This window comes from Aeromonas veronii (assembly GCA_041319085.1).
In the GTDB taxonomy this organism is placed as follows: Bacteria; Pseudomonadota; Gammaproteobacteria; order Enterobacterales; family Aeromonadaceae; genus Aeromonas; species Aeromonas veronii_F.
In genome coordinates, this window is record CP101033.1 from 672,560 (window position 1) to 785,961 (window position 113,402).

Annotated in this window: 104 protein-coding genes, 5 tRNA genes and 6 pseudogenes (1 of these 115 cut by a window edge); 54 read left to right on the top strand and 61 right to left on the bottom strand. The window is 60.2% G+C overall.

Annotation, left to right across the window (positions count from 1 at the left end; all coding sequences use genetic code 11):
• The 3 genes and pseudogenes from NMD14_03450 to NMD14_03460 all read left to right on the top strand — a co-directional run.
• Positions 1 to 11, top strand: partial view of a hypothetical protein gene (locus NMD14_03450; GenBank protein XEI33505.1) — the end only. It extends 685 nt beyond the left edge of the window; 11 of the gene's 696 nt are visible here — the last part of the coding sequence; the start codon falls outside the window, past its left edge; the stop codon is at positions 9 to 11.
• An 87-nt stretch (positions 12 to 98) separates the two neighbouring features.
• Positions 99 to 449 (top strand): iron-sulfur cluster insertion protein ErpA, encoded by a 351-nt coding sequence (gene erpA, locus NMD14_03455; protein ID XEI33506.1) that lies wholly within the window; start codon positions 99 to 101, stop codon positions 447 to 449.
• Positions 450 to 786: 337 nt separating this feature from the next.
• Positions 787 to 996, top strand: a pseudogene (locus NMD14_03460) (hypothetical protein).
• On the opposite strand, the gene NMD14_03465 reads toward NMD14_03460, so the two are convergent.
• The 9 genes from NMD14_03465 to rsmC all read right to left on the bottom strand — a co-directional run bounded on the left by NMD14_03465 (position 991) and on the right by rsmC (position 5,991).
• Positions 991 to 1,263, bottom strand: a complete 273-nt coding sequence (locus NMD14_03465) for a late competence development ComFB family protein (protein XEI33507.1) — start codon at positions 1,261 to 1,263, stop codon at positions 991 to 993. The pseudogene NMD14_03460 and the gene NMD14_03465 overlap by 6 nt on opposite strands.
• A 109-nt stretch (positions 1,264 to 1,372) precedes the next feature.
• Positions 1,373 to 1,458 (bottom strand) — tRNA-Leu (locus NMD14_03470).
• Positions 1,459 to 1,529: 71 nt separating this feature from the next.
• Positions 1,530 to 1,615: transfer RNA gene (locus tag NMD14_03475), tRNA-Leu, on the bottom strand.
• 46 nt (positions 1,616 to 1,661) lie between these two features.
• A tRNA-Leu gene (locus tag NMD14_03480) sits at positions 1,662 to 1,747 on the bottom strand.
• A gap of 44 nt (positions 1,748 to 1,791) precedes the next feature.
• Positions 1,792 to 1,877 (bottom strand) — tRNA-Leu (locus NMD14_03485).
• 53 nt (positions 1,878 to 1,930) lie between these two features.
• A tRNA-Leu gene (locus NMD14_03490) sits at positions 1,931 to 2,016 on the bottom strand.
• 128 nt (positions 2,017 to 2,144) lie between these two features.
• Positions 2,145 to 3,605 carry a glycogen synthase GlgA gene (gene glgA, locus NMD14_03495; GenBank protein ID XEI33508.1) on the bottom strand — a complete coding sequence of 487 codons (1,461 nt, stop codon included), beginning with the start codon at positions 3,603 to 3,605 and terminating at the stop codon, positions 2,145 to 2,147.
• Positions 3,595 to 4,812 (bottom strand): glucose-1-phosphate adenylyltransferase, encoded by a 1,218-nt coding sequence (gene glgC, locus NMD14_03500; protein XEI33509.1) that lies wholly within the window; start codon positions 4,810 to 4,812, stop codon positions 3,595 to 3,597. Before glgC ends, glgA begins: the two co-directional genes overlap by 11 nt.
• A 150-nt stretch (positions 4,813 to 4,962) precedes the next feature.
• Entirely contained in the window at positions 4,963 to 5,991 is a 1,029-nt protein-coding gene (rsmC, locus tag NMD14_03505; protein ID XEI33510.1) for a 16S rRNA (guanine(1207)-N(2))-methyltransferase RsmC, read from the bottom strand.
• A gap of 280 nt (positions 5,992 to 6,271) precedes the next feature.
• Between rsmC and dapA the strand changes: the two genes are divergently transcribed.
• Positions 6,272 to 7,144, top strand: a complete 873-nt coding sequence (gene dapA, locus NMD14_03510; protein XEI33511.1) for a 4-hydroxy-tetrahydrodipicolinate synthase — start codon at positions 6,272 to 6,274, stop codon at positions 7,142 to 7,144.
• Between the two features lie 81 nt (positions 7,145 to 7,225).
• Here the strand turns inward: dapA and NMD14_03515 are convergent, their stop codons facing one another.
• Positions 7,226 to 8,194 (bottom strand): CYTH domain-containing protein, encoded by a 969-nt coding sequence (locus NMD14_03515; protein XEI33512.1) that lies wholly within the window; start codon positions 8,192 to 8,194, stop codon positions 7,226 to 7,228.
• Between the two features lie 169 nt (positions 8,195 to 8,363).
• Here NMD14_03515 and NMD14_03520 point away from each other — a divergent pair, with 169 nt between their 5' ends.
• A complete protein-coding gene (locus NMD14_03520) occupies positions 8,364 to 9,044 on the top strand; it encodes a TIGR00153 family protein (protein ID XEI33513.1) in 681 nt (226 codons plus the stop codon).
• Between the two features lie 25 nt (positions 9,045 to 9,069).
• Complete coding sequence (locus tag NMD14_03525; GenBank protein ID XEI33514.1) at positions 9,070 to 10,335, top strand: inorganic phosphate transporter; 1,266 nt, start codon at positions 9,070 to 9,072, stop codon at positions 10,333 to 10,335.
• 108 nt (positions 10,336 to 10,443) lie between these two features.
• On the opposite strand, the gene NMD14_03530 is transcribed toward NMD14_03525, so the two are convergent.
• Positions 10,444 to 12,900 (bottom strand): bifunctional aspartate kinase/homoserine dehydrogenase II, encoded by a 2,457-nt coding sequence (locus NMD14_03530; GenBank protein ID XEI33515.1) that lies wholly within the window; start codon positions 12,898 to 12,900, stop codon positions 10,444 to 10,446.
• Positions 12,900 to 14,072 carry a cystathionine gamma-synthase gene (gene metB, locus NMD14_03535; GenBank protein ID XEI33516.1) on the bottom strand — a complete coding sequence of 391 codons (1,173 nt, stop codon included), beginning with the start codon at positions 14,070 to 14,072 and terminating at the stop codon, positions 12,900 to 12,902. The genes NMD14_03530 and metB overlap by 1 nt, the downstream gene beginning before the upstream one ends.
• A 209-nt stretch (positions 14,073 to 14,281) precedes the next feature.
• Between metB and metJ the strand changes: the two genes are divergently transcribed.
• Positions 14,282 to 14,605, top strand: coding sequence for a met regulon transcriptional regulator MetJ (gene metJ / locus NMD14_03540; GenBank protein XEI33517.1), 324 nt, complete (start codon positions 14,282 to 14,284; stop codon positions 14,603 to 14,605).
• Between the two features lie 52 nt (positions 14,606 to 14,657).
• On the opposite strand, the gene cysQ is transcribed toward metJ, so the two are convergent.
• The 6 genes from cysQ to NMD14_03570 all read right to left on the bottom strand — a co-directional run bounded on the left by cysQ (position 14,658) and on the right by NMD14_03570 (position 19,120).
• The gene (gene cysQ, locus NMD14_03545) at positions 14,658 to 15,470 is read right to left on the bottom strand and encodes a 3'(2'),5'-bisphosphate nucleotidase CysQ (GenBank protein XEI33518.1); all 813 of its coding nucleotides are present in this window, start codon (positions 15,468 to 15,470) and stop codon (positions 14,658 to 14,660) included.
• 41 nt (positions 15,471 to 15,511) lie between these two features.
• The gene (gene nudE, locus NMD14_03550; GenBank protein ID XEI33519.1) at positions 15,512 to 16,120 is read right to left on the bottom strand and encodes an ADP compounds hydrolase NudE; all 609 of its coding nucleotides are present in this window, start codon (positions 16,118 to 16,120) and stop codon (positions 15,512 to 15,514) included.
• A gap of 398 nt (positions 16,121 to 16,518) precedes the next feature.
• Positions 16,519 to 16,731, bottom strand: coding sequence for a hypothetical protein (locus NMD14_03555; protein XEI33520.1), 213 nt, complete (start codon positions 16,729 to 16,731; stop codon positions 16,519 to 16,521).
• A 114-nt stretch (positions 16,732 to 16,845) separates the two neighbouring features.
• Positions 16,846 to 17,184: a DUF1294 domain-containing protein gene (locus NMD14_03560; protein ID XEI33521.1), complete on the bottom strand. Its 339-nt coding sequence runs from the start codon at positions 17,182 to 17,184 to the stop codon at positions 16,846 to 16,848.
• The gene (locus NMD14_03565) at positions 17,181 to 17,771 is read right to left on the bottom strand and encodes a sugar O-acetyltransferase (GenBank protein ID XEI33522.1); all 591 of its coding nucleotides are present in this window, start codon (positions 17,769 to 17,771) and stop codon (positions 17,181 to 17,183) included. Before NMD14_03565 ends, NMD14_03560 begins: the two co-directional genes overlap by 4 nt.
• Before the next feature lie 86 nt (positions 17,772 to 17,857).
• Positions 17,858 to 19,120: a DUF4010 domain-containing protein gene (locus NMD14_03570; GenBank protein XEI33523.1), complete on the bottom strand. Its 1,263-nt coding sequence runs from the start codon at positions 19,118 to 19,120 to the stop codon at positions 17,858 to 17,860.
• Positions 19,121 to 19,337: 217 nt separating this feature from the next.
• Here NMD14_03570 and NMD14_03575 point away from each other — a divergent pair, with 217 nt between their 5' ends.
• From NMD14_03575 to cbl, 6 genes are all read left to right on the top strand, one after another.
• Positions 19,338 to 20,339: a sulfate ABC transporter substrate-binding protein gene (locus NMD14_03575; protein ID XEI33524.1), complete on the top strand. Its 1,002-nt coding sequence runs from the start codon at positions 19,338 to 19,340 to the stop codon at positions 20,337 to 20,339.
• 56 nt (positions 20,340 to 20,395) lie between these two features.
• Positions 20,396 to 20,971, top strand: coding sequence for an alpha/beta hydrolase (locus NMD14_03580; GenBank protein XEI33525.1), 576 nt, complete (start codon positions 20,396 to 20,398; stop codon positions 20,969 to 20,971).
• Positions 20,972 to 21,242: 271 nt separating this feature from the next.
• Positions 21,243 to 22,082 (top strand): sulfate ABC transporter permease subunit CysT, encoded by an 840-nt coding sequence (gene cysT / locus NMD14_03585; GenBank protein ID XEI33526.1) that lies wholly within the window; start codon positions 21,243 to 21,245, stop codon positions 22,080 to 22,082.
• Positions 22,079 to 22,969, top strand: a complete 891-nt coding sequence (gene cysW, locus NMD14_03590) for a sulfate ABC transporter permease subunit CysW (protein XEI33527.1) — start codon at positions 22,079 to 22,081, stop codon at positions 22,967 to 22,969. Before cysT ends, cysW begins: the two co-directional genes overlap by 4 nt.
• Positions 22,970 to 22,991: 22 nt before the next feature.
• Entirely contained in the window at positions 22,992 to 24,059 is a 1,068-nt protein-coding gene (locus tag NMD14_03595; GenBank protein ID XEI33528.1) for a sulfate ABC transporter ATP-binding protein, read from the top strand.
• A 122-nt stretch (positions 24,060 to 24,181) separates the two neighbouring features.
• Positions 24,182 to 25,129, top strand: a complete 948-nt coding sequence (cbl, locus tag NMD14_03600) for an HTH-type transcriptional regulator Cbl (GenBank protein ID XEI33529.1) — start codon at positions 24,182 to 24,184, stop codon at positions 25,127 to 25,129.
• Between the two features lie 64 nt (positions 25,130 to 25,193).
• Here the strand turns inward: cbl and NMD14_03605 are convergent.
• Positions 25,194 to 25,382: pseudogene (locus tag NMD14_03605) on the bottom strand (N-acetylglucosamine-binding protein GbpA).
• Entirely contained in the window at positions 25,360 to 25,602 is a 243-nt protein-coding gene (locus tag NMD14_03610) for a hypothetical protein (GenBank protein ID XEI33530.1), read from the bottom strand. The pseudogene NMD14_03605 and the gene NMD14_03610 overlap by 23 nt, the downstream one beginning before the upstream one ends.
• A 98-nt stretch (positions 25,603 to 25,700) precedes the next feature.
• On the opposite strand from NMD14_03610, the gene NMD14_03615 reads away from it, so the two are divergent.
• Positions 25,701 to 27,566 carry a M3 family metallopeptidase gene (locus NMD14_03615; protein ID XEI33531.1) on the top strand — a complete coding sequence of 622 codons (1,866 nt, stop codon included), beginning with the start codon at positions 25,701 to 25,703 and terminating at the stop codon, positions 27,564 to 27,566.
• Positions 27,567 to 27,647: 81 nt separating this feature from the next.
• Here NMD14_03615 and NMD14_03620 read toward each other — a convergent pair whose 3' ends face one another.
• On the bottom strand, positions 27,648 to 27,884 hold the full coding sequence (locus NMD14_03620) for a hypothetical protein (GenBank protein ID XEI33532.1): 237 nt from the start codon (positions 27,882 to 27,884) through the stop codon (positions 27,648 to 27,650).
• 306 nt (positions 27,885 to 28,190) lie between these two features.
• Between NMD14_03620 and NMD14_03625 the strand changes: the two genes are divergently transcribed.
• Positions 28,191 to 29,495, top strand: coding sequence for a ferric reductase-like transmembrane domain-containing protein (locus NMD14_03625; protein ID XEI33533.1), 1,305 nt, complete (start codon positions 28,191 to 28,193; stop codon positions 29,493 to 29,495).
• Between the two features lie 12 nt (positions 29,496 to 29,507).
• Here the strand turns inward: NMD14_03625 and NMD14_03630 are convergent, their stop codons facing one another.
• Positions 29,508 to 29,654: a hypothetical protein gene (locus tag NMD14_03630; protein ID XEI33534.1), complete on the bottom strand. Its 147-nt coding sequence runs from the start codon at positions 29,652 to 29,654 to the stop codon at positions 29,508 to 29,510.
• Positions 29,655 to 29,950: 296 nt separating this feature from the next.
• On the opposite strand from NMD14_03630, the gene NMD14_03635 reads away from it, so the two are divergent.
• From NMD14_03635 to NMD14_03650, 4 genes are all read left to right on the top strand, one after another.
• A complete protein-coding gene (locus NMD14_03635) occupies positions 29,951 to 30,430 on the top strand; it encodes a L,D-transpeptidase family protein (protein ID XEI33535.1) in 480 nt (159 codons plus the stop codon).
• Positions 30,431 to 30,594: 164 nt separating this feature from the next.
• Positions 30,595 to 32,121, top strand: a complete 1,527-nt coding sequence (locus NMD14_03640; GenBank protein ID XEI33536.1) for a YjjI family glycine radical enzyme — start codon at positions 30,595 to 30,597, stop codon at positions 32,119 to 32,121.
• Between the two features lie 10 nt (positions 32,122 to 32,131).
• Positions 32,132 to 33,019, top strand: a complete 888-nt coding sequence (locus NMD14_03645; GenBank protein XEI33537.1) for a YjjW family glycine radical enzyme activase — start codon at positions 32,132 to 32,134, stop codon at positions 33,017 to 33,019.
• A 138-nt stretch (positions 33,020 to 33,157) separates the two neighbouring features.
• Positions 33,158 to 33,481, top strand: coding sequence for a DUF1820 family protein (locus NMD14_03650; protein ID XEI33538.1), 324 nt, complete (start codon positions 33,158 to 33,160; stop codon positions 33,479 to 33,481).
• A gap of 63 nt (positions 33,482 to 33,544) precedes the next feature.
• Here the strand turns inward: NMD14_03650 and NMD14_03655 are convergent, their stop codons facing one another.
• The 6 genes from NMD14_03655 to NMD14_03680 all read right to left on the bottom strand — a co-directional run bounded on the left by NMD14_03655 (position 33,545) and on the right by NMD14_03680 (position 37,655).
• Positions 33,545 to 34,477, bottom strand: a complete 933-nt coding sequence (locus tag NMD14_03655) for a LysR family transcriptional regulator (GenBank protein ID XEI33539.1) — start codon at positions 34,475 to 34,477, stop codon at positions 33,545 to 33,547.
• A 182-nt stretch (positions 34,478 to 34,659) separates the two neighbouring features.
• On the bottom strand, positions 34,660 to 35,079 hold the full coding sequence (locus tag NMD14_03660) for a DUF4426 domain-containing protein (protein ID XEI33540.1): 420 nt from the start codon (positions 35,077 to 35,079) through the stop codon (positions 34,660 to 34,662).
• 43 nt (positions 35,080 to 35,122) lie between these two features.
• Positions 35,123 to 35,425 carry a DUF167 family protein YggU gene (gene yggU / locus NMD14_03665; protein ID XEI33541.1) on the bottom strand — a complete coding sequence of 101 codons (303 nt, stop codon included), beginning with the start codon at positions 35,423 to 35,425 and terminating at the stop codon, positions 35,123 to 35,125.
• Positions 35,425 to 35,976: a YggT family protein gene (locus NMD14_03670; protein ID XEI33542.1), complete on the bottom strand. Its 552-nt coding sequence runs from the start codon at positions 35,974 to 35,976 to the stop codon at positions 35,425 to 35,427. The genes yggU and NMD14_03670 overlap by 1 nt, the downstream gene beginning before the upstream one ends.
• 11 nt (positions 35,977 to 35,987) lie before the next feature.
• A complete protein-coding gene (gene proC / locus NMD14_03675) occupies positions 35,988 to 36,812 on the bottom strand; it encodes a pyrroline-5-carboxylate reductase (GenBank protein XEI33543.1) in 825 nt (274 codons plus the stop codon).
• A gap of 141 nt (positions 36,813 to 36,953) precedes the next feature.
• Positions 36,954 to 37,655 (bottom strand): YggS family pyridoxal phosphate-dependent enzyme, encoded by a 702-nt coding sequence (locus NMD14_03680; protein ID XEI33544.1) that lies wholly within the window; start codon positions 37,653 to 37,655, stop codon positions 36,954 to 36,956.
• A gap of 39 nt (positions 37,656 to 37,694) precedes the next feature.
• On the opposite strand from NMD14_03680, the gene tapT reads away from it, so the two are divergent.
• From tapT to yaaA, 3 genes are read left to right on the top strand one after another with little or no spacing between them, the layout of a single operon-like run.
• Entirely contained in the window at positions 37,695 to 38,729 is a 1,035-nt protein-coding gene (gene tapT, locus NMD14_03685) for a type IVa pilus ATPase TapT (GenBank protein XEI33545.1), read from the top strand.
• A gap of 28 nt (positions 38,730 to 38,757) precedes the next feature.
• The gene (tapU, locus tag NMD14_03690) at positions 38,758 to 39,867 is read left to right on the top strand and encodes a type IVa pilus ATPase TapU (GenBank protein XEI34707.1); all 1,110 of its coding nucleotides are present in this window, start codon (positions 38,758 to 38,760) and stop codon (positions 39,865 to 39,867) included.
• Positions 39,868 to 39,914: 47 nt separating this feature from the next.
• On the top strand, positions 39,915 to 40,688 hold the full coding sequence (gene yaaA / locus NMD14_03695) for a peroxide stress protein YaaA (GenBank protein ID XEI33546.1): 774 nt from the start codon (positions 39,915 to 39,917) through the stop codon (positions 40,686 to 40,688).
• A 551-nt stretch (positions 40,689 to 41,239) separates the two neighbouring features.
• Here yaaA and NMD14_03700 read toward each other — a convergent pair.
• Both NMD14_03700 and arfB read right to left on the bottom strand, forming a co-directional pair.
• Complete coding sequence (locus NMD14_03700) at positions 41,240 to 41,731, bottom strand: methylated-DNA--[protein]-cysteine S-methyltransferase (protein XEI33547.1); 492 nt, start codon at positions 41,729 to 41,731, stop codon at positions 41,240 to 41,242.
• 32 nt (positions 41,732 to 41,763) lie between these two features.
• Positions 41,764 to 42,180 (bottom strand): aminoacyl-tRNA hydrolase, encoded by a 417-nt coding sequence (arfB, locus tag NMD14_03705; protein XEI33548.1) that lies wholly within the window; start codon positions 42,178 to 42,180, stop codon positions 41,764 to 41,766.
• A gap of 201 nt (positions 42,181 to 42,381) precedes the next feature.
• Between arfB and glnK the strand changes: the two genes are divergently transcribed.
• From glnK to NMD14_03730, 5 genes are all read left to right on the top strand, one after another.
• Positions 42,382 to 42,720 (top strand): P-II family nitrogen regulator, encoded by a 339-nt coding sequence (glnK, locus tag NMD14_03710; protein XEI33549.1) that lies wholly within the window; start codon positions 42,382 to 42,384, stop codon positions 42,718 to 42,720.
• 257 nt (positions 42,721 to 42,977) lie between these two features.
• Entirely contained in the window at positions 42,978 to 43,985 is a 1,008-nt protein-coding gene (locus NMD14_03715) for a Fe(3+) ABC transporter substrate-binding protein (protein XEI33550.1), read from the top strand.
• Between the two features lie 39 nt (positions 43,986 to 44,024).
• Positions 44,025 to 45,650, top strand: a complete 1,626-nt coding sequence (locus tag NMD14_03720) for an iron ABC transporter permease (GenBank protein XEI33551.1) — start codon at positions 44,025 to 44,027, stop codon at positions 45,648 to 45,650.
• Positions 45,651 to 45,729: 79 nt separating this feature from the next.
• Positions 45,730 to 46,764, top strand: a complete 1,035-nt coding sequence (locus NMD14_03725; protein ID XEI33552.1) for an ABC transporter ATP-binding protein — start codon at positions 45,730 to 45,732, stop codon at positions 46,762 to 46,764.
• 103 nt (positions 46,765 to 46,867) lie between these two features.
• A complete protein-coding gene (locus NMD14_03730) occupies positions 46,868 to 47,773 on the top strand; it encodes a Dyp-type peroxidase (GenBank protein ID XEI33553.1) in 906 nt (301 codons plus the stop codon).
• Between the two features lie 90 nt (positions 47,774 to 47,863).
• Here NMD14_03730 and argR read toward each other — a convergent pair whose 3' ends face one another.
• The gene (argR, locus tag NMD14_03735; GenBank protein ID XEI33554.1) at positions 47,864 to 48,334 is read right to left on the bottom strand and encodes a transcriptional regulator ArgR; all 471 of its coding nucleotides are present in this window, start codon (positions 48,332 to 48,334) and stop codon (positions 47,864 to 47,866) included.
• 201 nt (positions 48,335 to 48,535) lie between these two features.
• Between argR and NMD14_03740 the strand changes: the two genes are divergently transcribed.
• The 7 genes from NMD14_03740 to NMD14_03770 all read left to right on the top strand — a co-directional run bounded on the left by NMD14_03740 (position 48,536) and on the right by NMD14_03770 (position 55,001).
• A complete protein-coding gene (locus NMD14_03740; protein ID XEI33555.1) occupies positions 48,536 to 49,276 on the top strand; it encodes an ATP-binding cassette domain-containing protein in 741 nt (246 codons plus the stop codon).
• 24 nt (positions 49,277 to 49,300) lie between these two features.
• Entirely contained in the window at positions 49,301 to 50,038 is a 738-nt protein-coding gene (locus NMD14_03745) for a lysine/arginine/ornithine ABC transporter substrate-binding protein (protein ID XEI33556.1), read from the top strand.
• 3 nt (positions 50,039 to 50,041) lie between these two features.
• The gene (gene artQ / locus NMD14_03750; GenBank protein XEI33557.1) at positions 50,042 to 50,692 is read left to right on the top strand and encodes an arginine ABC transporter permease ArtQ; all 651 of its coding nucleotides are present in this window, start codon (positions 50,042 to 50,044) and stop codon (positions 50,690 to 50,692) included.
• 3 nt (positions 50,693 to 50,695) lie between these two features.
• Positions 50,696 to 51,358: an arginine ABC transporter permease ArtM gene (artM, locus tag NMD14_03755; protein XEI33558.1), complete on the top strand. Its 663-nt coding sequence runs from the start codon at positions 50,696 to 50,698 to the stop codon at positions 51,356 to 51,358.
• A 221-nt stretch (positions 51,359 to 51,579) separates the two neighbouring features.
• The gene (gene mdh, locus NMD14_03760; protein ID XEI33559.1) at positions 51,580 to 52,515 is read left to right on the top strand and encodes a malate dehydrogenase; all 936 of its coding nucleotides are present in this window, start codon (positions 51,580 to 51,582) and stop codon (positions 52,513 to 52,515) included.
• 137 nt (positions 52,516 to 52,652) lie between these two features.
• Positions 52,653 to 54,032: an IS4 family transposase gene (locus tag NMD14_03765; protein ID XEI33560.1), complete on the top strand. Its 1,380-nt coding sequence runs from the start codon at positions 52,653 to 52,655 to the stop codon at positions 54,030 to 54,032.
• 384 nt (positions 54,033 to 54,416) lie between these two features.
• Positions 54,417 to 55,001, top strand: coding sequence for a flagellar protein MotX (locus NMD14_03770; GenBank protein XEI34708.1), 585 nt, complete (start codon positions 54,417 to 54,419; stop codon positions 54,999 to 55,001).
• A gap of 79 nt (positions 55,002 to 55,080) precedes the next feature.
• On the opposite strand, the pseudogene NMD14_03775 reads toward NMD14_03770, so the two are convergent.
• Positions 55,081 to 55,455, bottom strand: a pseudogene (locus NMD14_03775) (globin domain-containing protein).
• A gap of 109 nt (positions 55,456 to 55,564) precedes the next feature.
• Here NMD14_03775 and NMD14_03780 point away from each other — a divergent pair.
• Complete coding sequence (locus tag NMD14_03780; protein ID XEI33561.1) at positions 55,565 to 56,032, top strand: Rrf2 family transcriptional regulator; 468 nt, start codon at positions 55,565 to 55,567, stop codon at positions 56,030 to 56,032.
• 313 nt (positions 56,033 to 56,345) lie between these two features.
• Here NMD14_03780 and NMD14_03785 read toward each other — a convergent pair whose 3' ends face one another.
• Both NMD14_03785 and tpx read right to left on the bottom strand, forming a co-directional pair.
• Positions 56,346 to 57,566, bottom strand: coding sequence for a DEAD/DEAH box helicase (locus tag NMD14_03785; protein ID XEI33562.1), 1,221 nt, complete (start codon positions 57,564 to 57,566; stop codon positions 56,346 to 56,348).
• Positions 57,567 to 57,780: 214 nt separating this feature from the next.
• Complete coding sequence (gene tpx / locus NMD14_03790; GenBank protein ID XEI33563.1) at positions 57,781 to 58,281, bottom strand: thiol peroxidase; 501 nt, start codon at positions 58,279 to 58,281, stop codon at positions 57,781 to 57,783.
• Positions 58,282 to 58,468: 187 nt separating this feature from the next.
• On the opposite strand from tpx, the gene NMD14_03795 reads away from it, so the two are divergent.
• Positions 58,469 to 60,925 (top strand): zinc/cadmium/mercury/lead-transporting ATPase, encoded by a 2,457-nt coding sequence (locus NMD14_03795; protein XEI33564.1) that lies wholly within the window; start codon positions 58,469 to 58,471, stop codon positions 60,923 to 60,925.
• A 194-nt stretch (positions 60,926 to 61,119) separates the two neighbouring features.
• Here NMD14_03795 and pulA read toward each other — a convergent pair.
• Positions 61,120 to 65,150: pseudogene (pulA, locus tag NMD14_03800) on the bottom strand (pullulanase-type alpha-1,6-glucosidase).
• A gap of 262 nt (positions 65,151 to 65,412) precedes the next feature.
• Here pulA and NMD14_03805 point away from each other — a divergent pair.
• Positions 65,413 to 65,826 (top strand): hypothetical protein, encoded by a 414-nt coding sequence (locus NMD14_03805; protein XEI33565.1) that lies wholly within the window; start codon positions 65,413 to 65,415, stop codon positions 65,824 to 65,826.
• A 56-nt stretch (positions 65,827 to 65,882) separates the two neighbouring features.
• On the opposite strand, the gene dmeF is transcribed toward NMD14_03805, so the two are convergent.
• Positions 65,883 to 66,851 (bottom strand): CDF family Co(II)/Ni(II) efflux transporter DmeF, encoded by a 969-nt coding sequence (gene dmeF, locus NMD14_03810; protein ID XEI33566.1) that lies wholly within the window; start codon positions 66,849 to 66,851, stop codon positions 65,883 to 65,885.
• 71 nt (positions 66,852 to 66,922) lie between these two features.
• Between dmeF and NMD14_03815 the strand changes: the two genes are divergently transcribed.
• On the top strand, positions 66,923 to 67,198 hold the full coding sequence (locus NMD14_03815) for a metal/formaldehyde-sensitive transcriptional repressor (GenBank protein ID XEI33567.1): 276 nt from the start codon (positions 66,923 to 66,925) through the stop codon (positions 67,196 to 67,198).
• Positions 67,199 to 67,341: 143 nt separating this feature from the next.
• On the top strand, positions 67,342 to 68,538 hold the full coding sequence (locus tag NMD14_03820) for an aspartate/tyrosine/aromatic aminotransferase (GenBank protein XEI33568.1): 1,197 nt from the start codon (positions 67,342 to 67,344) through the stop codon (positions 68,536 to 68,538).
• Positions 68,539 to 68,695: 157 nt separating this feature from the next.
• Here NMD14_03820 and menE read toward each other — a convergent pair whose 3' ends face one another.
• From menE to NMD14_03850, 6 genes are all read right to left on the bottom strand, one after another.
• Positions 68,696 to 70,123, bottom strand: coding sequence for an o-succinylbenzoate--CoA ligase (gene menE, locus NMD14_03825; GenBank protein ID XEI33569.1), 1,428 nt, complete (start codon positions 70,121 to 70,123; stop codon positions 68,696 to 68,698).
• Positions 70,116 to 71,045, bottom strand: a complete 930-nt coding sequence (gene menC, locus NMD14_03830) for an o-succinylbenzoate synthase (protein XEI33570.1) — start codon at positions 71,043 to 71,045, stop codon at positions 70,116 to 70,118. Before menC ends, menE begins: the two co-directional genes overlap by 8 nt.
• Entirely contained in the window at positions 71,045 to 71,905 is an 861-nt protein-coding gene (gene menB / locus NMD14_03835) for a 1,4-dihydroxy-2-naphthoyl-CoA synthase (GenBank protein XEI33571.1), read from the bottom strand. Before menB ends, menC begins: the two co-directional genes overlap by 1 nt.
• 110 nt (positions 71,906 to 72,015) lie before the next feature.
• Positions 72,016 to 72,819, bottom strand: a complete 804-nt coding sequence (menH, locus tag NMD14_03840) for a 2-succinyl-6-hydroxy-2,4-cyclohexadiene-1-carboxylate synthase (GenBank protein XEI33572.1) — start codon at positions 72,817 to 72,819, stop codon at positions 72,016 to 72,018.
• Complete coding sequence (menD, locus tag NMD14_03845; GenBank protein XEI33573.1) at positions 72,779 to 74,539, bottom strand: 2-succinyl-5-enolpyruvyl-6-hydroxy-3-cyclohexene-1-carboxylic-acid synthase; 1,761 nt, start codon at positions 74,537 to 74,539, stop codon at positions 72,779 to 72,781. The genes menH and menD overlap by 41 nt, the downstream gene beginning before the upstream one ends.
• Before the next feature lie 32 nt (positions 74,540 to 74,571).
• Positions 74,572 to 75,891 carry an isochorismate synthase gene (locus NMD14_03850; GenBank protein XEI33574.1) on the bottom strand — a complete coding sequence of 440 codons (1,320 nt, stop codon included), beginning with the start codon at positions 75,889 to 75,891 and terminating at the stop codon, positions 74,572 to 74,574.
• Positions 75,892 to 76,099: 208 nt separating this feature from the next.
• Here NMD14_03850 and NMD14_03855 point away from each other — a divergent pair, with 208 nt between their 5' ends.
• The gene (locus NMD14_03855; protein ID XEI33575.1) at positions 76,100 to 77,005 is read left to right on the top strand and encodes a 1,4-dihydroxy-2-naphthoate polyprenyltransferase; all 906 of its coding nucleotides are present in this window, start codon (positions 76,100 to 76,102) and stop codon (positions 77,003 to 77,005) included.
• Between the two features lie 76 nt (positions 77,006 to 77,081).
• Here the strand turns inward: NMD14_03855 and NMD14_03860 are convergent, their stop codons facing one another.
• Positions 77,082 to 78,476 carry a PepSY domain-containing protein gene (locus NMD14_03860; protein XEI33576.1) on the bottom strand — a complete coding sequence of 465 codons (1,395 nt, stop codon included), beginning with the start codon at positions 78,474 to 78,476 and terminating at the stop codon, positions 77,082 to 77,084.
• Positions 78,477 to 78,755: 279 nt separating this feature from the next.
• Between NMD14_03860 and NMD14_03865 the strand changes: the two genes are divergently transcribed.
• Positions 78,756 to 79,163 carry a hypothetical protein gene (locus tag NMD14_03865; protein ID XEI33577.1) on the top strand — a complete coding sequence of 136 codons (408 nt, stop codon included), beginning with the start codon at positions 78,756 to 78,758 and terminating at the stop codon, positions 79,161 to 79,163.
• A gap of 27 nt (positions 79,164 to 79,190) precedes the next feature.
• Here the strand turns inward: NMD14_03865 and NMD14_03870 are convergent, their stop codons facing one another.
• Together NMD14_03870 and dbpA are read right to left on the bottom strand one after the other, a co-directional pair.
• Positions 79,191 to 79,481 carry a YkgJ family cysteine cluster protein gene (locus NMD14_03870; protein ID XEI33578.1) on the bottom strand — a complete coding sequence of 97 codons (291 nt, stop codon included), beginning with the start codon at positions 79,479 to 79,481 and terminating at the stop codon, positions 79,191 to 79,193.
• Between the two features lie 116 nt (positions 79,482 to 79,597).
• The gene (gene dbpA, locus NMD14_03875; protein XEI33579.1) at positions 79,598 to 80,977 is read right to left on the bottom strand and encodes an ATP-dependent RNA helicase DbpA; all 1,380 of its coding nucleotides are present in this window, start codon (positions 80,975 to 80,977) and stop codon (positions 79,598 to 79,600) included.
• Positions 80,978 to 81,212: 235 nt separating this feature from the next.
• On the opposite strand from dbpA, the gene NMD14_03880 reads away from it, so the two are divergent.
• Positions 81,213 to 82,166 (top strand): IS1595 family transposase, encoded by a 954-nt coding sequence (locus tag NMD14_03880; GenBank protein ID XEI33580.1) that lies wholly within the window; start codon positions 81,213 to 81,215, stop codon positions 82,164 to 82,166.
• 398 nt (positions 82,167 to 82,564) lie between these two features.
• Entirely contained in the window at positions 82,565 to 83,770 is a 1,206-nt protein-coding gene (locus NMD14_03885; protein ID XEI33581.1) for a NupC/NupG family nucleoside CNT transporter, read from the top strand.
• Between the two features lie 63 nt (positions 83,771 to 83,833).
• Here NMD14_03885 and NMD14_03890 read toward each other — a convergent pair whose 3' ends face one another.
• On the bottom strand, positions 83,834 to 84,334 hold the full coding sequence (locus NMD14_03890) for a metal-dependent hydrolase (GenBank protein XEI34709.1): 501 nt from the start codon (positions 84,332 to 84,334) through the stop codon (positions 83,834 to 83,836).
• A 125-nt stretch (positions 84,335 to 84,459) separates the two neighbouring features.
• Positions 84,460 to 84,909, bottom strand: a complete 450-nt coding sequence (locus tag NMD14_03895; GenBank protein XEI33582.1) for a YaiI/YqxD family protein — start codon at positions 84,907 to 84,909, stop codon at positions 84,460 to 84,462.
• Between the two features lie 139 nt (positions 84,910 to 85,048).
• Between NMD14_03895 and zntB the strand changes: the two genes are divergently transcribed.
• From zntB to NMD14_03910, 3 genes are all read left to right on the top strand, one after another.
• Positions 85,049 to 86,014, top strand: coding sequence for a zinc transporter ZntB (zntB, locus tag NMD14_03900; GenBank protein XEI34710.1), 966 nt, complete (start codon positions 85,049 to 85,051; stop codon positions 86,012 to 86,014).
• A gap of 13 nt (positions 86,015 to 86,027) precedes the next feature.
• Complete coding sequence (locus NMD14_03905) at positions 86,028 to 86,540, top strand: mechanosensitive ion channel family protein (protein ID XEI33583.1); 513 nt, start codon at positions 86,028 to 86,030, stop codon at positions 86,538 to 86,540.
• Positions 86,541 to 86,677: 137 nt separating this feature from the next.
• The gene (locus NMD14_03910; GenBank protein ID XEI33584.1) at positions 86,678 to 88,057 is read left to right on the top strand and encodes an IS4 family transposase; all 1,380 of its coding nucleotides are present in this window, start codon (positions 86,678 to 86,680) and stop codon (positions 88,055 to 88,057) included.
• Between the two features lie 52 nt (positions 88,058 to 88,109).
• Here NMD14_03910 and NMD14_03915 read toward each other — a convergent pair whose 3' ends face one another.
• The 7 genes and pseudogenes from NMD14_03915 to lpxL form a co-directional block, all read right to left on the bottom strand.
• The gene (locus NMD14_03915; protein ID XEI33585.1) at positions 88,110 to 88,358 is read right to left on the bottom strand and encodes a hypothetical protein; all 249 of its coding nucleotides are present in this window, start codon (positions 88,356 to 88,358) and stop codon (positions 88,110 to 88,112) included.
• Between the two features lie 78 nt (positions 88,359 to 88,436).
• Positions 88,437 to 89,009: pseudogene (locus NMD14_03920) on the bottom strand (DnaJ domain-containing protein).
• On the bottom strand, positions 89,006 to 90,787 hold the full coding sequence (locus tag NMD14_03925; GenBank protein XEI33586.1) for a sodium:proton antiporter: 1,782 nt from the start codon (positions 90,785 to 90,787) through the stop codon (positions 89,006 to 89,008). The pseudogene NMD14_03920 and the gene NMD14_03925 overlap by 4 nt, the downstream one beginning before the upstream one ends.
• 156 nt (positions 90,788 to 90,943) lie before the next feature.
• Positions 90,944 to 91,465 (bottom strand): MltR family transcriptional regulator, encoded by a 522-nt coding sequence (locus NMD14_03930; GenBank protein XEI33587.1) that lies wholly within the window; start codon positions 91,463 to 91,465, stop codon positions 90,944 to 90,946.
• A 133-nt stretch (positions 91,466 to 91,598) separates the two neighbouring features.
• Positions 91,599 to 92,744, bottom strand: coding sequence for a mannitol-1-phosphate 5-dehydrogenase (locus NMD14_03935; GenBank protein XEI33588.1), 1,146 nt, complete (start codon positions 92,742 to 92,744; stop codon positions 91,599 to 91,601).
• A gap of 37 nt (positions 92,745 to 92,781) precedes the next feature.
• The gene (locus NMD14_03940) at positions 92,782 to 94,704 is read right to left on the bottom strand and encodes a PTS mannitol transporter subunit IICBA (GenBank protein XEI33589.1); all 1,923 of its coding nucleotides are present in this window, start codon (positions 94,702 to 94,704) and stop codon (positions 92,782 to 92,784) included.
• Positions 94,705 to 95,332: 628 nt separating this feature from the next.
• Positions 95,333 to 96,256 carry an LpxL/LpxP family Kdo(2)-lipid IV(A) lauroyl/palmitoleoyl acyltransferase gene (gene lpxL / locus NMD14_03945; protein XEI33590.1) on the bottom strand — a complete coding sequence of 308 codons (924 nt, stop codon included), beginning with the start codon at positions 96,254 to 96,256 and terminating at the stop codon, positions 95,333 to 95,335.
• A 228-nt stretch (positions 96,257 to 96,484) separates the two neighbouring features.
• Between lpxL and hldE the strand changes: the two genes are divergently transcribed.
• Positions 96,485 to 97,912: a bifunctional D-glycero-beta-D-manno-heptose-7-phosphate kinase/D-glycero-beta-D-manno-heptose 1-phosphate adenylyltransferase HldE gene (gene hldE / locus NMD14_03950; GenBank protein XEI33591.1), complete on the top strand. Its 1,428-nt coding sequence runs from the start codon at positions 96,485 to 96,487 to the stop codon at positions 97,910 to 97,912.
• Positions 97,913 to 98,028: 116 nt separating this feature from the next.
• On the opposite strand, the gene tolC is transcribed toward hldE, so the two are convergent.
• Positions 98,029 to 99,357: an outer membrane channel protein TolC gene (tolC, locus tag NMD14_03955; protein XEI33592.1), complete on the bottom strand. Its 1,329-nt coding sequence runs from the start codon at positions 99,355 to 99,357 to the stop codon at positions 98,029 to 98,031.
• Positions 99,358 to 99,662: 305 nt separating this feature from the next.
• Between tolC and nudF the strand changes: the two genes are divergently transcribed.
• From nudF to NMD14_03990, 7 genes are all read left to right on the top strand, one after another.
• Positions 99,663 to 100,304, top strand: a complete 642-nt coding sequence (nudF, locus tag NMD14_03960) for an ADP-ribose diphosphatase (protein ID XEI33593.1) — start codon at positions 99,663 to 99,665, stop codon at positions 100,302 to 100,304.
• 108 nt (positions 100,305 to 100,412) lie between these two features.
• Positions 100,413 to 100,862, top strand: a complete 450-nt coding sequence (locus NMD14_03965) for a DUF1249 domain-containing protein (GenBank protein XEI33594.1) — start codon at positions 100,413 to 100,415, stop codon at positions 100,860 to 100,862.
• Between the two features lie 22 nt (positions 100,863 to 100,884).
• On the top strand, positions 100,885 to 101,703 hold the full coding sequence (cpdA, locus tag NMD14_03970; GenBank protein XEI33595.1) for a 3',5'-cyclic-AMP phosphodiesterase: 819 nt from the start codon (positions 100,885 to 100,887) through the stop codon (positions 101,701 to 101,703).
• A gap of 10 nt (positions 101,704 to 101,713) precedes the next feature.
• The gene (locus NMD14_03975; GenBank protein XEI33596.1) at positions 101,714 to 102,301 is read left to right on the top strand and encodes an esterase YqiA; all 588 of its coding nucleotides are present in this window, start codon (positions 101,714 to 101,716) and stop codon (positions 102,299 to 102,301) included.
• Positions 102,302 to 102,434: 133 nt separating this feature from the next.
• On the top strand, positions 102,435 to 104,345 hold the full coding sequence (gene parE / locus NMD14_03980) for a DNA topoisomerase IV subunit B (GenBank protein XEI33597.1): 1,911 nt from the start codon (positions 102,435 to 102,437) through the stop codon (positions 104,343 to 104,345).
• A gap of 83 nt (positions 104,346 to 104,428) precedes the next feature.
• A complete protein-coding gene (parC, locus tag NMD14_03985; GenBank protein XEI33598.1) occupies positions 104,429 to 106,723 on the top strand; it encodes a DNA topoisomerase IV subunit A in 2,295 nt (764 codons plus the stop codon).
• 147 nt (positions 106,724 to 106,870) lie between these two features.
• Positions 106,871 to 107,287, top strand: a complete 417-nt coding sequence (locus NMD14_03990) for a hypothetical protein (protein ID XEI33599.1) — start codon at positions 106,871 to 106,873, stop codon at positions 107,285 to 107,287.
• A 139-nt stretch (positions 107,288 to 107,426) separates the two neighbouring features.
• Here NMD14_03990 and NMD14_03995 read toward each other — a convergent pair whose 3' ends face one another.
• The 6 genes and pseudogenes from NMD14_03995 to NMD14_04020 form a co-directional block, all read right to left on the bottom strand.
• Positions 107,427 to 107,831, bottom strand: coding sequence for a hypothetical protein (locus NMD14_03995; GenBank protein ID XEI33600.1), 405 nt, complete (start codon positions 107,829 to 107,831; stop codon positions 107,427 to 107,429).
• 491 nt (positions 107,832 to 108,322) lie between these two features.
• The gene (locus NMD14_04000) at positions 108,323 to 109,273 is read right to left on the bottom strand and encodes a transposase (GenBank protein ID XEI33601.1); all 951 of its coding nucleotides are present in this window, start codon (positions 109,271 to 109,273) and stop codon (positions 108,323 to 108,325) included.
• Between the two features lie 277 nt (positions 109,274 to 109,550).
• Positions 109,551 to 109,916, bottom strand: coding sequence for a DUF2061 domain-containing protein (locus tag NMD14_04005; protein XEI33602.1), 366 nt, complete (start codon positions 109,914 to 109,916; stop codon positions 109,551 to 109,553).
• A 227-nt stretch (positions 109,917 to 110,143) separates the two neighbouring features.
• Positions 110,144 to 111,013, bottom strand: a complete 870-nt coding sequence (rlmJ, locus tag NMD14_04010; protein XEI33603.1) for a 23S rRNA (adenine(2030)-N(6))-methyltransferase RlmJ — start codon at positions 111,011 to 111,013, stop codon at positions 110,144 to 110,146.
• Positions 111,007 to 111,467: pseudogene (locus tag NMD14_04015) on the bottom strand (DUF2390 domain-containing protein). Before NMD14_04015 ends, rlmJ begins: the two are co-directional and overlap by 7 nt.
• Complete coding sequence (locus tag NMD14_04020; GenBank protein XEI33604.1) at positions 111,460 to 113,370, bottom strand: ABC transporter ATP-binding protein; 1,911 nt, start codon at positions 113,368 to 113,370, stop codon at positions 111,460 to 111,462. Before NMD14_04020 ends, NMD14_04015 begins: the two are co-directional and overlap by 8 nt.
• Between the last annotated feature and the right edge of the window lie 32 nt (positions 113,371 to 113,402).

Sequence of the window (113,402 nt, forward strand, 5' to 3'; positions counted from 1 at the left end):
CTGCCGGTTAAACGTGGTGAATACTTGAACTGAATGGTCGGGTATTGGATAATTTCGCGGTCTCCATGTTTGTGGATCTAATGGTTGTGAGGTCAGTAATGAGTGCAGTAGCAGAAGCCCCGTTGCCCATCCAGATGACGGATGCGGCGGCCAACAAGGTGAAGAACCTGATCACCGAGGAAGAGAATCCCGAGCTGAAGCTGCGGGTGTACATCACGGGTGGGGGCTGCTCCGGTTTCCAGTATGGCTTTACCTTTGATGAGAAGATCAACGACGGTGACACCGTGGTCGAGAAGAACGGTGTCACCATGGTGATCGATCCCATGAGCCTGCAATATCTGGTAGGCGGCAGTGTGGATTACACCGAGGGTCTGGAAGGTTCACGCTTCACCGTGACCAACCCCAACGCCACCACGACCTGTGGCTGTGGCTCCAGCTTCTCCATCTGATCGGCGTTATCGGTCTGATGAAACGGCTCTCGGCAACGAGGGCTGTTTTTGTTTGTGGCGGTCAGCGATGGCCTAGCGGGCGCTGGCGGAGACCGGGATCAGGATGGTCCCACCCATAAAGAGGCCGCAATCTACCACAAACCCGGGAGGGTAAATCCCAACTGATTTAGCAAAAATGCCGTTTTGATTGAAAAACTTACCAATTAGTTGACCTCATAACCCGCTTTTGAGTGCTCTTTTTGCCCCGATAGGATATTTGACTCCGATAGAAAAGTCCGATTGCATACGCCAAAAATACAAATGATGATTGTTATCAGTCGTTTGTGGGGAGTGTGTCATGAGATGGATAGTGAGGAGCATGCTGCTGATCGGGCTGCCGGCGATCCTGATCTGGGGTCAGGATAACGAGTACGGCACCTGGAGTGCCGGTTTTCTGCTGGCCGCCTAGGTGATGCTGGAGCCCGGATTGCGGCCTGCCTTGATCTTGCTGCCAGTGGCAGGTATGACGGACGTCGCGGCCCTGATCTGGCAACAGCCCTGGTTATGACGAGGTGGCCTGGGTGCTTTGCACCTTCTCTTGCGCCAGCTTGAGCGACTCGATGACGTTTTTTTCCATCTCGGTACGCTTGGCATCGGTCAGGAAGTAGATCATGTCGACATTGTGGCGAATATAGTGGGCCGGAAGCTGGTTGAGAGTGAGGCAGCAGAGGTCGGCCATCTGGTCGCTGTTGAGCTTCTGTTGCAGCCCCTGTTTCTCTATCTCCTTGAGCACCAGATGCTCGTAGAAGTTGTGAATGTCGGTATCCAGTATCATATGTGTTCCTTGGCATGACGATGGGCAGTTAGTCGTCAAAAGCATAGCCATAACAAGGAGTAAAAACAAAAGGCCCATCACTTTCGTGATGGGCCTTTTGCGTAATGAATGGTGCGAAGAGAGGGACTCGAACCCTCACATCCGTGGGACACTAACACCTGAAGCTAGCGCGTCTACCAATTCCGCCACCTTCGCACACTGATTTTCTCCAGCTGGTTTTTAAATGCGGTTGGCGCGCATTGCTCTGTGTTTACATGTCAGAATCATGGTGCGAAGAGAGGGACTCGAACCCTCACACCCGGGGGGCACTAACACCTGAAGCTAGCGCGTCTACCAATTCCGCCACCTTCGCACATTCGGGTTTCCAGTCTGGATTTACATGCTGTCTGGATAAAGCATGGTGCGAAGAGAGGGACTCGAACCCTCACATCCGTGGGACACTAACACCTGAAGCTAGCGCGTCTACCAATTCCGCCACCTTCGCACATTGTGTTACCAGTTTTGATTTACATGCTGTCTGGAGAAGCATGGTGCGAAGAGAGGGACTCGAACCCTCACACCCGGGGGGCACTAACACCTGAAGCTAGCGCGTCTACCAATTCCGCCACCTTCGCACATTCGGGTTTTCTAGTTGGATTTACATGCTGCTGAATCAGCATGGCAGTATTGGTGCGAAGAGAGGGACTCGAACCCTCACATCCGTGGGACACTAACACCTGAAGCTAGCGCGTCTACCAATTCCGCCACCTTCGCATCACTGCGGAGGGGGATTCTATAGAGTTTTGGGGGAGCGTCAACAGCCAAAGGGGACTTTTTTCGCTGTTGACGCTCAAAGTGAAGCCAAGGGTACAAAACTTCAGCAATTAGCCGACGTTTAGTGCTCAGTAACGGCCCAATGCGCTCTGATACATCAGCTCATACTGGGCGACCGAATCAGGCCAGTTGAAGCGGGTGCTCATGGCATTGTGCTGCACCTTGGCAAAACGCCCCTTGTCCTGCAGGAAATAGAGCAGGCTGCGGCGCATGGTATCGAGCAGGATGGCGGCAGTCGGATCGTTGAAGCAGAAGCCGGTGGCATGCTCGGGATCGGCATCCCAATCCACCACGGTATCTTTCAGACCCCCCACGGCCCGCACCAGTGGCAGGGTGCCATAGGCAAGGCTGTACATCTGGTTGAGGCCGCAAGGCTCAAACAGCGAGGGCATCAGGAAGAAGTCGGCACCGGCTTCGACCAGATGAGCCAGCCGATCGTCATAGGTGTTGATGAAGGCGAGCTTGTCCGGATAATCCCGGGCCATGGTTTGCAGTTGCGTGGCGAGCGCAGGATCGCCAGAGCCGACGATCACCACTTGTACTTGATGGTGGAGGAATTTCTCCAGCGCCGGGAGCAGCAGGGGAACGCCCTTCTGCTCGGTCAGGCGGCAAACCATGCCGTAGATGGGCAGATCCGCCACGGCCAGCCCCGCTTCCTGCTGCAGGCTCTGCTTGCAGATCTGTTTGCCAGCCATGTTGTCGATGCTGTAGGTCGCAGGCAGGAATTCGTCGAACTCCGGATCCCAGTCCTTGTAGTCGCAACCATTGAGGATGCCGCAAAGGTCAGCAGCCCGTTGCTGGAAGATATGCGCCATGCCGTGGGCGCCGAGGTGAGTCAGCAGCTCCTGGGCATAGTTGGGGCTGACCGCATTGATCTTGTCGGCGTAGAGCACCCCGCATTTGAGCAGATTGACGTGGCCGTAGTCGTAGTTGATACGGCGTTCGTAGTCGGCGATCTCGGGCATGGCCCAGAACTGTTCGCGGCCAAACACCCCCTGAAACGCCGCGTTGTGAATACTGATCACGCTGCGGGTCTGCTGGAAGAAGGGGTTGTGGGCGTGGCGGGTTTTCAGCAGCAGCGGCAGCAGGCCGGTGTGCCAGTCATTGCAGTGGGCGATATCCGGGGCAAAGCCGAGCTGCTCACAGGCATGGAGGGCGGCGGCCGAGAAGAAGGCAAAGCGCTCGCCATTATCCGGATAGGCCTGATTGTTCTCGGCGTAGAGCTGGGGACGATCGAAATATTGCGGGCAGTCGAGCAGATAGACGCAGACGCCATCCAGCTCCATCTGGTAGATGCGATAACCGATATCCGGCAGCCCGGGGTGGGTTGGCAACCAGCGTGACGCCACCAGTCTGGCCTCATCCCGTCGCTTTATCGTCTTGTAGAAGGGCAGCATGATCCTGACATCATGCCCCTTCTGGGCCAGGTACATCGGCAGGGCTCTGGCGACATCGGCCAGGCCCCCGGTCTTGACCAGCCCCTCAACTTCTGAGGCAACAAACAGGATTTTCAGTGGGTTAATAGCCAACTCTTGCTCCCTTAGGTACCACCACGACACCGCCTTCGGATACGGTAAATCGCTCTCTATCGTGGTCCAGATTTTCACCGATAACGGTGCCGGGCGCAATTTCAACATTTTTATCTATAATCGCGCGCCGGATGGAGCAGCCTTCACCAATCTTTACATCCCCCAGCAGCACAGATTCACTGATATGGCTGCACGCGCCGATATTGCAGCGGAAACCGAGGATGGATCGCTGGATCTGGCTGCCCTGAATGAAGCAACCGGCAGAGATCAGCGAGTTGGCGATCTTCACCTTGCACTCATCGCTGTCGATGAAGGTGGCGGGCGGCAGCGCCGGATAGTGGGTGTGCAGCGGCCACTTGCGGTTATAGAGGGAGAAGGGGGGATTGTCGGCCACCAGGTCCATGTGCGCTTGCCAATAAGAGTCGAGGGTGCCCACATCCCGCCAGTAGACGTGCGGTTTCTCGCCCGGGATAACGTTGGTGCTGTAGTCGTAGACATAGACGGGCGCGCGCGGGTAGAGGCTCGGGATCACATCCTTGCCAAAATCGTGGCTGGAGTTCTCCTCGGTGGCATCCCGCTTCAGCTCGCGGCAGAGGGCATCGGTCTCGAAGATGTAGTTGCCCATGGAGACCAGTGCCTGGGTCGGATCGCCGGGGATGTGCTTGGGCTGCTTAGGCTTTTCCTGAAAGCCGATCATCCGCCCTTCGGTATCCACCTCGATCACCCCGAAGGCGCTCGCTTCTTCGATGGGCATGCGCAGGGCCGCGACCGTCATGGCGGCATTTTTTTGCTTGTGGAAGCTAACCATCTGGCTCACATCCATCTTGTAGATGTGGTCAGAGCCGAAGATGCAGACGTGATCCGGTTCGGACCGCTCGATAAAGCCGAGGTTCTGGTAGATAGCATCAGCAGTGCCGTCATACCAGCGTTTGCCCATCCGCATCTGGGCCGGGATGGGGTCGATAAAGCGGTCGGTGATGCCGACAATGTTCCAGCCCTTTTTCATGTGCAGATAGAGCGACTGTGATTTGAACTGGGTCAGGACATAGATGCGCAGAAAGTCTGCGTTGACGAAGTTGTTGAGGACAAAGTCGATCAGCCGGTAGCTGCCACCGAAGGGGACGGAAGGCTTGCTGCGGGTGGTAGTCAGAGGCTGCAGGCGAGTACCTTCGCCACCAGCCAGGATCATGGTCAAAATGCCTGCCATCGTATTTCTCTCCCTGAATAAACAACGTGAAAAGGTTTTCAATATTCGGAATAAAAACACCCCTAAAGGGGCGGTTTTATCGTGCTCTTAGTACCTTATCAGATGCCGGATGGCGCTCTCTAGCGGTTTTATTGTGCTGCTTATACTTATTTACACTTTGCTCAGATAGACCTTGAATGTGGCATTACCGCTGATCACGTCAGTCCGTTTGAAGTGTGTCTCCAGTATAGGCTGGTAGCGCAAGAAGGCGTTGGCAACAATGGTCAGCGAGCCATTTGGCAGCAAAAATTCCGGCGCCTTGGCCAGGAACTGCTCGGTTGCCGCATAGAAGGTCTTGAGACCCGCATGGAATGGCGGGTTGGAGACGATGTGCTGGAAACGGGTGGCGACATCCGAATAAACATCAGAAGCGGTGACCTTGCCCTGCAGACCGTTGATCGCCAGGGTGCGGCGGCTCGATTCGAGCGCCAGCGCGCTGATATCCACCATGTTGACCCGCAGATCCGGATTGCGCTTGGCCAGCACAGACCCAATCACCCCGGCGCCGCAGCCGAAATCGAGCAGCTCGCCCGTCATCGGCGGCACTGCGGCCAGCAGCATCTGGGTACCGAGATCCAGCTCGGCGGCGCTGAAGACGCCGGGCAGTGCCAGCACGGTCAGTTCGGTATCACCGGCCTTGCATTGGTAGCGACCAAACCAGCTATCCAGCTCGAACGGTTCAACCGGCTTACTCAGCTCGCCGTGATAGAGGGAGCAGCGGCGCGCCGAGTCACGTTTGACCGGCTTTTCGCCATAGGGGGCCAGCAGCTTGTCGGCACTATTGATACCGCCGCGGTTTTCACCGGCGAGGAACAGCTCGGCGCCCGCTTCCAGCAGCGGGGCCATCATCGCCAGCAGGTATTGCGCCTCGGCCTTGGCTTTGGGCATCAGCAGCAACAGGGCATCGAAGCGGGGGGCGCCACCGAGCTGGTGGTCGAACAGGATGGCCTCGCCGAGGGCCGCCAGCTGGCTGCGGTAGTAGCAGTAATCGGTGGTAAAGACGGTCAGGGTCTGGGCCAGGGTCGCCAGCTGGCAGGGGTAGTCATCCTCCAGCGCGCCGCAGACAAGTAGCCGCTTGCCGACAAAGAGGGCTTGATTTCGTTCCAGCATCTGGCTGACGGCACTGATAGGGCTACTCATCGGGTCTCTCCACATAATTTCGGGCGGCCATTATACATAGCCCCTTTCACCTTGACATTTATGCCGTGTTCCCGAAATATGCCCAGACACCATTATTTGAGCAGAGATGACGAAATGCGGTTCAGCGGGTTGAAACGAAAGCACAAGAAAAGCCTGACATTCGGGCCTGCCGACGTTCGCGCGTAACCTCTCATCCCTGAGAAGCTTCAAACCCCGGTTGCGCACATCGTACCGGGGTTTTTTATTGCCATATTCATGAGTCAACGGAGAAGGAAATTCCATGTTCAAAGGTTCAATCGTCGCCCTGATCACCCCCTTTCGACAGGGAAAGCTGGATGAAGAGGCGCTGCTGCGTCTGGTGGAGTGGCATATCGAACAGGGCACCCACGGCATTGTGCCGGTGGGCACCACGGGTGAAAGCCCGACCCTGACCCATGACGAGCACTGCCGGGTGGTGGAGCTGGTGGTCAAGCAGGTGGCGGGGCGCGTTCCTGTCATTGCGGGGGCTGGTTCCAACAACCCGGTCGAAGCCATCGAGTACACCCTCCATGCCGAGCGGGTGGGGGCCGATGCCACCCTGCATGTGGCCGGTTACTATAACCGCCCCAATCAGGAGGGGCTCTACCACCACTTTAAGGCGGTCCACGACGCCACCGCCAAGCCGATCATCGTCTACAACATTCCACCGCGCGCCATTGTCGACGTGCAACCCGCGACCTTGGCCCGTCTGGCCGAACTGCCGCGCATTGCCGGGGTGAAAGATGCCACCGGCGATCTGGCCCGCCCCTGGACCGAGCGCCAGCTGATCAACAAACCCTTCGCCTGGCTCTCCGGTGAAGATGCCACAGCCGTCGCCTACAACATCGGTGGCGGTCAGGGCTGTATCTCGGTGACCGCCAACGTGGCTCCCAAGCTGGTGGCCGAGGTGCAAAATCTGGCGCTGGCTGGCAAGTGGCAAGAAGCGCGTGAACTGCAAGACCAGCTCATTCCGCTCCATCAGGCGATGTTTGCCGAGCCGAGCCCGGCCGGTGCAAAATATGCCGTTTCCCTGCTCGGCTTCTGCAGCGAAGAGTGCCGCCTGCCGGTGATGCCGCTGTCGGAGGCGACCCGCGCGCGCATTCGCAGCGCCATGCAGCAGCTCAATCTGCTGTAATGCAAAACGGGTGAGCCAAGGCTCACCCGTTTTGTTTTTGGCTTTTGTGTCAGACCTTTATTATTTCCTAAATGGCCTCGCTCAGGCGGTGTGATGCAGCCAGGCGGCGATGGCCAGCTGCAACTCGACATACGCCGGATAGAGGAAGAGATCGGCCAGCTCGGCAGGCCACTCGTCATGCTTCTCTGATTGGGCTTGCAGATGTGCGTGCAGGCTGGTCAATGCTGGCAGCCAGAACACGGATTGTGGCAGCGTGGCAGCACTGCGGGCGATCAGTTCAACGCCTTGACACAAGGCGGCGAACGCCTGCTGTTGAACGGCTTCATCCTGCGGATGCTCCAGCCAGAGCTGCTCGTGATGCTGCCAGTGGCGCAGCCCTTCGCTTACCCCCGTTATGCCATCCATATCTTCATGCTCGACCAGCGCCTGCAGGGCCAGCGGTTTGCCAAGTCCTGCCAGTCGATAACCGCGCTGGGCCTTGGATTGGGCGCCAAGACGCAGCCCGCCGATCCTGGCGAGGCGTTGGGCCAGTGCAAACAGCGCCGCTGTGTCGCCGGATTTGAGCTCCAGTTCCAGCTCGTTGATGGTGCTGCTGCCCTGACTGCCGACGATCTCTCCCTGATCCCAAGCCAGTTCAATCTCGGCGTTCTCGAAGGCGAGCAGCCAGTGGCGGCGCAGGAAATCGGTGCGAAACTGGGCGACCAGCTGCTGCTGAATGTAGTCGCGCTCGGTCAGGGTCGGCCAGATCGCATCGGGAAAGGCCGAGAGGGTCGGCAGATCGCCGCTCACGGGGGCATTGTACTCGGGTCTGGCGTGCAGGCCGCCCACCACCTGACCACGGCATTTGATGGTCTGTTCGGCGAAGGCATCGCAGCGGCGAATGCGTAAACCCATCTCCAGCTGGCGCAGAGTCAGGGTCGGCGTATCGAAATAGACGTTGCCGAGCTGCTGTTGGGACGATTCTTTAATCTCAAGAGAATTCAGCAGGTTGGATAACTCGGGTTGAATATCGCTGGCGACAAAAAACTTTATCTCGATCTCAGTTTGCATAGTCATTCCGGGCTGGCAGGCAACTTTGGGGGGCAGGATTCGGGTCACGGGGATATAATGCCCGCGAGACGACTAGATTAATTCGCGGTTTAATTGAGGGCGCAGTTCGGTTATCCTGCGCGCCTCATAAAATCGTATCGAGTGTTTTTTCACCGACACAGGTTTGGCCATGCCAGTAAATACTATTTTGGGGCTTTTTGCCAAGTCCCCCATCAAGCCGCTGCAGAAGCATATCGTCAAGGTTCACCAGTGCTCCCAGCAGTTGGTCCCTTTCTTTGACGCTGTTGCCGAAGACCGTTGGGAAGATGCCGAGAAGATCCGGCAGCAGATTGCCCAGCTGGAGAAAGAGGCGGACATCCTCAAGCGTGAAATTCGTCTGAAACTGCCTCGTGGCCTGTTTCTGCCGGTTGCACGTACCGACCTGCTGGAGCTGTTGACCCAGCAAGACAAGATTGCCAACCGTGCCAAGGATATCTCCGGCCGCATGCTTGGCCGTCGCATGGAATTCCCCGCCGAAATGCGGACGGATTTCATGGCTTACCTCAAACGTTGTATTGATGCGACCGCTCAGGCCGAGAAAGCGATCGGGGAGCTCGACGAGCTGCTCGAGACCGGCTTCAAAGGACGGGAAGTGGAAATGGTTGCCGAGATGATCCATCAGCTGGATCTGATCGAGGACGATACAGACACCATGCAGATCGGTCTGCGCCAACAGCTGCAAGCGGTTGAGCAGAAGTACAATCCGATCGATGTGATGTTCCTTTACAAGATCCTCGAATGGGTAGGTGACCTGGCAGATCAGGCCGAGCGTGTAGGCGCCCGTCTGGAACTGATGCTGGCTCGTTCGTAATCGACTGACTGGGTAAACACTATTAATGGACATTATCGCGAATTACGGCACCACTCTGGTGCTCGTGGCGGCCTTGTTCGGCTTTTTGATGGCTTGGGGCATTGGCGCGAATGACGTGGCCAACGCCATGGGGACATCGGTCGGCACCAAATCACTGACTATCCGTCAGGCGATCATCATTGCCATGATCTTCGAATTTGCCGGTGCCTATCTGGCCGGTGGCGAAGTGACGGCCACCATCCGTAACGGCATCATCGACAGCAATGCGTTTGTCGGCAGCCCGGATCTGCTGGTGCTCGGTATGATCGCCTCCCTGCTGGCGGCGGGCGCCTGGTTGATCCTGGCCTCCTACTTCGGTTGGCCAGTCTCTACCACTCACTCCATCATCGGCGCCATCGTCGGTTTTGCGGTAGTGAGCGTCGGTCCGGAGGCGGTGCAGTGGGGCAAGTTTGGTGGCATCGTCGGCTCCTGGGTTATCACCCCGGCTATCTCCGGTGTCATCGCCTACTTCATGTTCATCAGCGTGCAGAAGCTCATCTTCAACACCGATGATCCGCTGAACAACGCCAAGCGTTACGTGCCGTTCTACATGTTCCTCACCGCCATGGTGATCTGTCTGGTGACCATCAAGAAAGGGTTGACCCACGTTGGTCTGCACCTGAGCGATGGCGAGGGCATTCTGCTCTCCATCGCCATCTCTATCGCGGTGGCGTTTGCTGGCTGGATCTACATTCGCGGTCAGAAGTACAACCCGCAGGATGACAGCAAGATGCATTTCGCCAACGTGGAGAAGGTATTCGGCATCCTGATGGTGATCACCGCCTGTGCCATGGCCTTTGCCCACGGCTCCAACGACGTGGCCAACGCCATTGGCCCGCTCTCTGCGGTAGCCTCTATCGTGGCTTCCGGCGGCGAGATCGGCGGCAGCTCCCACATCGCCTGGTGGATCCTGCCGCTCGGTGGCATCGGTATCGTGATCGGTTTGGCGACCATGGGCGAGAAGGTGATGGCGACGGTTGGTACCGGCATCACTCACCTGACCCCGAGCCGTGGTTTTGCCGCCCAGCTGGCGACTGCCGCCACAGTGGTGATTGCCTCCGGTACCGGTCTGCCCATCTCCACCACCCAGACCCTGGTCGGTGCTGTGATGGGGGTTGGTCTGGCGCGCGGGATTGCGGCGCTGAATCTGGGTGTACTGCGCAACATCGTGGTCTCCTGGATCATCACCCTGCCTGCCGGTGCCATCCTGGCCATCGCGATCTTCTACGTGCTGCAGGCCTGCTTCTCCTAAGAGAGCCCCCCCTCAGCCACAATCCGCAACAAAAAGCCCGAGTAATCGACTCGGGCTTTTTTTATTGTGCGTGGGAGCTGAGGTGCTGCTCCCTTTGCATTATCTGTCTTAGAGGCTGGCGCAGATCTGCCACAGATCGTACTGGATAGCTGCTGCCGTCACTTCCCGACCCGCTCCCGGCCCCTGGATCACCAGCGGGTTGGTGCGGTAGCTGTCGCTCTCGATGGCGAAGATGTTGTCGCACGGCAAGAGGTTGGCGAACGGGTGGTGGGGCTCCAGCGCCTCCAGCCCGACTCGCGCCTTGCCGTCATGTTCAAAACGGGCGATGTAGCGCAGCACCTTGCCGAGGCGCTTGGCTCCTTCGAAGGCGGTCTGGATCGGGCCATCCAGCTCTTTCAGGCGATCCATGAACTGATCTGCGGTCACCTTGCGCAGCGGGACGGGCACCAGATTCTCCAGCTCGATATCGGCGGAGTCGAGCTCGAAGCCCGCCTCCCGCGCCAGAATGAGCAGCTTGCGACGCACATCCTGACCGGAGAGATCCTCGCGGGGATCCGGTTCGGTCAGGCCGTGCTGCCACGCCTCGTCCACCAGCTCGGAGAAGGGGCGGGTGCCGTCATATTGCTGGAACAGCCAGGAGAGGGTGCCGGAGAAGATGCCGGAGACCCCCTGAATGCGGTCGCCACTCTGGCGCAGCATCTGGATGCTGGACTGGATCGGCAGACCGGCGCCCACGGTGGCGTTATAGCGCCACTGCACCTGATGGTCGCGACAGGTCTGCTTGATGCGCTGGTAGAACTCGCTGTCAGCCGCACCGGCAAACTTGTTGGCGGCGATGATGTGAATGCCGAGCTGGGCAAAGTCCGGGTAGTAGCGGCTCACCGTCTCGCTGGCAGTCATGTCCAGCGCAATCAGCGCATCAAAGCCGTGCTGCTCAAGCTGGGAGAGCAACTCCGGCCAGATCAGCGGTTTGGGGTTGAAGTTGTCCTGTACCTTGAGGGGGTTGAGCCCCTCTTCATCCAGCAGGCCCCCTTCCGAGCTGAACACCCCGTAGAGGGTGAGCGCCAGATGGAGTTCATGTTCGAGGCGGGCCTTTTCCCGGGCGTAGAGGCTCAGCCAGTGGCCACCGATATTGCCCTTGCCGAACACCACCAGTCCGACCCGGGTCGGGCGGCTGAACAGGGCGCTGTGCAGGGCGATCAGCAGCGGTTCCAGTACCACCTGACGCACGACGGCCACCAGACTCAGGCCATCTCGGGCCACCTGGACGAACTCCAGCGGTTGATCTGCCAGCAGCTGATAGAAGCGGTGGCACTGCTCCGCGTTGTCGGTGACACCGGCGCCGACCAGCGCCACCAGACTGTACCCCTCTTTCTGGATCAGGCCGGTGAAGCTCCCTTGCAGCTGGAAGTCCCGCAGCAGCTCGAAGGCTCCTTGTGCCACTTCGAGGGTGTAGGCGAGGCGCAGGATCCGGCGATCCGGCTGGCGCTGCAGGGTGAGCGGGTTGAGACGGTGACGGGCCAGATGGGCCTCGATGGTGGCCACCGTCTGTTCATAGTTGGTTTGCGGCAGCACCTTCAGCTCGATGAGCGCGATCTGATCCACCGAGGAGACGATGCGGGCGCCGCCGGAGCGGGGGGCGCGGCGCAGGATGTGGGTACAGCCCTCGTCCGGGTTGTAGCTGCAGCGCAAAGTGAGGCGCTGGCGGCTGTCGGCCACCGGTTGCAGGGTACGCGAGTGCAATACCGAAGAGCCAAGACGGGCCAGCTCGTTCGCTTCCGCGAGGCTCAGGCGCTCCAGCAGACGCGCTTCTTTCACCCGACGCGGGTCGGCGCTGTAGACCCCGGCCACGTCGCTCCAGATGGTGGTGGATTCGCCGTCTGCCAGCAGTGCCAACAGGCTGGCGCTGTAGTCGGAACCGTTGCGACCGAGCAGCAGGGAGCGCCCCTCCATGTCGGCGGCGATAAAGCCGGTCACCACGATGCGACCGGCATGCTCCGCCAGCCGCGCCTTGAGCAGCTCGCTGGAGAGGGCAGTATCTACCTTGACCAGAGCACCATCCTCGGCGCGCAGGAAGCTGCGGGCATCGAGCCAGATAGCCTTGTCGCCACGGCTGGTGAGCAGGGCTGCCAGCAGGCGCGCCGACCACACTTCGCCAAAAGCGAGCAGGCCGTTGCGGGCGAAGCGATCAAACTGCCCCTCCAGCGTTTTGGCGATCAGCTGCATGTCGTCGGCCAGCTGTTTGCTCAGGTCGAGCTGCAGTTCCCCTTCCAGCAGGCCGTCGATCAGGCTCTGCTGATAGGCCTGCAGGGCCGAGATGGCTTCGCCAGCAGCTTCGTCCCCCGCTTCGGCCAGCTCCACCAGCTGGATCAGCCGGTTGGTGGTCTTGCCGGCGGCGGAGACCACGATCAGTTCATCCCCGCCCACCTGTTGTTCAACGATACTGGCGACCCGGCGATAACAGACCGGATCCGCCAGACTGCTGCCACCAAATTTGTGGACGTGACGTCGCTTCAAGCCTGCTTCTGTTGCCACCGCGATCTCTCCTTGTTGCTGCTGTTCCATTACTTTGCTACCTGTTCTGCCTGCTGCGCCTGTGCAAAAGCCTGAGCCAGATCGGCCACCAGGTCTTCACCGTGTTCAATACCGACCGACAACCGCAGCAGTTGGGCGCTGATGCCTGCTGCCTGCTGCGCAGCCGGGGTCATGGCCCTGTGGGTCATGCTGGCCGGATGGGCCACCAGACTCTCCACTCCGCCGAGAGACTCGGCCACCGAGAAGAGGGTGAGGGCCGCGAGGAAGGCGCGAATGCCCGCCTCGTTGCAATCGAGTTCAAAACTTAGCATGGCGCCGAAGCCGGACTGTTGACGGCGCGCAATATCGTGGCCCGGATGGTTAGGCAGGCTGGGGTGATAGATGCGTTTCACCAGCGGCTGCTGTTGCAGGAAAGCGAGGATGCGATCGGTGTTCTCCTGATGGGTGCGCAATCTGGGGGCCAGAGTGCGCAGGCCGCGCAGGGTGAGGTAGGAGTCGAACGCCCCGGAGGTGAGCCCCAGACAGTTGGCCCACCACACCAGCGACTCGGCCAGCTCGGCCTCCTTGGCAATCGCCACTCCGCCCACCACGTCGGAGTGACCGTTGATGTACTTGGTGGTTGAGTGCACCACCACATCGGCACCGAGTGCCAGCGGTTGTTGCAGCAGGGGAGATAGGAAGGTGTTGTCCACCACCACCTGTGCACCCACCTCGTGGGCGGCGCTGGCGATGGCGTTGATATCCACCACTCGTAGCAACGGGTTAGAGGGGGTCTCGACCCACACCAGCGCAGGTTTTTGCGCCAATGCGGCGGCCAGAGCTGCCTCATCGCCCTGATCGACAAATTGCACCCGGTAGTGGCCCTTGGCCGCCAGATACTCGAACAGCCTCCAGGTGCCGCCGTAGCAGTCGTGGGGGGCGATCAGCAGATCTCCCGCCTTGAGCAGGGCGGTGGTGACCAGATGGACGGCGCCCATGCCGGTGCCGGTGACCACGGCGCCCGCGCCCCCTTCCAGCGCCGCCAGCGCGTCCGCAAGATTGGTGCGGGTCGGATTGCCGGAGCGGGCATAATCGTATGGACGGGGCTCGCCAAAGTCGGCAAAGGTGTAGTTGCTGGAGAGGTAGATGGGGGGCACCACGGCACCGTGCTGCTGGTCTGTCTCAATCCCGGTGCGAACCGCCAGGGTGGCCTTGTGGGTCATGTTTCTCTCCTTGATCTCTCTGGACGGTGGCCGCTGCTGCTTTTGCCACACGCAATCGTGCCAATGCTGGCATCATGATGAACCACACTACGCCAGCTTAAAAAAGCCGTCAACACTTCCAGACGTCTAAATGGCTTTGCTGTTGGATTGCCATTAATTTCCTTAAGGGTTAAAATCCGCGCTCACGGCCAAACGAGAACAGGTGAGTCATGGGAACAGAGTGGAACGGCGACTACGTCAGCCCCTACGCGGAACACGGTAAGAAGAGCGAACAGGTCAAGAAGATTACCGTCTCGATCCCGCTCAAGGTGTTGAAAGTGTTGACCGATGAGCGCACCCGCCGTCAGGTGAACAACCTGCGTCATGCGACCAACAGCGAACTGCTCTGTGAAGCCTTCCTGCACGCTTTCACCGGCCAGCCGCTCCCTTGCGACGAAGATTTGCGCAAGGATCATCCGGACAGTGTCCCTGCCGAAGCGCGTGCCATCATGGAAGCGCTGGGCAAAGAGATCGAAGATTTCGATCAAGAGTAAGCGATTTGCAATGCACAAGAGGCGACCCACGGGTCGCCTCTTGTCGTTTCGCCTAGCGGGTCAGAATGCTACCCCAGGCGAGATCCGGATCCCCCATCACGATAAAGTCTGGGTTCTCCAGCGACTCGGTTTCGTTGTAACTGAGCGGCTGCAACGCCAGGCTGAGGATACGGCCACCGGCCGCCTCGACGATGCACTGGGCGGCGGCGGTGTCCCACTCGCCGGTGGGGCCGAGCCGCACGTAGCAATCGGCCGCCCCTTCCGCCACCAGACAGGATTTGAGGGAGCTGGAACCGAGCGGGATCAGCTCGTAGTTGATGGCCGGGTTGAGACGGCGGGTGAGGTTATCCAGCTTCTGGCGGCGGCTGATGGCCACCACCAGCGAGTCGGGCTGGTTGTGCTCATGGTGTATGGCACTGATGGGCAGCACCTCGCCATTCACCTCCTTGAAGGCGCCGTAGCCGCGCACCGCCCAGTAGAGCACGTCAGATTCGGGGGCATAGATGACCCCGAGCACCGGTACATTGTCCCGCACCAGCGCGATCAGGGTGGCGAAGTCGCCGCTGCCCGCGATGAATTCGCCAGTGCCGTCGAGGGGATCCACCAGCCAGTACTGCCGCCAGTTGGATCGTTGGCTGAAGGGGATGTCGGCCGCCTCTTCGGTCAGCACCGGCACATGGGGGGTGAGCGCCGAGAGCGCCTGTTTGAGGTAGGCATCGGCAGCAAGATCGGCACTGGTGACCGGGGTCGCATCCTCCTTCAGCTGACGCTCGAACTGACCGCCGTGATAGATTTCGTGAAGGATACGTCCCGCTTCGCGGGCGATCTCCTTGACCCCTGGCACCCAGGCCAACAACTCCTGCATCTTGTTATCCTCTGTTTTTATTGCCTTTGCCCACGTTCGGGCTAGTTTTCCTGCTCCGCCAGCCACTTCTGAGCCAGCAGCAGAGCACTGATGCTGCGCGACTCGGTGAAGTCGGAACGCGCCAGCAATTCGTCGAGCCGGTTGAGGGGCCAGGGGATCACCTCGAGGGGCTCTGGCTCGTCGCCGATCCGCTGCTCGGGGAAGAGATCCCGGGCCAGCAAAATATCCATCCGGCTGGAGAAGTAACCGGGCGCCAGCGACACCTGCTTGAGCAGGGTCAGGCTGTTGGCGCCAAAGCCCGCTTCCTCCATCAGCTCCCGGTTGCCCGCCTCGAAGGCATTCTCGCCCGGGTCGATCAGCCCCTTGGGAAAGCCCAGCTCGTAGGAGTGGGTGCCCGCCGCGTATTCGCGCACCAGCAGCATGGTGTGGGCATCGAACAGCGGCACCACCATGACGGCGCCCCGGTTGCCACCGCGCATCCGCTCGTAGACCCGTTCTTCGCCGTTGGAGAATTTGAGGTGTAGCGATTCCACCTTGAACAGTCGGCTCTCGGCGACGATGTCGGCCTTGAGGATCTCCGGCTTGCTCTTGGGGTGATCCAGTTGGTCGGCAGAGATGTGCTCGGGTTTGCTCTTGTGGGGGTCGCTCATCGGACGCTGGCTGCTCGTTAAAAAATCGTGCTTCAAGAGTAAACGACTCTCACACCGAACACCACGGGCCAGGGAGGGCAAAGGGGGAGGAAAAATCCGCTATATTGCCGCCCCGTTTTTCGTTGTTCGTTGTTCGTGACCCGTACAAGAGGCCCAATGCCACACACCCGCGCCACCAGCTTGGCCTGGCAGCCGCTCGTCATCTGAATCTGTTCAAACGAGAGAGGGCTGCATCATGCAGCCCTCTCAGATTGCTGACAAAGCCAAAATCGTCATCGTAACGCATTGATTTTACTTGATGAGAAAACCCTGTTTTTCTGAAATTAGGGGGTTTTTCAATAGTCTGAGAGGGCTGCATCATGCAGCCCTCTCTGTATCTGAAATCTGGCGGTGGAACATCACAGCTCCCGAAACGGTCGCCGCTTCTCCTCTTCGATGACGATCGCCTCCAGATTGGCGACCCGCTCCTGCAGCTCCCTGATGACTATATCCTGCCTGCCGAGGCGGTCGGTGATGCGGGCATCCCCCATCTGATAGCGGGCCCGCTTGCCGAGATATCCGAACAATACGCTGATAAATACGATCAGGACTATGCCTGTCCACATGGTCATGTCACGACTCCTTGTCGTCTATAAACGGCGAAAACGCTGATGAGGTTTGCTCTGTTTTCTCATAGCCGCCAATTGGCCGCAATGGGGCCCGTTTTGCCTTTGTGATGCAGTTGGCTATTGCTGCCACAGTGGTCGTCCGACCCAGAGCGCCCACAGGGTCAGGTGCAGCAGCACGATAAACCAGAAGACCAGCCGATAGCTGCGCTTCTGGGTCTTGTGGCGCAGCCACTGGCGCGCCACCAGCGCTCCCGGCCAACCACCGCACAGCTCCAGCAGATGCAGGCGGGATTCGGGAATGCGCCACTGCCCGCGCACTGCCTGCCGCTTGTCCCAGGCGTAGGCGGCCACCGTCAGCAGGCTCATGGTGAGCAGCACGGCCAGCGGCCACCACTGCCGGCCGTCGAGGCCGAGCCAGAGGGCGGCGCCCAGTGGCAGCAGCGCCAGCGCCATCATTGGGCCAACTCCCAGCAGCGCTCCTCATCCTGCTTGAGGGTGCGGATCACCTTGGCCGGATTGCCCACCGCCACCGAGTCGGCCGGGATATCGCGCGTTACCACGGCGCCGGCGCCAATGATGGAGCGCGGCCCTATGGTGACGCCGGGGCAGATGATGGCGCCGCCACCAATCCAGCAGTCGTCACCGATCCGCACCGGCTTGTTGTAGGCGGTCCAGTTGCGCCGCTCCAGATAGTTCATGGTGTGGGTGGCGGTGTAGATCTGCACGTTGGGGGCCAGCAGCACATGGCTGCCGATGTGCACTTCGCCCACGTCGAGAATGGTGACATTGAAGTTGAAGAAGGTCTTCTCGCCGATATGGATGTTGCGGCCAAACTCGCAGGTAAACGGCGTGCTGATCCAGCAGGAGTCGGGGTAGTGGCCAAACAGCTCGCGGCAGATCTGCTGGCGCAGAGGGGCATCGCCCGCCGGTGAACCGTTGAGTTTGGCCAGCAGCGCTTGACCGCGGATCCGGTCGTTGGCTATCTCCTCGCTCTGGCTATCCAGCGCCCCGCCTGCCAGTACCTTGTCCCAGTCGCTCGCCATCGCTACCTCCTCATGCTGCAAGAGCAGGCAGTATACGTGACAAGCGGGAGGGGCGTCAGTCTGTCACTTATGGCAGGTGATCCCGGTCAACCTGCTGGCCAGATAAGGGGCAGGATCAGCAGAGCCGAGACGAAGTAGGGCAACAATACCCGCAGTCCCAGACTACGGCCGCCTATCACCAGCGCCAGCATCCCCTTCACCAGCGAGTTGACCAGTCCGGCCAGCAGGATGCCGCGAGCGGCCACCTCCAGCGCCAGCTCCTTGTGAGAGAGCTGGGAGAGCGACAGCGTGATGGCGTCCACGTCGGTGATGCCCGACACCAGCGCTAGTAGATAGACCCCGGAGTTGCCCACCTTGCTCTGCAGCAGAGTCGCCATAAAGCCGATCAGTGCCAGCAATAAGCCGAACTTGATGGCGGTGGCCAGATCGAGCGGGTTGCTGGTTTCCGGTTTTACCGGGCCGTCGGTCAGCTCCTCGCGCTGACGCCAGAACCAGAAGGCGAAGCCGTAGACGGTGGCGGCCAGCAGCAACAGGGGGGCGACGAGACGCATCGCCAGTTCGCTGTGAATGAGCAGCACCAGCACCAGCAGCCGCAACCACATGGTGGCTCCCGCCAGCAGGATGCCGGTGGCCAGCAGTCGCTCCAGTCCGCCCTGCTCCTTGTTGAGGCGTGCAAACTGCAATGTGAGGGCGGTGGAGGAGGCCAGTCCCGCCAGTATGCTGGTGAGCACCAGCCCGGCGCGGGTGCCGAGCAGCCGCACCGCGAAGTGGCCACAAAACGAGATGCCGGCAATCACCACCACCATCAACCAGATCTTGAAGGGGTTGAAGGCATCGAGGGGCCCCATCTCCTCGTTGGGCAGCACCGGCAGCAGCACCAGCGAGATAAGCAGAAAGCGCAGGGTGGCGTGAAACTCGGTTTCGCTCAGAAACAGCATCCCCTGCTGGATCTGCCCCTTCAAGCCCATCAACAGGGCGGCCAACACGGCGCAGGCGACCGCCTCGCTCGGGCTCAGCAGTACCGACATCAGCCCCAGCAAATAGGTGAGCAGCATGGCTACCGAGCTGGTGAGGCCGAACTCCCCTTGCCAGCGTTGGGCCAGCCAGACCGAGAGGCCGCAGCCGGTCACCACCGCCAGCAGGCCGAGCAGCGGCAGCCAGGGTCCCAGGGTGGGCAGCAGCAAACCGCACACCCCGCCGAGCAGGCCGATAAGGCCGTAGGTACGCATCCCGGCGATGCGCTGGTTATCCCCCAGCTGGCGCACCTGCCAACCCCGCTCCAGTCCAATGATGAGGCCGATGGCCAGCGAGACCAGGGCACCGTTGACCGGTTCTGCATTGATCCACATAACGACTTCCTTTTCGTCATCTGCCTGCCTTGTTCCCATGATGGCACAGCGAGCAAGGGGCCAGAGGGGCATGGCTCACAGAGTTTGCGTCCGGCTCCCGGTGCGGGTGGCTGAGTTGATATGAGCAAAAGAGATAAGCAAAGAGTTATTTCTTTCTTCTGGGCATAACAACTCCACGGCATGCTGTTCTCAACCCAACAAGATATGGAGTATCACCATGAAACTGCGAATGACCGCCCTGACCCTGCTCTCTCTGCTGGCATTTGGTCAGGCCAATGCCGCCGAGATCCGTCTGCTCAACGTCTCTTACGATCCGACCCGCGAGCTGTTTCAGGAGTACAACGCCGCCTTTGCCAAGGAGTGGAAGGCCAAAACCGGCGACGACGTGGTGGTGAGCCAGTCTCACGGTGGCTCCGGCAAGCAGGCCCGCGCTGTGGTGGATGGACTGGAGGCCGACGTGGTATCGCTGGCGCTGGCCTACGATGTCAACGCCATCGCCAAGGAGGGGCTGACCGCTGCCGACTGGCAGAGCCGCCTCGGCAACAACGCCTCGCCCTATACCTCCACCATTGTCTTCCTGGTGCGCAAGGGCAATCCCAAGCAGATCAAGGATTGGGATGATCTGGTGCGCAAGGATGTCGCCATCGTGACTCCCAACCCCAAGACCTCCGGCGGGGCACGCTGGAACTATCTGGCCGCCTGGGGCTATGCCCTGAAGAAGAGCGGCAGTGAAGAGGGGGCCAAGCAGTTTGTCGGCGATCTCTTCAAGAACGTGAAGGTGCTGGACTCAGGCGCCCGCGGTGCCACCACCAGCTTTACCGAGCGCGGTCTCGGTGACGTGCTGCTGGCGTGGGAGAACGAAGCCCTGCTGGTGCTTGGTCAGGCGGGGGCCAGCGACAAGTTCGAGCTGGTGGTGCCTTCGGTCTCCATTCTGGCGGAGCCGCCGGTCGCGGTGGTGGACAAGGTGGCCAAGAAGCACGGTACCGAAGCGGTGGCCAAGGCCTATCTCGATTATCTCTACTCTGACGAGGGGCAGCATATCGTCGCCAAACATCACTATCGCCCCAGCAACCCGGCGATCCTGAAGGAGACGGCAGCCCAGTTCCCGCAGCTTGCCTTCTTTACCGTCAAGGATCTGGAAGGGGATTGGGAGAAAGCCCAGAAGAAACACTTCGCCCAGGGCGGTCTGTTTGACCAGATCTATCAGCCGGGTCGTTGATAGTTTCGTTATCCATCACTGAACTGGCCCCTGTGCCAGCCGATAGGAGCACCAAGATGAACAAGATCCTCCTGGTTCCCGGTCTGCACAACAGTGGGCCGGATCACTGGCAGAGCCGCTGGCACGATCATTTTCCCCAATGGCAGCGGATGACCGGGCTACCGTGGGACAAGCCGGACCTCAGGGTCTGGAGTGCCAAGCTGGCGAGCAAGCTGAAGAGTCGCCGCAGCCGGGTCCATCTGGTGGCCCACTCTTTCGGCGCCCTGACCGCCATCGCGGCGGCCCGCTTGCAGCCGGAGAAGGTGGCCTCGATCTTTCTGGTGGCGCCCGCCGATCCCGCCCATTTTGGCATTGCGGATGAGGCCTTGGCCGGGCCGCTGCAGGTATCGGCCCAGCTGGTGGCCAGCCGCAACGATCCCTGGATGAGCTTCGAGCGAGCCGAATACTGGAGTCGCCAGTGGCAGGTACCGCTGTTCGATGCCGGTGAGGCGGGCCATATCAATGCCCAGTCAGGTCATGGGGACTGGCATCAGGGGCTGCATTTGCTGGGGGCTCTCTATCGCCGTGGTGAGCTGGTGGTGGCTCCGGTCAAGGCCTCATCGCCCCGGCCGGTCGTACTGGGCTTTCGCTAGGTATCTGTGAAGTGGTTGGAGGGTTGGCGGGCGCGCTGTTCGCTGGCTACTCCATGCCCCCGTTCTTTGAATGCTCCGCTCCGTATTGCTCCATTTCTTAGGTCTTTTATTTATATAAAAGACCTTTTTTTATTTGGATCGCTCTAAAAGCCTTGTCCCACCGTTGTTAGATAAAAAAGTAATTAGCAAAGTCGCAAATGGTGTTTGTTGCCGATGAGGGGAGTGAGCAGAATCACCATATCGAAAATTCTTCATAACAGATGGATGTGTTATGCGATTTGGTTCTTATTCTGTCCTGCCCGGTTTTGGCCCCACCTTGGGGTTCAGCCTGCTCTATCTGGGCCTGCTGGTGCTGTTGCCGCTCTCGGCCCTGGTGCTGTTTGCGATCAACAACCTGACCGCCGCCGAGTTCTGGCAGGTGATCGGTTCACCCCGGGTGCTCGCCTCCTTTCGCCTGAGCTTCGGTGCGGCCTTTGTCGCGGCGCTGCTCAACAGCCTGTTTGGCCTGATCCTGGCCTGGATCCTGGTGCGTTACACCTTCCCCGGTCGTCGTCTGGTGGATGCGCTGATCGACCTGCCATTTGCCATGCCGACCGCTGTATCCGGCATCGCCCTGTGCGCCATCTTCGCCCCCAACGGCTGGATCGGCCAGTTGCTGGCGCCGCTCGGCATCCAGCTCGCCTATAACCCCATTGGGGTGGTCATCGCACTCACCTTTATCGGATTGCCGTTTGTGGTGCGTACCCTGCAGCCGGTGCTGCGGGAGGCTGAAACCGAGCAAGAGGAGGCGGCCGCCAGCCTCGGCGCCGATCGCTGGCAGACCTTTCTGCGAGTGCTCTGGCCCACCCTGGTGCCTGCACTGCTGACCGGTTTTGCGCTGGCGTTTGCCCGCGGGGTGGGGGAGTACGGCTCCGTCATCTTTATCGCCGGCAACCTGCCGATGGTCTCGGAAATCGCGCCGCTGATGATCATGAGCCACCTGGAGGAGTACGACTATGCCGGCGCCTCTGCCATCGCCGTGGTGATGCTGCTGATTTCGTTCATTTTGTTACTGCTAATCAACAAGTTGCAGGCCTGGAGCTGGTCTCGCATCGGAGGGAGCCGGATATGAGTTCATCTGCTATCGCCATTGAGGCGGCCTCTGTGGAGGCGACCCCTGCTCGCAAGGCACCGGTCGTGATCCGTGAACCCCAGTGGGTCAAGTGGCTGCTCATCACGGTCGGTTTGGGCTGGTTTGCCGCCCTGTTGCTGCTGCCGTTGGCCACCGTCTTTATTCAGGCGCTGAGCCCCGGGCTAGCCTTCTTCTGGCACGCTATCAGCGAGCCGGATGCCCTGAGCGCCCTCGGTCTGACCGCGTTGGTGACCCTCTGCGCCGTTCCACTCAATCTGCTGTTCGGGATCGCGGCGGCCTGGGCTATCGCCCGTTTCCGCTTCCACGGTCGGCAGCTGCTCATCACCATCATCGATCTGCCCTTCTCGGTGTCGCCGGTGATCGCCGGTCTGATGCTGGTGTTGATGTTCGGCAGCCGCGGCTGGTTTGGTGACTGGCTGAGCGAGCACGACATCAAGATCATCTTCGCCACCCCGGGGATCATCCTGGCCACCACCTTCATTACCGTGCCCTTCGTGGTGCGCGAACTGCTGCCCCAGATGGAGGCGCGCGGCCCGGAAGAGGAAGAAGCCGCCATCATGCTGGGGGCTAGCGGTCTGCAGATGTTCTGGCGCGTCACCCTGCCCGGCATTCGCTGGAGCCTGATGTACGGCCTGCTGCTCTGTACCGCCCGCGCGGTCGGGGAGTTTGGCGCGGTGTCGGTGGTCTCCGGCCATATTCGCGGCCAGACCAATACCCTGCCGCTGCATATCGAGATCCTCTACAACGAGTACCAGACCGGCGCCGCCTTTGCGGTGGCAAGCCTCTTGGCTCTGTTCGGGATCTTTACCCTGCTGGGTGAAACCCTGTTGGCCCGGCTGCGTGCCCAGCCCACCAAATCTCACTGATCACCGTTTTAAAGAGGCAGCCATGAGCATTCAGGTTCAACAACTCAACAAGCATTTCAATCAGTACGCGGCGCTGGCAGACATCAACCTCGACTTTCACGACGGTGAGCTGGTGGCGCTGCTCGGCCCCTCCGGCTGTGGCAAGACCACTCTGCTGCGGATCATCGCCGGGCTGGAGCAGGCCGACTCTGGCCACGTCATCATCCGTGGCGAGGATGCCTCGGATCTCCATGTGCGCGAGCGCAACGTCGGCTTCGTGTTCCAGCACTATGCCCTGTTTCGCCATATGACGGTGTTTGAGAACGTGGCGTTTGGCCTTAGAGTCAAACCGCGCAGCGAGCGCCCGGCCGAGGCGGCCATTCGCGCCCGGGTCAAGGAGCTGCTGGATCTGGTGCAGCTCAGCCATGTGGCCGAGCGCTATCCGACCCAGCTCTCCGGCGGTCAGCGTCAGCGGGTCGCGCTGGCTCGCGCGCTGGCGGTGCAGCCCAAGGTACTGCTCTTGGATGAGCCCTTCGGTGCCCTCGATGCGCAGGTGCGCAAGGAGCTGCGTCGCTGGCTGCGCGAGCTGCACGACGAGCTGCACGTCACCAGTCTGTTCGTGACTCACGATCAGGAAGAGGCGCTGGAGGTAGCGGATCGGGTGGTGCTGATGAATGCCGGACGGGTCGAGCAGATCGGCACCCCGGCCGAGGTCTACGACCAGCCCGCCAGCTCCTTCGTCCACAGCTTCCTCGGCAGTGTGAACCAGTTCCGCGGTCGGGTGGCGGAGCAGGGATTCGGTGTCGGCGAGCAGCTGCTCGGCGGGCCGTCGGCTTCCCATCTGGCTCACGGCAGTGCCGCCATCGCCTATGTCCGCCCCCATGAACTGGAGATCTTGCCAGCCGATGCGCCGGGCGGGATCCGCGCCACCATTACCCGTCTGCTGCCCATGGGGCCACGCATTCGGGTGGAGCTGCGTGGTGACGGTGAGACCAAAGGGGCTCACTATGAGGCGGAGCTGAGCAAGGAGGCGGCCAAGCTGTTTGCCCCGGGTCAGGGGGTGAAGCTGGTGGCCAGACAGGCGCAGTTCTATCCCGACTATCAGATTTGATGCTGTGTTGCGGGCGGTGTGGCCGCCCGGTTCAGGCTGTCAGCCGGGCATGATCCGGCCAAATAACAAAAATGAGAGGGGCGAGCAGATTGTGTCGCCCACTCTTCGCAGGAGGCGACAAGGTGAATTTCCAGCAGTTACGTATTATCCGGGAGGCAGCGCGGCGGGATTACAACCTGACCGAGGTGGCCAACGCCCTTTTTACCTCGCAATCCGGGGTGAGTCGCCATATCCGCGAGCTGGAAGAGGAGCTCGGTATCGAGCTCTTTATCCGCTACGGTAAGCGGCTGCTCGGTATGACCGAGCCAGGCAAGGAGCTGCTGGTGATTGCCGAGCGCATTCTCAATGACGCCAACAACATCCGCAAACTGGCCAGCACCTTTGCCAACCGCGACTCGGGCCGCTTGCTGGTGGCGACCACCCATACCCAGGCCCGCTATGCCCTGCCGCGGGTGGTGAAGGCGTTTCGCGAGCAGTTTCCGCTGGTGCAGCTGGAGCTGCGTCAGGGCAGCCCGGAGGAGATAGTGCGGCTGGTGCAGACCGGCGAGGTGGATATCGGCATCAGCAGCGAGCAGCTAGACAAAAGCGAAGGGGTGGTGGCATTCCCCTACTACCGCTGGCACCACAATATCGTGGTGCCCGAGCAACATCCGTTGGCAGGCGAGCGGGATCTGACGCTGGCGGCGCTGGCCAACTGGCCTATCGTCACCTATCAAGCCGGGTTGACCGGGCGGGTGCGGGTGGATGAAGCCTTTGCTGCGGCTGGCATCGAGCCGCAGATCCTGCTGACGGCGCAGGACTCCGATGTCATCAAGACCTATGTCGAGCTGGAGATGGGGGTCGGCATACTGGCCGACATGGCGTTCGACACCCAGCGCGATCAGGGGCTGGTGCAGCTCGATGGCAGCCATCTGTTTGCCCCCCACACCGCCTGGATTGGCCTCAAGCAGGGGCAGTTCCAGCACAACTTTGCCTGGCAGTTTATCCAGCTCTGCAACCCTGAGCTGGCGCTGGCGGATATTCAGGCCCGCGCCATGGGCAGCGAGCCGGGGATCGACTTCCAGATTTGAGCCGGCGAGGGATGCAAAAAGAGGATCCAGGGAGGGATTGATGGTACCGCGCTGGCTCTGCTCAGCGGTCGCGTGTCTGGGTGCTCAGTTTGCACCAGCGCGGGCTGCCAACCGAGGCGATCTGTCCATCCAGCGGGCCGGATTGCAGGATGCCTGATGGTCCTTCCACGCTCAGACGTTCCCATTGCACGCCACCACACTGGGCATTTTTGCCCGACTGGCACAGCTAGTTACGGCCATCCGGTTGGCTGATACTGCGTTGATCCGCGGCTCACGGTGATATCACCGAGCTGGAACATGATTAAATCCTCATTATCCCGTTTATGGTGGCTCTCTACCGCTACAACAAGTTTATTGAAGTTAATAATCCATTTACTTGCACTCCCTTTCTGACCTATCTCAAATGCGTGTTTTAACAACAGCATAGCCAGCAGACAGTACGCCCCATTTTTTGGTAGCGTGTTGATGCGCATCCCTGCGCAACTTTTGCCAAAGAGTGTCAATGGTTTGGCATTTCATCAAAAAAAGGAGTGGGCCCCGCTGCGGGTGATCCCATCACAAGAGGGAATTTATGAGTTCCATTGCCAGGAATTACTTCAACCAGCTCAACGCCGACTACCTGCAGGTACACAGGCGCAAGGAGGATCTGTTCTGGTCCACCTATATGGGCACCAGCGACGATCAGGCCGGCTTCACCGCGGCCGAGCAGGCCTACAAGGCCTTTTGTGCCAATCCGGCCCGTCTGCCCGCGTTGCGGGAGATGCTGGCGCAGGCCGCAGAGGATGATCTCAAGCGCGGTCTGCAAGGCTGGATCGCCTTCTTCGAATGCAATGTCATCGAGGATCCGGCCGCCGCCGCCCTGATGGATGAGCTGGTGGCAGCCGAGGCTGATCTGTTCGCCCGCCGCAAGGGGCTGAAACTGACTCTGCTGGATGAGCAAGGCCAGCAGGTCGCAGGCAGCTTGCCTGCCGCCAGTACCTCGCTCGCCGCCAGCCCGAACGAGGCGGTGCGCCAGAGCGCGCTCGCCATGTTCCACACCCTGGAGCAGTGGGTGGTCGGCAACGGTTTTCTCGAGGTGGTGGCGATCCGCAACCGCTTTGCCCGCGCCATGGGCTATCGCGACTACTTCGACTACAAGGTGCGCAAGAACGAGCAGATGAGCCCGGAGCAGCTGTTCACCATCCTCGACGACTTTATTGCCCGCACCGACGCCCGGCTGCAGCAGAGTCTGGCCGAGCTGAAGGCCGCCAAGGGTGAGGCGGCGCTGCTGCCCCACAACCTGCGCTACGCCATCAGTGGCGATGTGACCCGTCAGCTCGACCCTTATGTGCCCTTCTCGCGGGCGCTGAAGGATTGGGTCGAGAGCTTCCGCCGTCTCGGCATCCAGTATCGCGGCGCGACTCTGACGCTGGACTTGCTGACCCGGGAGGGGAAATACGAGAACGGCTTCTGCCACGGCCCGGTGCCGAGCTTCTTCCAGCAGGGTGAGTGGATACCGGCGGTGGTCAATTTCACCAGCCTGGCCGATCCGGCGCAGGTGGGCAGCGGCTGGAACGGCCTCAATACCCTGTTCCACGAGGGGGGCCACGCGGCGCACTTTGCCAATGTCACCGGCAACGCCCCCTGCTTCTCACAGGAGTTTCCGCCTACCTCCATGGCCTATGCCGAGACTCAGTCGATGTTCTGCGACAGCCTGCTGGACGATGCCGACTGGCTCAAACGTTACGCCAGAAATGCGGCGGGAGAGGCAGTTCCCGATGCCCTCATCAAGGAGATGATCGCCGCACGCCAGCCGTTTCGGGCCTTCAACGAGCGCCAGATTGCGCTGGTGGCCTATTTCGAGCGGGATCTCTACGCCATGGCAGAGAGCGAGCGTACTCCCGAAGCTGTGCTGGCGCTGGCCCGCCAGTGGGAGCGTCAGATTGTCGGGGTAGAGAGCCCACGCCCGCTGCTGGCCATTCCGCACCTCCTTAATCAGGAGTCGGCCTGTGCCTATCACGGCTACCTGCTGGCGCTGATGGCGGTGGAGCAGACCCGCGCCTTTTTCCTGAAACGGGATGGCTACCTCACCGACAACCCGCGTATCGGGCCGGATCTGGCCGCCCACTACTGGGGGCCGGGCAACGGCATGACTCACGATGAGACCCTGCGCAGCCTGACTGGCGAGGGGTTTAGCGCGGTGCCGCTGGCCGAGGCATGCAACCTAAGCGCCGCCGAAGCCTGGCAACAGGCGCAGGCCTGCATGGCTGCCGCGCAGCAGCGCCCCGCGGCGGGTGAGGGAAGCACGCTCGACGCCCATATTCGGGTGGTACACGGCGCCGAGCTTATCGCCGACAACCGCGAGTCGGAAACCCGTATGCTGGCAGACTTCGACGCGTGGATTACCCGGCGCTACTTTGCTGGAGACGTCAGAGAGACGCTGAGCCGCGTGCCGTAAATGATGTGATGGAGGCAGGCTTGTTCTGAATAGGCAATTGGCAGGAGGGGTGACCTTCCTGCCATTCTTTTTGTTCATTATTCACGATTCATCGATGACCTTATTTCCACAATTTTCACAGATGGCGTGGCGTTCAAAGCGATCCATGTTGGCCAGAAAGGGGCCGGCGGCCCAGCCGGTAATGAAGTCTTTGATAAAGGCTTTGCGCTTTTGCGCCGGTGTCAGCTGCTGGCCAAAGGATTTGTCGACCAGCACCACGACATGGTTGGTCTCGCGCTGACAGCTGGGGCTGACGCGTTTTTCGGTGGATGAAATCAAGGGGGCTCCTTGTCCGGAAGAGTGGGCTGCAGGTTTTCCACCGCAGATATGTAATGTCCCCATTTGATTCCTTTTTCTGGCAGGTCGTCAATCACAGCGGAGGTGGATTGTGCGCCATCCCCGATGAAGAGAGGCGTGCTAGCCTGCGTGATCACGAGGGGCCGTTCGGCCCCTCTGCTGTTGCCGTTTGTCACACATTGCCACACAAGCTTCCCCCTTTGGCAAAGTCTTGTGACCGGGCGGGTGTGTAATGGCGCCATGAGCGGGTAGATGAGACCCTGCAGCGATGGAACCAGGGAGCATGTTATGACGAGTAAACGGGTGTGGTGGCTGTTGCCGCTGCTGGCGGTCGGAGTCTGGTGGCTCGGTTATGCAGGGGACGCCAACGGGGTGTGGCCCTGGCGTCATGTGATGTTGCTGCTGACGGGCCTGCTGGGGCTGGCCTATATGGCGATTTCGCTGTTGCTGGCGTTGCGCCTGCCGCAGCTGGAGGTGTGGTGTGGTGGTCTGGACCGGATGTTGCGATTGCACCGCCAGACGGCCATCGGCGGCGCATTGGCACTGACCGCTCACTGGCTGCTGGTGGAGGCGCCCAAGTGGGCGGTCTCGGCGGGTTGGCTGAGCCGCCCCGCCCGACGTGGGGTCAGCGCTGCCGCAGCTGGGGCGGGAGCAGGCGCAGGTAATGGCGTCTCGCTCCATGCCCTTGGCAATAGCCTAGGGGAGTGGAGTTTCTATCTGCTGATCGCGCTGGTGGTTGTGAGCTTGCTGGCGCTGGTGAGTTATGGCCGTTTTCGACTGATCCACCGGCTGGCACCGCTTATCTATCTGGCGGGGTGGGGACACGGGCTCTGCCTGCTGCCTCAGGTGGGGGCCATGACACCAGTGGGGATCTCGATCTGGTTGATCGGTGGGCTAGGCGCTATCGGGGCCCTCTACTCCCTGCTGGGACAAGTGGGGGCGCGGAAGCGCCATCCCGGCCGGGTCGTTGCGGTACGGCCGCTGGCGGATCAGACCTGCGAGCTGACCATGCAGCTGGATCGACCGCTCGCCCATTACCGCCCGGGTCAGTTTGCCTTCTTCGAATTTGACGCCAAGGAGGGGCCGCATCCCTTTACCCTGGTGCGGGTGTCAGCGGATCGGCGCCAGCTGGTGATCGCGGTGCGGGCGCTCGGGGATCATACCCGTCAGCTGGTGGCAGAGGCGCGCACCGGGGATGAGGTGGTGGTGACCGGGCCCTATGGCGCTTTTGTCGCCCCGCAACGGGGAGGGCGAGCCCTCTGGCTGGGGGCCGGGATCGGTATCACGCCGTTTGTGGCCTGGCTGGAGGGGCTGGCTGCCCGTGGCGAGCGCGGCGAGGGGATCACCCTGATCCAGTGCGCGCCGGATCTGGCGGGGGCCGTTTACCACCAGCGGTTGGCCGAGCTCTGTCATCGCACCGGTGTGCGCTATCAGCTGCATCTGGACAAGGCGGCCGGGCGGCTGGATCTGGCCCGCATCGCGCAGGATGCACCTGAGCAGGTATGGTTTTGCGGGCCGGAGGGGATGGCAGATGCCCTGACCCGGTTGTTGCCGGACGGGCATCTGCATCGCGAACTGTTTCGCTTTCGTTGAGCCAGATGGGCGCTAATCGTGACTGGGGGCTGGCTGGCAACGGCTTGAGCGCGGCTTGTGCAGCCCCGGAGTCGGAATGCCGTCAGAGAGCCCCAGGCTCAGCTGGCGGTATTGCTGGCCATCGAACAGCCAGAGGCGGGTCAGCGAAGCGTTCGGCAAGCAGGCAGCGGCATGATGACATCCTGAATTCAGGTGCAATGGCGACCTATTTACCGCTCAGCAGCCTTATGGTCTGCCAGAAAATACAGCTATGTTTTTGTTCTAATTGTTAATTTCCCATGGCGGCGAGGGTTGTTCATAGGCGATTCACCGTTTATGGCCAAGATATGTTTCATTGGGTCTATTGAGTATTGATGGCGATCCCATATCATGGCGCTCGCTCGCCGCTCGGCGGGTATCGTTCAGATGATCTGGTAACAAGAAAAGCCCGCATCAGAGGCTTGTCGAGGGATGGAATGAGAGCCGTATTACTGTGTTTGTTGGGGCTTTGGCCCGCATTGAGTTTTGCCTTTACCGAAAAAGCCGATTTGGTGGTGGTCAAGAAGTCGACCTATAGCCTGACCCTGATGAAGGATGGCAAAGAACTGAAGCGCTACTGGATTGCTCTGGGCCCGGCGCCCAAGGGGCACAAGCAGCAGGAAGGGGATCAGCGTACGCCGGAAGGGCGCTACACCCTCGACTACAAGAAGACCAATTCCGGCTACTACAAAGCCATCCATATCAACTATCCGAACCTGGATGACATCAAGCGCGCCAATGAGCTGGGCGTTCATCCGGGTGGCATGATCATGATCCACGGCCAGCGCAACAGCATTGGCAACCGCAGGGTTCAGCCCTCCAACTGGACCAACGGCTGCATCGCCATGCTCAATCACGAGCTGGATGAGGTGTGGGATGCCATTGACCCGGGTACGCCCATCGTCATCGAGCCCTGATCCACGCAGCGGGTGCCTTGTCGGCAGACAAGGCACCCGTTCTGTTTGGGGTGTGATCCTCTCTCGCGGATGTCTTTTTGAGACATTCGCATTGTTGTGAATGTCACTTCAAAAAAAGCCTGCAAAAGGTGAGGATATGAGCTCTGTCCGTGAAGGAGTGTCCCATGTCTTTGACCGAAACCTGTCAGCGCATCGTGCGCGATCCCCATCTCTCCGCCGCCCAGAAGAGCCATGCACTGGCGCTGGCCGCTGAGAATGAGTTGCCCTACCCCGACCTGCCTGCCGCAGTCGCCGAGGCGATGGAGCAGGGATTTATCTGCGACATGTTCGAAGGGCACGCCCCCTACAAGCCGCGCTATGTGCTGCCGGACTATGAAAAATTCCTGAGTCAGGGCTCTGCCTGGCTGGAGCTGGCAGCGCCACAGGATTTCGACGAGGCGCTCAACGCCCTGCGCATCCTCTATCACCATGTCCCCTCCGTCACCGGCATGCCGGTCTGGCTGGGGCGGCTCGACCATCTGTTGCTGCCGTTTGTCAGGGATCTGGATGACGAGACCCTCTATCGCAAGCTGAAGGGGTTCTGGGTCTATCTGGATCGGGTGCTGCCGGACGCCTTCATGCACGTCAACATCGGGCCGGATGACAACCGCATCTGCCGCCTGATCCTGCGCATCGACAACGAGCTCAAGCAGGTGGCGCCGAACCTCACCTTCTTCCACGATCCCGAGCAGACCCCGGACAGCCTGCTGCTGCAGGCGGTGAAGAACATCGCCGAGTGCAGCAAGCCGCACATCGCCAACTATCCGATCCACCGCGACACCTTCGACGCCCGCGGTTTTGGCATCGTCAGCTGCTACAACGCCCTGCCGCAGGCCGGTGGTGCCAATACCCTGGTGCGTATCTCCCTCAAGCGGGTCGCCGAGCAGGCTCAGGGTATAGATGATTTCCTCGGCTGCCTGCTGCCCCACTACTGCCGTCTGGCCTCCCGGCTGATCGAGGCGCGTGCCGCTTTCCTCCATGATGAGTCCGGTTTCTTCGACAGCTTCCTGGTGAAAGAGGGGCTGCTGGATGAGGATCGTTTCGTCCCCATGTTCGGTATCTACGGCATGGCGGAAGCGGTCAATATCCTGATGGATAAAGAGAATCTGCCGGATCGCTACGGCCACGGCGAGGAGGCGAACCAGCTTGGCTATCGCATCTCGGCCCAGCTTTCTGCCTTTGTGACCAGCACCCCGCAGACACACGCCTGGGGTGGTCGCGCGCTGCTGCACTCACAGGGTGGCCTCAGCATCGATGTGGCTGTCACCCCCGGGGTGCGCATCCCCTACGGGCAGGAACCGGATCCCGCCAGCCATGTGTTGGCACTGGCACCGCACCATAGCTATTACCACTCGGGGATCAGCGAGATCCTGACCCTGGATCCCACCATCCGTCAAAACCCGCAGGCACTGCTGCAGCTCTGCAAGGGGGCGCTCGCCATCGGTATGCGCGAGTTCACCGCCAACGTAGCCGACAGCGATCTGGTGCGGGTGACCGGCTACATGATCCGCAAGAGCGACGTGGCCCGCTTCGCAGAGGAGGGGTCGCGGTTGCAGACCACCTGTCTCGGTGCCGAGGCGAGTGAAGTGACCGCCATTCGTCAGCGGGCACCGCGAGTGGTCGCTCACGAATCGACCATCGGCGAGTATTGAGTTCGCACCGATGGCGGATGTTTTGCCAACACGCAGCGCCCTGGTGAGCAGAGTGCTGCCGTTCTCCTGTGTCGACGGGCCGGGCAATCGGCTGGTGCTGTTTCTGCAAGGGTGCAACTTTCGTTGCCCCGGCTGCCACAACCCGCACACCATAGGGTTATGCGACGATTGTGGCGACTGCCTTGCGGTCTGCCCGAGTAGCGCCCTCTCCATGAGCGAAGGCAAGGTTCATTGGCAGGCGGCGCTCTGCACCGATTGCGACGCCTGTCTGGATGTCTGCCCCCGCAGTGCCAATCCCAAGACCGCCACCATGACGGTGGCCGACGTGTTGGCCCTGCTGCGCCGCTACGGCCCACTGCTGAGCGGGATTACCGTCTCCGGCGGTGAGGCGACCACCCAGCTTCCCTTTGTGGTTGCACTGTTTGGTGCAATCAAGGGGGCGCCGGATCTGGCCCATCTCACTTGCCTGCTCGACAGCAACGGCTCGCTGGCTGAAACCGGCTGGCAGCGGCTATTGCCGGTGCTCGACGGCGCCATGCTCGATCTCAAGGGGTGGCGTGACTCGGTGCATCACACCCTGACCGGCTATGGTCGCGAGCGGGTGCTGGGGTCGCTGCAACTGCTGGCACGCCACGGCAAGCTGACCGAACTGCGGCTGCTCCATGTGCCGGGCAAGAGCGATTTTCTGGATGCGAGTGGTGAGCTGGACGCGGATCTCGCCGCCTTCCTGCAGCGGCTTGGGCCTGTGCCCATTCGCCTCAACGGCTTTCGCCACCACGGGGTGCGGGGGGAGGCGGTGCAATGGCCGCAGGCTAGTCAAACCGAACTGGAACAGCTGGCCAGTCGCTTGCGCGCCGCGGGATTGGGGCCGGTCTCACTGCCAGCCTTGCTGGGCTGAGTGGCTGCGTCATCCGGTGACCGTCATGGTGTGAGGAACGGCATGGAAAGGCCGCAACTGTGATTTCTGTCTATTGGAGGGGGCGAGAACGGCGGCTAGAATAATGGCCATCTTCTTCCCCCTCAATGACAGATAATCATGAGTGAAAGCAAGGCGTTATATCGGGTTCAGTTTATTTGCCACAACGAGCGCTACGAAGTGTATGTGCGCGAAGTCAATCAGGGCCAGCTGTTCGGTTTTATCGAGATTGCCGACTTTGTCTGGGACAACCACACGGCGCTTATCGTCGATCCCAGTCACGAGAAGCTCAAGAGCGAATTTGCCGATGTGCGCCACACCCTTATCCCCATGCATCAGGTGCTGCGCATCGATCAGGTGAAAAAGCAGGGGGCGGCCCGCATCACGGATCTGGGCAGCAACGTCGCCTCCTTTCCCGGCCCCATCTATACCAAACGTCCCTGATCTCTCATTGCCGTTGATGTTTCGCTGCGGCGAAACATCCATCTCTGCTCGCTGTCGCCCGGCTCAGGGCTCAATCAATTCGCGACCCAGTTGCAGGATCCGCTGACGGAACCAGTGACGGGCCGAACCATCACCGGCCGGGCCATACCAGACCAGACTGTGACTCACCTTGCCGTAATCGAACGGTGCCGGACGCAGCACCAGATCCGGCTGACTGGCCATGCAGGCCGCCCAGCCACCGATGGCGGTGAGGATCAGATCGGTTTGGGGCAGCAGGGCCGCCGCGCTGGCAAAATCGGGCAGGGTGGCGCCAATCTGGCGGCGCACCTGCTGCTGGGCCAGGCTCTGCTCGAAGAAGGGGTTGGCCAGCTCCTGATCCCGGATGTCGATATGGCGCCAGCTCAGGTAGGCATCGAGATCCCAGGGCTTGGCGAGCGCCGGATGATCTTTGCGCAGCAGGCAGACCAGTTTTTCTTCCCGCAGGGTCTCCCACACCAGCCCGGGCTGGCGCGGCAACGGTTGACTCTGGTCATGGGGCAGGATCACGAAGTCGAGCTTGCCCGCCGCCAGCGCCTCGAGCCCCTGCTCATCCTTGTTCCAGATCTCCGGCACCATGCCCGGCACCTCCTGCATCAGCTTGCCCAGAATGGGGCCCACCGGCCAGGTCATCACGCTCTCGCGTAATCCCAGCCGCAAGCTACCCTGCCACTGCTGCGGGTTGAAGGCGTTCTGGCGAGTGAGGCCGTTCAGCTCCCCCAGCAGCCGATGCAGGGTGGGAGCCAGTCGCTCGGCCATGGGGGTGAGCAGCAGCTGGTTACCCTGACGATAGAGCAGTTGGTCCCCCAGCAGATCCCGCAGCTGGTTGAGGGTCTTGCTGACGGTGGAAGGCGTGGTACAGAGCCGCTCGGCGGTGCGGGTGACGCTCTGGTTGTCGAGCAGCAGGTGCAGGGTGACCAGATGGCGACCCCCCAGCCGAGAGAGTGCGATCAGATCCATAGTGGCTCCTGAAGTGGGTAAAGATACGCGGATGAAAAGAAACAGGGGCGATTCAGTCAGGCTGACTATCACATTAATCCGGAACCAGTGATTGGTTCCGGATTGTCCTACAGCAGAAGGATCGGTCAATGGATCCTTAACTGATCAGCATTGCGACCAAGGTCGGGGCTTCTTTTTGGTGCTCAGTCGACGTAGAAGGTCTGCTGGAAGGTGAGGTTCTGTTGCTGCCCGCCGCCCATGATCTTCAGAGTGAACTGATAGGTATCTTCGTTGCGGTAGGGGAGGGTTGCCAGATAGTAGATAGCATCGCCCTCTTTTACCTCCTGAAAGTTCAGGGTGCGGATGGTGCCGGTCAGGTTCTTGGCCTCGCCGGTGATCCCCACGGCTTGCGCCACTTTCTGCTTGTCCTGTACCGCGATATTGATGATGGCGTTGTAGCGGCTGCGCTCCAGCCCATACGCCTTGGCGACCTCTGGGGTGAGGAAGCTGGAGTTGAAGGCGTTGTAGTGCACCAGCCAGGGCCCCAGCTCCTTCATCTGTTCTGCCTTGAGCGGCAGGGTCATCAGCAGTGCCAGCAGGCCACTCATCCAGGCTGTTTTCATCTGTCATCCCTCTCATATCTACGGTTGGCGCAGGTGGATTCATTCAGCCTTGCGCGTCATTCAGCAGTGCACTCACTTCTTGCGGCAACTGTTTGGGGTTGTCGATGGCGACGGTTTTGTGCCGTCCCAGCTCGCCCCGCACTATGGTGACCTGTCCCTTGGCCACCTTGAACTGCTTGGCCAGAAACTTGATCAGATGGCTGTTGGCCTGGCCATCGACGGGCGGCGCCGTGATGGCCACTTTCAGCTCTTCGCCATGCAGTCCGATGATCTGATCCCGACTCGCCTTGGGCTGGATCACCAGATGCAGTACCAGTTCATCCCCCTGTTGCAGGACGGCTGGCATCAAATCATCCACCACAGCTGGCCGAACAGGTCACCCAGCAGGTAGTTGATGGCTTGCAGGCCGATAAAGGCGACCAGTACCGAGAGATCCAGCCCGCCCAGTGCCGGCAGTACACGGCGAATAGGGGCAAGGAATGGCTCGGTCAGCTGATGCATCACGTATTCGATGGGGTTGCGGCCCTGGCTGACCCAGCTCAGGATGGCGCGGATCAGCAGTACCCAGAAGATCATCGAGCCTGCTTTTTTCAGCACAGTCAGTGCCGCGAAAAGGCTGATGCTGAGCCAGTCAGCCAGCAGCACGTTCATGCTCTTGAGCAGGGCCAGCTTGGCGAAGGCGATGGCCAGTGCCAGTACCACGGAGGCGAGATCGATGCCGCCAAAGCCCGGTATCACCCGGCGCAGCGGGATCACCAGCGGATTGGTCAGCTTGACCACCATCTGGCTCATCGGATTGTAGAAGTCGGCACGGGCCCACTGCAGCCAGACGCGCAGCAGGATCACCATCAGGTAGAGATCGAAAACGGTGTTAATCAGAAAGTAAGCAGTGTTCATCTGGACTCCTGTTAGAAGAGAGTTTCCATTTCGGTGGCGCGAGCAACGGCCGCCTGCATGGCTTGCGAAGTCAGCGGCATCAGCCCCTGCTGCTGGAATGTCTTGATGGCTTCGGCTGTGGTGCCGCCCTTGCTGGTCACCTGCTCACGCAGGGTCTGCAGCGCCAGCTCGGGGTTCTGCTCCACCATGGCGGCTGCGCCCAGCGCGGTCTGCTGCACCAGCAGGCGGGCCTGCTCGGGCGAGAAGCCCATCGCCTCTGCCTCTTCGGCGATGGCCTGCATAAAGAGGAAGAAGTAGGCCGGAGCACTGCCCGCTGCGGCGATGACGCCGTTGATGCCGGACTCCTGCTCCACCCAGAGGGTCTTGCCGACCGCCTGCATCATCTGCTCGGCAAACTCGCGATCAGCGGCGGCAATATGTTCGGGTGCATAGAGACCGGTCATGCCCAGACCCAGCAGGGCCGGGGTATTGGGCATGGTACGGATGATGCGGTCGTGGCCACCGGCCATCTCGCCAAGGCGCACCACCTTGATACCGGCCGCGATGGAGATGAGCAGCTTGCCTTCAAGGGAGCCCAACTCTTCAATCAGCGCTGCCAGCATGCCGGCCATCAGCTGCGGCTTGACCGCCAGCACGATAACTTCGGCGTCGCGGGCCGCCTCGGCATTACTCTGGGTGATGCGAATGCCATGTTCGCTCGCCAGCGCCTCCAGCTTGGGTAGACTGGGGTTGGCGGCAGTGATCTGCCCGGCGGGATAACCCGCCTTGACCAGTCCGGCAATGATGCTGCGGCTCATGTTGCCCGCGCCGATAAAGGCCAGCGTTCTATGCTGCATCAGATGCTCCTGTAGCACATGGGGTCGCGGTGAGGTGGGTGCTGCCTGCACCACCTGACGCCAGAATTCGGTGTTCCATCAAACGCTCCTGTTGATGAAGTCGCGGCAAGGGGCGGATCTATCGGTTATCCACCAGCCTGCCTATGAGTAGTCACGGGCGCCGAAGATAGCGGTGCCGACCCGCACCATGGTGCTGCCGTGGGCGATCGCCAGTTCGAGATCTTCGGTCATGCCCATCGAGAGGGTATCCACCGTGGGGTATTGTCGCGCAAGCTCGGTGAACAGAGTCTGCATACGGGTCATTTGGGCGGCCAGTACGCTCTCGTCGCTGGTGTGTTCGGGAATGGCCATCAGCCCCCGCAGCACCAGTCGCTCACTTTGGGAGACCTGCTCGGCAAGGCGGAAAATCTCTTGTTCCGACGTTCCGGATTTACTGCTCTCTCCGCTAATATTGATTTGCAGACAAACATTTAGCGGTGCCATGCTGGCGGGACGCTGGTTGTTGAGGCGGTCGATCAACTTGTCCCGATCCACGCTCTGCACCCAGTCAAACCGTTCGGCGACCAGTTTGGATTTGTTCGATTGCAAAGGGCCGATAAAGTGCCACTCTATGTCGCTATATTCCGGCTGCTGGCGCAAGGTATCGATCTTGGTCGCCGCTTCCTGGGCGTAGGATTCGCCAAAGCAGCGCTGACCTGCGGCATGGGCGGCCATGACAGCCTCGACTGGCTTGGTCTTGCTCACGGCCAGCAGGCGGATCTGCTGCAGGTTGCGGCTCGCCCGTTCGGCGGCCTGGGCAATACGTTCCTTTACCTGAAACAGGTGCTGGGCAATCTGGTTCATATTTCGTTAGTGATCTTGTGATGGGAGAATGACAAGTCTATGGATATCACAGAGTTATTGGCTTTCAGTGTAAAGCATAAAGCCTCGGATCTACACCTCTCGGCCGGGGTTCCCCCGATGATCAGGGTTGATGGCGAGGTGCGCAAGATCAATTTGCCTGCCCTGGAACACCGGGAAGTGCATGCCCTCATTTACGACATCATGAACGACCATCAGCGCAAGGAGCTGGAGGAGAACTTCGAGGTCGACTTCTCGTTCGAGGTGCCCAATCTGGCCCGTTTCCGGGTCAACGCCTTCCAGCAGGCGCGCGGCTCCGGCGCGGTATTTCGTACCATCCCCAGTACAGTCTTGAGCCTCGAGGATCTCGATGCACCAGAGATCTTTCGCAAGATCGCCGAGTTCCCGCGGGGTCTGGTGCTGGTGACCGGCCCGACCGGTTCTGGTAAATCGACCACCCTGGCGGCCATGGTCAACTACATCAACGAGAACTTCCATCACCACATTCTCACCATCGAAGATCCCATCGAATTCGTTCACGAGAACAAGCGCTGTCTGGTGAACCAGCGGGAAGTGCACCGCGATACCAAGAGCTTCAGCAACGCCCTGCGCTCGGCACTGCGGGAAGACCCGGACATTATTCTGGTGGGCGAGATGCGGGACCTCGAGACTATTCGTCTGGCCATGACGGCGGCAGAGACCGGCCATCTGGTGTTTGGCACCCTGCACACCTCGTCAGCGGCCAAGACCATCGACCGTATCATCGACGTCTTCCCCGGTGCGGAGAAGGACATGGTGCGCTCCATGCTCTCCGAATCCCTGCGAGCGGTCATCTCCCAGACCCTGCTCAAGCGCATTGGTGGCGGTCGGGTGGCGGCCCACGAGATTATGATGGGCATTCCGGCGGTGCGTAACCTTATCCGGGAGGACAAGATTGCCCAACTCTACTCGGTGATCCAGACCGGGATGACCCACGGCATGCAGACCATGGATCAGAGCCTCAAGCAGCTGGTGAGCCGCGGCGTGGTGGCGTCCCTCGATGCCAAGGCCAAGGCCGTCGACCCCAACAGCGTTTAAGCGACGCGAACCCAAGGAGGGATAAATGATGAATCTGGATGATCTGTTAAGCCAACTGGTCGAGCGAAAGGGATCGGATCTGTTTGTGACGGTGGGCTCGCCGCCCATTCTCAAGGTGAACGGCCATCTGGTGTCGCTGGGGGGCGAGCCGCTCGACAAGAAAGGGGCGCTGACGCTGGTCAGGGATACCCTCAGCAGCAATCACTTCGAGCGCTATATCCGCACCAAGGAGGCCAACTACGCGATTTATCGCGAGGCACTTGGTCGTTTTCGGGTCAGCGCTTTCTGGCAGCAGGAGCTGCCCGGTATGGTGGTGCGGCGGATCGAGACCCGCATTCCCACCTTTGAAGATCTGAAGCTACCCCGGATCCTGCAGGAGGTGGCGATGGCCAAGCGTGGGCTGGTGCTGTTTGTCGGCGCCACCGGGGCGGGTAAATCGACCACCCAGGCGGCGATGATCGGCTATCGCAACCAGCATGCCGATGGCCACATTCTGACGGTGGAAGACCCGGTGGAGTTCGTCCATCAGCATGGTCGAAGTCTGGTGACCCAGCGGGAGGTGGGGATCGACACCGAGTCGTTCTATGTGGCGTTGAAAAGCTCGCTGCGTCAGGCACCGGACGTGATCCTGATCGGCGAGATCCGCAGTCAGGAGACCATGGAGTTTGCCCTGCAGTTCGCCGAGACCGGCCATCTCTGTCTCGCCACTCTCCATGCCAACAATGCCAACCAGGCGCTGGATAGGATCCTCCATCTGGTACCGCAGGAGAAACATCGCCAGTTTCTGTTCGATCTCTCCTTCAACCTCAGAGCCATCGTCGCCCAGCAACTGGTGCCGAGTGTCGATGGTTTGCGGCGTAGTGCGGCATTCGAGATCCTGCTCAATACCCCGCTGATCACCGACATCATCCGCAAAGGTGAGATGCACCGCCTCAAGGAGGTGATGACCAAATCCACCGAACTGGGCATGCAGACCTTCGATCAGGCGCTGTTCAGCCTGTTCTGCGCCGGCCAGATTGGCTACAGTGAGGCCCTCGCCCATGCCGACTCGGCCAACGACCTGCGGCTGCTGATCAAGCTTTCCGGTCGCGAGCAGCTGGGATCCGGCACACTGGAGAATGTGACGCTGGATGAATGAATCATGGGGCCGATCTGCCGTTCGGCCCCTCGCCATAAAGGAACGTTATGCTGATTGTGGTTTCCCCGGCCAAGACGCTGGATTACGAGTCACCGCTGGTGACACCCCGTTTCACCCAACCCGAGCTGCTGGATCACTGTGCCGAACTGATTAGCCGGGCCCGCCAACTGAGCCCGGACCAGATCGCCACTTTGATGAAGATCAGCGACAAGCTGGCCGGTCTCAATGCCGCCCGGTTTGCGCAGTGGCAGCCAGATTTCACCCCCGCCAATGCCCGTCAGGCGCTGCTGGCCTTCAAGGGGGATGTCTACACCGGTTTGGCGGTGGAGGATTTTAGCGAGGCCGATTTTGACTTCGCTCAGGCACACCTGCGGATGCTCTCCGGCCTCTATGGCGTGTTGCGTCCCCTCGACCTGATGATGCCCTACCGGCTGGAGATGGGGACCAAGCTCGACAATAGTCGCGGCAAGGATCTTTACCAGTTCTGGGGGGAGGTGATCACTCACCATCTCAATGACGCGCTGGCTGCGCAGGGGGATGAAGTGCTGATCAATCTGGCCTCCGACGAGTATTTCAAGTCGGTACGACCCAAGAGCCTGAAAGGGCGGATTGTCACACCGGTGTTCAAGGATGAGAAGAACGGCCAGTTCAAGATCATCAGCTTCTACGCCAAGAAGGCGCGCGGCATGATGGCTCGCCACATCATCAAGCACCGTCTGACCGAGGTGGAGCAGCTGACCGGTTTCAACGCCGAGGGCTACTACTTTGTGCCGGAAGAGTCGGACGCCAATACCCTGATGTTTAAACGCGCCGAAAATTAATTACAAACAGAGGGAACCAATCTTGCGACCCGCGGGTCTGAATAGGTGAATCCTCTGTTGTAAGCACTTTTTATTCGCCGACGTTTGATACGTCGGCTTTTTTATTGCCGTTTTTATTGTTCATCGATTGCCTTGTCAAGGCTTTGTGGTTCAGATCGGTGCCAGACAGGAATATGTCCTGCGGGTAATCGAGGATTGCGATCTGGCTGAGGCGAGGGGAACCCTTCGCCTCTGAAGTGTGTGGTGGTGCAGAGCGTGTGGTGCGCAGGCCATTCAACCAACGGGCTGGCTTGTTGCGTTGGCACAAAAAAAGCGCCTCAGAGGAGGCGCGGGGAAAAAACAGATTGGAAGCGTCACATGGGTGCTACTTGAATCAGCGAATGAGCCGTACCATTCAAGTATGGAGCCATCATGCCAAGTTCAATCTGAAGGTGTTCTGAGACGATGCTTCATTTTCTGTTCATCTTGTCAGCAAAGCGTTGGCACTGGCTGAAAGCCTTTTCATTCTGGTGGCGATATTGTCCCGTCCCTCTCCAGGGACGGTCATGGCGTCACGGGGCCAGCTCGAATGCCGTGCCTGCCTGTTCCAGAGCCAGCAACCAGCGCTTGATGGGAATACCGCCAGCATAGCCGGTCAGATCGCCGCTGCGGCCGATCACCCGATGGCATGGCACTATGATGCTCAGCGGATTGCGGCCATTGGCGGCGCCTACCGCCCGCACCGCCTTGGGATTGCCGATAGCCTGGGCAATGTCGAGGTAGCTGACGGTCTCGCCATAGGGGATATCGCACAAAGCGTTCCACACCGTTTGCTGGAACGGGGTGCCCTGGGCAGCGAGCGGCAGATCGAAGCGGCGCAGGCGACCGGCGAAGTAGGCATCGAACTGTTCGATAAAGGGGGTCAGCGCCTGATCATCGCGTTGCCACTCGTCGGTCGGGGTCACCGGCTGCTCGCCTCGTACGAACTCCACATAGCGCAGGCCATCCTGATCGATGGCGACCAGCAGGGGGCCGCGGGCGCTGTCGCAAAAACTGTATCTCATCGGCTGACATCCTTTGGGGGCTGGGGGTTGGTTCAGTCCAGCACCGGTTTGCCGCGGGCGGATTTGATATCCCCCTTGCGCTTTTTGGCATCGACCCGTTTGCGCTGGGCGCTGCGGGTCGGCTTGGTGGCATGGCGAGCCTTGGGGCGCCAGGCTGCTTTCTTCAGCAACTCCACCAGACGGCTCATCGCCTCCTTGCGGTTCATGTCCTGGCTGCGATGGCTCTCGACCCGGATCAGGATAAAGCCATCGTGAACCCGGCTGTCGCTCAGCTTGTCGAGACCCTCCTTGTAGAGGGGCGTCAGGCTGGGAGAGTTGCGGTAATCGAAGCGCAACCAGACGGCGGAGTCGGTCTTGTTGACGTGCTGGCCACCGTTGCCCTGTGCCCGCATGGTCTGAAATTGCAGCTCATGCCAGGGAATCGTAACGCTTTCGGAGATAACTAACATGCTGTTTTGCTCTTGTTTGGTGCATACCCGCTGACCGCTGCAGCATGGTGCCTCATTATGGGGCGTGCTGGCCGGTTATGGGGATGTACCTGGCGAATGGCGCAGGCATTAAACTCTATCTATATGAAATAAAACAATAAAAATACTTGGCATAAGAATTGAAACCCGATTCATGACACACCATGGATTGGGAGCAACCAGATGAAGCTGATTACTGCGATTATCAAACCGTTCAAGCTGGACGATGTCCGCGAGGCGATTGCCAACTTGGGGGTGGAAGGGCTGACCGTGTCCGAGGTCAAAGGATTTGGCCGCCAGAAGGGACACACCGAATTATACCGGGGAGCCGAGTATCAGGTCGACTTCCTGCCCAAGGTGAAGCTGGAGATTGCTACCGCCGATGATAACGTGGAAGGGGTGATCGAGGCGATCTGCAAGGCGGCCTATACCGGCAAGATCGGCGACGGCAAGATTTTTGTCTACGACTTGCTGCAAGCGGTGCGTATCCGCACCGGCGAGAGTGACGATGAGGCGCTGTGATGAATTGCATCCGTGACGTGCAGATCTGCTGACCTCCCGCCCTCGGGGAATCCCTATGGGTGAGCGCTAATTGAAGCCTAATTAACATAACGTTTTGCTCAGAAGCGGCCGAATGGGATTCCATCCGGCCCTTTTCATTTATGGGCGATTAAATATGTGATGTAGCGACGACGAGCTTTCTTGATCCGCGCATAAGATGCATGCAGAATGCAAACGGCAATCGTTATCACTCTGTATAGCAAATCAAGGAATGGATGATGAAAATGAAGATGTTGGCACTGGCTTTCTCTGCGTTGGCTGCTCAGTCGGCATTGGCGGCCGGGGAAGTGAATGTCTACTCCAACCGGCAGGATGAGCTGATCAAGCCCATCATCCAGCAGTTCGAGAAGGAATCGGGCATCAAGGTGAACGTGGTGTTCGCCAAAGAGGGGCTGAACGAGCGTCTGGAGCGTGAAGGCAAGCTCTCTCCGGCCGATCTGATGCTGACTGTTGATATCAGCCGTCTGACCGATCTGGTGGACAAGGCGCTGGTGCAGCCGGTAGAGAGCAAGATCCTGCAGGAGAACATCCCCGCCATCTATCGTGATCCGGAAAATCGCTGGTTCGCCCTGACCACCCGGGTTCGCGCCATCTACTCCAGCAAGGATCGCCTCGGCAAGCTCGACACCATCAGCTACGAAGATCTGGCCAAACCGGAATTCAAAGGGAAAATCTGCACCCGCAGCGGCAAGCATGAGTACAATGTGGCGCTGGTCTCCTCCATGATCGCCCATCACGGCATGGCCGAGACCAAAACCTGGCTGGAAGGGGTCAAGGCCAACCTGGCGCGCAAGCCGCAGGGCAACGACCGGGATCAGGTCAAGGCGATCAAGGATGGTATCTGTGACGTGTCGCTCGGCAACAGCTACTATCTGGGCGCCATGTTGAAAGATCCTGCGCAGAAGTCCTGGGCGGATGCGGTCTATATCAACTTCCCGAACCAGGCTGACCGCGGTGCCCACGTCAACGTGAGTGGCGTGGCCATGACCAAGTATGCCAAGAACAAGGCCGAGGCCCAGAAGCTGATGGAGTTTCTGGCTGGCGACACCGCCCAGCACATGTATGCGGACGTGAATGCCGAATATCCGGTCAAGGCCGGGGTCGAGCCTTCCGCCATGGTCAAGTCCTGGGGCAGTTTCAAGTCTGACGCACTACCGGTCAGCGATTACGCCAAGCACCGCAAGGACGCCTTGCAGTTGCTGGATGAAGTGAAGTTCGACTTGTAATCAGATGGGGCCAACGGCCCCATCAACCTCTGTGGTCTCATGAAAAATTTTGGATGGATTACTGGCAGCTGGGCCATCGCCCTGCTGCTGGGTTTACCGGTGATTGCCCTGCTTTTCTCTGCCTTCTCGGCTGAGGGGGATCTGTTTCGCCACCTTGCCGATACTGTGCTGCTCGATTATCTCGGCAATACTCTGGGGCTGGTGGTCGGTGTGGTGCTGCTCAGCCTGCTGTTTGGCGTACCCACCGCCTGGCTGGTGGCCATGTGTCAGGTGCCGGGGCGGCGCGCCCTGCAATGGGCGCTGATGCTGCCGATGGCCATGCCTTCCTACATTGTCGCCTACGTCTATACCGATCTGCTCGACTACTCGGGCCCGCTACAGGCCGGGTTGCGGGCACTCTTTGGTTGGAACAGTCCGGCCGATTACTGGTTTCCGGCCATTCGCTCCCTCGGCGGCGCCGCCTGGGTGCTGGCGCTGGTGCTGTTCCCCTACGTCTATCTGCTGACCCGCGCCTCTTTTCTGGAGCAATCGGTCAGTCTTATTCACTCCAGCCGCCTGCTCGGCTGTACCCCGTGGCAGAGCTTTCGCCGTCTCAGTCTGCCGCTGGCGCGCCCCGCCATCATGGTAGCGGTATCGCTGGTGGCGATGGAGACATTGGCTGACTTTGCCACCGTCCACTTCTTTGCCATCAACACCCTGACTACTGCGGTCTACGACACCTGGCTCGGTTACGGCAGTCTGGCCACCGCGGCCAAGCTCTCCTGCCTGATGCTGCTGGCGGTGGTGTTGCTGATCGCGCTGGAGCGGCGCTCTCGCAGTCGGCAGCAGGTGTTCCAGAAGTCGATGGGCCACGAACAGCCGCTGCGCTATCCGCTCAGGGGGATTAGCCGCGCTCTGGCCGGTCTCTGGTGCTGGGGGCTGGTGCTGGCCGGTTTCGGCCTGCCGTTCGTCATTCTGCTGGACTACGGGGTGCGCTACTTCGAGTTGTCGTGGACGTCGGAGTTTGTCCGCTTTGCGGGTAACAGTCTGCTCATTTCGGCGCTGACCGCCTTGCTGGCCATGGGCATCGCCCTGCTGCTCGGCTTCTTCCGCCGCCTCGATGGCGGGATCAAGAGTCTGCTGCCGCTGCGCATCGCCGCCATGGGTTACGCCATGCCGGGCACCGTGCTCGCCATCGGGGTGCTGGTGCCGCTCACCGCCCTCGATTTTGCCATCAACGATCTGGCCGAGTGGTTGGGGCGTCAGGGGCCGGGGCTGCTGCTGACCGGCACCATCACCGCCATCGTGTTCGGCTATCTGGTGCGCTTCGTGGCCATCGCCATCGGCTCGGTGGAGAGCAGCATGGGCAAGATCTCCCCCAGCCTCGACATGGCGGCCCGCTCTCTGGGGCAGGGGGATGGGGCCATGCTGCGGCGGGTCCATCTGCCGCTGGTGCGCCGCGGTCTGTTTGCCGGCGCCATGCTGGTGTTCATCGAATCCATGAAGGAGCTGCCCGCCGCCCTGCTGCTGCGGCCGTTCAACTTCGATACTTTGGCGACCCACGTCTACCAGTTTGTCTCGGACGAGATGCTGGAGCGCGGCGCGCTGGGGGCCATCGTCATCGTGCTGGTGGGGCTGTTGCCGCTGATCTGGGTCAACCGCACTCTGGACACTCCGGGCCACTGAGTCGCCACGTCGGCCAATGAAATTGCATGCGGTGTGCTGAAAAAGGCAGTGCGCCGCCAGAAACGAGAGGAAGTCAGCCTTGTCCTGTTTGCAGGTTGAAAATGTCAGCTGCCGTTACAACGGCCGCAATGTGCTGGAACAGCTCTCCCTGACGGTGGCAGACAACGAGATCGTCTGCCTGCTGGGAGCAAGCGGCTGCGGCAAAACCACGCTGCTCAAGGCCATCGCCGGCCTGCTGCCGCTGGCAGAGGGCTCGATCCGCCTAGGCGATACTCTGCTCGACGGGCCCGGCGCCAGCGTGTCGCCCGAGGTGCGCAACATCGGCATGATCTTTCAGGATTACGCCCTCTTCCCCCACCTGACGGTGGCTGACAACGTCGGCTTTGGTCTGACCAAACTCGATCGCCGCGCCCGCCAGCAGCAGGTGGACGAGGCGCTGGCGCTGGTCAATCTGCAGGGGCTGGGGGATCGCTATCCGCACCAGCTCTCCGGTGGTCAGCAGCAGCGGGTGGCCATCGCCCGGGCGCTGGTGTGCAAGCCGCGGCTGATGCTGCTGGATGAGCCCTTCTCAAACATCGATACCCAGGTGCGGATGAAGCTGATTCTCGAGATCCGCGCCCTGCTCAAGCAACAAGGGATCGGCGCCATCTTCGTCAGCCACAGCAAGGAGGAGGCCTTCGCCTTCGCCGATCGGCTGGCGCTGTTTCGCGCTGGCCACATCGAGCAGGTGGGTCAGCCGGAGCAGCTCTATCGCCGCCCGCAAAACCGCTTCGTGGCGGAGTTTCTCGGCGGGGTCAACTATCTGGCCGCCGAGGTGGTGGACAGCCACTGCGTGCAGACGGTGCTCGGGGTTATCTGTGGCAGCGAACCCCATGGTCGGGCGGTGGGCGAGCAGTTGCAGCTGATGCTCAGACCCCAGCAACTGCTGCTGGAGAGCGCCGCTGAGGGGGAGCTCAAGGTGGTGGAGCAGCAGTTCCTCGGCCATCACTGCCGGGTGCTGTTCGAGTGTGGCGATCTGCAGCTGGAAGCGAGCATTGGCGAGCCTCTTGAGGGGATGCGGGCCCGCATCCGGGTGGCGCCTCATACGCTGGTGTTGTTTGACCCTTTACCCTGAACGCGTGATATCGTCGTGAAATCAAAGAACTGGAGCTGCTCTGGTTTATAATCGCGCAACGCTAATAGCCCATAACGCTAACGCCTACTCAGGGGAGAGATATATGAAAGCCCAAGCCGGGATCTGCGCAGAGCCGAATCTGCACGCCCTCTATCTGATGTTCAATCGCACCGGCGATGCTGCCGAACTGGTCGGCCGTCTGGCCAAGTTGCCCGCCCTGTGGCAGGCGGTCGCCGCCGATTTCCCCGAGGCCGGTTTCAGCGGTCTGGTTGCCGTCGGCGCCGATGCCTGGGATGGCCTCTACCCGGCCGCCCGTCCGCCCCAGTTCCGCAGCTTTATGGCGCAATCCGCCAACGGTCAGGAAGCCCCCAACACCCCGTTTGATATCTTCGTGCAGCTGCGTGCCGATCGGGTGGATGTGCTGCATCACGCCGGTCACCGCGTGATGGCGCTGCTGGCCGGACTGGTAGAGCTGGCCGAAGAGGTGCGTGGTTTCCGCAATCTGGATTGCCGCGACCTGACCGGTTTCGTCGACGGTACCGAGAATCCGCAGGATGAGCATCGCGCCGAAGTGGCGCTGCTGGCCGAGGGCGAGTTTGCCGGTGGCTCCTACATCCACGTTCAGCGCTGGGTCCACGCCATGAGCGACTGGGAGAAGCTGGCGCAAAAAGAGCAGGAAGACATTATCGGTCGCACCAAGCCCGAAAACATCGAGTATGAGTCTGCCGCCAAGCCGCTGACTGCCCATATCAAGCGCGTTAACCTCAAGACGCCGAAAGGGGAGTCCATGGAGATTCTGCGCCAGAGCATGCCTTGGGGCACCATGCGCGAGCAGGGGCTCTATTTCATCTCTTGCTGCCGAACTCAGCAGCACTTCAATGCCATGCTGGCCAGCATGTACAAGGGGGAGGGCAGCCACTTCGACCACCTGCTGCTCTTCACCAAGGCAGTGACCGGCGCGGCCTTTTTCGCCCCATCGGAAAGTTTTTTGATGGCACAGGGCAAATAAGCTCCCCTGACGAAGCTGCAGAAAACAAAAATCCCGGCCAAGGCCGGGATTTTTCGTTCTGGCGTGACCGCTATGACGCGGTAGCCACCATTACGGGGTCTGTTCGAACAGCTCGAGGGCGGAGAGGTAGAGCTCTTCGATATCGGTGTCGCTGGTTGGGGTGATGAAGATGGTGTCATCACCGGCGATGGTGCCGAGGATCCCTTCTGCCTTACCGAGCGAGTCGAGCAGGCGGGCGATTAGTTGGGCCGCGCCCGGGCTGGTGTGGATCACCACCAGTGCGCCGTTGTGGTCGACGTCCAGTACCAGATTCTTGAGCGGACTGGAGGTGGTGGGCACGCCCAACTCCACCGGCAGGCAGTAGACCATCTCCATCTTGGCGTTGCGAGTGCGAACGGCGCCGAAGCGGCTCAGCATACGCGATACCTTGGACTGGTTGATGTTCTCGAAGCCCAGCTCTTGCAGAGCGGTGACGATTTCTGCCTGGGAGCCAAAGCGCTCTTCTTTCAGCAAGGCTTTAAAGGCCTTGGCCAGTTTTTCTTGCTTGTCGTTGTGTTTCATCTTGGTCTCACGAATGAGGAGGTGTGGCGGCCTGTGTGACACAGGCGGCAGATACGAACAGCGAGGCCATTTTGCATTCATATGCCGTTTTTTGCAAGGAATCGGCGCCTGTTCTGCATATTGATTCAAAAATAGCTTGCATCAACCGTTATTGGGGATAGAATCGGGATGATATTTTGAAAACTTATTCAATTGGGCTGTATGGGTATTGAATTAATAGGTATTGAGAAGTCCTGGCACAAGGTGCAGGTTCTGCAACAGATAAGCTTTCGGACATCTCCCGGTGAAACCTTGGTATTGCTGGGCCCGAGCGGTGCTGGCAAGAGTTCCCTGTTACGGATGATGAACCTGCTGGATACCCCGGATGCGGGTGTTCTGCGGATTGGCGAAAATGAATTTTCTTTCCCGAACACCCTCTCTGCTGCCGAATTCAACCGCCAGTCCCAACTGCTGCGTCGCAAGGTGGGCATGGTGTTCCAGCAGTACAATCTCTGGCCCCATCTCACTGTGATGGAGAACCTCATCGAGGCGCCCGTCAAGCTGCTCGGCATGAGCAAGGAGGCCGCCATCGAGAAGGGGGCCTATCTGCTGGCCCAACTGCAACTGGCCGACAAGCGCGATGCCTGGCCTGCTCGCCTCTCCGGCGGTCAGCAGCAGCGGGTGGCCATTGCCCGTACCCTGATGATGGATCCGGAAGTGCTGCTGTTTGACGAGCCGACGGCCGCGCTCGATCCCGAGATCACCAAGGAGGTGGCCGAGATTATCCGCACCCTGAGCCAGACCGGCATTACCCAGGTGGTGGTGACTCACGAGGTCGATTTTGCCCGCAAAGTGGCCAGTCAGGTGATCTATCTGGAGAAGGGGCGGATCATTGAATCCGGCACCGCCGCCATTTTCCAATCCCCGCAAACCAGCCGGTTTGCCGAATTTTTGATGCATTGATACTGAATTGATAAGGAAGCTGTCATGAAAAAGAGTCTGTTGTTGGTTGCTGCCATTGGCCTGTTGAGTACCTCCGTCATGGCCAAAGAGATCAAGTTCGCCACCGAGGCCACCTACGCACCGTTCGAATATCTGGATGACAAGAACGAGTTTCAGGGTTTTGACATCGATCTTGCCCGCGCCATCTGTGAACAGGCCAAGCTGGAGTGCAGCTTCCATAACCAGGCCTTTGACAGCCTGATCCCCAGCCTGAAATTCCGCCGCTATGACGCTGCCATCGCCGCCATGGACGTGACCCCGGAGCGGGCTGCGCAGGTCGATTTCTCCGACATCTATTACGAAAACTCGGCAGTATTCGTCGCCAAGAAAGAGGCCTTCAAGGGGCCGGAAGATCTGGTCGGCAAAACTGTCGGCGTGCAGAACGGCACCTCTCACCAGTCCTATCTGGTGGATAACTGGGTGAGCAAGGGTCTGCTGACCGTGCCTTACGCCAGCTACCAGAGTGCCTTCCTCGACATGATGAACGGCCGTACCGATGGCGTGTTTGCCGATAATGCGGTCGCTGCCGACTGGCTGAAACAGCACAAGGAGTATGCCGTGGTGGGTACGCCGGTGACGGACGCCAAGTACTTCGGTACCGGCTTTGGCATCGCGGTCGCCAAGGGCAATCAGGATCTGCTGACTCAGCTGAACAAGGGGCTGGCCGAGATCAAGGCCAACGGCACCTATCAGAAAATCTTCGACAAATACTTCGCGCAGTAAGCCATGTTGAGCCTGTTGTTGGATGCAGCCTGGATGACCCTCGGGCTGGCCTTGGCATCACTGGTCGGGGGCATGGTATTGGCACTGGCGTTCAGTGCCGCCGAGCTCAGCAAACAGCGTGCGCTGGTGTGGCCGGTGGCCACCCTGACCACGCTGATCCGTGGCCTGCCCGAGTTGTTGGTGGTGCTGTTCATCTACTTTGGCTCGACCCAGGTGCTGTTCCTCATCACCGGCGAGTATGTGGAGTTCAGCCCGTTCGCCTGTGGCGTGTTGGCGCTCTCCCTGCTGTTTGCCAGCTATGCGACCCAGACCCTGCGGGCGGCGCTCAATGCGGTGCCTGCCGGGCAACGATTGGCGGCGCTGGCGTTGGGTCTGGGCAAGAGTCACATCTTCTTTCGTATCGTGTTGCCGCAGGCGTGGCGTCACGCCCTGCCGGGCCTTGGCAATCAGTGGTTGGTGCTGCTGAAAGACACCGCGCTGGTCTCCCTGATTGGGGTGAATGAGATGATGCGTCAGGCGCAGATGGCTTCGGCCAGAACCTATGAGCCCTTCACCTGGTATGCCGCCGCAGCCCTCATCTATCTGGCCATCAGTCTGGTGAGCGAGTACGGTCTCGCGCTGGCTGCCCGCTACACCCGCCGCTACGGAGGCTAATCGATGCAAGCGTATTTCGTTACCCTGCTGGGCGGTCTGCTCACTACGCTGGAGCTAACCCTGTTCAGCTTGCTGCTAGGAATCGCAGTGGCGGCCCTGATGACCTGGGTGCTGGAGCTGCGCCTGCCGGTGGCGACCCAACTGGTGCAACTGTGGGTGCTGATCTTTACCGGTACGCCACTGCTGATTCAGATCTTCCTGATCTACTACGGGCCGGGTCAGTTCGAGTGGCTCAAAGCCAGCCCGCTCTGGCCACTGCTCAAGCAGCCCTGGTTCTGCGCCGTACTGGCGCTGGGTTTCAATACGGCGGCGTACTCCACCCGGTTGTTCAAGGGGGCGCTCGATGCCATCCCGGCCGGTGAGGTGGAAGCGTGCCGGGCGCTGGGTTTCTCCTCCGGTCAGACCCTCTGGATGAAGGTGCGCCACGCCGCCCGGCGGTTGGTGCCTGCCTACTCCAACGAGGTGATCCTGGTGCTCAAGGGGAGTTCCCTCGCCAGTACCATCACCATCATGGATATCATGGGTCTGGCGCAGGGGTTGAATGCCCAGACCTACGATACCCTGGCGGTGTTCGGGGTGGCTGGCGGGCTTTATCTGGCGATGAATGGATTGTTAACAATTGGTTTTCGCTGGTGTGAAAAACGGGCGCTGGCATTCCAATCCTGAGGCCTTCAGACCTACCTCTTTATGGTAAGGAGAAGTGCAGAAAAACTGTGCTTCTCCTCCAACTTTTTGTATTCCCCTCCAATTTTTATTCCCGCGTGTTTCGTGGCTCACAGAACCCGTGACTGCAACTGTTATCAGATTGTTTTTTATGGGGCGATCCATTAAGGTTGGGCGCACAACAAGAAACAACCTTAAACCTACGCTTAAACATGGAGTTGCTCATGAAAGTTGCCGTTCTGGGTGCCGCTGGTGGCATCGGTCAAGCCCTCGCTCTGCTGTTGAAAAACCGTTTGCCGGCCGGCTCCGAGCTGAGCCTGTATGACATCGCCCCGGTCACTCCGGGCGTAGCCGTAGACCTTAGCCATATTCCGACTGACGTTGCCATCAAGGGCTTCTGTGGTGAAGATCCGACTCCTGCGCTGGTTGGGGCCGATGTGGTGCTGATCTCCGCCGGTGTGGCACGCAAGCCGGGGATGGATCGCTCCGACCTGTTCAATATCAACGCTGGTATCGTCAAGAATCTGGTCGAGAAGTGCGCGGCCACGTGCCCGAAAGCGCTGATCGGCATCATCACCAACCCGGTCAACACTACCGTCGCCATCGCCGCCGAAGTGCTGAAGAAAGCCGGTGTCTATGACAAGCGCCGCCTGTTCGGTGTCACCACCCTGGACGTGATCCGCGCCGAGACCTTCGTCGCCGCCGCCAAAGGGCTGAATGTGGACAAGGTTCGCGTCAACGTGATCGGTGGTCACAGTGGTGTGACCATTCTGCCGCTGCTCTCCCAGATTGAAGGCGCCTCCTTCACTGCTGAAGAAGTGGCTGCCATGACCAAGCGCATCCAAAATGCCGGTACCGAAGTGGTTGAAGCCAAGGCCGGTGGCGGTTCCGCGACCCTCTCCATGGGTCAGGCGGCCTGCCGTTTCGGTCTCTCCCTCATCAAGGGTCTGCAGGGCGAAGCCAACGTTGTTGAGTGCGCCTACGTGGAAGGCAATGGCGAGCACGCCACCTTCTTCGCGCAGCCGGTGCTGCTGGGCAAGAACGGTGTCGAAACCGTACTGGATTACGGCAAGCTGAGCGCCTTCGAGCAAGATGCGATGGCAGGCATGCTGGCCACCCTGGAAGCCGATATCCAGCTGGGAGTCGATTTCGTCAAGTAAGCGGGTTCACCATGCTAACAAGGGAGCTTCGGCCTGTCTCTTATACACAAATCCCCAAGCATCGCTTGGGGATTTTTTTGAACCTTTTCCCTTCTCCGTGATCTGACTCTTTTGCCATCCCTTATCACGGCTCTAATATGCATCTCACCCAACTCGAACAATGGGCATTCGACCAGTTTGGCCATGCCAATCTCAAGGACCCCAGACGCACTGAACGTCTCGTCAAACTCGCCACCGCCCTTGCTCAACAACCCGGAGATTGCGTGTCACAACTTCCCCTCTCACCCGCCGACATGGAAGGCTCATATCGCTTTATTCGCAACCACCATGTCAATGCCGATGCCATTGCTGATGCAGGCTTTGCCACCACCGCAGCCCTAGCCAGGGACTACGACCTGTTGCTGGCACTGGAAGATACCACGGCCCTGACCTTCAACCATGCCAGCGTCCATGATGAGCTGGGGCACACCAATCAAGGCAGTAGTCGCGCTCTGCTGGCTCACTCCGTCTTGTTGTTTGCTCCGCATAAATCGCAGGTGGTCGGCATGATTGCACAGCGTATCTGGACCCGTGATGTCAGCAAGCGGGGAGAGAGCCACCGGCATGCCACCCGGCCTTACAAGGAGAAAGAGAGTCGCAAGTGGGAGGAGGCATCCGTGGCCTTTGCCGCCCGTCTCGGCACTCAGATGGCCAACGTTATCTCGGTCTGTGACCGGGAAGCGGATATCTACGAATATCTGCATTACAAGCAGAGCAACCAACAACGCTTTGTGGTGCGCTCGATGCAAAGTCGCTGTATCGAAGAGCATGACCACAAGCTCTACGACTATGCCCGGCAGTGCCACTCTGCCGGCACCAAGGTCGTCAAAATACCGCAGCGGGGCGGCAGAAAAGCCAGAGAGGCCGTGCTCGACATCAAGTTTACCAAAGTCACCCTAAAGGCTCCGGCCAACAAGCGTAACGAGCCGGATATCCCGCTCTACTACGTGGGATGCATTGAGCAGGGCGATGCCTCTGACCGGCTGGAGTGGCACCTGCTGACTAGTGAAGCCGTGACCGACGATGCACAGGCCCGCAAGGTTATCGGCTATTACGAGCGGCGCTGGCTTATCGAGGATTATCACAAGGTCTGGAAGAGTGCCGGCACTCGGGTAGAAACCTTAAGGATGCAGAGCATGGATAACCTGAAGCGGATGTGCGTCATCTTGTCGTTTATCGCGGTGCGTCTGTTGCAATTGAGGTTTATCAACGAGGAGTCATCGGCACAGAATCAAAGCTGCGAAACGGTGATAGGCCCGACGGGGTGGAAGCTGCTTTGGCGAAAGGTAGAGAAAACGCCGTTGCCAACCAAGGTGCCGGATATGAGATGGGCGTACCGGAGCCTGGCCAAGCTGGGGGGCTGGAAGGACACTAAACGAACGGGGCGGGCTTCAATAGCGGCATTATGGGAGGGCTGGTTTCGACTCCAGACCCTCCTGGAAGGCTACGAACTGGCGCAGTCTCTTGAGCACCAATAGTTGTGATCAAGAGACAGGCTTCGGCTCCCTTTTGTATTGATGAGATCCGCTCGGCAAGCTAAGGGGATGGGAGTTGGTGCCGATAACAGAGTGCAGCAGGAGATCCTTATGATGAAACCCCTTACCCTTCTCATTCTTGTCGGTGCATTCACCGCGCCCCTCTATGGGGCCGAGGCGCTATCGGCTGCCGTATCGAGCGATGCGCCTGCAGCAAGTGCATCGGCACCGACCGCAAGCAGTGCTGCGGTGGCAACGGTGCCTGTCTCTGCTGCTACGGCTACGCCCTCTGAGGCTGCCCCCGTCTTGCTCCCGGCCGAGCCTGTCACGCCGGTCGCCAGCCGTGGCGAAGGAGCGCCGCTGCCACAACCGGCGCAGCCTGCCGCGGTGGGGGCGCCTCCCGCGCCCCTGGTCGTTGGTAAATTGCAGGCGGTACCGCTCTATCGACAGGACGAACTGCTCAACTGGATTGAGCAGGGGCGCCATCTCACTCAGGTAAAGCGGGATCGCTGTCAGTTGACTCAGGATATCGAGGCGCGTGCCTCAGTGATGAAGATCCCGGCCTATCAATTCCTCTGGGGGGATATGCTGGCGTGGGGGGTCTGCACCAAGTCCAATGCCGAGCTCGGGGTGCAATATATGTGGGAGGCGGCCAATCAGGGGTTGGCACCCGCGCTGGAGCAACTGGGCCGCTACTACTGGAAGGGGACCCTAGTGCAGAAGGATCTGGTGCGAGCCGAGACCCTGATGCGCGAGGCGGCCAGCCTCGGTTTTCTGCGCGCTCGCATCGAGTGGGTCGAGATGCTGCTGCAGGGGATGGGCAGTCCGCTCGATTATGAGGACGCCTATCGCTGGCTCCATGGCGCTGTCATCGGTGACAAGGCGCTGCACCAGAAGGCGGCGAGTCTGCTCAACCGTCTTGGCAACCGGATGCCGGCCAACGTAGTGGCCCGTGCCAAGGCGATGCATTGATCCAAAACATGACTCACAGATCTGCATCTGTGGGTCCGGTTCCTGTCGCCGAGCCATGACAGGCCGGAACCCGCCAGATGATGTCGGCCAGCACGCCATATGCGTTGCCCTGCCCCTCGTCGGTGACCGCACTTTCGCCCCATTCTTTGAGCGTGGCCAAGAGATGGCTACCCACAATGTGATATTGTTCCGGCTGGATCAGGAGTCCGGAATGTTTATGCGCAATCCGCTCGACCGTACCGACGAGATCCCCACATTGTCGATATTCTTGGCGTAAGCCGCGACCGCATTGAACAGGGCCAGCGGCTGGCCGCCACTGCGTTGATGGCCAGGTTGAAGATATCTTTCAGCTCCGGGTTATGCGTTGGTAGAGGTGCTGGGTGAGGGCAGGGCTTGCCGATCCGAGCAGCGGAATGGTGCTTTGGATGACGGCAACCGTAGTTTGATCTAGCATAGAGTCCTGATTTTAATTCGACATATTAAATGCCATTTAATAATTGGCATCCTAGATATTATTTGATTTGAATAAATACTCCATCTTTCGCATCGGCTAATCAGGTTTTATGAGACTAACCAGTTATACAGATTTCGGATTGAGAGCCCTGCTCTATCTTGCCACCCTGCCAGAAGGGGAGTTGTCGAGCGTTGCCAAGGTATCGGCACTGTATGGCGTTTCCCGCAATCACATGGTGAAGGTGGTCAATCAGCTGGTGAAGCTGGGCTATCTGCAATCCCAACGGGGCAAGAATGGCGGTATTCGCATGGCTTGCGATCCCGCCACCATCAATATCGGGCAGGTTATCCGGGCGTTGGAAGGGAATCTGGACGGGATCGACTGTGGTTCTCCCGCTTGCCACATCGTCTCGGTCTGTCTGCTCAAGAGTGCGCTGCGAGAGGCGATGGATGCATTTTTGGCAGTGATGGACAGCTATACGCTGCAAGATCTGTTAGCCAACCGTGACGAGTTGCAACGGGTCTTTGGCGAGTTGATTCCGACGTTGGTGCTGGCGTCGGATGAAGAGGATGAGTGATCGGAACAGGGTTGCCAATGACCTGTCTTTTATACCGATTTTTGACCCACGCTACCTGAGCCTATTCACGCCTCGATAGGGGGGTTATGGGAGGGCTGGTTACCGCTTAGCCTTAAAGGCTATCAACTGGCGCGCTCTCTAGAGCATCAATCGTGGTGGTCACGAGCCAGACAAGCGTTGCCTCTGCTACCAAATTCACCGACCGTTACCACGATCTGCACTATATGCTCACGCCGCCGCCACCGGCCAAAACAGCGGGAGCAACCGAAACCGGCGAAACACAAGCTCATGGGGAGCAAGGCACACCCCTAGGTCAGCGCTTGCCCTTGAACTGTTTGACGCTACGCTTGGCCTGAGTACGGCGATTGGCCTGCTTGTCGCGGGCTGGGCGCTTGCCCTCGCCGCTGGCAGGCTGGTCGGTGACCGGGAATCCGGCTAGATCGCCCAGCGGCAGCTCGCGGCCGGTCAGGGTTCGAATGGCTTGCAACATGTCACTCTCGCCATGACAGACCAGCGAGATGGCCAGCCCCTCGCGGCCAGCCCGGGCGGTCCGGCCAATGCGGTGCACATAGACAGGGGCGCTGGCGGGCAAGTCCAGATTGATCACCACCGGCAGCGCCTCCACATGAATGCCGCGCGCCATCAGGTCGGTGGCGACCAGCACCCGTACCCGACCCGCCTTGAAATCATTGAGCGCCTGCTCGCGCACCGCCTGCTCCTTCTCGCCATGGAGGGCGGCAACCGCAATGCCCGCCTTGGCCAGCTTTCTGGCCACCCCGTCGGCATCATCCCGCGCACTGATAAAGACCAGCACCTGCGGCCACGCCTGCTCCTTGAGCAGGCTGATGAGCGCCGGCACCTTGCTGCTCTTGTTGACCAGATAGAGCCGCTCTTCGATCTCGTTCACCACGCTGTTGAGGGGGTTGGCCTCGATGCGGGTGGGTTCGCGCAGCAGGCCGTTAGCCAGCGTCTCCAGCTCGGCAGGCAGGGTGGCGGAGAAGAGCAGGGTCTGGCGATCCGCCGGAATAAAGCCGAGCAGCGCCTTGATGTCGGGAGCAAAGCCCATCTCCAGCAGACGATCCGCCTCATCCAGCACCAGCTGTTGCAGACCATCCAGCCCCAGCAGTTGCTGGGTCAGCAGATCCCGCAACCGCCCCGGCGTGGCGACCAGCAGCTGTGGCCCCTGCGCCAATTCGGCCTGTTGCCGCTCCTGCGCAACGCCGCCACACAGCGTCACGATGCGCAGCCCCAGCGCCTCGGCGCCCTCTTTAAGCGCGGCCGTAACCTGAATCGCCAGCTCGCGGGTCGGCACCAGCACCAGACCCTGCACCCGGCTGGAGGCGGGATCCAGCCGCTGCAGCAGCGGCAAACCAAACGCCAGGGTCTTGCCACTGCCGGTCTGGGCCAGCGCCAGCAGATCCTGCCCCGCCAGCGCCGCCGGAATGGCCAACTGCTGGATGCGGGTCGGCGTCTGTAAGGTGGCGGGTAAAGAGACCAGCAGAGCGGGATGGAGGGCAAGTTCGCTAAAGGTCATGGCGCTACGTCAACAAAGAAGTGGGAGGCGAAGTCTAGTGAGCTGGTAGCCAGAAGTAAAACCCAATTCTGAACGGTCCACTGCCCTCATGTCGCGTCACAACCTGCGCCGCCTGCGAAAGCCAAGTCGACAAAGCCCACCACCAAGGCCCCTCTGCACCTTGTCGTTCAGGCATAAAAATCCCGCCGCAACGGGATTTTTCAAACCGGTATTCTTACAGGACAGCCAGTGCGGCAGCGTAGTTCGGCTCATCGGCCACTTCGGCGACCAGCTCGCTGTGCAGCACCTTGTTGTCACCATCCAGCACCACGATGGCGCGAGCGGTCAGCCCGACCAGCGGGCCGGAGGAGAAGGCCACACCGTAATCTTCCATGAAGGCCGCGCCACGCAGGGTGGAGAGGGTCACCACCTTGTCCAGACCTTCGGCACCGCAGAAGCGGGACTGGGCGAACGGCAGATCGGCGGAGATGCACAGCACGACGGTGTTATCCAGCGCACTGGCCTGCTCGTTGAACTTGCGCACAGAGGTGGCGCAGGTCGGGGTATCGATGCTCGGGAAGATGTTCAGGATTTTGCGCTGACCAGCAAAGCTTGCCAGGGTCACGTCCCCGAGATCCTTGGCCACCAGGGAGAAGGGCTTGGCTTGTTCGCCGGCGACCGGGAAGTGACCAGCGACGGAAACCGGGTTGCCTTGCAGAGTGACTGAGTTGCTCATGTGTTATGTCCTTTTTGTGGGTGTAGTAAAAATTCAGTGATCCAGTATAAGCCTGTCACGTCCTCACAAACACCCGATAACATCAGGGGAATGAAAGGGGTTGACCTTGGACTTAACACCAAGGTTTAGACTCCTTCTCGGTAATCAGGGATCTCGCAGGGGCGGGATCCATCAAGAGGGACTCATCATGAGCAAATCCTGCTGCAGCCATCAACACGCCGCCGCCCCCATCAAGGCCGTCAGCAAGGCGGCCTCCGGCCAGAGTGAGCATCACCACGATAGCCACTGCTGCGACAACACCACGCCCGTCAGTTGCTGCTCAACCCCGACGACTCATGAGCACGCATCTCGTGACGGCAATGAATCACCCGGGGATGAAGAGCCTCCCCGAGGAAGCTGTCACGATCAAGCGTGCTGCAACGCCCCCTTATCGCCAGCTCACGAACATGAGCATGAGCACGATATGCCACCTGCCGACCCGCTGGTTGCACCGGAGCAAGGCAACAGCCGCCACAGCTGGCAGGTATTGGGGATGGATTGCCCCAGCTGCGCCCGCAAGATCGAGACCGCCGTCAGCCGGGTGAGCGGCGTGCAGCAGGCGCGCGTGCTGTTTGCCACCGAGAAGCTGGTGGTGGATCTGGCCCCAGGTCTCTCCCCCGATCCCGTCACCGCCGCCGTGCTGGCCGCCGGTTTCCGGCTCAAGGGGGAAAGCGCTGGCAAGCAGGCAGGTGGCCGCGAACATACGTCACAGTCGACCCTGTTGGGCAATCTGGTCGGCAAGGTGTCCAGTCACTTTTTGGGCAAATATTGGCAGCCCCTGTCACTGGCCAGTCTGATGCTGGTCGCCGCCCTGCTGCCGAAAGAGCTCGGTCAGCCACTCTTTACCCTGGCGACCCTGTGGGGCCTGTGGCCTATCTCTCGCAAGGCGTGGGCACTGACCAAAAGTGGCTCCCCCTTCGCCATCGAGACCCTGATGACGGTCGCCGCTGTGGGGGCCCTGTTCCTCGGTGAGACCGCCGAAGCGGCCATGGTGCTGCTGCTCTTTATGCTGGGTGAACATCTGGAGGCCTACGCCGCCGGGCGCGCCCGAGCCGGGGTGACCGCTCTGATGGCGCTGGTGCCCGACAAGGCGCTGCGCATCCGTACCACTGCCGAGGGCGAGGTGCGGGAAGAGGTCGGTGCCGATCAACTGCGTCCCGGCGATATCATCGAAATAGCCCCGGGTGCTCGCTTGGCAGCCGATGCCCGTCTGCTCGATGAGCTCGGGGCGTTTGACGAGAGCGCCCTGACCGGTGAATCCATTCCGGTGGAGCGCCGTCAGGGTGACAAGGTGCCGGCCGGTAGTCTGGCTGCCGATCGGGTACTGCGTCTTGAAGTCGTCTCCGAGCCCGGCAACAACGCCATCGATCGCATTCTGCACCTCATCGAGGAGGCCGAAAGCCAGCGCGCCCCCATCGAGCGCTTTATCGACCGCTTCAGCCGCTGGTACACCCCGGCCATGATGCTGGTTGCCCTGCTGGTGGTGCTGGTGCCGCCCCTTGCCTTCGGCCAGAGCTGGGACGAGTGGAGCTATCGCGGGCTGGCGCTGCTGCTCATCGGTTGCCCCTGCGCGCTGGTTATCTCCACCCCAGCGGCGGTTACCTCCGCACTGGCGGCGGCAACCCGACAGGGGGCGCTGATCAAGGGGGGTGCTGCACTGGAGCGACTGGCCCATATCGATACCGTGGCCTTTGACAAGACCGGCACTCTGACCCTGGGCAAGCCGCAACTGACCGAGCTGGTGAGCCTCAATGGCCAGCCGGAAACCGAACTGCTGGCGCTGGCGGCCGCCATCGAGCAGGGTTCGCACCACCCGCTGGCCCGCGCCGTGGTGGCCCAAGCCAATGCACAAGAGCTGACGCTGGCCGATGCCCGCGACCTGCGCGCCCTGCCGGGTATGGGTGTTGAGGGGCGCATCAACGGCGAGCTGTGGCAACTGCTGGCACCGAGCCGGGTGGCGACCCTGAATGCGGAACAGCAGACCCGGATTGCTTCGCTGGAGCGACAGGGCAAGACCGTCGTGGTGCTCTGCCAGAGCAACGGCGACAAGGCGCTGCCGGTCGCCCTGCTGGCGCTGCGGGATCAGATCCGGCCAGAGGCCGCCACCGCGCTGCAAGAGCTCAACCGACTCGGGCTCAACAGCATCATGCTGACCGGGGATAACCCCAACGCTGCCGAGGCGATCGCCACCGAGCTGGGCATGGGCTGGCGCGCCGGCCTGCTGCCGGAGAACAAGGTAGAAGAGATCGCCAAACTCGCCAGCACCCGGAAGGTTGCCATGATCGGCGATGGCATCAACGATGCCCCCGCCATGAAGCGGGCCAGTATCGGCATCGCCATGGGGGGCGGCACCGATGTGGCACTGGAGACCGCCGATGCGGCGCTGACCCACAACCAGCTCGGCGGCATCGCTGCGATGATCCGGCTGTCGCGGGCGGCACTGGCCAATATTCACCAGAATATTGCGCTGGCGCTGGGACTGAAGGCCATCTTCCTGGTTACCAGCCTGCTCGGCATCACCGGCCTATGGATTGCGGTGCTGGCCGATACCGGCGCTACCGCGCTGGTCACTGCCAACGCCCTGCGCCTGCTGCGCAAGCGCTGATCCCGCACAACCAGAAATAGTGAAACGACCACTGCCGCCCCAACCAGGGCGGCTTTTTTACATCCGGTGGCGGCAAATAAAAAGCGCGCCTGCCGGTCGGCAGTCGCGCTTTGCTTACTCTCTCGGAGTTATCCCACCCTTGGCAAGGTGGAATTCAACCCGGGGACGCCGAGCCAGCCCCCAGAGCTAATCACTTATTTGGGGCTGCACTCCTGAATAATGCCGGTACCAGGGGCCGCACCGGTGGGGTCAACTTTCACCAGGAAGCTCCACTTGCCTTGCGCCAGGGTGATCTTGTTATTCTTGGCACCAGAGCCCGGTGTGGCAGCAGCAAACGGATAACCGGTTTCTGCCTCAATTACATCGCCACCGTTAAACAGGTACTCGTGTTTCCAATCTTCATCAGCCAACTTGAATTCGATTGGCGCTGCGTAATCAAACACCACCTGATAGATAGCCAGGTCACCATCCATCCCCTTATAGTTCAGTTGATGCTCAGGTTTGACACCCCAACCATTCAGATCACCTTTGACAAACAGGTTGTGACCTAACGGATTACCGGCCACGGTGTCCAGCACCTTGCAGCTCTGCACCGGTTCGGTGTAGCTGACGCTCAAGGTCGGTTTAGCTTTATCCATGGCGGTAAAGACAAACTTGTAGCTACCGGCCTTGGTCACCTCGAACGGCAGGTCGCCCGTATTGAAGCAAAGGGAGCTGACCTTGCCTACTTCCAGCTTGTCACTGTCGGCACACTTGCCGTAGTTGATTGTGTCCCATCCAGAACCACCTATTTTCAGCGAGGTGCTTGCCAGTTGCTCTTCAGTGACCTCAACGCTGAACTCATACATAAAGTTGCTGGTAAAGGTCATCTGGTTGACAGCATCCCATTGGCCGAGGAAGCCGCGGACAAACACCTCGGTCTCACCAAACGGCGGTACAGTGCTCAGGTCAATCTTTTTGCCCACCGGCAGGCCACTGCCCTGCGCGCTGCCCTGCGGCTTGGTAAACACCGCCACTGACCAGCCATCGAGGGCCAGTTCGCCATCGACCACTGCCGGGTTGCCCGCCAGCTCGGTGACTTGCACCGGCTCCAGTGTACTCAGATCGATCGGCTTATCATCGCCATCGACAAAGTTGCCGATGTTCTGGCGCTCGTTGCTGGCGTTGATCACCACTACCAGACCGTCGCTCGTTTTATCGAAGTCGGCACCGGCTTTGACGCCATCATCGATGGTCATCACGATCAGGCCCGGGATTTGATCCGGCCCGGTGTTGCGGAAGTCGACCCGCTTGATGACCTCGGCGCCACTGCCCAGGGTGAACAGCGGTGAGGAGGCCCGCAGCGCCGCCAGCTCTTGGTAGAAGCCGACCATGGTTGCCATCTGCTCCGGGGTGGGCTTGGCGTGCATCGGCAGCACCTTGGCGATCAACTCATAGTTGTCGCGATCCTTGTCGGCACGTGGCAGCCCCTTGTCGTAGTTGTTGTCGGTCAGGCTGTAGTCGAGCTTGTTGTACCAGTCACCGGAGTCGTAGCTGTCGCGCTCCATCGACTTGGATCGCAGCAGTTCACTACCGGCATGGGTGAACGGGATACCTTGACCCAGCATGGCGGTGGCCAGCGAGACCGCTTGCATCCGCACCAGATCGGCCCCTTCTGTCGCCTTGTAGACGTTGATATCGAACAGGGTCTGGTTGTCGTGCTTGGAGACATAGTTCTGGATCTCCACCGGATCGACCGCATAACCTGCCGGTTGGCCGTTATAGTCGACATCCGCCCCTTTCTTGGGCACGCCATCCTTGTCGGTCAGCACAAACTCTTTCAGGTTGCCGGCCATGCCGAGGCGGACCAGGTCTGCCTGATGCAGGGCGGTTTCCAGCTCGACCTTGCTCATCTCGTTGTTGTCAACAAGTGCGCCGTTACCAAAGCCCTGGGTTTGGCGAATGCCATCACCGCCATCAAACGGACTGCCGCCGCGCACTGCATCACGCAGGCGATCGGAGAAGGAGCCGATGCCGGTGCCGCCGAGGTTCTTCTGGGTGGCCTGGACAAAGCGCTTGTCATTTTCCACTTCGCCGAAGTTCCAGCCTTCGCCGTAGAAGTACATCTCGGGGTTAATGGCTTTCACTGCCGCCAGCGCCTTGACCATCTGCTCTTTCGGGTGGTGGCCCATCAGGTCAAAGCGGAAGGCATCGACCTTGTAGTCACGGGTCCAGGTCACCAGCGAATCTTCGATCAGCTTGGCGAACATGGCATGCTCGGGGGCGGTGTTGGAGCAGCAGGTGGAGTTTTCTACCGCGCCGGTATCCTGATTCAGCCGCTGGTAGTACCAGGGCACGATCTTGTCGAGTACCGATTTGCTGCTCAGGCCTGCTTCGTTGGTGTGGTTATAGACCACGTCCATCACCACGTTCATGCCGATGTCGTTCTTGATGGCCATGACCATCTCGCGGAACTCTTTGATCCGCGTGGTGCCATCGGCATCGGTGGCGTAAGAGCCCTCCGGCACCGTGTAGTGGAACGGATCATAACCCCAGTTGAAGGAGTCGTGACCGCGGATGTAGCTATGAAGGTCTTGTACCTCTTCACTGCGCGGGTCCAGATTTTCCAGCACCTCGGCAATGGTGGCATCCCCGTTGCAGTTAGCTTTGTAAGCAGACTCCTTGACCGCAGGGTTAACCTCGCACAGCTTGCTAAACGGGTCGCTGATATTGGCGACTTTGGCTGGATCTTCGTTGACGGTGGCAATATCGAACACCGGCAACAGGTGCAGGTGGCTGACACCCTCTTTGGCAAGCGCTTTAAGATGAGTGACCGGCTTGCTGTCAGATTCGGTCAGGCCGACAAATTTGCCGCGTTTCTCTTCAGCGGTCGATGCATCGTTACCGGTCAGGTCGCGAATATGGGCCTCGTAGATCACCATCTTGGCCAGATCGGCGGAGGATTTTTGGCTATGGGGGGCTTCAAGCTCATCCCAGCCCGCGGGTTTCAGGCTGGCATCATTGAGATCCACCACCTGGCTGAATTCAGAGTTCATCGCCAGGCTCAGGGCGTAGGGGTCGGTGACCTCATACTTTTCAATCTGGCGACTTAGCGGGTGGTAGACCTCCAAGGCATAGCGGTAGTACTTGCCGACCAGATCGCTGCCCCCTTCTACACTCCAGCTACCGCTGGCATCGTCGAAGGTCATGGCGCGGGTTTCAACGGCCTGTTTGTTTTCGTCATAGAGTGCCAGCTTGACCTTGGTGGCGGTCGGGGCCCACAGCCGGAAGGTGACCTTGCCACCCTCGACCACGGCGCCATAGCTCAGCTTGGCCGCTTCCTTGGCATAGAGTGTATCGAGCAGGCCAGCGCTCTGCACCAGGGTGGCGCCTTGCAGCAGACCATCGTTATTGACCGCCATGGCCACCAACTCACCTTTGAGCAGCGGCTTCAGATCCTTGCCGGCAGGCAGTTTGAAGGCTTGACGATCTTTGAGGTGCGGATATTTGGCCTTTGCTCATCGCTGAGCTCAGTCTTGCTCAGGTTGATAAAGGGGAAGACAAATTCGCCGTTCTCGTTGGCTTCCACCTTGCCTTCGGGGGTGGAGTAGAGACGCACCCAGGGGTGATCGCCGCCGCCCGCCCAGATCAGAGTGTTGCCATCAATCAGATGGGCGCTGGCGCCAGCCACGCCAAAGGCAGCTTTAAAGGCAGAAGCACGATCGGGGAAAATTTCATTTTTGCCGGCGACAATCGCAATGGTGCGATCGGCATGCTCAGTGAAGTCAACCTTCATATCTGCGCCAGTGAGGTTCGCCTTATCGCCGTTACGGGCGATAAAGTTGATGCATTTTTCAACTTTGGCCAGCGGCACCACCCAGGCCGGGCCAAATTCATCGGCTTGCTCAGGGGTCTTGCTCTGGTCATCCCAGTTGGTGTTCAGGCCACTTTCGGCGATATCGTCGCAGGCCTCGTTGTTCCACAGGTGCAGGCTGTAGTTGGCGAAGGGGCCAGTGACCCCGCGGGCCGCACTGGTCTGGGTATCCACCAGGGCTATCACCGCTTGGTCGGGCCCGGCCACCAGTTGCTCTGCAGGGGGTTGTACATTGGGCAGACGGGCAATGGGGCCGTCCGTGGGTTCAGGGGTGGAGGGGGTTGAGGGGGAGGAGCTGTTGTCATTACAGCCAGACAAAAGCGCGAGTAGTGAGGCTGTTACCAGCGCCACTTTGGTCTTTTTCATATCCATATTTTTATAATTCCCGCTGTAGTTAGTCTCGATAGTCGAGCACCCGGTCATTGCCAGGCGGTGCCATATTAATCAGCGGCAATCGATTCAAATGTGAGCGGAAGGGCAAAAAAATCATCCAGTTTCAACAAGATAACGTTTTCAAGCTGAAACTTCGATCCGGCTCACAGACCTCGCAGCCATTTGGCCTCATATCTGGAAAACGGCAGCCACTGGGTCAGAAAAGCAATGTCTGATCAAGTGGATAGACAAGGAGTAAGCAATGAAACGGATTGAAGAGCAGGCAAGACGACTCGATCAGGAGTATCAGGCGATCGGGCAACTGTTCGACCAGTTCTGCCAGCAGGCTGGCGTCCTAGCCGAGCAGTATCACTTCTTCAACTGGCCCGATTATGAAGATTCGCCTCCGCTGAGCCGCGCCTTCACCCTGTTGGGGGAACCCCGCGAGTTGCGGCTGCGCTGTCAGCCCGGAGAGCGCTCCGCTCTCAATGGGGTGATCCAGGTGGTCTCGGAGGATGGAACCATCGATGCCAGCCTCGGGTTTCGCGCCGATGGCCAGCTGCTGCTGGAGTCCGGCAAGCTGCTGGACAACCCGCCCGGACTGTTGCTCAAGCTGCTGCTCGGCGCGGTGTGGCAACACAAGCCCCAGGAGGAGATCACCGGGCAACCGCATTGACATCAGGGAGCCAACGGCACTGAAACCAAGGGGGCCAACGGCCCCCGCTATTTATCCTATGCGCTGGCGATCTCGATGGTCACATGCACCAGCTCTTCATGGATCGCCAGCCGCTCGCGGATCTGCTGCGCCGGCAGCGGATTGACCATCAGCACAGAGAGCACGCAGGCATACTGCTGCTGCCCCACCCGCCAGACATGCAGATCACGGATATCGGTCTGTGGCAACTCGGCGATAACCTCGCGGATCTCCGCCACCAGCGGGGTATCCATCTCGGCATCCAGCAGCACCCGGCCGGAGTCGCGCAGCAGACCCCAGGCCCATACCGCGACCAGTCCGGCGCCGACGATGCCCATCAGCGGGTCGAGCCAGTCTGCCCCCCACAACATGCCCCCCACCAGCGCCAGGATCGCCAGCACGGAAGTGGCTGCATCCGCCAGTACGTGGATATAGGCGGCGCGCAGGTTGAGATCCTGATGACCGTGGTGATCGTCATGGTCATGATGATGATCGTGGTCGTGATGCTCATGATGGTGGTCATGCCCATGCCCATGCCCATGATGGTGATGGCCGTGATCATCCTTGAGCAGCCAGGCACAGGCGAGGTTCACCAGCAGCCCCACCAGCGCGATGGCGATCGCCTGTTGATAGTGGATCGGGCTGGGATCGAGCAGCCGGAACACCGACTCGAACAGCATCAACCCGGCCACCCCCATCAGCAACAGGGCGCTGGTGAAGCCACCCAGCACCTCGATCTTCCAGGTGCCGAAGCTGAATCTGTGGTCGCGAGCGAAGTGGCGGGCGGCGCGATAGGCCAGCACCGAGAGACCGAGCGCCAGCGCGTGGGAGCTCATGTGCCAGCCATCCGCCAGCAGCGCCATGGAGTTGTAGAACCAGCCGCCGCCGATCTCCGCCACCATCATGATGACGGTCAGCAATACGGCCCAGCGGGTCTTCTGTTCGGCCAGCGGATTACCCTCGTGGATAATGGGTTGATGGCAGTGGGATTGAGCGAGGGACGACATGGATTTCTCCTGAGAGCGATGATGCAATATACTATACCCCAGTATAGTTTTGTTGATCGAGAGGATCCGTCATGTCCCACACCATTCACGACAAAAAGAAGCTGCTGGCCCGGGTGCGCCGCATCAAGGGACAGACCGGGGCACTAGAGAGTGCACTGGAGCTGGAGAGCGACTGCACCGCCATTTTGCAGCAGATTGCCGCCATCCGCGGCGCCGTCAACGGCCTGATGCTGGAGGTGCTGGAGGGGCATATGCGCGAACACCTGGGCGCCGCCGATGCCACCCCGGCCGAGCGGCTGGAGGATCTGGATCAGGTGGTCAGCGTCCTGAGATCCTATTTGAAGTGACCAGGGTGGCACGGCCTGCCAGTGGCGCTATCCCTACCGGCACAACAAGCGTCGGGCTTGAGCCACCGCGAGCTTTGCGCCATGATGTCCCGCCCGGCTGACCGCCGGTTTTACTGGACAGTCAATTTCAAGGATCCCCCCCCATGTTTGAACACGTCGATGCCTATGCTGGCGACCCCATCCTGACGCTAGTCGAGACCTTCCACAAAGACCCCCGCGAGCAGAAGGTGAACCTGGGGATCGGCCTCTATTACGACGAGCAGGGCCGCATTCCGCTGCTGCCGTCAGTGCAGCAGGCCGAGGCACAGCGCGCCGCGGCCCCGGCGCCGCGCCCCTACCAGCCGATGGAAGGCGCCGCCAACTACCGCACTGCGGTGCAACACCTGCTGTTCGGTGCCGACCATGAAGCGGTCAAGACGGGACGCATCGCCACCATCCAGACCATCGGCGGCTCCGGCGCGCTTAAGATCGGGGCCGATCTGCTCAAGCGTTACTTCCCGGCCTCCGAGGTGTGGGTCAGCAATCCGACCTGGGATAACCACAAGGCGATGTTCGAGGGGGCCGGCATCAAGGTGCACGACTACCCCTACTACGATGCGGCCACCGGTGGCGTACAGTTCGATGCGATGCTCGACTGCCTGAGCAGCCTGCCGGCCAAGAGCATCGTGCTGCTGCACCCCTGCTGCCACAACCCGACCGGGGTGGATCTCTCCCGCGCCCAGTGGGACCAGGTGATCGCACTGGTGGTCGAGAAGAACCTGATCCCCTTTATGGATATCGCCTATCAGGGCTTCGGTGACGGGCTGGAAGAGGATGCCTACGCCATCCGCGCCATGGTGGCCGCCGGTGTCAGCTTCTTTGTCAGCAACTCGTTTTCCAAGAACCTCTCCTTCTACGGCGAGCGCTGCGGCGGCCTGTCGGTGATCTGCAAGGATGCCGAAGAGGCAAGCCGCGTACTGGGCCAGATGAAGGCCACCGTGCGCCGCAACTACTCCAGCCCACCCACCCACGGTGGCCAGATCACCGCGGCTGTGATGAGCCAACCCGAGCTGCACGCCCTGTGGGTCGATGAAGTGACCGAGATGCGCACCCGCATCAAGGCGATGCGCCAGAAGCTGTTCGAGGTGCTGAGTGCCAAGGTGCCCGGCCGCGACTTCAGCTACTTCATCAACCAGCGCGGCATGTTCAGCTACACCGGCTTCACGCCGGAGCAGGTTGACAGACTGCGCGAAGAGTTCGCCGTCTATCTGGTGCGCTCCGGCCGCATGTGCGTAGCGGGCCTCAACAGTCGCAACGTCGACTACGTGGCCGACACCATGGCCGCGGTGCTCAAGAGCTGATCCGCGCAAGCTCTGACCAAGGCCGCCATGTTGATCAGTTCAGGGACCATTGACTGATCTTTTTGCGGTAAGGCCTTCTGCGGTAAGACAATCCGGAACCCGTCATGGGTTCCGGATTTTTGTTTTTAGTGAAGATCGGGAAGTTGTGAGTCTGAGCTTATTCAGCTTGGTGTGACAAGGTGGTCAGCTGTCGGGCAACTTTGCCCAGCTGTTGGCGGGAGGGTTTGAGATTGCCGCCAAGATCGGGCCAGGGGAGCCAGTGGTCGGGCACCATAAAGCCGGGCAGGGCGCTGCGGATCCAGGCTGCCAGTTCGGAGTCGGGAACCGGTTCGCCGTGCCAGTCGATAAAGGCGGCGGGGCGTTGCCCCCACTCGTCGCTCGGCACCGGCACCACCAGCGCCTGGGCGACGGCGGGATGATCCACCAGTCGCTGCTCGATGGTTTCGGGCTGGATGTTTTCACCACCCGAGATAAAGAGGTTATCGAGCCGCCCCTCTATCAGCAGCTCCCCTGCCACAGTGAACCGCCCCTTGTCGCGGGTATGAAACCAGCCTTCGCTATCGAGGGGAAGTTCCAGCTCTCCTGCCCGGTAGTAACCGGCAAACAGGGTGGCGCCGCGCACGCAGATCTCCTGCCCCCGGATGCACACCTCCCGTCCCGGTAGCGGTTTGCCAACTACGCCTGCATCGCCGGGGATAGCGGTGCAGACCTGACTGCCCATCTCGGAGAGACCATAACTCACCTTGGGTTCCAGCCCCATGGCGCAGAGATGGCTCACCAGCGGTTGCGGGATGGCGGCGCCACCGAGCAGCAGTTCGCGCAATCGGGTGCGAGTGGGATCAAAACCCTCTGCCAGCAGGCGCCAGAGCTGGGTCGGCACCAGCGAGAGATGGGTAATAGGCTGCTGTTCAAGCCGCGCCTTGAGCGGCTGACTGCGATCGTCCAGCACCAACGTGGCACCCGCCAGAAAGACCCGAAACAGGATGGCGTAGCCGCCGACATGGAACAGCGGCAGGGAGAGCAGCCAGCCGCAGGCCTCATCGAGGGGAATGAGGGTGGCAGAGCCGCGGGCTGAGGCAAGATGGTTGCAGAGCCGGTGCACCACCGCTTTCGGCGTGCCGCTGGAGCCCGAGGTGAGGATCATATTGTTGAGCTGGGTCGATGCCAGCGGCCATGTCTCCTCGCTTGCCGACAGTTCGTGCGTGAAGTCGAGCAGCAAGGGCTGCCACTCTCCTGCCGGGATCTCCCCTGCCGACCAGAAGGCATCGGCATCGAGTTGCACCGCCAGCTCGCGCTGTTTTTCGAGAGGGAAGGCGGGGTTGAGCGGGCAGAACACCACGCCGCTGCGCACGCAGGCCCACGCCAGCAGCACATCTTCCAGCGCCCCGCGCACCACCGCCGCCAGATGATCGCCACGGCGCACTCCGGCTTGTTCCAGCTGTTGGCACAGGCTGTTGAGGCGGGCATCGAGCTGGCGGTAACTGAGGGGCGAGGCGGTGTGGATGGCAATGCGGTTCGGGGCTGTGATTGCCCGGTGGCGTACCGGGCAAGGTGTCTGTTCGGGTGAACGGGAGGGGTCAATCACGGTAATACAGTTGCTCCAGTCGACTCAGATCCGGTTTGCCATCTTCCCCCAGCAGGTTGCCTGCCATCCAGCGGCGGGTATCCAGCCCCGGCGCCTGTTCCGGTGCCCACTCGCCCGCCAGATGAAAGAGCTGGTTCAGGCCCAGATCCGATTCGAAACAGGAGGAGATGATCACCTTGAGCCGCAGTTCGCGGGCGCGGGCGATCAGCGCTTCGCAGTTGGCCAGCGAACCGAGCAGGGTGGGTTTGAGCACCAGCGCGCGCAGTTGCGGGATCGGCTCCCACGGCTTGTCTTGCGCCAGCAGTTCGTCCAGCGCCACCGGCATGCCGGTGCGGTTGGCGACAAAGGCGATGTCGGCAAAGTTGGCGCAAGGGTCTTCCAGATACTCGATGCGATTCGGGTCGAGGTGGCCGCAGAAGGTCCACGCCTCCTCGCGGGTCCAGCCCTGGTTGGCATCCAGCACCAGCTTGAGGGAGGGGAGGCGATCGCACAGCAGGCGGATCAGCGCCAGCTCGTCACGCATCGGGTAGCGCGCTACCTTCAGCTTGGCCTTGCCGGGCGTGCGGTGCAGCCACTCTTTCCAGTTGCGCAGCAGCTCCTGGGGGGAGCCTTGAATGAGGGGATAGGGTTCCGGCAGCGGGTTGCGCTGCTCGGGCCATGTCCGGCGCGCGCAGTCGAGGCCAAATTGCACCGACGGCAGCACGGGGTTCGGGGTATCGCCGGCGGCCAGGGCCGCCAGCGTGGCGAGGGCTTCTGCCTCTGCCTGTTGCAGGCTCTCTTTCGAGAAGCCGGGCAGGGGGGCAATTTCCCCCCAGCCGTCGTTGATGCGCACCAACAGCCCCTCTCGCGCCACCTCCACCTTGCCGTGAAAGGTCAGTGGCTGGGTAAAAGGCAGTTGATAGCGATACAGGGCTAATGTCATCAGGGGTTCCGCTTGTATTTGGAGAAGTCGGGGCGACGCTTTTCGTTGAAGGCGTTGCGGCCTTCCTGACCCTCTTCGGTCATGTAGAACAGCATGGTGGCATTGCCCGCCAGCTCCTGCAAGCCCGCCTGACCATCACAGTCAGCGTTGAGGGCGGCTTTCAGGCAACGCAGCGCCATCGGGCTGTTTTGCAGCATTTCACGGCACCAGCGCACGGTTTCGCGCTCCAGTTCCGCCAGCGGCACGACGGTGTTGACCAGACCCATGTCGAGGGCTTGCTGGGCATCGTACATACGGCAGAGGAACCAGATTTCGCGGGCCTTCTTCTGGCCGACAATGCGAGCCATGTAGGAAGCCCCCCAACCGCCGTCGAAGGAGCCCACTTTCGGGCCGGTCTGGCCAAACTGGGCGTTGTCGGCGGCGATGGTCAGGTCACACATCATGTGCAGCACGTGGCCGCCACCGACCGCGTAACCGGCCACCATGGCAACCACAGGTTTCGGGCAGGTGCGGATGTCGCGTTGGAAGTCGAGCACGTTGAGGTGGTGAGTCCCCTCGTCATCGCGGTATCCACCGTAGTCGCCACGGATCTTCTGGTCGCCGCCGGCGCAGAAGGCTTTCTCGCCAAAACCGGTCAGGATGATGGTACCGATCTGATCGTCATAACGGGCATCGGCCAGCGCTTGCAGCATCTCTTTGACGGTACGGGGACGGAAGGCGTTGCGCACCTGGGGACGGTTGATGGTGATCTTGGCAATGCCATCGTTGGACTTGTGATAGAGGATGTCCTCGTAACCGGCGGAGCAATCCTGCCACTCAACAGGAGCGTACAGTTCCGCTTCCGTCATTGCTTCAATCATGGTTTTTTCCTTCTGATCTGGGAGAGTGCAGTTGAGCACCGAGTTGAACACAGAGTTGAGCAATCCCGGCATGTTGAACAGGTGCGTACAGTTCAGCTTCCGTCATTGCTTCAATCATGACTCGTCTCTTGTTGTTGGTTGACCCACTCCGCGAGGAGTCGGGCAAAGTTATCAGGCTGATGGGCGTGCAGATTATGGCCGCCATCCAGCACCAAGTGGTTGATTCTGCGATCCTGGTTCGCCAGCTGGCAAGCCAGCTGATGGAATTTGTGATCCCGCTTGCCACTCACCCAGGTGACCGGCAGCTGGCTCGCCATGAGCCAGGGGGAGAGATCCGGCTGCTTGCCTAGCGAAGTAGCGCGCAGCATGGTGGCGATGCCCAGACCGTCGTTGCCAAGGCGGCGGGCGATCTGGCGGGCCCGGGCCGCATCGTCAAGATCGGCAAACACCCCTTGCAGGTACCAGTCTGCCAGCACGTCAGCCAGGGGCTCGCGCTCGAAGCGCCGCGCCCACAGTTCATCGTGCTGGATGCGGGCGGTCCGCTCATTGTCTGGTAGCCCCGGGTGGCAGTTCTCCAGCAGCAGCCCCCGAAGCCCGGCGGGCTCGCGGCTGGCGTGATAGAGGGCCAGTCGCCCACCCAGGGAGTAACCCGCCAGCAGATAGCGTTCAATGTTGCGGCTGGCCAGCTCGGTGACCAGCCACTGGTGGCTCTGCTCAAAGTCGCTGACGTTGAGATCGCGATGCTGGCCGTGCCCCGGCAGATCGAGGGCGATGCAGTGGATGGCGGGCAGCCGGTCGATCACCGGTTGCCAGTCGCCGCTATCCCCCAGCAGGCCGTGCAGCAGCACCAGCGGCAGTGGCGCGTTGTCGCCATTATTTACCACGGATGGTGGCCCCCAGCGCCTTGAGATCATCGGCTACCTGCTCGCTCGGCACCCGGATCTCGATCAAGGTAACGCCATGTTTGAGGGCTGCGCGGTAGTCCTGTTCGAACTCGGCCAGGGTAGTCGGCGCGCGATAGGCGAGGCCAAACATGGCGGCAGCATGTTCAAAGCTGAGGCCGTGGGGCAGTCGGTAGTAGCTCTCCAGCAGCTCCCCTTCGCTGGGCACCGGCAACATACGGAAGATGCTGCCGCCATCGTTGTTGAGCAGGATCACCACCAGCGGGCGGCTCGCCTTGCCAAGCAGGGCCAGACTGTTGAGATCGTGCAGGGCGCTGAGATCGCCAAGCAGCAGTGTGGTAGGCTCATCACTGCCCGGCTCTAGCGACTGGGCAAAGCCATAGGCGGTGGCGATCAGGCCATCGATGCCGGAGGCGCCGCGGTTGGTCATCACCCGACCCGGCCCCTTGCCCGTTTCACCGAGCATATCCATCAGTCGGGCTGGCATGCTGTTGCCGACAAACAGTTGCCCCTCGATAAGACTATTGAGGCGATGGCAGACCCCGAGCTCGGAGAAGTGCTCGCAGGCGACGGCGATCTGCTGGCTGGCGTTGTGTTGCAGCTCGGCCAGCTGGTGCCAGGGGGCCTGAGCGATGGTGACCGGATGGGCGGCGGCAAAGGCGCTGGCACTGCAGAGCAGCCGGTTGCGCAGCCGGTAGTCGGGATCGAGCCGCGCCGGTTGCGGATCCACCAGCCAGTAATCCTGCCATGAATGGTGCTTGATGAACTGGCCGAGCCGCTTGGAGACAAGCCGCGCGCCAAATTGCAGCAGCACCTCGGCGCGTCCCAGCTCGGCGACGAATGCAGGGTCGTTGAGCGCCAGATCCATATGAATGAGGTTGCGGCTATCGAAGCGGAGCTGGCTCTGCAGATCCGCCAGCAGCGGCCAGCCGAGTTGCTCCGCCAGTGTGGCGACCGCCTGTGCCTGTTCGGGATCCGTGATCCGTCCGGCTACAATCACCCCGCGCTTGTGTTGCCACTCGTGCCATTCGGGCTGTGGTGGGCAGGCCGGTACGTTCTGTTGCCACGGGCTCCATGGCCTGTGGGAGCTGAGCCAGTTGCCGAGGGGGGCCAGATAGTCGGAGAAATCCTGATAGTGCTCGCCCGGGTAGAGAGGCTCGGGGTACATGCAGTTGAAGTGCACCACCCCGGGAGTGAGCGCCTGCTTGGCCAGCGCCTGATCCACCGAGCTCAGCACAAACGCCGCCGGAATGGTCGGGGTGGGGCTTGGCAGGTTCTGCTGATAGACGGGGTAGCGGCCGAAGATCCCCTGCTGATCGATCGCCTGATTGGCGCCGTTGTCGATAAGCTCAGGAGGGCGGTCGGCGGAGAGAATAATCAGCGGCACCCCGGTGAGCTGGGCCTCTGCCACGGCGGGCCAGAGGTTGGCCACGGCTGTGCCCGACGTCATGATCACCGCCACTGGCCGGTTGCTCCCCTTGGCCAGCCCCAGCGCCATAAAGCCGAGGCCGCGCTCGTCAAAGTGCAGGTGACGGCGAAAGCCCTGATGGGCCGCGGCCGCCATGGTCAGCGGCGCAGAGCGGGAGCCGGGGGCCAGCGCGATGTCGCGCACTCCGAGGCGAAAGAGCTCCTCCAGCAAGAGGGAGGACCAGACGTGGTTGAAGGTGGCGTGCTGGCTCGAAAACGGGGGGCAGGCAAACTCTTCGCTGGCAGGCTCTTTACGGGTGGGCATAGGGGCTCTCGCGGGTTGAAAAGGGGTCATGGCTATCCCAGTAGGGAGAGCACATTGGCGATCTTGTTGTCGAGTTCGGCCCACTCGGCGACAGGCTCGGAACCGGCGACAATGCCGGCACCGGCAAACAGGGTGACGCTGCCCGGCTGAATGCGGGCGCTGCGAATGGCGACCGAGAACTCGGAGGTCTCCCGGCTCAACATGCCACAGGCACCGGCGTACCAGCCCCGATCATAGGGCTCGAACTCGCGGATAAAGGCCAGTGCGGCCTCACGCGGGGCGCCGCCCACAGCCGGAGTCGGGTGGAGGGCATCGAGCAATTGCCAGTCGCAGACCCCGGGCTTGAGCTCGGCCTCGATATCGCATCTGAGGTGTTGCAGCAGCCGCAGTTTGAGAATGCGCGGCTCGGTCAGGGTGGCGTCGTGGGCCAGCGGAGCCAGACGGCTGAGGATGTCGGCATGTACCAGCCGGTTCTCCAGCCGGTTCTTGCTGTCGGCCAGCAGCTCGGCGGCCAGTTGGGCATCCACCTCTTCATCACCGGAGCGGCGGATGGTGCCCGCCAGCGCCTCGGTAAAGAGGTGGCTCCCTTCCCGGCGGTAGAGCCGCTCGGGGGAGCAGGCGATAAAGGCCTGCTCGGGGGAGAATTGAAAACCGAAGTGGAAGCAGTCCTGGGCGTGGCGAGCCCACTGGTCGAGCATGGCCCAGGGACATACATCACCATTGCCGTGCTGGCTGGTCAATATGCTCTCCCGCGACAGTACCACCTTGGGGGTGTGGGCCTGAAAATCGGGGGCGGTGACGCGCTCCACCAGCGTTTGCCACTGGGCGGGACCGGGGCAATCCTGTCGCTGCCAGGGCTGTTTTTGCAGGGCGGGTAGCGGGGTTTCCGGGCGCAGGGCCTCGAGGGCGGCGTCGGCGGCCTGCAGTTCGGCCTCGAGATTGTGGTCATCCAGCCAGAGGTTGAGGCAGAGGCTGACGCATTCGCCACGGCGCACCAGCTCGATGCGGGGCAGCACGAAACGGCAGGGGCCAAACCCTTGCCAGCCGGACTGGGCCGGATCGAACGCCAGTCCGCCATAGTAGCGGGGGCTGTCGTCATGATGCTGGCTGGCGTTGGCACACACCTGTTTGATGGCGTACGGCTCGGTCAGTTCATGGATCACGCCCAGCGCGACATACTCGGGACGATCCTCTCCACGGGCCTGCCAGTAGATGCGAGGATAGAGGGTTTGCGCCGCGAGCCAGCCCAGAAAGGAGCGGATCTCGATTGCCACTCGCAACCGCACGAAGCCGCTGACGTTGCTGTGACGCAGGGCGTCCAGTTGTTGCTTGATATGGGTCTGAGCCAACATGGATTCTTGTCTGAGCCGGGTAGTAACGAGCGATCCGGTAGCCGGATGCCGTAGGTTTATGCCAAAGGGCGATGATTTCCTATATATTATCTGCCCATTCGTCCATGTAAATCGCCCGAGGGAGCTTCACTCTCCGGGGCCAAGTATACCCAAATCCGGTTCGATAACCCTTAACACGATCAATATCCGATTGTTTGGCCATCACAATATGACAAATACCTTCTCTGTTTGGTTGCTGGCGGCGCGTTTGCGAACACTGCCGCTCGCCTGCTCTTCCATCCTGCTGGGCTCGGGGCTGGCTGCCAGTCGTGGTGCCTTCGATGGCACCATCATGGCGCTCTCGCTGCTGACCGCCATCCTGCTGCAGATCCTCTCCAATCTGGCCAACGATTACGGCGATGCGGTCTCCGGCGCCGACAATGGCGAGCGGATCGGCCCGCAGCGGGCGGTGGTCTCCGGCCTTATCACCAAAAAACAGATGTGCGTGGCGATGGCGCTGACCGCGCTGGCGGCGGTGGCCAGCGGCCTGCTGCTGCTGGGCTGCGCCTTTGGTGGCCAGTGGCTGCAGATCTTGGCATTCGTGGTGCTGGGGGGCGCGGCCATCGTAGCGGCAGTGACCTACACCGTGGGCAAGACCCCTTACGGCTATCGCGGGTTTGGCGACATCTCTGTGTTCCTGTTCTTCGGTCTGCTGGGGGTGCTCGGCTCCTACTACCTCTTCACCAAGAGTCTGGCGTGGGATCTGCTGCTGCCTGCCACTGCCTGTGGTCTGCTGGCGACCGCCGTGCTCAATATCAACAATGTGCGCGACATCGAGACCGACGCCGCCAGCGGCAAGATCACTCTGGCGGTACGCCTTGGCCGCAACCGCGCCATCGCCTATCACTGGGTACTGTTGGGGGCTGCGCTGCTGGCGACCATCGCCTTTATCCTGATCCAGCCCGCCAGTTTCTGGCCGTGGATCTTCCTGCCCGCCATGAAGCCCCTCAGCGATGCGGCGCGTACCCTGCGCGAAAGCTACGATGGCGAGGTGCTGACCGGCGCCCTCAAGAAGACAGCCATCAGCGCGTTTCTGTTCAGCCTGCTGCTCTCCATCGGGTTGGCGCTCTCCTGACGTGCTGAATAGAAAGGCGATAAATGAAAAGGGCTCCCGAACGGGAGCCCTTTTTGATCGTCATCGGGTGCTAGGGTCAGCTGGCCTTGGTTAGCGCCGGTGCACGACGGGAGAAAAGCAGGGTATCCAGCAGCCAGATGGCGACCATGGAGACGCCCACCAGCGGGAAGGCGATCCCCAGCAGGATCAGCAAGGCGATGGCACCGCGCATCGGCGGGAGTTGGGCGGGCAGCGGCGGCGCGGCGAGACGCCCCTGCGGGCGGCGGCACCACCAGATCCACAAGCCGCTTACGGCACTAGCCAGCACCATCAGGCAGATGATCAGCATGGCGAGCTGGTGGGGCCAGCCGTAGAGCTTGCCCATGTGCAGCATGACGCCGCTCTCCACCGTCTTGGCGACCGGGCCGTAATCCTGCCAGCGCACATCGGCCAGCACCTTGCCGCTGTATTGATCGATATGCAGGGTGGCGTCGTTGCGTGGATCGTCGGCAAACAGGGCGATGGTGTAGACGCCGGTGGCGCCGACCGGCGGGGTGATGCTGTAACCCGGTTGGACTCGCCGCTCATGGGCTGTCTCGACCACCTGTTGCAGCGCAATGCGCTGGCTGGCCATCACCATACCCTCATGCTCGCCGTGGTTCATGGCACCATGATCGTGCGCCTCATCGACCGGCTGCGAGCTGGGCATGGGGGTGTTCTCCATCGCCCAGGGAACGGTCTGCTCATGAGCCTGATTCAGGCTGCGGGCCAGCGGCGCCGATTTGGGCACCTCGTTCCACATGGCGGCGGGGAAGCGGTTCCAGACCGCGGCAAACTGATCGCCCCAGAAGCCGGTCCAGGTCATGCCGCTCAGCAGCAACAGCAGCAGGAAACCGGCGCCCCAGAAGCCGACCACGGCGTGCAGATCCCGCCACCAGAGACGTCCGCGCTGGTTCATTCTGGGCCAGAGGATGCCGCCCACCCCGGGCCCCTTGCGTGGCCACCAGAGGTAGAGGCCGCTGATAAGCAACACCAGTCCCCAACCTGCGGCCAGTTCGATCAGCCGATCCCCTGTGGTGCCGAGCAGCAGCTCGGCGTGCAGAGCGCGAGCGACCGCTTGCAGATTCCACTTGTTATCCATGGTGCCGAGCAGGGCGCCGCTGGCGGGATCGAGGAACAGAGTCAGCTCCTGTTCACCCCGATTGACGATGAACTGAGCGCTCAGGTCGGGAGCGGCAGGCGGCAGATATTTGCGCAGGCTGGCGTCCGGCATGGCGATCATCGCCTTGGCCAGCAGCTGGTCGGCACTCAGGGTCTGGCTGGCGGGGGCGACCTTCATCAGCTCGGGGTACATCAGGTTGTCGAGCTGGGGTTTGAACAGATAGACGATCCCGGTCAGCGATAGCAGGATCAGGAAAGGGGCGACAAAGAGACCGGCGTAGAAGTGCCAGCGCCAGATCCGTTGGTAATGACTCGAGTCCCTGTTTTTCATTGCGCATCCTTGTTAGAGTGCCAAACCTTTCGGTTGGTGGAATGTTTGTGGCGGCACGGATAATAGCAGTAACGTTTCGTTAACTTCAATCACACATATCGTGACCGGTTCAGTGCGGGATGGCGGTGATATAGCGCGCTGACAGGGCGATGGCGGTTTGCCGGATGGGATGAGAACGCTTTGGGGAAAGAGAGTTTTCTGCTGGACTTTTCCTTATAAATTATTACCTTGTGATAAAAATTTGCAGGCGAGGGTAGTGGTAACGGAATGGGAGTAGTCATGCAGCCACATGGGCAGTTCGAGATGGAGCGCGTGGGCCAGATGTTGATCTGCCGCCCGAGTGGCCCCTTCAATCTGGCGGGCGCCATGGCCTATGAAGCGCGTTTTCGCCACGAACTGGCCGATCTGATGGGGCGCCCCTGGGGGATTGTCGAGGTCGCGACCGAGTTCGAAGCAGCCGGGCCCGAGGTGCTGGCCCGTTTTCGTCGCCAGTTTGGCTGGTGTGCCGAGCGTGGCTGCCAGTATCTGGCGGTGGTCTTGGTGGGGGGCTTCAAGCGTTATTTGGCGGATAACATCTTCAAGGATCTGCCCTTTCGGGCGGTACGTTACTTCGAACAGGAGGCCGCCGCCCTCCAGTGGCTGGAGGAGCAGCTCAGCACCGCTCCCTGTGCACCAGCAGGCGCTTGACCACCCCGCTCCCCGCGTGGACGAGCTTCACTCCAGCTTGATAAACCACTTGTCTCGCTCGTCAATGCAGTCGGGTTCACCCATTTCGAACTCGCGGCAGATGAGGGGGCGCACCTCATAAATGCGGCACATCATGGTGTTGCGGTCGAGCGCCGCACACCAGCCATCTTCCAGTCGGTGCATCACGGGCACCTGACCCTCAATCTCGTCCACGTAGCGATCCGGTACGCCGGTATCGGTAAACAGCATCACTTCGAGGCGGCAGCAGCAGGCTTCGCAGTTCTGGCAGCTGACGTCGGCTTGGGGTTCTCTGTTCATCTGTGTTTTCCATGCCATCGGAATGGCACATTTTCGATAAAAAAAACAGGCGCCTGCAAAGGCGCCCGTGCTGTGGTTCATGACAAGTCGGGCAGAGATGCTGCCCGCCATCGTCCTTAGCCCAGTTTGCGGGCGCGGTAGCTGCGCCCCTTGATCTTGCCTTCCTGCAATCGCTTGAGGGCGGCGCTCGCCACGCTGCGCTTCACGGCGACGTAGGAGTACTGCTCGGCGATCTGGATCTTGCCCACGTCGGCGCCGGCAATGCCGCCTTCGCCAGTCAGGGCGCCAAGAATGTCACCGGCCCGCACCTTGGTCTTGCGACCGGCATCGATGGAGAGGGTCACCATCTGCGGCGCGATCGGCTTGATGTCGCGACCTATGCTGTCGAGATCACCCAGCGGCATCGGGGCCCGCTGGTACTCTTCGATGAAGTTGACCCGCTGGGCTTCGTTCGGCTGATAGAGGCTCAGGGCCAGACCCTGCTGGCCGGCACGACCGGTACGGCCGATGCGGTGCACGTGCACTTCCGGATCATAGGTCAGCTCGTAGTTGATGACGGCGCCCAGCTCCTTGATGTCGAGGCCACGGGCCGCCACGTCGGTGGCCACCAGAATGGTGGCGCTGCCGTTGGCAAAGCGCACCAGCACCTGATCCCGCTCGCGCTGTTCCAGATCGCCGTTCAGCGCCAGCGCGGAGAAGCCCTTGGCGGCCAGATGGTCGGCCACCTCGTTACAGGCGCGCTTGGTGTTGCAGAACACCACGCAGGAGCTCGGCTGGTAGTGGCTCAGCAGCCAGGTGAGGGCATCGAGGCGCTGACCAAAGGGGACTTCGTAGAGCTTCTGTTCGATAGCGCTCCCCTCGTGCAGGGACTCCACGCTCACCTCGACCGGATTGCGCTGCACGCCGCGGCTCATCTGGGCGATCCCTTCCGGATAGGTGGCGGAGAACAGCAGGGTCTGACGGCGCTCGGGGGCATAACTAATGACCCGGTTGATATCTTCGCCAAAGCCCATGTCCAGCATGCGATCCGCTTCGTCCAGCACCAGCGTTTCCAGGCTCGAGAGCTCCAGCGTGCCCTGCTCCAGATGCTTGAGAATGCGGCCCGGGGTGCCGACGGCGATGTGGGCGCCAAAGCTCAGGGTGGCGGACTGCGGTGCGGTCGGGGTGCCGCCGCACAGGGTGACCAGCTTGACGTTGGGCAGGGCGCGCGCCAGACGACGGATCTCGGTGGCCACCTGATCCGCCAGTTCACGGGTCGGACAGAGTACCAGCGCCTGTACGTCGACACGGTTGACGTTGAGGCGGGAGAGCAGGCCGAGGGCGAAAGCAGCGGTCTTGCCGCTGCCGGTTTTTGCCTTGGCGATAAGATCCTTGCCATCGAGCACCAGCGGCAGGCTCTGGGCCTGGATCGGGGTCATCTGCAGGTAACCCAGGCTGGTGAGGTTTTCTTGCAGGGCGGGGGAGAGATTGAGGCTGCTAAATTCGCTGTTGTTCACAAAAGGACTCTATTTCGGAGAAAACGGGGATGCGCGAGCGCTAAGGCCGCGCATCATACCAGAATGTGGCACCGGATGTGGCGGATTTTTGAACGGCGGGCCATGAGGCGGCATGCAGGGTTCATTTGTTGCCAAATCGATCAGGGCAATCACTGACAATGCGAGGCGCTGTTCCAGAGCCGTATTGGTGGCAAGCGTTATACTTATTTCAGGTTATTTGAGTAAGGAGCTTGCCATGGACAGCCAAGCGTTTTCCTCAATGCTGCGTTCTTTTGCCCAGCTCGACCCAATCCAACTAGAACGCGCCCAGGAACAACTTCGTCACCATCTGCAACGTGATCAACTCCATCAGGCATTGGCAAACCAGAGCGAGGCTGTCGCAGCATGCCCCTGTTGCAATTCCTCCCATGTCATTCATTGGGGACGTGCTCGTGGTCAGCAGCGGTTCCGTTGTAAGGCATGCGGCAAAACATTCAATCAATTGGATGGTTCTGCTTTGGCGGGGCTTCATCACAAGCACAAGTGGGCTGCCTATGCTGACTGCCTCAGTCGTGGGTTGTCGCTGCGAGCCGCTGCCAGAGAGTGCGCCATCAACCTGAAGACCGCATTTCGTTGGCGCCATCGCTTTCTGCGCTACGCACTGACCACTCGAGCCAAGCAATTGGCCGGGATCGTCGAGGCCGATGAGGTATTTGTAGCCGAATCATTTAAGGGACGACGTCATCTGGATCGTCCAGCAAGGCGCCGGGGCGCGAAGGGTAAAAAACGTGGGCATATACCCTTGGTCCCGCTCTTAATCGCGCTAGATCGATATGGTCGAGAAAGTGATGCTGTGTTGTTAGATAAAAGCTTGAGTCAAATCGAACCTTCCCTAAAACCACTCCTCACGGCGGGAACAATCCTGTGCACGGATGGCAATCTAAGTTACAGCACGATTGCACAGAACGCGCCGGGCGTGATCCATAAGCGGTTGATCGCCAGCGCTCATCATCGAGTAGAAGATGATGTTTTCCACATCCAGACCCTCAATAACTACGTGAGTCGTTGGCGGGAATGGATGGCCAAATTTCACGGAGTAGGGACAGACTACCTGGAAAACTACCTTGCTTGGTTTCGAGTGGTGAACCAGGAGCCGAATACATCCTGTTCATGGCTGCTTGGCGGAGTCACTCGGCTCACCTACACGTAAAGGGAACAGCGCCCAATGCGATCAGGACTATTTTTTTTAAAAACACGCATCTAATTATTTATCAAGGATAAATATTTTCCATTTTTGGTATTTAAAAATAATGCGGAAAATTATTCCACGAGCAGTCGTTACGCCAAAGGGATGTTGCAAAAATGCTGTTTGAATATTTTAAAATACATATAAATGGCGTGCAGTTTTTGCAAGCTGTTGTTTTTATTTATCTTTGTGTTTTGTGTCGTGCGATTAATATCAGTGCGTTATGTAATTAATTTAAAAACGTTTGTATTATCCAGTATGCATGTTTTTGCCGTGAATTGTGATGGTTATCTGATTTTTAAATATGCAAATATCTATGATGGCGCCGGTCAAAAATTACAATTCACTCAGGTGCTACAGGTATGGAATACGTTCACTTTGTGCTCGGACTGGTGATGGTCCTCGCTCTTGCTTTGCTGGCTAACCGCCACAACTGGAAACAGATCAAGCTGCGTTATATCGGCCAACTGCTGGTGGTCGAACTGGCGCTGGCCTGGTTCATGCTGAACTCCGAAGTGGGTCTGGCGGTGGTGGGTGGCTTCGCGGCCGGCTTCACCAAGTTGATGGAGTTTGCCAAACAGGGTACCGACTTTGTGTTCGGTGGCCTGGTTAACGAAGGGGCCTTCTCCTTCTTCCTGATGGTGCTGATGCCCATCGTCTTCATCTCCGTGCTGATCGGTATTCTGCAGTACATCCGTCTGCTGCCGCTGGTGATCCGTGGCATCGGTACTGTGCTGGCCAAGATCAACGGCATGGGCAAGCTGGAGTCCTTCAACGCCATCAGCTCGATGATCGTCGGTCAGTCCGAGAACTTCATCGCCCTCAAGAACATCCTGCCGCACCTGAACGAGAAGCAGATGTACACCCTGGCGGCAACGGCGATGTCTACCGTTTCCATGTCCATCGTCGGTGCCTACATGCAGCTGATCGAGCCGCGCTACGTGGTTGCCGCGCTGGTGCTCAACATGTTCAGCACCTTTGTCGTGCTGTCGCTGATCAACCCTTACGAGCCGGACAATACCGTGACCGACGCCAAGGCGCTGGCCGAGGGGGACGAGCACCATACGCCGAAGAGAGAGAACTTCTTCGAGATGCTGGGCGAGTACATCATGGCCGGTTTTTCCGTCGCCGTTATCGTGGCTGCCATGCTGGTGGGTTTCATCGCCCTGATCGCCCTGGTCAACTACCTGTTCGAGCTGGCGTTTGGCGTGAACTTCCAGTTCGTCATGGGCTACCTGTTCTACCCGATCGCCTGGATCCTGGGTATCCCGAGTGGTGAAGCGCTGCAAGCGGGCTCCATCATGGCGACCAAGCTGGTAACCAACGAGTTCGTGGCGATGATGGATCTGGGCAAGATTGCTGCCGAGCTCTCTCCGCGTACCGTCGGCATCCTCTCCATCTTCATGGTCTCTTTCGCCAACTTCAGCTCCATCGGCATCATCGCCGGTGCGGTAAAAGCGCTGAACGAAGAGAAGGGCAACATGGTTTCCCGCTTTGGTCTGAAGCTGGTCTACGGTTCTACCCTGGTCAGCCTGCTCTCCGCTGTTATTGCAGGCATCATGATCTGATCCTCTAGTGGCACCCGCCACGGTTTGAGCCCCTGACGTCGTCAGGGGCTTGTTGTTTCTGGCTTACAGCCGCCAGCCACACCACCAGCCGGCGACCAGCAGGCTGAGGGTGCAAAAGCCGGTTTCGATGGCGCCACCACTGCGCAGCGGCCAGCCAGGCAGGCGGTAACGACGTTTGATGGGCCAGAACAGCGGAATGCCCGCCGGGGTGAGCCAATCCCCCAGCAGATGGCTGAGGTAGCCGACGATCAGGGCATCCTTGACCCCCACGGGCAGGGTGCCCGGCGGCAGGCTCTGGTTCAGCCCCCAGACGGCGGCGGCGACCGCCAGCAGACTGTGGGTGAAGCCGCGATGGCCGAACAGCCGCGACAGGGGTTTCGAGATCCACGGCAGTTGCTGCCCCAGCACCGATTTGGGGTGGTCGAGGTCGGGCAACAGGGCGCTGGCCAGCGCGGCAGGGATGGTCTGCCACAGACTGGCATCGGCCAGCGCCGGAGTGAGCTGCAGTTTGTGGGCGATCAGGGTGCAGGTAACGGAGAAGAGCAGGTGCCCTTGGGCGGTCATGATGATTACGGCGTGGACAAGATGGCGGCGCATCTTACCAGCCTGACGGTTGTGGTCAGCTCTTATTTTAAAAATCAGGATGTTACGGCGAAAAAGCGCCCAAGTAGGGCGCCTTTAGGGTCTCTTTACAGCGTGCCTTTGACCAGCCACTTGTCGAGGGCATTGGCGAAGCGCTGTTTGTCGGCGGCGTTGAAAGGGGCAGGGCCGCCGGTCTGCACGCCGGCCGAGCGCAGCTCTTCCATAAAGTTGCGCATGCCGAGCCGCGCCTTGATGGTCTCGCGGGTGTAGATCTCACCGCGGGGATTGAGCGCCTCGCCACCGGCATCGATCACCCAGGAAGCGAGGGGAATATCGCCGGTGATCACCAGATCGCCGGGCTGAACCTGCTGGGCGATGACATGATCTGCCACATCGAATCCCTTCTCCACCTGCTGGGTTTTGATAAAGGGGGAGGGGGGCACCCGTAATCCCTGATTGGCCACCAGGGTGGTGACGACCTGGGCGCGGTGGGCGGCGCGGTAGAGGATCTCCTTGACCGGAATGGGGCAGGCATCGGCATCAACCCAGATGGGCATGGCATGGTTTCCTGTAGTAAAAGCGGATGGAAAACGAGAGCGGTCATGTTAACACAGGCCTCCTTTCCCGGCGCGGGGCTGAGTCGTCCCCGCCTTTGGTGTAAGCTGGGGCCTGCATATGAAGCGAGAAGGAGATGAGATGGATCGGGTGCCCGGTGAAGTGATTTATGCCCTGACCCTGGATGGCAAGGGTGGCATGGCGCCGCTGACGGCGGGAAGCGAAGTCCCGGCGGCGCATCCCGGCTGGCTGCATCTGGATTACGGCAATCCCGATTCGGCGCGCTGGCTGCTGCAGACACCCTTGCTCAGCGAGGTGGCCAGGGAGTCGCTGCTCGGCCAGAGCAATCGTCCCAAGCTGGTGCGGATGGGGGAAACGGTGCTGCTGATCCTGCGCGGCATCAACCACAACAAGGATCACCGGCCCGAAGAGATGGTGGCGCTGCGCATCTTCATCACCCCGGATCTCATCATCAGCAGCCGTCGTCGCCCGCTGCTCTCGGAGCAGGATGTGTTCAACCAGCTCAAGCTGGGGGGCGGCGCCGACTCCCCGGCCGACTGGCTGGTGGAGATCTGCGATGCCCTGACCGATCGGGCGGGGGAGTTTGTCGAGGAGTTGCACGACAAGATCCTCGATCTGGAGGAGATGGTGCTGATGCGCGACCTGCCCGCCAATGGCCGCTTGGCGCTGATCCGCAAGCAGCTCATTATGATCCGCCGCTACCTCTCCCCCCAGCGGGATCTGGTGGCGCGCCTCGCCAACGAGAAGATCAGCTGGCTGGATGAGGATGACCGCCGCCGCCTGCTCGATATCGCCGACCGGTTGCGGCGCTGGCTCGATGATCTCGATGCCGGTGTAGCCCGCACGGCTGTGCTGGCGGACGAGATCAACAATCTGATGGCGGAGGCGACCAACCGCCGCGCCTACCAGATGTCGGTGATGGCGTTGCTGTTTTTGCCCGCCAGCTTCCTGACCGGCCTGTTCGGCATCAACCTGGGTGGGATGCCGGGGGCCGAGAGCCCGACCGCCTTCTGGGTCTTCTGCGGATCCTTGGTTACGCTGGCAAGCGGGCTGGCTGTCTGGCTCAAGCATCGGCGCTGGTGGTAAGGAGGCATAACCCATGTGGCAATCCATTGGCCTGACCTTGCTGCTGTTGCTGGGGCATACCCTGATCCGGCGGCTGATTCACAAGAGCCTGCTGGCGCTCGGTCAGAGCAGGCAAGTGAGCGAGAACCGGGTGCTCTACGTGGCCCATGTGTTCTACTTCCTGCTCGGCTGCGCCACCTTGCTGGTGCTGGCCGGGGTGTGGGGGCTCGACTTCTCCCGACTGGTGGTGCTCGCGTCCTCCTTCTTTGCGGTATTGGGGGTCGCCATGGTGGCCCAGTGGTCGATCCTCTCCAACATCACCGCCAGCATCACCATCTTCTTCGCCTTTCCTTACAAGATTGGCGACCGGATCCGCATCCTCGACAAGGACGACTCGGTCACCGGCGTCATCACCGAGATTGGTCTCTTCTACGTGCGGGTACGTGATGACAACGGCGATCTGGTCACCTATCCAGCCAACCTGATCCTGCAAAAGCCGGTCAGAAAGCTGGAGGGCAAGGTGGCGGAACCGCTGCAACCAGAATAGAAAGCAACCGGAATAACAAAAGGCTCCCTCGGGCTGTCTCTTATACACAAATCCCCAAGCATCGCTTGGGGATTTTTTTGAACCTTTTCCCTTCTCCGTGATCTGACTCTTTTGCCATCCCTTATCACGGCTCTAATATGCATCTCACCCAACTCGAACAATGGGCATTCGACCAGTTTGGCCATGCCAATCTCAAGGACCCCAGACGCACTGAACGTCTCGTCAAACTCGCCACCGCCCTTGCTCAACAACCCGGAGATTGCGTGTCACAACTTCCCCTCTCACCCGCCGACATGGAAGGCTCATATCGCTTTATTCGCAACCACCATGTCAATGCCGATGCCATTGCTGATGCAGGCTTTGCCACCACCGCAGCCCTAGCCAGGGACTACGACCTGTTGCTGGCACTGGAAGATACCACGGCCCTGACCTTCAACCATGCCAGCGTCCATGATGAGCTGGGGCACACCAATCAAGGCAGTAGTCGCGCTCTGCTGGCTCACTCCGTCTTGTTGTTTGCTCCGCATAAATCGCAGGTGGTCGGCATGATTGCACAGCGTATCTGGACCCGTGATGTCAGCAAGCGGGGAGAGAGCCACCGGCATGCCACCCGGCCTTACAAGGAGAAAGAGAGTCGCAAGTGGGAGGAGGCATCCGTGGCCTTTGCCGCCCGTCTCGGCACTCAGATGGCCAACGTTATCTCGGTCTGTGACCGGGAAGCGGATATCTACGAATATCTGCATTACAAGCAGAGCAACCAACAACGCTTTGTGGTGCGCTCGATGCAAAGTCGCTGTATCGAAGAGCATGACCACAAGCTCTACGACTATGCCCGGCAGTGCCACTCTGCCGGCACCAAGGTCGTCAAAATACCGCAGCGGGGCGGCAGAAAAGCCAGAGAGGCCGTGCTCGACATCAAGTTTACCAAAGTCACCCTAAAGGCTCCGGCCAACAAGCGTAACGAGCCGGATATCCCGCTCTACTACGTGGGATGCATTGAGCAGGGCGATGCCTCTGACCGGCTGGAGTGGCACCTGCTGACTAGTGAAGCCGTGACCGACGATGCACAGGCCCGCAAGGTTATCGGCTATTACGAGCGGCGCTGGCTTATCGAGGATTATCACAAGGTCTGGAAGAGTGCCGGCACTCGGGTAGAAACCTTAAGGATGCAGAGCATGGATAACCTGAAGCGGATGTGCGTCATCTTGTCGTTTATCGCGGTGCGTCTGTTGCAATTGAGGTTTATCAACGAGGAGTCATCGGCACAGAATCAAAGCTGCGAAACGGTGATAGGCCCGACGGGGTGGAAGCTGCTTTGGCGAAAGGTAGAGAAAACGCCGTTGCCAACCAAGGTGCCGGATATGAGATGGGCGTACCGGAGCCTGGCCAAGCTGGGGGGCTGGAAGGACACTAAACGAACGGGGCGGGCTTCAATAGCGGCATTATGGGAGGGCTGGTTTCGACTCCAGACCCTCCTGGAAGGCTACGAACTGGCGCAGTCTCTTGAGCACCAATAGTTGTGATCAAGAGACAGCCCTCGGGAGCCTTTTTACTGTGCGGTGGGTGGAGCTAGCGTTCGAAGAAGCGGTAGAGGTGCTCCACCTGCATCGGGCAGTCGGCAACCAGATGCAGATGTTCGCGGGCCTGATCGACGGTGCCGAAACTGACCGGGCAGCCGAGGGTGTCGGTCAGCTCGTAGAGGGCACCATCCTTGCCTCTGAATTCGATGAGCCAGCCGGGAATGGCCACGTCGTGGCGTATTTCGGCTTCGTGCAGGATCTGTTGCTGATAGAGCTTACGAAGTTCACTGACTGTCATGATGCGCTCCTGTGGGGAATATCCAGCTCCAGTCTATGCCTGCCCTTTATGTGCGGCAACAGCTGTGCAGCAACGGGATCATCCCCGCAGGACCTGCCAGGCCCAGCGGATACGGATAAAGGTCTCGGCATTACCGCCCCGATCCGGATGATGTTGCAGCGCCAGCTCCCGCCAGCGGCGGCGGATCGCCTCCTGACTCGCCCCTTCATTCAACTCGAAAAGGGCCAGCGCCTCGGTTTTGTGCCCCTCCCCGTCATAAGCGCGCCAGAAGCGGTTGAGCAGGGCTTCAACCTCGGCACGGTCGGTCTACCAGAACAGCTGCCAGTCGAGATAGTAGCTACGCAGATTTTCGCCAATGGCAAAAGTGTGGCTGGCCAGTGGGGTCTCGGCCAGCGGTTCGAGTCGGATATCCAGGGTGCTGATCACCAGCCACCAACCCTCTTTATAAAGCTCGGCCAGCAGCTGGTAGAGGGCGTTCATGATCAGGAAGTTGACCCGAAACAGCTGCAGTTGTTCATCGTCGGCCAGCCGGGGTATTGCCCCCTGCTGGCGCAGGGCGGCCATCAGTTCATGCACCTTGTAGCTGCCCGCCGCCTGTTGCAACAGCGCCAGCAGAGGGGCGATCAGCGGATTGTGGTTGGCTTCGTTCATTCGGCGCCCTGCTCTCTGGGTGGCTGCAGGGCGATCAGCAGCTCACCCGCCTGCGGGGTGACGGGGCCGGTAACGATCTGGGGTATGCCCTTGCCATCCATGATGAACAGCGGGATGGCACCGGGATTGGCCTCCTGATACTGGGCCCAGTCGAACGCCTCGCTCAGGCGGGTCGCCTTGATCTGGCCACCCCGGCTCAGCAGGCCGCTCAGCCTGGCATAGTTGATGTCTGGGCCAAACAGGTTCTGGCGAGCGCGGAAGGTGGCGCTCTCCCGGTTGGCCTTGCCGTGCTGCTCGCTGGAGCGCAGGGAGTAGACCAGCTCCTCGCCGTAGAGGTGGGCAAAGTGCAGCACCCCGAGGGCGTTGTTGTGGCGATTGGGGGAGAGCGCCAGCACGGTACTGATGCTGGTGAGTGGCAGGTGCAACTCGGCATGTTCCGACTGGGGATTGCCAAAGTAGCAGGGCAGGTTGCTCATCCGCGCCTGTTTGCAGAACTCCCAGGCGGGATCGCAGAGCTGTACCGGCACACCCTGATCCGCCAGCGCCCGGCCTATGGCCCGTGCCACCGAGTTGGCACCTATGATGAGCCAGGTATTGGGGGCACTCTGGCGCATCTTGAGCAGGCTGGCCAGCGGCGCCGAGGTGAGGCTCTGCAGCACCACGGTGGAGATGATCACCGCAAATACCAGCGGCACCAGTTTGTCGGCATCGGGGATCTCGGCCTGATGCAGGCTGATGGCGAACGAGGCGCTGACTGCCGCCGCAACGATGCCGCGCGGGGCGATCCAGCTCAGCAGGGCGCGAGCCCGCCAGGAGAGATCCGATCCCCAGGTCGAGACCAGAATACAGAGCGGGCGCGCCACGAATTGCACCACACAGAGCAGCGCCAGCACCATGGGGCCGAGCTGCCAGAGCTGGGCCAGATCGAGGCGGGCTGCCAGCAGGATAAACAGGCTGGAGATAAGGATGACAGCGAGATCTTCCTTGAACGCCAGTACCTCCTCCAGATCCAGCCCCTCCTGATTGGCGAGCCAGATGCCGAACACGGTCACCGCCAGCAGGCCCGATTCGTGACTCAGCCAGTTGGAGAGGCTGAAGGTGACCAGCACCAGCGCCAGCACGCCGAATTTATGCAGGCTGACCGGTAGCCAGTCCTTGCGAATGAGCAGGGTGGTGAGCCAGCCCGCCACCACCCCGATCAGGGAACCGACCAGCACTGTCTTGCCCAGCGCCAGCAGGGTATGGCTGATGAGATCCCCCTGACTGCCGAGGCGTACCGCCTCGAACACCAGCACCGCAAACAGGGCGCCGATGGGGTCGATGACGATCCCCTCCCAACGCAGAATGCGGTCCACCTCCCGGGTGGGGCGGATCACGTTGAGCATGGGGGCGATCACGGTAGGGCCCGTTACCACCAGTACCGCGCCGAGCATGGTGGCGACCCGCCAGTCCAGCCCCAGCAGGAAGTAACCGGCGCTGCCGATGACAGCGAAGCTGACCAGCATGCCGGTGGAGCAGAGATTGCGCACCACCTTGCCGATCCCCTTGAGCTCGGTCAGATGGAGGGTGAGCGCCCCCTCAAACAGGATGATGGCCACCGACAGGGAGACCAGCGGAAACAGCAGATCCCCGAGCAGGGCATCGGGGTCGAGCAGGCCGCTGACCGGGCCAAGGGTCAGGCCGGTGAGCAGCAGAAACAGGATGGCGGGCACCCGCAGCGACCAGGCGAGCCATTGGGCCAGCACGGAGACCAGGGCGATCCCGGCCAGAGAGAGCAATCATGCAGACCTCGATTCAGGCAGTGAGTATGGAGCTAGTGTAGTGGGTAAGTTGGTCAGATTGACACCGGAGGGAGTGGCACCATGGTTGCTGGCCAAGAGGGGAGGGCGCCAGCCAGACGCCAACCGTGGTGATGGTGTGGCCTTGGGGCCGGATTAGATGGGACTCTCCTTGTGGAGCTCGCCGACACAGTCGGCCAGCGCCAGTACCAGTGCGGAGCGCACCATCTGATCGAGCCGGTTGAGCTGCATCTGGTAGAAGGCCCAATCCTCTTCGCTGGCGGGGGGCTCCAGCTTCATCATGCCACCCTGATTGACCCCGTGCAGGCGGTCGAGCAGATCGTGGATCGGCTTGTCGCTGAAGCGGTAATCCTTGGGGTCGCGCACCAGAAAGTCGCGGATCTTCAGATAGGCTTCCAGATCCTGATAGCGCTCGAGGGAGATGAGGCCGAGGGCGAAGATGAGCTTGAGGCGCACCTCCAGCTGTCCGAGGGGGCCGCTCTGGTTGAGCAGGGGTTCGATGGCGTATTTGACGGCATACTCCTCCTGACGGAACGCGCGTCGCATCAGGGAGTCGACCGCCTCTTCCAGGATGGTCACGGCTTCGAGAAAGAAGCCGCGGGGGCCATCCTGCTCGTTCAGTCGTTCCAGTACTTCATCTTCCTGGTGTGTGGTCATAGGTGCATTGGGTCCAGCTGACAGGGAGAGAGCAAGCCTCTCTCCCTGTTTTTATCATATGGGGCACATTTCCTTGCCATTCAAGCGCTTGGCGCGCTATCAGTGGTGGCTGAATGCGCCGCAAGCAGGGTCATTACAGGGTTTCGTAACGGGCGACGATGGCGCGAACCACCTCGCTCCCTTCATCCAGCCCGGTGACGCGAGCCAGCGCTTTGGCCGGGCCAAGCTCCGCCAGCAGGGCTTGCAGCTCCACTGCCTGCGGGTCATCGGCATTGCGATAGTGGAGCGCCGCGGCGATCCCCTCCTGCAACTGCTCGTTGGGCAGGCCGTACTCCAGGGTGCCGAGCAGCGGCTTCACCAGCCGATCCCCCGCCGCCAGCTTGCGCAGCGGCTGACGACCGACCCGGTCAATCTCGTCCACCAGATAGGGGTTGGCGAAGCGCGAGAGGATCTTCTCGATGTAGGCGGCGTGCAGGCGCGGGTCGAAGCCGTAGCGTTTCACCAGCACGGCACCGCTCTCCTCCATGGCGCGGCGTACCTTGCTGCGGATCACTGGATCTTCGATCGCCTCGCGCACGGTGCGGTAGCCCCGCAGCTTGCCGAGGTAGGCGGTGACGATGTGGCCGGTGTTGAGGGTGAACAGCTTGCGCTCGACGAAGGCCATCAGGTTGTCGGTGGGCTCCATGCCCGCCACCTGTGGCAGCTCGCCCTTGAACTGGGTCTGGTCGACGATCCACTCGCTGAAGCTCTCCACCGTCACTTCCAGCGGATCATCGTTGGCAGCCGCGGCGGGAGGGACTATGCGATCCACCGCCGAGTCGACGAAACCGATGCAGGATTCGAGCGTGGCATGATACGCGACTGGCAGGTACTTGAGTACCTCCTGTTTGAGGTGGCTGGTGCCGCGTACCATGTTTTCGCAGGCGATGACGTTCAGCGGCGTCAGGTTGCCGGCATCGAAACGGGCCTGCAGCCCCTTGGCCAGGGTGCTGGCAATCTTGTCCAGAATGTTGGGACCGACCGCGGTGGTGACCAGATCGGCGGTGATGATACGGGCGATCACCTCGTGACCGGCGGAGCTGACCGCTGCCACGTTGCGCACCACGTCCAGCTTCTGATCCGCTCCCACCACATGGACCTTGTACTCCTGACGGTGGTTGAGCTGATCGATAAGCGTGTCGTTGACGTCGGCGAAGGTGACCTGATGGCTGGCATCTGCCAGCAGTTTGCCGATAAAGCCGCGACCGATGTTACCAGCACCAAAATGCAATGTTTTCATGATATTAACCTCTTGAACCAAAGACGATGAAAGATGATTACGCAGCCTGTTCGGCACCCAGCAGATCCAGGAAGGCCTGGGGATCCGTGGTGCTGGCCAGCCGGTCGATGAGACCGGGTTCATCCAGTGCATTGGTCAGGCGGGTTATCACCTGCATGTGTTCGTCGTTGCGGGCGGCGATGCCGATCACCAGTCGCGCCACCTCATCGGCGGCTTCGCCAAAGGCGACCCCGGCCGGATACTGGCAGATGACGATGCCGGTATGCTTCACAAACTCCTTGGCGGCGATGGTACCGTGCGGCACGGCGATGGATTCGCCGAGGTAGGTGGAGACCAGCTGCTCGCGCTCCAGCATGGCGTTGACGTAGTCGGGCGCCACGTAACCGCGCTCGGCCAGCAGTCGGCCTGCGGTCAGGATGGCGGCCTCCTTGTTATCTGCTTTCAGTCCCAGATGCACGTCATGACGGCTCAGGGTAAAGACCTCGGCAGCTTGCGGCTCGTAGCTGTCATCGTTGGCTGCCACCAGCAGTTGCGGGTTGGCGACATCATCGTTGGCGGCGCGGCTCAGGCTCTGTACCAGCTCCTGATAGAGACCGTTGTCGAGGAAGTTGGTCAGCGAAATATGGTGAGCGTGCGGCGCATGGCGACGGGCCCGCTCGGTCAGATCCTTGTGGGTGATGACCCAGTCCACCTGATCGTCGAGCTGATCGATGGCGCGGTTGGTGACGCTGATATTGAGCCCGGCGGCCTGCACCCGTTTGCGCAGCATGCCGGCACCCATGGCGCTGGAACCCATACCTGCATCGCAGGCGACCACGATGTTGCGTACCGCCATTAGTTCGCCGCCCGGCTTCTTGGCCGCTGCGGTCTCGGGTTTGGCACCCTTCATGGCTTTCATCTTGCGGGTGGCTTCACCCAGGGCATCGGCCTCGTCGGCTTCCGGCTGCTGGGCACGGACGAACACGGCGGCGACCAAGAAGGAGACGGTGGTGGAGGCGACGATGGAGAGCAGCACCCCGATGAGGGAGGCTTTCGGTGTCATCAACAGCACGGCGAAGATGGAACCCGGTGAGGCGGGGGAGACCAGACCGGCATTGAACAGGGTCAGGGTGAACACCCCGGTCATGCCACCGGCGATCACTGCCAGAATGAGGCGCGGGTTCATCAGCACATAGGGGAAGTAGATCTCGTGGATGCCGCCGAAGAAGTGAATGATGGAGGCACCAGCCGCGGACTGCTTGGCGGCGCCGCGACCGAACACCATGTAGGCCAGCAGCACGCCCATGCCCGGGCCCGGGTTCGCTTCAATCAGGAAGAAGATGGAGCTGCCGTGCTCGGTCGCCTGCTGGATCCCCAGCGGCGAGAAGATGCCGTGGTTGATGGCGTTGTTGAGGAACAGGATCTTGGCCGGCTCGACGAAGATGGAGGTGAGCGGCAGCATGTGGTTTTCCACCAGGAAGCCGACACCACCGGCCAGCACGCCGGAGAGCACCTTGACGAAGGGGCCAATCACGAAGAAGGCGAGGATCGCCAGCAGCATGCCGATAAGGCCGGCGGAGAAGTTGTTGACCAGCATCTCGAAGCCGCTCTTGACGCGACCGTCCATCGCCTTGTCGAAGCGCTTGATGGCCCAACCACCGAGCGGGCCGACCATCATGGCGCCCATGAACATGGGGATGTCGGTACCGACGATGACGCCCATGGTGGTGATGGCACCGACCACACCACCGCGCTCACCGCCCATCAGTTTGCCACCGGTGTAGCCAATCAGCAGCGGCAGCAGGTAGGTGATCATCGGGCCGACCAGCTTGGCCAAGGTTTCACTTGGCAGCCAGCCGGTGGGGATGAAGAGGGCGGTGATAAAGCCCCAGGCGATGAAGGCGCCTATGTTGGGCATGACCATATTGGACAGGAAGCGTCCAAAATTCTGTATCTTGACTTTGGTATCCGGTGATAACATGTCGGGACCCCGTTTTAAGCCTGTTTGATTAAAAGTGGTAGTCGGGATGGCTGGTTTTGCCGAACCTCCATCCCGGTCGTCTAAGCAACTTCAATCTACCAGCTTGCGATCAAATTAGGCTGAAAACGGGGTATCTTGTGATCTACCTCTCAGATACCCCGCCATCCCCCCTCCCAGACAGGTGATCTCGATCACATTCCGGCGCTGTAATTCGGCTACATTTCGATCTTTTCTGTTTTGCATGACCACTTTTTGTGACTCGGATCACCAATGTTGCTTGGTGGTGTCTTTGCATGAAGGTGATTCGTGTCACAAATTCAATTTTTGTATTCGAATGGAGCAAGTCACTCAATGACACATCAGCGAGTAGTGACGATGAATCTATCGAAATACCCCATTATTTATCAATGAATCAATAAGTTTGTAACCCGCTTTCAGTTTCTACGGTCGGTGATGAGGTCTCTTTTGCAGCTGATTGAGGGGGATAGGCAGAAACATGCAGGGTGTGATTGCGCGGCTGATGTTCGGGGCGCTTGCTGTGCCGCTCAGGGCTGACAGCGGAAAAAAACAAACCGCCAGCAGGCGGTTTGTCGGTTTTTGCGAGCTGGCCCCTGTCGGGCGAGGCCGCTTAGTAGAAGCTGGCATCCTCGGGGGAGGGGCGGGTCTTGAAGCGGCGATGGAGCCACATGTACTGCTCCGGCGCCTTGCGCACGGCAGCTTCAATCTCGCGGTTGGCACGGGCGGCATCGACCATGTCATCCCCGCTGGGGTAGTCGGCGAGCGGGGCCCCGATATGCAGGGTGTAACCCTCGCGGGTGCGGATGTTGTAGCAGGGCAGGGTGACGGTGTTCTTCACCCGCGCCAGGGTGGCGGTGCCGGTGATGGTCGCCGCCTGCTCCACCGCGAAGTAGGGCACGAACACGCTGGCGTGGGAGCCGTAGTCGTGATCCGGCGCGTACCAGAGGGCATCGCCGTTGCGCAGTGCCTTGATCATCCCCTTCACGTCAATTCGGTTCACCAGATATTTGTTGGAGGCGCAGCGACCGTGGTACTGGGCATACTCCAGCACCGGATTGGTGTTGGGGCGATAGACCCCCACCCCGGGGCGCACCAGACCGAAACAGCGGGCGTTGAGCTCCAGCGTCAGGAAGTGGCAGGAGAGCAGCAGCATGCCCTGTCCCTTCTCCATGGCGGCGATGACATGCTCTTCCCCTTCCACCGTCATCAGATTGCGCATCCGCCAGTCTGGCCAGAACCAGGCGATCCCCACCTCGAACACGGCGCAGCCCACGCTCTCGAAGTTTGCTTTCAGCAGCGCCTCCCGCTCATCCCGGGTCAGTTCAGGCAAGGCCAGTTCCAGATTGCGACGGGCAATCTTTACCCGGGACTTCAATATCTTGGCGGCGAGGTGACCGAGCTGACGGCCCAGCCACATCTGGCTGCGCCACGGTAGCAGGGTCAGCAGCCAGAGCAGGCCGAGGCCGAACCAGCTGGCCCAGTAACGGGGATGAAACAGGCGGGGCTCCAGGCGGGGAGCGTGGTCATGGGCCATGGCTAATCTCTTGTTCGCAAACACAATCGGGGGATTCTAGCCGAAAAGGGGGGCGGGGGCGAATGGCAGTGTGCTGGTCAGAGGGGTTGATTGTGGTTCACTGGTGTTACGGGAATCCTAACTATCGGTTTCCTTTAAATGGAAACCGCAGGTTTGCTTTTTCTCCCTCAAATAAAAGAGTGTGATAAAATCGCCCGCTGATTTTTCAGGTTTTGAGAGTCGATACAGATGAAGATCACCCTGCCCGAGTTTGAAAAAGCCCGCGTCCTGGTCGTAGGCGATGTCATGTTGGACCGCTATTGGCATGGCCCCTCCGGCCGGATCTCCCCCGAGGCGCCGGTGCCCGTGGTCAAGGTTGAACACATTGAGGAGCGTCCCGGTGGCGCGGCCAACGTGGCCCTCAACTCCGCCGCCCTTGGCGCCCATGCCGTGCTGCTTGGCCTGACTGGTCAGGATGAAGCGGCCGATGCGCTGGCCGGCCAGATGGCTGGCGTCAAGGTGGCCTGTGACTTCGTTCGTCTGGCCGACTACCCGACTATCACCAAATTGCGGGTGCTGTCCCGCAACCAGCAACTGCTGCGTCTGGACTTTGAAGAGGCCTTCCACGCCGTCGACTCCACCCTGCTGATGGGCAAGGTCGAGCAGGCGCTGCCTAATAGCGACGTGATGATCCTCTCCGACTACGGCAAGGGCGCCCTCAACGACGTGCCCGGCATGATCCAGCGCGCCCGAGCCGCCGGCATTCCGGTGCTGGTTGATCCCAAGGGGACCGATTTTGAGAAGTACCGTGGTGCCACCCTGCTGACCCCCAACATGTCCGAGTTCGAGGCCGTGGTAGGCAAGGTGAAGAGTGAAGAGGAACTGGTCGCCAAGGGGCTGGATCTGGTCAAGCGCTTCGAGCTGGATGCCCTGCTGGTCACCCGCTCCGAAAACGGCATGACCCTGATCCGCGAAGGTCAGCCGGAGCTGCACCTGCCGGCTCAGGCCCACGAGGTGTATGACGTGACCGGTGCCGGTGATACCGTGATCTCCACCCTGGCCACCTCGCTGGCGGCAGGCAAGAGCCTGGACGAAGCCTGCGCGCTGGCCAATACCGCTGCCGGTATCGTGGTTGGCAAGCTGGGTACCTCTACCGTCAGTCCGGTCGAGCTGGCCAACGCCCTCTATACCGAGCAAGAGACCGGTTTCGGCGTGATGTCCGAAGCTCAGCTGAAAGTGGCTGTTCGTGCCGCCCGTCTGCGCGGCGAGAAGGTAGTGATGACCAACGGCTGCTTCGACATCCTGCACGCCGGTCATGTCTCCTATCTGGCCAACGCCGGCAAGCTGGGGGATCGTCTGATCGTGGCGGTCAACACCGACGAGTCGGTGCGCCGTCTGAAAGGGCCGGGTCGTCCGGTCAACCCGACCGAGCGCCGCATGGCGGTGCTGGCTGCGTTGGGCGCGGTGGATTGGGTGGTGCCGTTTGGTGAAGATACCCCGCAGCGCCTGATCGCCGAGATCCTGCCGGACCTGCTGGTCAAGGGCGGTGACTACAAGCCGGAAGATATCGCCGGTTACGCCGAGGTGACCGCCAACGGCGGCGAGGTGCGTGTCCTCAACTTCGAGGATGGTTGCTCCACCAGCGACATCATCAAGACGATCCGCGAGCGCGGCTAACGCGCCACTGGCCCCGCAATCTGGCGGGGCTCTCTATCGGCGGTAGCAAGCCGACAGAAATACGGATAACAAAAAGGCGACCTTGCGGTCGCCTTTTTCATGTCCGATAGCGGCTATCAGGCTTTGGTCTTGGCTTTTGCCGTGGCAGGCATCAGACCCTGGTTCACTTCCACCAGATCCTGCGCTTCCAGAATACCGGCCGCCTGTTTCAGGCTCAGGATATTGAGGATGTAGTTGTAACGGGCTTCGGAGAGCTTCTGCTTGGCCTCGTACAGCTTGCGGGTGGAGTCCAGCACGTCGACGATGGTACGGGTACCCACTTCGTAACCGGCTTCGGTCGCCTTCAGGGCGCTGTCGGCGGACACCACAGACTGGCTGTAGGCGCGAACCGAGCCGATGCTGGCGTTCACGTTGTTGTAGGAGGAGCGCACAGTGCTCTGTACCGAGCGGAAGTTCTTCTCCAGCAGCTCGCTGGCCGCCACGTAGTTGAACTGGGCCTGCTTCACCTTGGAGCTGGTGGCGCCACCGCTATAGAGCGGCAGTTTGAAGGTCAGGCCGATATTGGCCTGATTGTCATTGCCACCGCTCTGATTGCTATCCAGCTTGTAATCGGTATTGCTGGTTTGCAGTCCGGCACCCAGATCCAGCGTCGGCTCATGGCCGGTTTTGGCCAGATCAATCTGCTCCTTGGCAATGTCCTTGCTGATGCGGGCACTGTGCAGTTGCAGGTTCTTGTCGAGCGCCAGCTCCAGCCACTTGTCGGAGCCGAAGGCGGTCTTCTGCGGGCTGAAACGATCGGTGTTCAGCACGTCCAGATTGCGGTGATCGATACCGGTCAGCTCGCGCAGGGTCTCGTAGCTGTTGTCCAGCGCGTTCTCGGCATTGATCTCGTCAGCCAGCGCCTGGTCGCGGGAGGCTTCCGCTTCATGCACATCGGTGATGGCGGTCAGGCCCACTTCGAAACGCTGCTGGGTCTGTTCCAGCTGACGCTCTACCGCAACCTTGTTGGCACGGACGAACTCCAGAGTATCCATCGCCTTGAGCACGTTGAAATAGGCCTGGGCAGTACGCAGCATCAGGCTCTGGATCTCTAGGTTGTAGGCGACATCAGACTGGGTAGCCTGCTTCTCGCTGATATCCAGATTGACCCAGTTACTACGACGATAGAGGGATTGCGACAGCGTCACCTCACCCTTGGCGCTGGTATTGCTCTGGGTATCGTTCTTGTTTTGCAGATAGTTGAGCCCGGCACCCAGATCGATCTGGGGCAGCAGAGGGGCACGGGATTCGTTGATCTTCTCGAAGGCCTGGTCGCGAACGGCTTTGGACTGCAGCAACTGCGGGTCTTTGATCTGGGCTTGCTGGTAGATGTCGAGCAGGTTTTCGGCATGGGCACCGGCACTGACACCCAACAACACCATGACAGACAAGAGTGTTCTTTTCATAGATCGTTTTAACCTTATGTAGTAACCCAAACGGGTTGCTGGAGAGGGCAAATATTGTCACCGACCAAGCTTGATTGCAGCTTAATCACTCTACTATAAGCAAAATTTAATACTAAGAGTCTCAGGTCCGGTGACGGGAACGTCAAGAACCGGACGCAGTTTTCTCCCCGCGCGCCTAGCCAAATGGTCTGTGGCTGCTAAAATCCACCCCTCATTGCCATGGCACGCCGAGTGAATGAACGTTCATTCATGTTCCTCGGATTTTATGGTCAAACTGATACAAGTCAAGCTGACGGGAGTCCCGGATGTCGCAGCAACCCTTGCCACAAGATCGGCATTACGCCGCCGATGATGTGAAAATCATCGAAAAATCAGCTGGATATAACGGCTTCTTCAAGGTGAATGTCTATCGTTTGCAGCATCGGTTATTTGCTGGCGGCTGGAATCAGCCCATCGTGCGCGAGCTGTTCGAGCGGGGCCATGCTGCCGCGCTGCTGCCCTATGATCCGGTGCGCGACCAGATAGTGCTGGTGGAGCAGTTCCGTATCGGCGCGATGGAGACCAGTCCGACCCCCTGGCTGCTGGAGCTGGTGGCCGGCATCATAGACCCAGGTGAGGTCGCTGAAGAGGTGGTGCGCCGCGAAGCGGTGGAAGAGGCCGGGATCGAGGTGGCCCGCTGCGAGCATGCCATCAGCTATCTGGTGAGCCCGGGCGGCAGCACCGAGCGGATCGAGGTCTATGTGGGCGAGGTGGATGCCAGCAAGGCCGAAGGGCTGCACGGTCTGGCGGATGAGGGCGAGGATATCCGGGTGCACGTGGTGAGCCGCGAGCAGGCCTATGCCTGGCTCAAAGAGGGGCGCATTGACAACGCCGCCTCGGTCATTGCCCTGCAGTGGCTGGCCCTCAACCACGGCGAGCTGCGCGCCCGCTGGCTGGCGGATCGCTGAGGTGGCGCTGACCCTGCAACAGAGCAGGCGCTATGTGCCTGATCTGATGTCCTTGCAGCGAACCTGCGAGGTCAACTACTCACGGGTGTTGATTGATGGAGTGTTGCCATGCCGTTAGTTCACGCCCAGGCCAAACGCTATGTGCCTGATCTGATGTCCTTGCAGCGTACCTGCGAGGTCAACTACATGGCGTTGATGAAACTGCTGCCGCCAGATGGTGAGGTAGGGGCCGAGCGCCGCTATCGGGTCGGCAACGATCTGCAGTTCCAGCTCACCATCATTGGCGAGAGTCGCTTCACCAGTCAGGTGATCCTGAGCCAGCACAACCCCGAATTGCCCGAATATCTGCAGGCTCAAATCGAGATTCGTTTGTATCATGATGTGCGGATGGCGGAAGTGTGTGCAGCGCAACAGATTTCCCGTTTGCAACCACGTTATGATTATCCCAATAAAAAGATGCACCAGCGGGACGAAAAGGAGCAGGTAAATCTGTTTCTGGCCGAATGGCTAAAATTTTGTCTCAGACATGGTACCAGTCCGATCAATCTCTCCAGTTGAACAAATAAAAAGAAGCGTGATTTTGGAAACAGAGCTCCCCCAGGCGCAGGACGGCAGTGTGCGCCTGTTGCAAATTACCGATACCCACCTCTTCGCGAGTGCCGAAGGGCGGCTGTTGGCTGTGCGCACCGCAGAGAGTCTGGCCGCCGTGCTGGAACAGGTGCAGGCCAATGAACACCCCTATGAGGTGATTCTGGCGACCGGCGATCTGTCGCAGGATCACAGCCCGGAATCCTATCAGCGTTTTGCCTCCATGATGGCGCCCCTGGGTCGCCCCATCTACTGGTTGCCCGGCAATCACGATGACAGCCCGCTGATGACCGAATATCTCCATGCCGCCGGGATCAGCGAATCCAAGCAGCTGGTGGGCGATCACTGGCAGGTGATCCTGCTCGACACCCAGGTGCGCGGCAAACCCCACGGCATGATTGGCGATCACCAGCTGGCCGCCCTCGACCGCGCCCTGCGCCAATATCCCGATCGCCACGCCCTGATCACCCTGCACCATCAGGCGGTGCCGGTAGGCTGCGCCTGGCTGGATCAGCACAATCTCAAGAATGCCGATGACCTGTTCGCCGTACTGGCCCGTCATCCGCAGCAGAAGACCATACTGTTCGGCCACGTGCATCAGGAGTTTGACGAGGTGCACCGCGGGGTGCGGCTGATTGCCAGCCCATCGACTTGCATCCAGTTCAAACCGCTCTCTGATGGCTTCGCGCTGGATGAATCCGGCCCGGGCTGGCGTTATCTCACCCTCTATCCGGATGGGCGGGTGGCCAGCGAGGTGTGGCGCCTGCCGGTGGGGCAGTTTGTGCCCGACCCCGATGCCACCGGTTATTGAGGAGGATTGCGTGAAGTCGGTTCTCCTTTATCTGCACGGTTTCAACTCCTCACCGGGCTCCGCCAAGGCGCAGCAGATGGCTGCCTGGGTGGCCGCCAACCGGCCCGACATCGAGGTGATCATTCCGGCCCAGCCCAATACGCCAGCGGCGGCCTGGGCGGCCATCGAGCAGACCATCGTCAATCTGCAGCGTCGTTATGGCAGCGGGTTCAAGCTTGGTGCCGTGGGCAGCTCCCTCGGCGGCTTTATGGCGACCCGGGTGAGCGAGCAGTACGGCTGTCGCGCCGCGCTGATCAATCCGGCGGTGCGCCCGCACGAGCTGCTCTGCGATTACCTCGGCCCCCAGACCAACCCCTATAGTGGGGAGCAGTACGAACTGCTGCCTGAACATATGGACGAGCTGCGGGCGCTGGCGGTGCCGGTGACGGCGCCGGAGCGACTCTGGATCCTGCAACAGCAGGGGGATGAGGTGCTCGACTATCGCAAGGCGCTGGATGAATACCGTTTTGCCCGCCTCTCGCTGGAGTGCGGCGGCAACCACGCCTTTGTGGCATTCGAGCGTTACCCCGCCCAAATCATCCGTTTCCTCGGGTTGTAGTCAGGATGTGAGTCAATAAGGGCGGTCTCGCCCTGCTTGTTCTTCTCCAGATCAAGCTTTCGGTGCGGGGAGTTTGTTCTGCCCCCGCCTAGCAGTTAAGATTCCCTCCAAACGTCAATTCGCAAGGCCCTCCATGTCTACTCAATACAATGCGGATGCCATTGAGGTCCTCAATGGCCTTGAACCGGTGCGTCGCCGCCCCGGCATGTATACCGACACCACCCGGCCCAATCACCTCGGCCAGGAGGTCATCGACAACAGCGTCGACGAAGCGCTGGCGGGCCACGCCCGTACTCTGGAGGTGACCCTGTATGAAGACCAGTCCCTCGAGGTGATTGATGACGGCCGCGGCATGCCGGTCGATATCCACCCGGAGGAAGGGGTCAGCGGGGTGGAGCTGATCCTCTGCAAGCTGCACGCGGGCGGCAAGTTCTCCAACAAGAACTACCAGTTCTCCGGCGGTCTGCACGGGGTCGGTATTTCGGTAGTGAACGCCCTCTCCGATCGGGTCGAGGTGACGGTACGTCGCGATGGCCAGGTCTACGACATCGCCTTCGAGCGCGGCGAGAAGGTGCAGGAGCTGACCATCACCGGCACCTGCGGTCGTCGCAACACCGGCACCCGGGTGCGCTTCTGGCCGCAGGCGAGCTACTTCGATTCGCCCAAATTCTCGGTCACCAAGCTGGAGCACCTGCTCAAAGCCAAGGCCGTGCTCTGCCCCGGCCTCACCATCAAGTTCCTCGACAAGAACACCGGCATCAAGCTGGAGTGGTGCTACGAAGATGGCCTCAAGGATTATCTGGTCGATGCGGTCAAGCAGTTCACCTGCCTGCCGGAGCAGCCCTTTATCGGCTCGTTCAGCTCCGAACAGTCGGCGGTGGACTGGGCGCTCTGCTGGTTGCCGGAAGGGGGCGAATGCCTCGCCGAATCCTATGTGAACCTCATTCCCACCGCGCAGGGCGGTACTCACGTCAACGGTCTGCGTCAGGGGCTGCTCGACGCCATGCGCGAGTTCTGCGAGTTCCGCAACCTGCTGCCGCGCGGGGTCAAGCTGACCCCGGAAGATATCTGGGATCGCTGCGCCTACATCCTCTCCATCAAAATGCAGGATCCGCAGTTCGCCGGTCAGACCAAGGAGCGGCTCTCCTCCCGTCAGAGCTCGGCGTTCGTCTCCGGCGTGGTGAAGGATGCCTTCAGCCTCTATCTGAACAGCAACACCGAGCTGGCGGAGCAGATCGCCGAGCTCTGCATCTCCAGCGCCCAGCGCCGGATGCGTGCCGCCAAGACGGTGGTGCGCAAGAAGATTACCCAAGGCCCGGCGCTGCCCGGCAAGCTGACCGACTGTGGCTGCGCCGACCCCATGCAGGGCGAGCTGTTCCTGGTGGAGGGTGACTCCGCGGGCGGCAGTGCCAAGCAGGCGCGGGATCGCGAGTTTCAGGCCATCATGCCGCTGCGCGGCAAGATCCTGAACACCTGGGAGGTGGAGGCCGGTCAGGTGCTTGCCTCGCAAGAAGTTCACGACATCTCGGTCGCCATCGGTCTTGACCCCGACTCCAACGACCTCAGTGGCCTGCGCTACGGCAAGGTATGCATCCTCGCGGATGCGGACTCGGACGGTCTGCACATCGCCACCCTGCTCTGCGCCCTGTTTGTGAAGCACTTCCGCGCGCTGGTGGAGAAGGGCCATGTCTATGTGGCCATGCCGCCCCTCTACCGGATCGATATCGGTAAAGAGGTCTACTACGCCCTCGATGAGGACGAGAAGAATGGCGTGCTGCAGCGGGTCGAAGCCGAGAAGAAGAAAGGCAAGGTGATGGTGACCCGATTCAAGGGCTTGGGTGAGATGAACCCGAAACAGCTGCGGGAAACCACCATGGATCCCAACACCCGCCGTCTGGTGCAGCTCACCATGGATCCGGCAGGGGAGAGTGAAGGGGATGCAGCTGACGAGACCCTGCAGCTGATGGACATGCTGCTGGCCAAGAAGCGGGCGAGCGATCGCCGCGAATGGCTGGAAGAGAAGGGCAACCTCGCCATCATTTAAGCCGTCGGCTGGCCCGCACAGGGCCAGCAAGCATTTAGCCGGAGTCGCCCTGTGGCGGCTCCCGAACCGAAAGAGAAAATCACATGAGTGATGCTATCGAGCTCAGTCTGGACGGGGTAGAGCGCCAGCCAATGCGCACCTTTACCGAACAGGCTTACTTGAACTACTCCATGTACGTCATCATGGATCGGGCCCTGCCGCATATCGGCGATGGCCTCAAACCGGTGCAGCGGCGCATCATCTACGCCATGAGCGAGCTGGGTCTGTCTGCCCTCTCCAAGCACAAGAAGTCCGCCCGTACCGTGGGTGACGTGCTGGGTAAATATCACCCCCATGGCGACATCGCCTGTTATGAAGCCATGGTGCTGATGGCCCAGCCCTTCTCCTACCGCTACCCGCTGGTGGACGGTCAGGGTAACTGGGGTGCGCCGGACGATCCCAAATCCTTCGCGGCCATGCGATATACCGAAGCGCGCTTGTCGCGCTTCTCCGAGCTGCTGCTCTCAGAGCTCGGCCAAGGCACGGTGGAGTGGACGCCGAACTTCGACGGCACTATGAAGGAGCCGGTGGTGCTGCCCGCCCGTCTGCCGCACATCCTGCTCAACGGGGTGACCGGTATCGCGGTGGGGATGGCGACCGACATCCCGCCCCACAACGCGCGGGAAGTGGCCTACGCCTGTGCCGAGCTGCTCGACAACCCCAATGCGGGGCTCGATGTGTTGATGCAGCACATTCAGGGGCCGGACTACCCGACCAACGCCGAGATCATCACCCCGCGCGACGATATCCGCAAAATCTACGAGACCGGCAAGGGCTCCATCAAGCAGCGGGCGGTCTGGAGCGAGGAGGATGGCGACATCGTCATCACAGCGCTGCCCCATCAGGCCTCCGGCGCCAAGATCATGGAGCAGATTGCCGCCCAGATGGTGGCGAAAAAGCTGCCGATGGTGACCGATCTGCGCGATGAATCTGACCACGAGAACCCGACCCGTCTGGTGATCGTGCCGCGCTCCAACCGGGTGGATGTGGAGGGGCTGATGGCCCACCTGTTCGCCACCACGGATCTGGAGAAGAACTACCGGGTCAACCTCAACATCCTCGGCCTCGACAACCGGCCGCAGGTGAAGTGCCTCAAGACCATCCTCAGCGAGTGGATCCAGTTCCGCCGCAAGACCGTGCGTCGCCGTCTGCAATTCCGCCTCGACAAAGTGCTGGCTCGCCTGCATATCCTCGAAGGCTTGCTGGTGGCCTACCTCAACATCGACGAGGTGATCGAGATCATCCGTACCGAGGATGAGCCGGGCAAGGTGATGGTGGAGCGCTTCAATATCAGCGAGACCCAGGCCGAAGCGATCCTCGAGCTGAAACTGCGCCATCTGGCCAAGCTCGAAGAGTTCAAGCTGCGCGCCGAACAGGATGAACTGGCGCAAGAGCGCGACAAGCTGGAGCTGATCCTGGGCTCCGAGCGTCGCCTCAACACCCTGCTCAAGAAAGAGCTGCTGGCCGATGCCGAGAAGTACGGCGACGATCGCCGCACCCCGCTGGTGGAGCGTGCCACCGCGGTGGCGCTTACCGAGAAGGAGCTGATTCCCAGCGAACCGGTCACCGTCATCCTCTCCGACAAGGGGTGGGTGCGCGCCGCCAAGGGCCACGACGTGGACGTGGCGGGGCTCTCCTACAAGGCGGGGGACAGCTATCTGGCCCACGCCTGTGGCCGCAGCAACCAGCAGGCGGTGTTCCTCTCCACGCTGGGGAGAACCTACGCCCTCGAATCTCACACCCTGCCATCCGCCCGTAGTCAGGGCGAACCGCTCACCGGCCGCTTTGCGCTGGGGGTAGGGGAAGAAGTGCGCCATCTGGTGATGGGTAACGAAGGCGAACCCTATCTGATCGCGAGCGATGCCGGTTACGGCTTTGTCTGCACCTATGACGACCTTATCGGCAAGAACAAGAACGGCAAGGCGCTGCTCACCGTGCCGGAAGGCGGTCAGGTGATGGCGCCCCAGAAGATTGGCTCGCCGGAGACCGATCTCTGCATGGCCATCTCCAACGAAGGGCGCATGCTGCTGTTCCCACTCAACACCCTGCCGGTACTCGGCAAGGGCAAGGGCAACAAGCTTATCAGCATTCCGTCGGCTCGCGTGAAGGCGCGGGAAGAGTTTATGGTGATGGCCGCCATTATCCCGCAGGGGCAATATGTCACCCTGTTTGCCGGCAAGCGCAAGCTGACCCTCAAACCCTCTGATCTCGACTACTACCGCGGCGAGCGCGGCCGCCGTGGCGCCAAGCTGCCCCGCGGTTTGCAACGCGTCGATCGTATCGAGATAGAACCCGCCGCCGGTGCCGAACCGGTAGCTGGGGAAAATCAGGAAGGGTAATGAATATAAAAGGGCGCGAAAGTGCCCTTCTTATTATGTCATTGCGTGAAGTGGTTGTTTATTTTTGGTTGTTCTGGATTTAAGTTTTTTATTAATGTTTGATATGGGTTTGATATGGGTTTGATATGGGTTTGATATGGGTTTGATATGTATCAAGAGGCACTTGAACAGTTAAACTGGATTTATTCTGGCCTTGCTGGAATTTGTTTGGCTGTAATATTAACCACATTAACTTTAGATGGTGAAGTTATTGATAAAAGTTATTCACTAATGCTTTCCATTTCATTATTCACAATTTCATTTGTGATGTATACATGCTTTACAATAGTACATGTCACTATATCTGAGGCAAAAATTAACTTTGCTATTATCAATGAAGAACTTTCAAAAAAATGGGTTCGTTCGTTAACGTACTTATCATTTTATTTATTGTATTTTGCTTTCTTTTTTCTGCTGTGTCATATAAGTATTTTGTTTGGAATGGTGTATGCTTTATCATCGCTGCTTTTATTTCCGTTGACAAAATATTTTTTGGGTAAAATTGGTATCAGTATAGGTATTTAAATTTACTCGAAGTGTATTTGTGAACATGTGATATGGTGGCTATTTTTAACATGTTATAATGGTTGCAAATTATTTGGCCGATAGTAATTTTAAATTCGGCCAACACTAGGTTATTTATGCTTATTTATCCTGTGGTAGGTTATATTTCATCTTCACACATAGCTTTTAAAATAGATGGATTTATTGAATTTGACATATGCTTATTTGATGAGAGGTATCCAATTATATTGTTATCTTTGACTATCATCGGAGGAGTTGTCGACATATTGTTAAAGGGTGAGTGTGAACTATACTTCCCGCCAAAACTTCCATAATCGTTCCAAATTGATTCTGACGAATATTTACTACCATAATTACCAAACTCATTAAATATTGATTTGGCATTAAATTTATTATCTATTGTACCTAAAAAAGTATTGCTACTATCTTGGGCTAGTACATATGAACCGCGAACTATATTACATATGTTTGATGAAATCGCTTGGTTAGACCATAAACATACCAAAAATAATGTGAGTGAAAGAATTTTTTTATGCTTTTCCATATATAACCTGTTATGTTTTTGTATTGTGTGAAAATGTTAAAAACAAATATCTAATAGGCCATTCCATATTGGTTTATGTAGAGTTGATATATTGTCATTTTTATAGCGTAAAAATATTGATGCGTATCACACCGTGAGTATCTCATAATTATGTACAGGACCTTAAGCGGCGAGTCCATTTAAAACGCCTTCCAAGTCCCTGTTTTGTATCGACTTTATCTGCTTGGTTCGGCAAGCATTCTTGGACAAATAATCGGCCGCCCATTCCAGTCTCTCCCTTATTTCAGCAGTAAATTTGGACACCCATCTTTTGGAGTACGCCACTATCAGGCTGCTTGCAGGCACCATAATGGTGTATGCATTCGAACTGATGCCTGCAAAAATCGGCTAGTGAGAGAAATTTTCAGGTTTAGAAAGCAACAGCTCCTGCACAGCCATTCACTGAACTGTGTGCAATACCCGGAACTATCGGCAGGGTGGACGCAAAGCAATCAAAGCCGTGGTTGATGGCATCGCCGCTGGCCACAGTGGCGGGCAAACTGCTGACATTGATCTCTGTCTCCCACCACTCTGATCCCTTGTTGCCTGAACAGCGTCACCTGTTTCAACCAGCGAACGCCATCAAGGCCCAGCCGTTCCAGGATAGATCCAAGGTGCGCCGGAATATGACCCTGTTTGTCGGGCCGAATAGCACGACCAGTCCAATCAACCAACATCAGGTAGTCAGTGAAGGCATAGGGTAATTCTTCAGACTTCCCTTGGCTGGCAAACGGCAGCAAAAGTGGTGGTAAAACCTCAGGAGTAGCAGGCTCGTCAAGGCGCTGTTTGATACTGGTGTAGTCACTCAGCTCTGGCCGATCTGTCAACGCGGCTCGTATCGGATTGAGGTCAACATACGCCATACAGGCCAACAAGGCTGATTCGGTGAGCAACGCCTGGCTCTTGAAGCGGCCCTCCCAGAAATGGCCCTTGCAACCATCTTCCTGATTGGCCTGACGGGCCAGATTTTCATTGAGTAGCCGAATAAACCAGCTGATGGAGTGAAGCCGCTCCCGCCATTGGGCCAGCAATTGTTGCACAACAGCCAGTTCAGGCTCGATCAGCACCTCCCCCTGATACCAACGCCTGACCAACTGCGGCCACTGGAAAAGCGCGGCCCAGCGCTCAGCCACCTCCCGTTCACTCCAATTGGCTGCGGTGTCGGGCTCCACCTTAAGCACCAGATGATAGTGATTGCTCATTACCGCATAAGCACAAATGCCGATCGCAAACAGCCGCGACAGTTGTCCCAACTTGTCGACCACCCACTGACGCCGATGCTCGTAGCTCTGGCCAGAATGGGCATCGTCACCACACAGAAAGGCTCGCCGCACACAGCGGCTGACCACGTGGTAGTAAGGCGTATCCTGCAAGCTGATTTGACGTGAACGGGCAATGGTCATGGCGTATCCCTCAACGGTGGCCTCTCAAGTCAAGAACAGCACTACGCCACTGTCAAAAGGAAAAGGGTGGGTGTCCCAGATTTTCGATGAAAAAGGTGGGTGTCCCAGATTTTCCAGTCATGGCGTATCCCTCAACGGTGACCTCTCAAGTCAAGAACAGCACTACGCCACTGTCAAAAGGAAAAGGGTGGGTGTCCCAGATTTTCTGTAGGTGTCCCAGATTTTGCTCCTTCCCAGATTTTCCGTGACAAAGAGGGAGGGCGTATTGCCCGGTTGATCAGGCCAGCGTCAGTTGTTGGCTGCGCGCGCGCCACAGCCGCTCGTGGAAGAAGAACACCACGGTGTTGATGGCCGGTTCGATCATCGCCATCACGCCGCCGGTGAGCAGTTCGCCGCTCAGCAGGAAGGCAACCCCGAAGGCGATGCTGAAGTGCACCAGCGCGAAGCTGCTGGTCTTGGTCTGCAGACTGTGGTTTGGCTTGAGCTTTTGCCAGCCAAGGTCATGAAAGTAGAAGGCGACCGTGTTGACGGCGGGCTCGATCAGGGCGATCAGGCTGGCGGTCAGCAGCTCACCGGTCAGCAGGTAGGCTACGGTAAAGGCGACACCAAAGTGCAGGATGGCAAAGCTGATGGTCTTTTTCATGATGGCGGCTCCCTCTGTTGATGGAGAGAGTATCCGCCGAAATGAGACTAAATGAAAACCATTCTCATCTATTGCCGAAATAGAGAGAACCTATCAACGGGAAGTACATGCCAGTACAACGGCGAGATAGCCGCTGTGCTGCATGAAAGGGCTGGGCAAACCGGAAAAAAACGAAGCCCCGTTGAGTGGCTTCGTTTTTTGGCACATAGAGTGGCATAAGGTCGGTATTACTCTTCGACTTTATTGAGCCACTCCACCTTGTACTGGGCACCGGCACCCTGCGCCAGCTTGGCACACAGCGGTTTCAGGAAGGCCTCGATTTGTTCGGCCAGCAGCCAGGGCGGGCTGATGATCAGCATGCCTGAGCCGTTCATGCCCCAGTCGGCAGTCTGACCGGCCACTTCCAGCTCGGCCACCAAGACGTTACCGAAGTTCTCGCGCTTGATGGCGCGCAGCATGTCGCGGGATTTGTCCGCCTCTTGCCCGAGGATCGGATACCAGAGGGCGTAGATGCCGGTCGCCCAGCGTTTCTGCGCCTTTTTCAGGGTGTCGACCACGGCGAAGTAATCTTCCTTCAGCTCATAGGGCGGGTCGATGAGCACCAGCCCGCGGCGCGGGGTGGGCGGCAGCAGGGCGATCAGCCCCTCGAAGCCGTCACGGTGGTGGACGGCAACTCGCGGGTCATAGCCCATGTTGGCACGCAGATCGTCCACTTCGTTGTTGTGCAGCTCCATCAGCGCCAGCTTGTCCTGCTCGCGGGAGAGACGGCGGGAGAGCTCCGGCGAGCCGGGGTAGTAGTGCAGCTCGCCGCTGTTTCCTTCTTGAGCGGGGTTCATCTCTTCGATGACGCCGAGATAGGGCGCCATGGCGGACCACTGGGCCCGCTCGTCCCACAGGCGGCCGATGCCATCGGCATACTCGGCCTTCTTCTGGGACCAGTCGCCGCGCAGGTCGTAAAGACCGCTGCCGGCATGGGTGTCCAGCACGATGAAGGGTTTATCCTTCTTCTTGAGGGACTCGATGATCAGGGCCTGAACGGCGTGTTTCAGCACGTCGGCGTGGTTGCCGGCGTGAAAGGCGTGGCGGTAGCTCAGCATATGAGATCTCTGAGGGGGCCCTGCTGGGCACCCAGTAACGATAGATAGTGAAACAGGTTGCGGCTGTCGCCGCGAAACAGGGCGAGGGTGCGCAGGGTCTGCAGCAAGACCCCTGTTGCAGCCGCTCCAGCTCCAGCTCGTGAGCCAGCATCGACTGATACTCCTGCTCGCCCCGCCGCGCCTTGGCGCTCGAACGCAGGGCTCGCCACGGGGTCAGCACCGCTTCGGTCTGCACCAGTGCCGGTTGCAGGTCGGTCAGATCGACCACGATGCCGAGTTGATCGAGTCGGTGCAGCAGCAGCGCCAGATTGACGTTGCCCCCCTGCGTCTGCACGGTGAGCCAATCCTGGCTGCGCTCACCATAGACCTTGCCGCTCCAGTGCCAGAAGCCGATCGGCGTCGGCAATTCGTGGACTGCGACCCGCTCGCTGGCCATCAGCTGTTCATCACGCAAGGAATTCCTGCTCCATGGTTTCCAGCTCTTCACAGAGGCTCATCCACTCCATCTCGACGTTCTCTAGCTCCTCCTTGAGGGGACCCCGGGACTTGAGTAGCTCGGAGAGCTTCTGCTTGGCGCTCTCTTCGTAGATGGCGGGGTCGGCCAGCTGGCTTTCGATGTCGCCGAGCTTGCCTTGCAGCTTCTCCATGCTCGCTTCGAGCTTTTCCAGCTTCTGGCGCAGGGGACGGGTCGCTTGCCGGAACTCCGCCTCACGCCGTTTCTGATCCTTGCGCGCCACCGCCGAGTTGGCAGAGACGGGGCCATCGGTCGGTTTGGCGTTGGCCTCTTTCTCCTGCTCGCCGAGCCACTTGTGGTAGTCGTCCAGATCGCCGTCGAATGGCTCGACCCGACCACCGTGGACCAGATAGAAGTCGTCGGTGGTGGTGCGCAGCAGGTGGCGGTCGTGTGATACCACCACCATGGCCCCTTCGAAGCCTTGCAGCGCCATGGTCAGGGCGTGGCGCATCTCCAGATCCAGGTGGTTGGTCGGTTCATCGAGCAGCAAGAGGTTGGGCTTTTGCCAGGTGATGAGGGCTAGCACCAGCCGCGCCTTTTCGCCGCCGGAGAAGGGGGCCACCTTGTCGAGCGCCTTGTCACCGTGAAAACCGAAGCTGCCCAGATAGTTGCGCAGCTCCTGTTCGGATTTGTCCGGCGCGAGACGGGCCAGATGATCGAGCGGGGTGTCGTCAAGACGCAGGGTCTCCAGCTGATGCTGGGCGAAGTAGCCGATGCTGACCCCGGCGCTCACCTCCAGCTTGCCCGACAGTGGCGGGTTGGAGCCCGATAGCATCTTGATAAAGGTCGATTTACCGGCGCCATTGCGGCCGAGCAGACCGATGCGGGAACCCGGCACCAGATTGAGTTTGATCTTCTCCAGGATCACCTTGTCGCCGTAGCCGGCAGAGAGGTTCTCCATGGCGATCAGTGGGGTCGGCAGGGCCGACGGCTCGCGAAACTCGAAACTGAATTCGGAGTCGGCGTGGGCGGGCAGGATCTTCTCCATCCGCTCCATCGCCTTGAGGCGGCTCTGGGCCTGACGGGCCTTGGAGGCCTTGTAGCGGAAGCGATCCACATACGCCTGCATGTGGGACATCTCCCGCTGCTGCTTCTCGTACATCGACTGCTGCTGGGCCAGCTGCTCGGCGCGCTGCAGTTCGAAGTCGGAGTAGCCGCCGGTGTATTCGTTGAGCTTGCCGTTCTCGATATGGATGATGCGGCTGATGACCGAATCGAGGAAATCGCGGTCGTGCGAGATGAGCACCAGCGTGCCCTGATAGCCCTTGAGCCACTTCTCCAGCCAGATCACCGCATCGAGATCCAGGTGGTTGGTCGGTTCATCGAGCAGCAGCAGATCGGAGCGGCAGAGCAGCGCCTGGGCGAGGTTTAAGCGCATGCGCCAGCCACCGGAGAAGCTGCGCACCGGCGAGCTGAGCTGCTCATCGCTGAAACCGAGGCCGTGCAGCAGCTCGGCGGCGCGGGCGCGAATGCTGTAGGCGCCGATGGTATCGAGGCGGCCGTGCAGCTCGGCCACCAACAGGCCATTGTCATCCTGCTCGGCTTGCACCAGCTGGGCTTCCAGCGAGCGGAACTCCTTGTCGCCGTCGATCACGTACTCGAGCGCAGAGCAGTCGAGCGCCGGGGTCTCCTGCGCGACGCCTGCAATCTGCCAACCGGCGGGCAGGCTGAAGGTGCCGCTGTCGATGGCCAGCTCGCCCCGTACCAGTGCAAAAAAGGTGGACTTGCCACAGCCGTTTTTGCCCACCAGACCCACTTTGTGGCCGGGGTGAATGGTGGCGGAGGCGTTGTCCAGCAGCTTGCGGCCGCCGCGGATCAGTTCGATTTGACTGGCAACTATCATGGGTGGGATCTGCTTGCTCAAAATGGAGGAGA

Coding starts and splice junctions, on each gene's coding strand:
- menH (XEI33572.1), bottom strand. CDS start 72,819: ATGATCTCAAGGCGCTGGGGGCCACCATCCGTGGTAAATAATGGCGAC.
- NMD14_03780 (XEI33561.1), top strand. CDS start 55,565: ATGAGACTAACCAGTTATACAGATTTCGGATTGAGAGCCCTGCTCTAT.
- NMD14_03635 (XEI33535.1), top strand. CDS start 29,951: ATGAGAGCCGTATTACTGTGTTTGTTGGGGCTTTGGCCCGCATTGAGT.
- NMD14_03870 (XEI33578.1), bottom strand. CDS start 79,481: ATGAACAGAGAACCCCAAGCCGACGTCAGCTGCCAGAACTGCGAAGCC.
- tapT (XEI33545.1), top strand. CDS start 37,695: ATGGATATCACAGAGTTATTGGCTTTCAGTGTAAAGCATAAAGCCTCG.
- yggU (XEI33541.1), bottom strand. CDS start 35,425: ATGCCAGCCGTCCTGCAACAGGGGGATGAACTGGTACTGCATCTGGTG.
- NMD14_03720 (XEI33551.1), top strand. CDS start 44,025: ATGAAAAATTTTGGATGGATTACTGGCAGCTGGGCCATCGCCCTGCTG.
- NMD14_03560 (XEI33521.1), bottom strand. CDS start 17,184: ATGATGGCGCTGGCGCTGCTGCCACTGGGCGCCGCCCTCTGGCTCGGC.
- glgC (XEI33509.1), bottom strand. CDS start 4,812: ATGGCAGGCATTTTGACCATGATCCTGGCTGGTGGCGAAGGTACTCGC.
- NMD14_03615 (XEI33531.1), top strand. CDS start 25,701: ATGAGTTCCATTGCCAGGAATTACTTCAACCAGCTCAACGCCGACTAC.
- nudF (XEI33593.1), top strand. CDS start 99,663: ATGTCGCAGCAACCCTTGCCACAAGATCGGCATTACGCCGCCGATGAT.
- artQ (XEI33557.1), top strand. CDS start 50,042: ATGTTGAGCCTGTTGTTGGATGCAGCCTGGATGACCCTCGGGCTGGCC.
- NMD14_03625 (XEI33533.1), top strand. CDS start 28,191: ATGACGAGTAAACGGGTGTGGTGGCTGTTGCCGCTGCTGGCGGTCGGA.
- NMD14_03610 (XEI33530.1), bottom strand. CDS start 25,602: ATGCGCATCAACACGCTACCAAAAAATGGGGCGTACTGTCTGCTGGCT.
- tolC (XEI33592.1), bottom strand. CDS start 99,357: ATGAAAAGAACACTCTTGTCTGTCATGGTGTTGTTGGGTGTCAGTGCC.
- dmeF (XEI33566.1), bottom strand. CDS start 66,851: ATGTCGTCCCTCGCTCAATCCCACTGCCATCAACCCATTATCCACGAG.
- NMD14_03915 (XEI33585.1), bottom strand. CDS start 88,358: ATGACAGTCAGTGAACTTCGTAAGCTCTATCAGCAACAGATCCTGCAC.
- NMD14_03465 (XEI33507.1), bottom strand. CDS start 1,263: ATGATACTGGATACCGACATTCACAACTTCTACGAGCATCTGGTGCTC.
- NMD14_03680 (XEI33544.1), bottom strand. CDS start 37,655: ATGAACCAGATTGCCCAGCACCTGTTTCAGGTAAAGGAACGTATTGCC.
- cysT (XEI33526.1), top strand. CDS start 21,243: ATGCGATTTGGTTCTTATTCTGTCCTGCCCGGTTTTGGCCCCACCTTG.
- NMD14_03645 (XEI33537.1), top strand. CDS start 32,132: ATGGCGGATGTTTTGCCAACACGCAGCGCCCTGGTGAGCAGAGTGCTG.
- dapA (XEI33511.1), top strand. CDS start 6,272: ATGTTCAAAGGTTCAATCGTCGCCCTGATCACCCCCTTTCGACAGGGA.
- NMD14_03530 (XEI33515.1), bottom strand. CDS start 12,900: ATGGAACAGCAGCAACAAGGAGAGATCGCGGTGGCAACAGAAGCAGGC.
- NMD14_03890 (XEI34709.1), bottom strand. CDS start 84,334: ATGACCGCCCAAGGGCACCTGCTCTTCTCCGTTACCTGCACCCTGATC.
- glnK (XEI33549.1), top strand. CDS start 42,382: ATGAAGCTGATTACTGCGATTATCAAACCGTTCAAGCTGGACGATGTC.
- NMD14_03940 (XEI33589.1), bottom strand. CDS start 94,704: ATGTTATCACCGGATACCAAAGTCAAGATACAGAATTTTGGACGCTTC.
- tpx (XEI33563.1), bottom strand. CDS start 58,281: ATGAGCAACTCAGTCACTCTGCAAGGCAACCCGGTTTCCGTCGCTGGT.
- NMD14_03580 (XEI33525.1), top strand. CDS start 20,396: ATGAACAAGATCCTCCTGGTTCCCGGTCTGCACAACAGTGGGCCGGAT.
- NMD14_03795 (XEI33564.1), top strand. CDS start 58,469: ATGAGCAAATCCTGCTGCAGCCATCAACACGCCGCCGCCCCCATCAAG.
- NMD14_03670 (XEI33542.1), bottom strand. CDS start 35,976: ATGAACACTGCTTACTTTCTGATTAACACCGTTTTCGATCTCTACCTG.
- NMD14_03995 (XEI33600.1), bottom strand. CDS start 107,831: ATGGAAAAGCATAAAAAAATTCTTTCACTCACATTATTTTTGGTATGT.
- NMD14_03885 (XEI33581.1), top strand. CDS start 82,565: ATGGAATACGTTCACTTTGTGCTCGGACTGGTGATGGTCCTCGCTCTT.
- NMD14_03555 (XEI33520.1), bottom strand. CDS start 16,731: ATGACCATGTGGACAGGCATAGTCCTGATCGTATTTATCAGCGTATTG.
- NMD14_03895 (XEI33582.1), bottom strand. CDS start 84,909: ATGCCCATCTGGGTTGATGCCGATGCCTGCCCCATTCCGGTCAAGGAG.
- NMD14_03865 (XEI33577.1), top strand. CDS start 78,756: ATGCAGCCACATGGGCAGTTCGAGATGGAGCGCGTGGGCCAGATGTTG.
- artM (XEI33558.1), top strand. CDS start 50,696: ATGCAAGCGTATTTCGTTACCCTGCTGGGCGGTCTGCTCACTACGCTG.
- NMD14_03930 (XEI33587.1), bottom strand. CDS start 91,465: ATGACCACACACCAGGAAGATGAAGTACTGGAACGACTGAACGAGCAG.
- NMD14_03815 (XEI33567.1), top strand. CDS start 66,923: ATGTCCCACACCATTCACGACAAAAAGAAGCTGCTGGCCCGGGTGCGC.
- lpxL (XEI33590.1), bottom strand. CDS start 96,256: ATGGCCCATGACCACGCTCCCCGCCTGGAGCCCCGCCTGTTTCATCCC.
- NMD14_03520 (XEI33513.1), top strand. CDS start 8,364: ATGCCAGTAAATACTATTTTGGGGCTTTTTGCCAAGTCCCCCATCAAG.
- NMD14_03730 (XEI33553.1), top strand. CDS start 46,868: ATGAAAGCCCAAGCCGGGATCTGCGCAGAGCCGAATCTGCACGCCCTC.
- argR (XEI33554.1), bottom strand. CDS start 48,334: ATGAAACACAACGACAAGCAAGAAAAACTGGCCAAGGCCTTTAAAGCC.
- tapU (XEI34707.1), top strand. CDS start 38,758: ATGAATCTGGATGATCTGTTAAGCCAACTGGTCGAGCGAAAGGGATCG.
- NMD14_03880 (XEI33580.1), top strand. CDS start 81,213: ATGGACAGCCAAGCGTTTTCCTCAATGCTGCGTTCTTTTGCCCAGCTC.
- hldE (XEI33591.1), top strand. CDS start 96,485: ATGAAGATCACCCTGCCCGAGTTTGAAAAAGCCCGCGTCCTGGTCGTA.
- NMD14_03595 (XEI33528.1), top strand. CDS start 22,992: ATGAGCATTCAGGTTCAACAACTCAACAAGCATTTCAATCAGTACGCG.
- NMD14_03855 (XEI33575.1), top strand. CDS start 76,100: ATGACAAATACCTTCTCTGTTTGGTTGCTGGCGGCGCGTTTGCGAACA.
- menD (XEI33573.1), bottom strand. CDS start 74,539: ATGCCCACCCGTAAAGAGCCTGCCAGCGAAGAGTTTGCCTGCCCCCCG.
- NMD14_03570 (XEI33523.1), bottom strand. CDS start 19,120: ATGTGGATCAATGCAGAACCGGTCAACGGTGCCCTGGTCTCGCTGGCC.
- NMD14_03655 (XEI33539.1), bottom strand. CDS start 34,477: ATGGATCTGATCGCACTCTCTCGGCTGGGGGGTCGCCATCTGGTCACC.
- menB (XEI33571.1), bottom strand. CDS start 71,905: ATGATTGAAGCAATGACGGAAGCGGAACTGTACGCTCCTGTTGAGTGG.
- rsmC (XEI33510.1), bottom strand. CDS start 5,991: ATGAGTAGCCCTATCAGTGCCGTCAGCCAGATGCTGGAACGAAATCAA.
- NMD14_03650 (XEI33538.1), top strand. CDS start 33,158: ATGAGTGAAAGCAAGGCGTTATATCGGGTTCAGTTTATTTGCCACAAC.
- NMD14_03820 (XEI33568.1), top strand. CDS start 67,342: ATGTTTGAACACGTCGATGCCTATGCTGGCGACCCCATCCTGACGCTA.
- NMD14_04005 (XEI33602.1), bottom strand. CDS start 109,916: ATGAAAAAGACCATCAGCTTTGCCATCCTGCACTTTGGTGTCGCCTTT.
- NMD14_03575 (XEI33524.1), top strand. CDS start 19,338: ATGAAACTGCGAATGACCGCCCTGACCCTGCTCTCTCTGCTGGCATTT.
- rlmJ (XEI33603.1), bottom strand. CDS start 111,013: ATGCTGAGCTACCGCCACGCCTTTCACGCCGGCAACCACGCCGACGTG.
- NMD14_03765 (XEI33560.1), top strand. CDS start 52,653: ATGCATCTCACCCAACTCGAACAATGGGCATTCGACCAGTTTGGCCAT.
- NMD14_04000 (XEI33601.1), bottom strand. CDS start 109,273: ATGACCATTGCCCGTTCACGTCAAATCAGCTTGCAGGATACGCCTTAC.
- proC (XEI33543.1), bottom strand. CDS start 36,812: ATGCAGCATAGAACGCTGGCCTTTATCGGCGCGGGCAACATGAGCCGC.
- yaaA (XEI33546.1), top strand. CDS start 39,915: ATGCTGATTGTGGTTTCCCCGGCCAAGACGCTGGATTACGAGTCACCG.
- nudE (XEI33519.1), bottom strand. CDS start 16,120: ATGAGCGACCCCCACAAGAGCAAACCCGAGCACATCTCTGCCGACCAA.
- NMD14_03860 (XEI33576.1), bottom strand. CDS start 78,476: ATGAAAAACAGGGACTCGAGTCATTACCAACGGATCTGGCGCTGGCAC.
- NMD14_03565 (XEI33522.1), bottom strand. CDS start 17,771: ATGGCGAGCGACTGGGACAAGGTACTGGCAGGCGGGGCGCTGGATAGC.
- erpA (XEI33506.1), top strand. CDS start 99: ATGAGTGCAGTAGCAGAAGCCCCGTTGCCCATCCAGATGACGGATGCG.
- NMD14_03910 (XEI33584.1), top strand. CDS start 86,678: ATGCATCTCACCCAACTCGAACAATGGGCATTCGACCAGTTTGGCCAT.
- NMD14_03515 (XEI33512.1), bottom strand. CDS start 8,194: ATGCAAACTGAGATCGAGATAAAGTTTTTTGTCGCCAGCGATATTCAA.
- zntB (XEI34710.1), top strand. CDS start 85,049: ATGGATCGGGTGCCCGGTGAAGTGATTTATGCCCTGACCCTGGATGGC.
- metB (XEI33516.1), bottom strand. CDS start 14,072: ATGACCCACAAGGCCACCCTGGCGGTTCGCACCGGGATTGAGACAGAC.
- mdh (XEI33559.1), top strand. CDS start 51,580: ATGAAAGTTGCCGTTCTGGGTGCCGCTGGTGGCATCGGTCAAGCCCTC.
- NMD14_03905 (XEI33583.1), top strand. CDS start 86,028: ATGTGGCAATCCATTGGCCTGACCTTGCTGCTGTTGCTGGGGCATACC.
- parC (XEI33598.1), top strand. CDS start 104,429: ATGAGTGATGCTATCGAGCTCAGTCTGGACGGGGTAGAGCGCCAGCCA.
- NMD14_03965 (XEI33594.1), top strand. CDS start 100,413: ATGCCGTTAGTTCACGCCCAGGCCAAACGCTATGTGCCTGATCTGATG.
- NMD14_03660 (XEI33540.1), bottom strand. CDS start 35,079: ATGAAAACAGCCTGGATGAGTGGCCTGCTGGCACTGCTGATGACCCTG.
- NMD14_03715 (XEI33550.1), top strand. CDS start 42,978: ATGAAAATGAAGATGTTGGCACTGGCTTTCTCTGCGTTGGCTGCTCAG.
- NMD14_03640 (XEI33536.1), top strand. CDS start 30,595: ATGTCTTTGACCGAAACCTGTCAGCGCATCGTGCGCGATCCCCATCTC.
- metJ (XEI33517.1), top strand. CDS start 14,282: ATGGGAACAGAGTGGAACGGCGACTACGTCAGCCCCTACGCGGAACAC.
- cysW (XEI33527.1), top strand. CDS start 22,079: ATGAGTTCATCTGCTATCGCCATTGAGGCGGCCTCTGTGGAGGCGACC.
- NMD14_03850 (XEI33574.1), bottom strand. CDS start 75,891: ATGTTGGCTCAGACCCATATCAAGCAACAACTGGACGCCCTGCGTCAC.
- parE (XEI33597.1), top strand. CDS start 102,435: ATGTCTACTCAATACAATGCGGATGCCATTGAGGTCCTCAATGGCCTT.
- menC (XEI33570.1), bottom strand. CDS start 71,045: ATGACATTAGCCCTGTATCGCTATCAACTGCCTTTTACCCAGCCACTG.
- arfB (XEI33548.1), bottom strand. CDS start 42,180: ATGTTAGTTATCTCCGAAAGCGTTACGATTCCCTGGCATGAGCTGCAA.
- NMD14_04020 (XEI33604.1), bottom strand. CDS start 113,370: ATGATAGTTGCCAGTCAAATCGAACTGATCCGCGGCGGCCGCAAGCTG.
- NMD14_03745 (XEI33556.1), top strand. CDS start 49,301: ATGAAAAAGAGTCTGTTGTTGGTTGCTGCCATTGGCCTGTTGAGTACC.
- cysQ (XEI33518.1), bottom strand. CDS start 15,470: ATGCAGGAGTTGTTGGCCTGGGTGCCAGGGGTCAAGGAGATCGCCCGC.
- NMD14_03935 (XEI33588.1), bottom strand. CDS start 92,744: ATGAAAACATTGCATTTTGGTGCTGGTAACATCGGTCGCGGCTTTATC.
- NMD14_03740 (XEI33555.1), top strand. CDS start 48,536: ATGGGTATTGAATTAATAGGTATTGAGAAGTCCTGGCACAAGGTGCAG.
- NMD14_03525 (XEI33514.1), top strand. CDS start 9,070: ATGGACATTATCGCGAATTACGGCACCACTCTGGTGCTCGTGGCGGCC.
- NMD14_03990 (XEI33599.1), top strand. CDS start 106,871: ATGTATCAAGAGGCACTTGAACAGTTAAACTGGATTTATTCTGGCCTT.
- NMD14_03700 (XEI33547.1), bottom strand. CDS start 41,731: ATGAGATACAGTTTTTGCGACAGCGCCCGCGGCCCCCTGCTGGTCGCC.
- NMD14_03785 (XEI33562.1), bottom strand. CDS start 57,566: ATGACCTTTAGCGAACTTGCCCTCCATCCCGCTCTGCTGGTCTCTTTA.
- NMD14_03805 (XEI33565.1), top strand. CDS start 65,413: ATGAAACGGATTGAAGAGCAGGCAAGACGACTCGATCAGGAGTATCAG.